General features: G+C 68.1%; 108 protein-coding genes and 2 tRNA genes (1 of these 110 cut by a window edge). 58 read left to right on the top strand and 52 right to left on the bottom strand.

Annotated elements, in window-relative coordinates; all coding sequences use genetic code 11:
* Window positions 1-284 carry the beginning of an endolytic transglycosylase MltG gene (gene mltG / locus J1C47_RS16405; protein ID WP_207351859.1) on the bottom strand. The gene continues 1462 nt to the left of window position 1, outside the view, so the window shows 284 of its 1746 coding nt (coding positions 1-284); the start codon lies at window positions 282-284; the stop codon falls past the left edge of the window.
* A 423-nt stretch (window positions 285-707) separates the two neighbouring features.
* Here mltG and J1C47_RS24140 point away from each other — a divergent pair, with 423 nt between their 5' ends.
* Window positions 708-1121, top strand: coding sequence for a class I SAM-dependent methyltransferase (locus J1C47_RS24140; protein ID WP_207351882.1), 414 nt, complete (start codon window positions 708-710; stop codon window positions 1119-1121).
* Window positions 1122-1133: 12 nt separating this feature from the next.
* Here the strand turns inward: J1C47_RS24140 and J1C47_RS16395 are convergent, their stop codons facing one another.
* Window positions 1134-2348, bottom strand: a complete 1215-nt coding sequence (locus tag J1C47_RS16395) for a tyrosine-type recombinase/integrase (RefSeq protein WP_207351858.1) — start codon at window positions 2346-2348, stop codon at window positions 1134-1136.
* A gap of 263 nt (window positions 2349-2611) precedes the next feature.
* A tRNA-Phe gene (locus J1C47_RS16390) sits at window positions 2612-2687 on the bottom strand.
* 328 nt (window positions 2688-3015) lie between these two features.
* Between J1C47_RS16390 and J1C47_RS16385 the strand changes: the two genes are divergently transcribed.
* Window positions 3016-3690: an HAD family hydrolase gene (locus J1C47_RS16385; RefSeq protein WP_207351857.1), complete on the top strand. Its 675-nt coding sequence runs from the start codon at window positions 3016-3018 to the stop codon at window positions 3688-3690.
* Between the two features lie 13 nt (window positions 3691-3703).
* Here the strand turns inward: J1C47_RS16385 and J1C47_RS16380 are convergent, their stop codons facing one another.
* Window positions 3704-4705, bottom strand: coding sequence for a KpsF/GutQ family sugar-phosphate isomerase (locus J1C47_RS16380; RefSeq protein WP_207351856.1), 1002 nt, complete (start codon window positions 4703-4705; stop codon window positions 3704-3706).
* A 254-nt stretch (window positions 4706-4959) separates the two neighbouring features.
* Between J1C47_RS16380 and J1C47_RS16375 the strand changes: the two genes are divergently transcribed.
* A complete protein-coding gene (locus J1C47_RS16375) occupies window positions 4960-6747 on the top strand; it encodes an outer membrane beta-barrel protein (RefSeq protein ID WP_207351855.1) in 1788 nt (595 codons plus the stop codon).
* Window positions 6748-6796: 49 nt separating this feature from the next.
* Here the strand turns inward: J1C47_RS16375 and galU are convergent, their stop codons facing one another.
* Window positions 6797-7684 carry a UTP--glucose-1-phosphate uridylyltransferase GalU gene (gene galU / locus J1C47_RS16370; protein WP_207351854.1) on the bottom strand — a complete coding sequence of 296 codons (888 nt, stop codon included), beginning with the start codon at window positions 7682-7684 and terminating at the stop codon, window positions 6797-6799.
* A gap of 303 nt (window positions 7685-7987) precedes the next feature.
* Here galU and J1C47_RS16365 point away from each other — a divergent pair, with 303 nt between their 5' ends.
* Both J1C47_RS16365 and J1C47_RS16360 read left to right on the top strand, forming a co-directional pair.
* Window positions 7988-9220: a lytic murein transglycosylase gene (locus J1C47_RS16365; protein WP_207351853.1), complete on the top strand. Its 1233-nt coding sequence runs from the start codon at window positions 7988-7990 to the stop codon at window positions 9218-9220.
* 76 nt (window positions 9221-9296) lie between these two features.
* A complete protein-coding gene (locus tag J1C47_RS16360; protein WP_207351852.1) occupies window positions 9297-10715 on the top strand; it encodes a DUF459 domain-containing protein in 1419 nt (472 codons plus the stop codon).
* A 31-nt stretch (window positions 10716-10746) separates the two neighbouring features.
* Here the strand turns inward: J1C47_RS16360 and J1C47_RS16355 are convergent, their stop codons facing one another.
* Window positions 10747-12201 (bottom strand): glutamate synthase subunit beta, encoded by a 1455-nt coding sequence (locus J1C47_RS16355; RefSeq protein ID WP_207351851.1) that lies wholly within the window; start codon window positions 12199-12201, stop codon window positions 10747-10749.
* Between the two features lie 510 nt (window positions 12202-12711).
* Window positions 12712-12924, bottom strand: a complete 213-nt coding sequence (locus J1C47_RS16350) for a hypothetical protein (RefSeq protein WP_207351850.1) — start codon at window positions 12922-12924, stop codon at window positions 12712-12714.
* A 282-nt stretch (window positions 12925-13206) separates the two neighbouring features.
* On the opposite strand from J1C47_RS16350, the gene J1C47_RS16345 reads away from it, so the two are divergent.
* The 3 genes from J1C47_RS16345 to J1C47_RS16335 all read left to right on the top strand — a co-directional run bounded on the left by J1C47_RS16345 (window position 13207) and on the right by J1C47_RS16335 (window position 15951).
* The gene (locus J1C47_RS16345) at window positions 13207-13911 is read left to right on the top strand and encodes a Crp/Fnr family transcriptional regulator (RefSeq protein ID WP_207351849.1); all 705 of its coding nucleotides are present in this window, start codon (window positions 13207-13209) and stop codon (window positions 13909-13911) included.
* Between the two features lie 273 nt (window positions 13912-14184).
* Window positions 14185-14637 carry a DUF2794 domain-containing protein gene (locus J1C47_RS16340; RefSeq protein ID WP_207351848.1) on the top strand — a complete coding sequence of 151 codons (453 nt, stop codon included), beginning with the start codon at window positions 14185-14187 and terminating at the stop codon, window positions 14635-14637.
* A gap of 126 nt (window positions 14638-14763) precedes the next feature.
* On the top strand, window positions 14764-15951 hold the full coding sequence (locus J1C47_RS16335) for a YihY/virulence factor BrkB family protein (protein ID WP_245396612.1): 1188 nt from the start codon (window positions 14764-14766) through the stop codon (window positions 15949-15951).
* 56 nt (window positions 15952-16007) lie between these two features.
* Here J1C47_RS16335 and J1C47_RS16330 read toward each other — a convergent pair whose 3' ends face one another.
* Window positions 16008-16586, bottom strand: coding sequence for a GNAT family N-acetyltransferase (locus J1C47_RS16330; protein ID WP_245396611.1), 579 nt, complete (start codon window positions 16584-16586; stop codon window positions 16008-16010).
* A 279-nt stretch (window positions 16587-16865) separates the two neighbouring features.
* On the opposite strand from J1C47_RS16330, the gene J1C47_RS16325 reads away from it, so the two are divergent.
* The 5 genes from J1C47_RS16325 (at window position 16866) to J1C47_RS16305 (ending at window position 21667) form a co-directional block, all read left to right on the top strand.
* A complete protein-coding gene (locus J1C47_RS16325) occupies window positions 16866-18635 on the top strand; it encodes an ABC transporter ATP-binding protein (protein WP_207351881.1) in 1770 nt (589 codons plus the stop codon).
* Between the two features lie 197 nt (window positions 18636-18832).
* Window positions 18833-19642 (top strand): 4-hydroxy-tetrahydrodipicolinate reductase, encoded by an 810-nt coding sequence (dapB, locus tag J1C47_RS16320; protein ID WP_207351845.1) that lies wholly within the window; start codon window positions 18833-18835, stop codon window positions 19640-19642.
* Window positions 19643-19756: 114 nt separating this feature from the next.
* On the top strand, window positions 19757-20377 hold the full coding sequence (locus J1C47_RS16315) for a 2,3-bisphosphoglycerate-dependent phosphoglycerate mutase (protein WP_207351844.1): 621 nt from the start codon (window positions 19757-19759) through the stop codon (window positions 20375-20377).
* 83 nt (window positions 20378-20460) lie between these two features.
* Window positions 20461-21009 (top strand): formaldehyde-activating enzyme, encoded by a 549-nt coding sequence (fae, locus tag J1C47_RS16310; RefSeq protein WP_207351843.1) that lies wholly within the window; start codon window positions 20461-20463, stop codon window positions 21007-21009.
* Window positions 21010-21484: 475 nt separating this feature from the next.
* Window positions 21485-21667, top strand: a complete 183-nt coding sequence (locus J1C47_RS16305; RefSeq protein ID WP_245396610.1) for an HNH endonuclease — start codon at window positions 21485-21487, stop codon at window positions 21665-21667.
* A 362-nt stretch (window positions 21668-22029) separates the two neighbouring features.
* Here the strand turns inward: J1C47_RS16305 and J1C47_RS16300 are convergent, their stop codons facing one another.
* The 4 genes from J1C47_RS16300 to minC all read right to left on the bottom strand — a co-directional run bounded on the left by J1C47_RS16300 (window position 22030) and on the right by minC (window position 24131).
* Window positions 22030-22179 (bottom strand): hypothetical protein, encoded by a 150-nt coding sequence (locus J1C47_RS16300; protein WP_207351842.1) that lies wholly within the window; start codon window positions 22177-22179, stop codon window positions 22030-22032.
* Window positions 22180-22256: 77 nt separating this feature from the next.
* Window positions 22257-22520 (bottom strand): cell division topological specificity factor MinE, encoded by a 264-nt coding sequence (gene minE / locus J1C47_RS16295; protein WP_207351841.1) that lies wholly within the window; start codon window positions 22518-22520, stop codon window positions 22257-22259.
* The gene (gene minD, locus J1C47_RS16290; protein WP_207351840.1) at window positions 22517-23332 is read right to left on the bottom strand and encodes a septum site-determining protein MinD; all 816 of its coding nucleotides are present in this window, start codon (window positions 23330-23332) and stop codon (window positions 22517-22519) included. The genes minE and minD overlap by 4 nt, the downstream gene beginning before the upstream one ends.
* A 34-nt stretch (window positions 23333-23366) precedes the next feature.
* Window positions 23367-24131: a septum site-determining protein MinC gene (gene minC / locus J1C47_RS16285; protein WP_207351879.1), complete on the bottom strand. Its 765-nt coding sequence runs from the start codon at window positions 24129-24131 to the stop codon at window positions 23367-23369.
* A 390-nt stretch (window positions 24132-24521) separates the two neighbouring features.
* On the opposite strand from minC, the gene J1C47_RS16280 reads away from it, so the two are divergent.
* On the top strand, window positions 24522-25424 hold the full coding sequence (locus tag J1C47_RS16280; RefSeq protein ID WP_207351839.1) for a LysR family transcriptional regulator: 903 nt from the start codon (window positions 24522-24524) through the stop codon (window positions 25422-25424).
* 58 nt (window positions 25425-25482) lie between these two features.
* On the opposite strand, the gene J1C47_RS16275 is transcribed toward J1C47_RS16280, so the two are convergent.
* The gene (locus J1C47_RS16275; protein ID WP_207351838.1) at window positions 25483-26187 is read right to left on the bottom strand and encodes a GntR family transcriptional regulator; all 705 of its coding nucleotides are present in this window, start codon (window positions 26185-26187) and stop codon (window positions 25483-25485) included.
* A gap of 196 nt (window positions 26188-26383) precedes the next feature.
* Here J1C47_RS16275 and J1C47_RS16270 point away from each other — a divergent pair, with 196 nt between their 5' ends.
* The 5 genes from J1C47_RS16270 (at window position 26384) to J1C47_RS16250 (ending at window position 31700) form a co-directional block, all read left to right on the top strand.
* The gene (locus tag J1C47_RS16270; RefSeq protein ID WP_207351837.1) at window positions 26384-27337 is read left to right on the top strand and encodes a tripartite tricarboxylate transporter substrate binding protein; all 954 of its coding nucleotides are present in this window, start codon (window positions 26384-26386) and stop codon (window positions 27335-27337) included.
* Between the two features lie 73 nt (window positions 27338-27410).
* Complete coding sequence (locus J1C47_RS16265) at window positions 27411-28955, top strand: tripartite tricarboxylate transporter permease (protein WP_207351836.1); 1545 nt, start codon at window positions 27411-27413, stop codon at window positions 28953-28955.
* Complete coding sequence (locus J1C47_RS16260; RefSeq protein ID WP_207351835.1) at window positions 28939-29448, top strand: tripartite tricarboxylate transporter TctB family protein; 510 nt, start codon at window positions 28939-28941, stop codon at window positions 29446-29448. Before J1C47_RS16265 ends, J1C47_RS16260 begins: the two co-directional genes overlap by 17 nt.
* A 75-nt stretch (window positions 29449-29523) precedes the next feature.
* Window positions 29524-30600, top strand: coding sequence for a tartrate dehydrogenase (locus J1C47_RS16255; RefSeq protein WP_207351834.1), 1077 nt, complete (start codon window positions 29524-29526; stop codon window positions 30598-30600).
* Window positions 30601-30785: 185 nt separating this feature from the next.
* Window positions 30786-31700: a hydroxymethylglutaryl-CoA lyase gene (locus J1C47_RS16250; protein ID WP_207351833.1), complete on the top strand. Its 915-nt coding sequence runs from the start codon at window positions 30786-30788 to the stop codon at window positions 31698-31700.
* Window positions 31701-31769: 69 nt separating this feature from the next.
* Here the strand turns inward: J1C47_RS16250 and J1C47_RS16245 are convergent, their stop codons facing one another.
* From J1C47_RS16245 to J1C47_RS16220, 6 genes are read right to left on the bottom strand one after another with little or no spacing between them, the layout of a single operon-like run.
* Complete coding sequence (locus tag J1C47_RS16245; RefSeq protein WP_207351832.1) at window positions 31770-33605, bottom strand: dipeptide ABC transporter ATP-binding protein; 1836 nt, start codon at window positions 33603-33605, stop codon at window positions 31770-31772.
* Window positions 33606-33628: 23 nt separating this feature from the next.
* A complete protein-coding gene (locus J1C47_RS16240; protein WP_207351831.1) occupies window positions 33629-34618 on the bottom strand; it encodes an ornithine cyclodeaminase family protein in 990 nt (329 codons plus the stop codon).
* On the bottom strand, window positions 34615-35976 hold the full coding sequence (locus J1C47_RS16235; RefSeq protein ID WP_207351830.1) for a M20/M25/M40 family metallo-hydrolase: 1362 nt from the start codon (window positions 35974-35976) through the stop codon (window positions 34615-34617). The genes J1C47_RS16240 and J1C47_RS16235 overlap by 4 nt, the downstream gene beginning before the upstream one ends.
* Entirely contained in the window at window positions 35973-36893 is a 921-nt protein-coding gene (locus J1C47_RS16230; protein WP_207351829.1) for an ABC transporter permease subunit, read from the bottom strand. Before J1C47_RS16230 ends, J1C47_RS16235 begins: the two co-directional genes overlap by 4 nt.
* A gap of 5 nt (window positions 36894-36898) precedes the next feature.
* Window positions 36899-37741 carry an ABC transporter permease gene (locus tag J1C47_RS16225; protein WP_245396609.1) on the bottom strand — a complete coding sequence of 281 codons (843 nt, stop codon included), beginning with the start codon at window positions 37739-37741 and terminating at the stop codon, window positions 36899-36901.
* 14 nt (window positions 37742-37755) lie between these two features.
* Window positions 37756-39255, bottom strand: a complete 1500-nt coding sequence (locus J1C47_RS16220) for an ABC transporter substrate-binding protein (protein WP_207351828.1) — start codon at window positions 39253-39255, stop codon at window positions 37756-37758.
* A gap of 136 nt (window positions 39256-39391) precedes the next feature.
* On the opposite strand from J1C47_RS16220, the gene J1C47_RS16215 reads away from it, so the two are divergent.
* The gene (locus J1C47_RS16215; RefSeq protein WP_207351827.1) at window positions 39392-40129 is read left to right on the top strand and encodes an FCD domain-containing protein; all 738 of its coding nucleotides are present in this window, start codon (window positions 39392-39394) and stop codon (window positions 40127-40129) included.
* 33 nt (window positions 40130-40162) lie between these two features.
* Here J1C47_RS16215 and J1C47_RS16210 read toward each other — a convergent pair whose 3' ends face one another.
* From J1C47_RS16210 to J1C47_RS16195, 4 genes are all read right to left on the bottom strand, one after another.
* The gene (locus tag J1C47_RS16210; RefSeq protein ID WP_207351826.1) at window positions 40163-41158 is read right to left on the bottom strand and encodes an Ldh family oxidoreductase; all 996 of its coding nucleotides are present in this window, start codon (window positions 41156-41158) and stop codon (window positions 40163-40165) included.
* Window positions 41155-42087 (bottom strand): NAD(P)-dependent oxidoreductase, encoded by a 933-nt coding sequence (locus tag J1C47_RS16205; protein WP_207351825.1) that lies wholly within the window; start codon window positions 42085-42087, stop codon window positions 41155-41157. Before J1C47_RS16205 ends, J1C47_RS16210 begins: the two co-directional genes overlap by 4 nt.
* Before the next feature lie 183 nt (window positions 42088-42270).
* Entirely contained in the window at window positions 42271-43449 is a 1179-nt protein-coding gene (locus J1C47_RS16200; RefSeq protein ID WP_210382340.1) for a UxaA family hydrolase, read from the bottom strand.
* 79 nt (window positions 43450-43528) lie between these two features.
* Window positions 43529-43819, bottom strand: coding sequence for a UxaA family hydrolase (locus tag J1C47_RS16195; RefSeq protein ID WP_207351824.1), 291 nt, complete (start codon window positions 43817-43819; stop codon window positions 43529-43531).
* A 205-nt stretch (window positions 43820-44024) separates the two neighbouring features.
* Between J1C47_RS16195 and J1C47_RS16190 the strand changes: the two genes are divergently transcribed.
* Entirely contained in the window at window positions 44025-44750 is a 726-nt protein-coding gene (locus tag J1C47_RS16190) for a GntR family transcriptional regulator (RefSeq protein ID WP_207351823.1), read from the top strand.
* A 62-nt stretch (window positions 44751-44812) separates the two neighbouring features.
* On the opposite strand, the gene J1C47_RS16185 is transcribed toward J1C47_RS16190, so the two are convergent.
* From J1C47_RS16185 to petA, 5 genes are all read right to left on the bottom strand, one after another.
* Window positions 44813-45355, bottom strand: coding sequence for an adenine phosphoribosyltransferase (locus tag J1C47_RS16185; protein WP_207351822.1), 543 nt, complete (start codon window positions 45353-45355; stop codon window positions 44813-44815).
* Between the two features lie 23 nt (window positions 45356-45378).
* A complete protein-coding gene (gene hmuQ / locus J1C47_RS16180) occupies window positions 45379-45699 on the bottom strand; it encodes a heme-degrading protein HmuQ (protein WP_207351821.1) in 321 nt (106 codons plus the stop codon).
* A gap of 219 nt (window positions 45700-45918) precedes the next feature.
* Window positions 45919-46848: a cytochrome c1 gene (locus J1C47_RS16175; RefSeq protein ID WP_207351820.1), complete on the bottom strand. Its 930-nt coding sequence runs from the start codon at window positions 46846-46848 to the stop codon at window positions 45919-45921.
* A gap of 23 nt (window positions 46849-46871) precedes the next feature.
* Window positions 46872-48167, bottom strand: coding sequence for a cytochrome b (locus J1C47_RS16170; protein WP_207351819.1), 1296 nt, complete (start codon window positions 48165-48167; stop codon window positions 46872-46874).
* A gap of 18 nt (window positions 48168-48185) precedes the next feature.
* On the bottom strand, window positions 48186-48767 hold the full coding sequence (petA, locus tag J1C47_RS16165; RefSeq protein WP_207351818.1) for a ubiquinol-cytochrome c reductase iron-sulfur subunit: 582 nt from the start codon (window positions 48765-48767) through the stop codon (window positions 48186-48188).
* Window positions 48768-49203: 436 nt separating this feature from the next.
* Here petA and J1C47_RS16160 point away from each other — a divergent pair, with 436 nt between their 5' ends.
* On the top strand, window positions 49204-50250 hold the full coding sequence (locus J1C47_RS16160; RefSeq protein WP_207351817.1) for a helix-turn-helix domain-containing protein: 1047 nt from the start codon (window positions 49204-49206) through the stop codon (window positions 50248-50250).
* A 504-nt stretch (window positions 50251-50754) separates the two neighbouring features.
* Window positions 50755-51102: a response regulator gene (locus J1C47_RS16155; protein ID WP_207351816.1), complete on the top strand. Its 348-nt coding sequence runs from the start codon at window positions 50755-50757 to the stop codon at window positions 51100-51102.
* 250 nt (window positions 51103-51352) lie between these two features.
* Here the strand turns inward: J1C47_RS16155 and J1C47_RS16150 are convergent, their stop codons facing one another.
* From J1C47_RS16150 to betI, 3 genes are all read right to left on the bottom strand, one after another.
* Entirely contained in the window at window positions 51353-52033 is a 681-nt protein-coding gene (locus J1C47_RS16150) for an endonuclease III domain-containing protein (protein ID WP_207351815.1), read from the bottom strand.
* A 101-nt stretch (window positions 52034-52134) separates the two neighbouring features.
* A complete protein-coding gene (betA, locus tag J1C47_RS16145; RefSeq protein WP_207351814.1) occupies window positions 52135-53823 on the bottom strand; it encodes a choline dehydrogenase in 1689 nt (562 codons plus the stop codon).
* Window positions 53820-54464 carry a transcriptional regulator BetI gene (betI, locus tag J1C47_RS16140; RefSeq protein WP_245396608.1) on the bottom strand — a complete coding sequence of 215 codons (645 nt, stop codon included), beginning with the start codon at window positions 54462-54464 and terminating at the stop codon, window positions 53820-53822. The genes betA and betI overlap by 4 nt, the downstream gene beginning before the upstream one ends.
* Window positions 54465-54591: 127 nt before the next feature.
* On the opposite strand from betI, the gene J1C47_RS16135 reads away from it, so the two are divergent.
* Entirely contained in the window at window positions 54592-55176 is a 585-nt protein-coding gene (locus tag J1C47_RS16135) for a DUF2585 domain-containing protein (RefSeq protein ID WP_207351813.1), read from the top strand.
* Window positions 55177-55224: 48 nt separating this feature from the next.
* On the opposite strand, the gene J1C47_RS16130 is transcribed toward J1C47_RS16135, so the two are convergent.
* The gene (locus tag J1C47_RS16130) at window positions 55225-56454 is read right to left on the bottom strand and encodes an ROK family transcriptional regulator (RefSeq protein WP_207351812.1); all 1230 of its coding nucleotides are present in this window, start codon (window positions 56452-56454) and stop codon (window positions 55225-55227) included.
* Window positions 56455-56721: 267 nt separating this feature from the next.
* Here J1C47_RS16130 and J1C47_RS16125 point away from each other — a divergent pair, with 267 nt between their 5' ends.
* The 3 genes from J1C47_RS16125 (at window position 56722) to J1C47_RS16115 (ending at window position 59959) form a co-directional block, all read left to right on the top strand.
* The gene (locus J1C47_RS16125) at window positions 56722-57744 is read left to right on the top strand and encodes a sugar ABC transporter substrate-binding protein (RefSeq protein ID WP_425354573.1); all 1023 of its coding nucleotides are present in this window, start codon (window positions 56722-56724) and stop codon (window positions 57742-57744) included.
* A 368-nt stretch (window positions 57745-58112) separates the two neighbouring features.
* Window positions 58113-59183, top strand: a complete 1071-nt coding sequence (locus tag J1C47_RS16120; RefSeq protein WP_207351811.1) for an ABC transporter permease — start codon at window positions 58113-58115, stop codon at window positions 59181-59183.
* Window positions 59183-59959 (top strand): ATP-binding cassette domain-containing protein, encoded by a 777-nt coding sequence (locus J1C47_RS16115; protein WP_245396617.1) that lies wholly within the window; start codon window positions 59183-59185, stop codon window positions 59957-59959. The genes J1C47_RS16120 and J1C47_RS16115 overlap by 1 nt, the downstream gene beginning before the upstream one ends.
* 281 nt (window positions 59960-60240) lie before the next feature.
* Here the strand turns inward: J1C47_RS16115 and J1C47_RS16110 are convergent, their stop codons facing one another.
* The 5 genes from J1C47_RS16110 to J1C47_RS16090 form a co-directional block, all read right to left on the bottom strand.
* The gene (locus J1C47_RS16110) at window positions 60241-60495 is read right to left on the bottom strand and encodes a BQ00720 family protein (protein WP_207351809.1); all 255 of its coding nucleotides are present in this window, start codon (window positions 60493-60495) and stop codon (window positions 60241-60243) included.
* 36 nt (window positions 60496-60531) lie between these two features.
* Window positions 60532-60972, bottom strand: coding sequence for an Hsp20 family protein (locus J1C47_RS16105; protein ID WP_207351808.1), 441 nt, complete (start codon window positions 60970-60972; stop codon window positions 60532-60534).
* 198 nt (window positions 60973-61170) lie between these two features.
* On the bottom strand, window positions 61171-61677 hold the full coding sequence (gene msrB, locus J1C47_RS16100) for a peptide-methionine (R)-S-oxide reductase MsrB (protein ID WP_207351807.1): 507 nt from the start codon (window positions 61675-61677) through the stop codon (window positions 61171-61173).
* A 220-nt stretch (window positions 61678-61897) separates the two neighbouring features.
* Entirely contained in the window at window positions 61898-62554 is a 657-nt protein-coding gene (locus J1C47_RS16095; RefSeq protein WP_425354572.1) for a fasciclin domain-containing protein, read from the bottom strand.
* A 402-nt stretch (window positions 62555-62956) separates the two neighbouring features.
* The gene (locus J1C47_RS16090) at window positions 62957-63550 is read right to left on the bottom strand and encodes a fasciclin domain-containing protein (protein WP_207351806.1); all 594 of its coding nucleotides are present in this window, start codon (window positions 63548-63550) and stop codon (window positions 62957-62959) included.
* Between the two features lie 788 nt (window positions 63551-64338).
* On the opposite strand from J1C47_RS16090, the gene arfB reads away from it, so the two are divergent.
* Window positions 64339-64773, top strand: a complete 435-nt coding sequence (gene arfB / locus J1C47_RS16085; protein ID WP_207351805.1) for an alternative ribosome rescue aminoacyl-tRNA hydrolase ArfB — start codon at window positions 64339-64341, stop codon at window positions 64771-64773.
* A gap of 356 nt (window positions 64774-65129) precedes the next feature.
* Here arfB and J1C47_RS16080 read toward each other — a convergent pair whose 3' ends face one another.
* Together J1C47_RS16080 and J1C47_RS16075 are read right to left on the bottom strand one after the other, a co-directional pair.
* Window positions 65130-66740, bottom strand: coding sequence for a phosphoenolpyruvate carboxykinase (locus J1C47_RS16080; protein WP_207351804.1), 1611 nt, complete (start codon window positions 66738-66740; stop codon window positions 65130-65132).
* A 355-nt stretch (window positions 66741-67095) separates the two neighbouring features.
* The gene (locus J1C47_RS16075) at window positions 67096-68364 is read right to left on the bottom strand and encodes an adenylate/guanylate cyclase domain-containing protein (RefSeq protein ID WP_207351803.1); all 1269 of its coding nucleotides are present in this window, start codon (window positions 68362-68364) and stop codon (window positions 67096-67098) included.
* 849 nt (window positions 68365-69213) lie between these two features.
* On the opposite strand from J1C47_RS16075, the gene J1C47_RS16070 reads away from it, so the two are divergent.
* From J1C47_RS16070 to J1C47_RS16050, 5 genes are all read left to right on the top strand, one after another.
* Window positions 69214-69921 carry a response regulator transcription factor gene (locus tag J1C47_RS16070; protein ID WP_207351802.1) on the top strand — a complete coding sequence of 236 codons (708 nt, stop codon included), beginning with the start codon at window positions 69214-69216 and terminating at the stop codon, window positions 69919-69921.
* Window positions 69922-70111: 190 nt separating this feature from the next.
* The gene (locus J1C47_RS16065; protein ID WP_207351801.1) at window positions 70112-71938 is read left to right on the top strand and encodes a sensor histidine kinase; all 1827 of its coding nucleotides are present in this window, start codon (window positions 70112-70114) and stop codon (window positions 71936-71938) included.
* Window positions 71935-72387 (top strand): HPr kinase/phosphorylase, encoded by a 453-nt coding sequence (locus J1C47_RS16060; RefSeq protein WP_207351800.1) that lies wholly within the window; start codon window positions 71935-71937, stop codon window positions 72385-72387. The genes J1C47_RS16065 and J1C47_RS16060 overlap by 4 nt, the downstream gene beginning before the upstream one ends.
* Before the next feature lie 318 nt (window positions 72388-72705).
* The gene (locus J1C47_RS16055) at window positions 72706-73107 is read left to right on the top strand and encodes a PTS sugar transporter subunit IIA (protein ID WP_207351799.1); all 402 of its coding nucleotides are present in this window, start codon (window positions 72706-72708) and stop codon (window positions 73105-73107) included.
* Between the two features lie 140 nt (window positions 73108-73247).
* Window positions 73248-73496, top strand: coding sequence for an HPr family phosphocarrier protein (locus J1C47_RS16050; RefSeq protein ID WP_342592005.1), 249 nt, complete (start codon window positions 73248-73250; stop codon window positions 73494-73496).
* A 168-nt stretch (window positions 73497-73664) separates the two neighbouring features.
* Here the strand turns inward: J1C47_RS16050 and J1C47_RS16045 are convergent, their stop codons facing one another.
* Window positions 73665-74039 (bottom strand): TIGR02300 family protein, encoded by a 375-nt coding sequence (locus J1C47_RS16045; RefSeq protein ID WP_207351798.1) that lies wholly within the window; start codon window positions 74037-74039, stop codon window positions 73665-73667.
* A gap of 314 nt (window positions 74040-74353) precedes the next feature.
* Between J1C47_RS16045 and aroA the strand changes: the two genes are divergently transcribed.
* The 4 genes from aroA (at window position 74354) to J1C47_RS16025 (ending at window position 80966) form a co-directional block, all read left to right on the top strand.
* Window positions 74354-75703: a 3-phosphoshikimate 1-carboxyvinyltransferase gene (gene aroA / locus J1C47_RS16040; protein WP_207351797.1), complete on the top strand. Its 1350-nt coding sequence runs from the start codon at window positions 74354-74356 to the stop codon at window positions 75701-75703.
* Window positions 75704-75929: 226 nt separating this feature from the next.
* Window positions 75930-76583, top strand: a complete 654-nt coding sequence (cmk, locus tag J1C47_RS16035) for a (d)CMP kinase (protein ID WP_207351796.1) — start codon at window positions 75930-75932, stop codon at window positions 76581-76583.
* A 282-nt stretch (window positions 76584-76865) separates the two neighbouring features.
* Entirely contained in the window at window positions 76866-78569 is a 1704-nt protein-coding gene (gene rpsA, locus J1C47_RS16030; RefSeq protein ID WP_207351795.1) for a 30S ribosomal protein S1, read from the top strand.
* 276 nt (window positions 78570-78845) lie between these two features.
* On the top strand, window positions 78846-80966 hold the full coding sequence (locus tag J1C47_RS16025) for a catalase (RefSeq protein WP_207351794.1): 2121 nt from the start codon (window positions 78846-78848) through the stop codon (window positions 80964-80966).
* A gap of 203 nt (window positions 80967-81169) precedes the next feature.
* Here the strand turns inward: J1C47_RS16025 and cysK are convergent, their stop codons facing one another.
* Entirely contained in the window at window positions 81170-82162 is a 993-nt protein-coding gene (gene cysK / locus J1C47_RS16020; RefSeq protein WP_207351793.1) for a cysteine synthase A, read from the bottom strand.
* 407 nt (window positions 82163-82569) lie between these two features.
* Here cysK and J1C47_RS16015 point away from each other — a divergent pair, with 407 nt between their 5' ends.
* Window positions 82570-83430 (top strand): GGDEF domain-containing protein, encoded by an 861-nt coding sequence (locus tag J1C47_RS16015; protein WP_207351792.1) that lies wholly within the window; start codon window positions 82570-82572, stop codon window positions 83428-83430.
* Between the two features lie 55 nt (window positions 83431-83485).
* Here the strand turns inward: J1C47_RS16015 and dut are convergent, their stop codons facing one another.
* The 6 genes from dut to ubiE all read right to left on the bottom strand — a co-directional run bounded on the left by dut (window position 83486) and on the right by ubiE (window position 88425).
* Entirely contained in the window at window positions 83486-83950 is a 465-nt protein-coding gene (gene dut, locus J1C47_RS16010; RefSeq protein WP_207351791.1) for a dUTP diphosphatase, read from the bottom strand.
* Window positions 83947-85167, bottom strand: coding sequence for a bifunctional phosphopantothenoylcysteine decarboxylase/phosphopantothenate--cysteine ligase CoaBC (gene coaBC / locus J1C47_RS16005; protein ID WP_207351790.1), 1221 nt, complete (start codon window positions 85165-85167; stop codon window positions 83947-83949). The genes dut and coaBC overlap by 4 nt, the downstream gene beginning before the upstream one ends.
* Window positions 85164-85565, bottom strand: a complete 402-nt coding sequence (locus J1C47_RS16000; protein ID WP_207351789.1) for a type II toxin-antitoxin system VapC family toxin — start codon at window positions 85563-85565, stop codon at window positions 85164-85166. Before J1C47_RS16000 ends, coaBC begins: the two co-directional genes overlap by 4 nt.
* Window positions 85562-85942, bottom strand: a complete 381-nt coding sequence (locus J1C47_RS15995) for a FitA-like ribbon-helix-helix domain-containing protein (RefSeq protein WP_207351788.1) — start codon at window positions 85940-85942, stop codon at window positions 85562-85564. Before J1C47_RS15995 ends, J1C47_RS16000 begins: the two co-directional genes overlap by 4 nt.
* A 95-nt stretch (window positions 85943-86037) precedes the next feature.
* The gene (gene ubiB / locus J1C47_RS15990; RefSeq protein WP_207351787.1) at window positions 86038-87624 is read right to left on the bottom strand and encodes a 2-polyprenylphenol 6-hydroxylase; all 1587 of its coding nucleotides are present in this window, start codon (window positions 87622-87624) and stop codon (window positions 86038-86040) included.
* Window positions 87625-87645: 21 nt separating this feature from the next.
* Window positions 87646-88425, bottom strand: a complete 780-nt coding sequence (gene ubiE, locus J1C47_RS15985; RefSeq protein WP_207351786.1) for a bifunctional demethylmenaquinone methyltransferase/2-methoxy-6-polyprenyl-1,4-benzoquinol methylase UbiE — start codon at window positions 88423-88425, stop codon at window positions 87646-87648.
* A gap of 182 nt (window positions 88426-88607) precedes the next feature.
* On the opposite strand from ubiE, the gene mutM reads away from it, so the two are divergent.
* From mutM to J1C47_RS15945, 8 genes are all read left to right on the top strand, one after another.
* Window positions 88608-89501: a bifunctional DNA-formamidopyrimidine glycosylase/DNA-(apurinic or apyrimidinic site) lyase gene (gene mutM, locus J1C47_RS15980; protein WP_207351785.1), complete on the top strand. Its 894-nt coding sequence runs from the start codon at window positions 88608-88610 to the stop codon at window positions 89499-89501.
* A 282-nt stretch (window positions 89502-89783) separates the two neighbouring features.
* Window positions 89784-90557 (top strand): enoyl-CoA hydratase, encoded by a 774-nt coding sequence (locus tag J1C47_RS15975; RefSeq protein ID WP_207351784.1) that lies wholly within the window; start codon window positions 89784-89786, stop codon window positions 90555-90557.
* 239 nt (window positions 90558-90796) lie between these two features.
* Window positions 90797-91066, top strand: a complete 270-nt coding sequence (rpsT, locus tag J1C47_RS15970; RefSeq protein ID WP_207351783.1) for a 30S ribosomal protein S20 — start codon at window positions 90797-90799, stop codon at window positions 91064-91066.
* Between the two features lie 631 nt (window positions 91067-91697).
* Window positions 91698-92132, top strand: a complete 435-nt coding sequence (locus J1C47_RS15965) for a rhodanese-like domain-containing protein (protein ID WP_207351782.1) — start codon at window positions 91698-91700, stop codon at window positions 92130-92132.
* Window positions 92133-92227: 95 nt separating this feature from the next.
* Entirely contained in the window at window positions 92228-93688 is a 1461-nt protein-coding gene (gene dnaA / locus J1C47_RS15960) for a chromosomal replication initiator protein DnaA (RefSeq protein WP_245396614.1), read from the top strand.
* Window positions 93689-93957: 269 nt separating this feature from the next.
* Window positions 93958-95082: a DNA polymerase III subunit beta gene (gene dnaN, locus J1C47_RS15955; protein WP_207351781.1), complete on the top strand. Its 1125-nt coding sequence runs from the start codon at window positions 93958-93960 to the stop codon at window positions 95080-95082.
* Window positions 95083-95135: 53 nt separating this feature from the next.
* Window positions 95136-96260 carry a DNA replication/repair protein RecF gene (gene recF / locus J1C47_RS15950; protein WP_207351871.1) on the top strand — a complete coding sequence of 375 codons (1125 nt, stop codon included), beginning with the start codon at window positions 95136-95138 and terminating at the stop codon, window positions 96258-96260.
* A gap of 3 nt (window positions 96261-96263) precedes the next feature.
* Window positions 96264-97037 (top strand): HesA/MoeB/ThiF family protein, encoded by a 774-nt coding sequence (locus J1C47_RS15945; protein ID WP_207351780.1) that lies wholly within the window; start codon window positions 96264-96266, stop codon window positions 97035-97037.
* A gap of 126 nt (window positions 97038-97163) precedes the next feature.
* Here J1C47_RS15945 and J1C47_RS15940 read toward each other — a convergent pair whose 3' ends face one another.
* The 4 genes from J1C47_RS15940 to sppA all read right to left on the bottom strand — a co-directional run bounded on the left by J1C47_RS15940 (window position 97164) and on the right by sppA (window position 100375).
* The gene (locus J1C47_RS15940; RefSeq protein ID WP_207351779.1) at window positions 97164-97631 is read right to left on the bottom strand and encodes an Hsp20 family protein; all 468 of its coding nucleotides are present in this window, start codon (window positions 97629-97631) and stop codon (window positions 97164-97166) included.
* A gap of 845 nt (window positions 97632-98476) precedes the next feature.
* A complete protein-coding gene (locus J1C47_RS15935; protein ID WP_207351778.1) occupies window positions 98477-98854 on the bottom strand; it encodes a LapA family protein in 378 nt (125 codons plus the stop codon).
* Window positions 98855-99010: 156 nt separating this feature from the next.
* Window positions 99011-99292 carry an integration host factor subunit beta gene (locus tag J1C47_RS15930; protein ID WP_207351777.1) on the bottom strand — a complete coding sequence of 94 codons (282 nt, stop codon included), beginning with the start codon at window positions 99290-99292 and terminating at the stop codon, window positions 99011-99013.
* A 99-nt stretch (window positions 99293-99391) separates the two neighbouring features.
* Window positions 99392-100375, bottom strand: coding sequence for a signal peptide peptidase SppA (sppA, locus tag J1C47_RS15925; RefSeq protein WP_207351776.1), 984 nt, complete (start codon window positions 100373-100375; stop codon window positions 99392-99394).
* A 292-nt stretch (window positions 100376-100667) separates the two neighbouring features.
* On the opposite strand from sppA, the gene lptC reads away from it, so the two are divergent.
* The 11 genes from lptC (at window position 100668) to J1C47_RS15870 (ending at window position 112308) form a co-directional block, all read left to right on the top strand.
* A complete protein-coding gene (gene lptC / locus J1C47_RS15920) occupies window positions 100668-101372 on the top strand; it encodes an LPS export ABC transporter periplasmic protein LptC (RefSeq protein WP_207351775.1) in 705 nt (234 codons plus the stop codon).
* Between the two features lie 7 nt (window positions 101373-101379).
* Window positions 101380-101994 (top strand): lipopolysaccharide transport periplasmic protein LptA, encoded by a 615-nt coding sequence (gene lptA, locus J1C47_RS15915; RefSeq protein WP_207351774.1) that lies wholly within the window; start codon window positions 101380-101382, stop codon window positions 101992-101994.
* 19 nt (window positions 101995-102013) lie between these two features.
* Window positions 102014-102784 carry an LPS export ABC transporter ATP-binding protein gene (gene lptB / locus J1C47_RS15910; protein ID WP_342592003.1) on the top strand — a complete coding sequence of 257 codons (771 nt, stop codon included), beginning with the start codon at window positions 102014-102016 and terminating at the stop codon, window positions 102782-102784.
* A 194-nt stretch (window positions 102785-102978) separates the two neighbouring features.
* Window positions 102979-104436 (top strand): RNA polymerase factor sigma-54, encoded by a 1458-nt coding sequence (rpoN, locus tag J1C47_RS15905; protein WP_207351772.1) that lies wholly within the window; start codon window positions 102979-102981, stop codon window positions 104434-104436.
* A gap of 291 nt (window positions 104437-104727) precedes the next feature.
* Window positions 104728-105297 (top strand): ribosome hibernation-promoting factor, HPF/YfiA family, encoded by a 570-nt coding sequence (gene hpf, locus J1C47_RS15900; protein ID WP_207351771.1) that lies wholly within the window; start codon window positions 104728-104730, stop codon window positions 105295-105297.
* Window positions 105298-105356: 59 nt separating this feature from the next.
* Window positions 105357-105821, top strand: a complete 465-nt coding sequence (ptsN, locus tag J1C47_RS15895) for a PTS IIA-like nitrogen regulatory protein PtsN (RefSeq protein ID WP_207351770.1) — start codon at window positions 105357-105359, stop codon at window positions 105819-105821.
* A gap of 295 nt (window positions 105822-106116) precedes the next feature.
* Complete coding sequence (locus J1C47_RS15890) at window positions 106117-107919, top strand: type VI secretion system Vgr family protein (protein ID WP_207351769.1); 1803 nt, start codon at window positions 106117-106119, stop codon at window positions 107917-107919.
* Window positions 107916-108554, top strand: coding sequence for a DUF6931 family protein (locus J1C47_RS15885; protein ID WP_207351768.1), 639 nt, complete (start codon window positions 107916-107918; stop codon window positions 108552-108554). Before J1C47_RS15890 ends, J1C47_RS15885 begins: the two co-directional genes overlap by 4 nt.
* A gap of 118 nt (window positions 108555-108672) precedes the next feature.
* A complete protein-coding gene (gene tagH / locus J1C47_RS15880) occupies window positions 108673-110178 on the top strand; it encodes a type VI secretion system-associated FHA domain protein TagH (RefSeq protein WP_207351767.1) in 1506 nt (501 codons plus the stop codon).
* A 119-nt stretch (window positions 110179-110297) separates the two neighbouring features.
* Window positions 110298-110372 (top strand) — tRNA-Gln (locus J1C47_RS15875).
* Window positions 110373-110775: 403 nt separating this feature from the next.
* On the top strand, window positions 110776-112308 hold the full coding sequence (locus J1C47_RS15870) for a YifB family Mg chelatase-like AAA ATPase (RefSeq protein WP_207351766.1): 1533 nt from the start codon (window positions 110776-110778) through the stop codon (window positions 112306-112308).
* Between the two features lie 245 nt (window positions 112309-112553).
* Here J1C47_RS15870 and J1C47_RS15865 read toward each other — a convergent pair whose 3' ends face one another.
* Entirely contained in the window at window positions 112554-113012 is a 459-nt protein-coding gene (locus J1C47_RS15865; protein ID WP_207351765.1) for a GNAT family N-acetyltransferase, read from the bottom strand.
* A 175-nt stretch (window positions 113013-113187) separates the two neighbouring features.
* On the opposite strand from J1C47_RS15865, the gene J1C47_RS15860 reads away from it, so the two are divergent.
* Window positions 113188-113446: transposase family protein (locus J1C47_RS15860; RefSeq protein WP_207351764.1), on the top strand; the 259-nt coding region annotated here is incomplete at its 3' end.

The raw sequence follows: 113446 nt of genomic DNA, 5'->3' as shown, positions 1-113446 counted from the left end.
AGGTTGCCGCCCGGACTGGCAAGTTCCAGCGTCCTGGCGTGGGGGAAAGACCATCGGACACTGTCGTAGGCGAGCCCCGCCCGATTATCGATGATCCCCTCAAGGCGGACGATGTCCGGCCGTGCGTCGTCGACGCGAAACGGGCCAAAGCTTTGGGAGCGGGCCGAAGCGCCGTCGACCGACGCAAAAACCAATAAAAGTGGCACCGCGGACAAGGCCGCGAACAGAGCGAACCGACCAGACATTATGCGGATCCCGGCTGACCGATGGCCAATGGTCGCCATCCTCCACGTCCGCGAAGAAGTTTCAATGGCCCCGCCATGGCGTTCTATGGCGCGTCCATCTTTTCACGGTAGTATCCGGATCTCCATCATCCGGATGACGCAGCACTCCGAAAGGCAAGCCGCAGCGTCATGCTCAGGGGCGCCCGACGGCACAGAGGTGGCCCGGTCGTATCGTCTCACCCCTGCCAGGACGGGGGCGTTGCGGATTGGCGCTGCCGGCGCTCTCCCGTGTGCCGGCCAGGCCACGCAGCCGGAACGGTCGGGGTGATGGACCCGGCCGTCCGACCCGGCAAGGCATCCAGACGTGTCCCTGAAGGGAGCCCCTCGGCCGGAGCCTCCTTGCCTGGCCGTCCGGGCCAGCTCCGAAGGTCACCCGACCGGCCGCGATGGGCGTGGCCGGACAAACCAACGGGAGACTAACCCATGACATCGAAATCCAAACCCGTCCCCAGCCACAGCGTCTATGTGGTCGAGGGCGACGGCGACCGGACCTTCTGGACCAAGGTCGGCTCCGCCTGCCGCCATGACGACGGCGACGGCTTCAACCTCAAGCTCACCGCGCTGCCGATCGACGGCCGCCTGGTGATCCGCAACGCCAAGGCCAAATCCGACCGGGAGGCGGGGCAACGAGTCCCGTCCCCGCCACCCGGGGGTGCGGACACTCCACGCAACACGGTCATCCTCGGCGACTGCGTGACGGTGATGGCCACCCTGCCGGCAGGCTCGGTGGACTTCATCCTCACCGATCCACCCTATGCGGTGCGCTACCGCTCCCGCGACGGCGAACGCCTCCTGGGTGACGACCGGACCGACTGGCCCGAATCCGGGTTCGGATGATTGGCAGCCTGGCTAGATAAGGCTTTCCATCTCGCGCCGCCGCTTCCCGGCTTTCCTGAACTCGTCGCACAGATCAGCCCAGGCTTGCGCCATCTCGGCGCGCTCTTTCAGGTAGGCGGCCCGGTTGTAGGCGCGGCGGACGGCGTTGGGATCGACATGAGCGAGGCTTGCCTCGATCACGTCGTAGCGCCAGCCGCGCTCGTTGAGGATCGTCGAGGCCGAGGATCGGAAGCCGTGCGCGGTGTGGATGCCCGAACCATAGCCGAGGCGATCCAGGGCGACGTTCAGAGCGTTTTCCGAGATGGGTCGATCCTGCTTGCGCCGTTGCGGGAAGACAATGTCACCGGGCGCGATCTCAAATTGCCGCTTCAGGACTTCGATTGCCTGACGTGGCAGCGGGACGACATGGTCCCGCCGCATCTTCATCGTCGTCCGTGGCACATTCCACAGAGAGTTCGCGAAGTCGATCTCGCCCTTGCGCATCGTCCGCGTCTCGACCGGCCGGCCGTAAACGAGTGCCGAGAATTGAAGAGCATGGCGGAGCGTCGGCTCGTCGTAACTGTCGATTGCTCGAAGGAGCACCGCGAATTCGGGCTCATCGGTGATGGCAGCCCGCCCTTCGACCTCGACCTTTGGAAGCACACCCTTGAGGGCGTCGGCAGGATTTCGCTCAGCGAGGTCGTTGCGGATCGCGTGATTGAACACCGTACCAATGACGCCGCGCAGACGCACCGCGCTCTCGCGCCGGCCGGATGCAGCGACTTGCTGTAGGATCGGCAGAATGTCCGATGCCCTCAGGCTGGCGACAGGCAAGCCGTGGAGTGGCGCGGCGAGCTTGAGAAGGAGCCATTCGTTTTTCGCGATTGTCCGCACGGCTGGCTCTGTCTTCCGCAAGATCGCGAGATATTCAGTGACAAGCTCCCCGAAAAGAAGCGCGCTCGGCGCCGAGGCGGCCGGCTCTTGCGCAGAAACCATCGGATCGGGATCGATGCCGCCGGCGATGTCGGATTTCAGACGATCTCTGGATGCGCGGGCCTCGACAAGCGAGACCTCGGGAAATTTGCCGAAGGATTTGGAACGGCGCTCCCCTGCGACGGCGTATTCAATCCGCCATGATGCCGAGCCCTTCGGCGTCACATGCAGATAAAGACCACCCCCGTCATTGAATTTCTGAATTTTCCCGGTCGCGGCGATCCCGCGCAATTGCGTCGCTTTGAGGTGATTCACGGCGAACTCCACAAATACGTATTATAGGAACCACAATACGTATTTATCCCGATGGCACAATTCAGTACGTAGAAAATACGTAAACATGCTCGACATAGAGCGATAGAAGTTGAAACTTCATAAGACGGTTTGAGTTGAAAATCGGCTTAGCCGCGATTCCTCAAATACGCCTGGATTGCAAGGCTTTACGGGCAATCTGAGACACCAAGAAACATCATGGGTCTCGGTTGAATATCAACTTTGTCGTGGAGAAAATCAACTGATGGTGCCCAGGGGCGGAATCGAACCACCGACACTGCGATTTTCAGTCGCATGCTCTACCAACTGAGCTACCTGGGCGCCGCCCCTTCAGGATCGCCGAGAAGCGTTCTTCAGCACCGAACCGGCGGGGAGTGGCGGCCTTATAGATGGGTCGATCGGGCCTGTCCAGCGCCAAGCCCCATCGGCCGAAGACTTTTTCCCGGTCGCGTTCTCCGGCGCGTTCTGCGGCGCTTTCCCGCAAGCTCTTGGCCGTCCCGCCGCGCCGCCGCGGCGAGCCGGGCGGCCCCGGTCCGACGCGGCGCGGATCGACGCGGATGCCGCCCCGCGGGGTCGGCATGGACGCCCGCCCCGCCCCGCTTATCTTCGCCGATACCGCTTCTCATCAAGCCGCCCCCGGAGGCCCGCCATGCGCCGACGCCCCGCCTTCCTGTTCGATCTCGACGGCACGCTGGTCGACAGCGTCTACCAGCACGTCCTCTCCTGGAAGGACGCCCTCGACGCCGAGGGCATCGCTTTGTCGGTCTGGCGCATCCACCGCAAGATCGGCATGAGCGGCGGCCTCTTCACCAACCAGCTGCTGCGCGAGATCGGCGAGGAGATCACCGAGGAGCGGCGCGAGCGGCTGCGCGAGCGCCACGCCAAGGCCTATCGCCACCATTCCAAGAGCGTCGTGCCGCTGCCCGGGGCGCGCGCGCTGCTCGACGCCCTGACCCGGCACGGCATCGCCTGGGCGATCGCCACCAGCGGGCGCATGGAGACGGCGAAGCACAATCTCGACCGGCTCGGCATCGACCCCGACGTCGTGCCGGTGGTGACGCGCGACGCCGTCACCTACGCCAAGCCCGAGCCTGACCTCTTCATCGCGGCGGCCGAGCGGCTCGGCGTGCCGACCGAGACGGCGATGGTCGTCGGCGATTCGATCTGGGACATGCTGGCCGCGCAGCGCTGCCGGGCGCTCGGCGTCGGGCTGTTGTCGGGCGGCTACGGCGGCGAGGAACTGGAGCGGGCGGGCGCCTTCCGGGTCTACGAGGACCCGGCCGACATGCTGCGCCATCTCGACGAGGTCGGCGGCCGCGACTGATTTGACCGGGCGGTCAGGCGACCCCGAGGCGCAACAGGTCGTGCAGATGCACGATGCCGACCGGCCGCCCCTCGCGCACCACCATCAGGGCGGTGATGTTGCGGGCGTTGATCATCTCCAGCGCCGCCACGGCCAGGGTATCGGGCCGGATGGTCTTCGGATCGGCGGTCATCACCTGGTCGACGGTGCGCGCGAGCAGCCCCGGATCGAGATGGCGGCGCAGATCGCCGTCGGTGATGATGCCCTTCAGCCGGCCGTCCTCGCCAATCACTCCGACGCAGCCGAATCCCTTCCGCGACATCACGATGATCGCCTCGGACATCATCGTGCCGGAGGCGCAGAGCGGCATCGCCTCGCCGGTATGCATGATGTCGGCGACGTGCTTCAGGCTGGCACCCAGCTGGCCGCCGGGATGGAAGACGTGGAAATCGTCCGGCGTGAAGCCGCGGCGCTCCAGCAGCGCGACGGCCAGCGCGTCGCCCATGACGAGCTGCATCGTCGAGGACGAGGTCGGGGCGAGCCCGAGCGGGCAGGCCTCGATCGCCCGGGGCAGGAGCAGCGTCACGTCGGCCTCGCGGGCGAGCGTCGAATTGGGGCGCGAGGTGACGGCGATCAGCGGAATGCGGAAGCGGCGGGAATAGGCGACGATGCCGTAGAGCTCGGCGGTCTCGCCCGACCAGGACATGGCGAGGATCGCATCGTCCTTGCCGATCATGCCGAGATCGCCGTGATTGGCCTCGGAGGGATGGACGAAGAAGGAGGGCGTGCCGGTCGAGGCGAAGGTCGCGGCGATCTTCGAGCCGATGTGGCCGCTCTTGCCGACGCCCGTGACGATCAGCCGTCCGGTCACCCGGGCGATCAGGTCGAGCGCATTCTCGAAGCTCGACGCCATGTCCGTCTTGATCAGCGCCGCCAGCGCCTTCAGCGCCTCGATCTCGGTCTCGATCGTGTGGGCGGCGGAGCGCGACCCGGCATGTTCGGCGGCGGCGACGGAAACGGCGGTTGGAAGCGACATTCGTCTTCTCTTTTCGTCTTCTTGGCCTTTTGCGGCGGCGATCGCGAACGCGCAGGCATCTTACGGAAAGTCGAGGCTCAAAGGCTTGTGAGGCAAACGTGACCTTCTCGGGACGCCGGCGGCCATTCCTGTTTCGCGCAACCACCAGCGGGTAGCTTCTTCGACCAGCAGTGACCGATCCGCAACAGTCGGTCAATGGTGCTGAATGTCACCTGCGGGCGGGCGGCCTGCACCGGACGGGAAGACGAGCGAGCATGGCCCGGAAAGGGACGGCAATTTCGGCGGCGCTTTTCGCGGCGGCCGCGCTCGGCGCGTCGGTTGCCGCCGCCGGCGCGCAGGAGAAGATTTCCGACACGCCGCTGCGCCGGAGCGTCGACGCGCCGCCGGCTACGACGCGTCTCGCCGACCCCAAGGCCGACCTGATCGACGCCCTCGGCGCCTATGACCGGCAACGGCTCGTCGCCCCGGACGCCAAGGGCGCGGATCCCGCCAAGCTTCGCCAGGTCGCCGACCCGGCGGCGGAGGATGACGCGGCGGCCGACGACGATCCGGCCGCCGAGGACGACGGCAAGAAGGCGAAGCCGCGCTTCCGCTTCGACCTGACGGCCGGCCCCTCGACGACGCTTCTCGACGGAGGCCGGAAAAAGCCGGCGGCACGCTCCAACCGGGCAGCGGCGCCTCTCGGCGCGGTCGGCCTGCCCGTCGATGGCGGAAACGGCGGCGGAATCGGCGACGCGGAGGACGTGGACGAAAAGACCCGCACCGGCACGGCGACGCGCGAGGACGGACTGCCGGACGAGGCCAACCCGACGCTCGGCCCCGGCCTTGCCGACGAGACCCTGCCGGCGCGCTCGACGCTTCGCAGCAACCGGGCGGCCGAGACCGTCGACCAGGCCCACCGGCTGAAGCAGGCCGGCAGCGACGACCCCTTCGCCCCGATCGGCATCCGCACCGGCAGCTTCATCCTCTATCCCGAGCTGATCCAGACGATCGGCGTCTCCAACAATCTCGAAAACGACGCCGCGGCCGCGAAGGGCGCCTTCGCCGAGACCATCCTCTCCTCGCGGCTGGTCTCCGACTGGGCGTCGAACGCCGCGGAGTTCAACTCCCGCCTCGCCTACCGGCACGACTTCGCCGGCGAGAACCGCGAGGATCCGAGCGCCTCGCTCGACGGGCGCCTGCGCCTCGACGTCTCGCGCGACACGGTGGCGACGCTGCGCGGCGCCATCGACTACGACCGCGAGAACTATTCCGACGTGCTCGACGACACGGCGCTTTCCGGCCGCGCCGGCGTGTTCTCCGGTTCGCTCGCCGCCGAGCTCTCCCACGATTTCCACCCGGTGAGCGTCTCCGGCACGCTGACCGCGGCCCGCAAGTCCTACACCGACCTGCCCGAGGGCAGCGTCGACGAGGACTATACCACGCTGACGGCGGCGCTTCGCACCGGCTACGACCTCTCCCCGGCCCTCCAGCCCTTCGTCGAGGCGAGCCTCGGGCGGCGGCTGTTCGACGTTCCCGAGGCCGCGGCGGGGAGCGGGCCGAGCCGCAATGCCTGGTTGCCCGGCCTCAGGGCCGGCCTCGGCATCGACCTACGCGACAAGCTGAAGGGCGAGATCGCAGTCGGCTACGCCTGGAACGTGCCCGACGACGCGAGCGTCGCCACCGCGGCGTCGCCGACCCTCGACCTCAGCCTCGTCTGGTCGCCGCAGCGCGGCACCGACGTCACGCTGGCCGGCCGCACGACCTTCGAACCGGAACTGACCGGCCAGTCCGCCACCACCAGCTACGAGACCTCCCTCGCCATCGCCCATTCCCTCGGCGCGCGCACGACGCTGACCGCCGCCGCGCGCTTCGGCTACGACGATTCGACCCTGCCGAACGAGGACAAGATGCTGCTTTCGGGCGAGGCCGGCTTCACCTACTGGCTCAACCGGCAGTTCGCGCTGACCGGCTCCTACGAGCATCGCCGCGCCTTCGCGGTTCTGCCCGACAATCGCTACAGCGCCGACACGGTGAAGCTCGGCGTCACCCTGCAGCGCTGACGGGCACGAAGGCGCGTCCGGGTCTTCGCCGCACCGGCCCCTGCCGGCCTCACTCCGCCGGCTTCACCGTCTTCATCAGCTTTTCCATGTTGCCGATGACCTTTTCCCGGATGTCGGGCCGGTAGAGGGCGAAGGCGACGTTGGCCTCGATGAATCCCTCCTTGGAGCCGCAGTCGAAGGTGCGGCCGGTGAAGGGATAGGCGGCGAAGTCCTGGGCTTCGGCGAGCTTCAGCATGCCGTCGGTGAGCTGGATCTCGTTGCCGGCGCCCCGGCCCTGGGTGGCGAGGATGTCGAAGATCTCCGGCTGCAGGATGTAGCGCCCGGAGATCGAGAAGTTCGAGGGCGCGTCCTCGGGCTTGGGCTTTTCCACCATGCCGGTGATCCTGAAGCCGTTGGCGACGTCCGCGCCCTTGCCGACGATGCCGTATTTGTGGGTCTCGGCCGGATCGCACTCCTCGACCGAGATGACGTTGCCGCCGGTCTTCTCGTAGAGCGCCACCATCTCCGCCAGACAGCCCTTCTCGGCCTGCATGATCATGTCCGGCAAAAGGATGGCGAAGGGCTCGTTGCCGACGAGGTCGCGCGCGCACCAGATCGCATGGCCGAGGCCGAGCGGCGCCTGCTGGCGGGTGAAGCTCGCCGTGCCGGGCTTCGGCTGGAGATCGTCGAGGAGCGCCAGTTCGGCGGTCTTGCCGCGCTCGGCCAAAGTGTTGGAGAGCTCGACCTGGATGTCGAAATAGTCCTCGATCACCGCCTTGTTGCGGCCGGTCACGAAGATCAGGTGGTCGATGCCGGCTTCCTTCGCCTCGTCGACGACGTACTGGATCACCGGCCGGTCGACGACCGTCAGCATCTCCTTCGGGATCGCCTTGGTGGCCGGCAGGAAGCGTGTTCCGAGACCGGCGACGGGGAATACGGCTTTGCGGACCTTCTTCATCGAAACTGCGTCTCCTCGGGATGCGCGACCAAACGTTCCGGCCGTCGAACGCGGGGGAAGATCTTGCGCTTGGAACCAAAGTCAACAGGAAAGCCGTGGAGCCGGCGCGGCGCCGCGGCGGGCGGGCGTTCCGGACGCTTAAGGATCGGGCGAGATCCCCGCGGTCCGCCCTGCCGCAGCAAGGCCCGGGCCGCGCGCCGGCGCGCGCTCTCCTCGCGGCAGGTCATGGTAAACATCCCGTTTACGTCTTTGCTGCAGAATCGCCCATGTCGTGATGCATGGAACCAAGCCGAGAGGAACGCAATGCAACGTCGAGGCAAGACGATGGGGCTCAACCGCCTCGCCACCGGTTTTCTGATTCTCCTCATGGCCTTCGCGGGGGCGGCGCCGGCGCGCGCCGACCAGGGTTTCGTCCGCTGGATCCGCAATTTCGAGGACGTCGCGGCGAAGGCCGGCGTCTCGCGCGAGGTCTATCGCGCCGCCTTCGCCGGCATCAGCGAGCCGGATCCGGAGGTGCTGGAGAAGGCCCGCTACCAGCCGGAGTTCCGCGACACGGTGTGGGACTACATCGACAACCGCGTCAACGAAGAACAGGTGGCCAAGGGCCGCGCGGCCCGGGCCCAGCTCGACGGCTGGCTCGACCGGATCGAGAAGCGCTTCGGCGTCGACCGGGACATCCTCCTCGCCATCTGGTCGATGGAGACGAATTACGGGCAGATCCTGCAGCGCAGCGACGTGATGCGCAGCCTGCCGCGCTCGCTGGCGACCCTCGCCTATCGCGACAAGTCGCGGGCGAGCTTCGCCCGCCAGCAGCTGATCGCGGCCCTGAAGATCGCCCAGTCCGGCGACATCAAGGTGCAGGAACTGATCAGTTCCTGGGCGGGGGCGATGGGCCACACCCAGTTCATCCCGACGAGCTATCTCGCCTATAAGGTCGACATGGACGGCGACGGCCACGCCAACATCTGGGAATCGGTGCCCGACGCGCTGGCCACCGCGGCCAATCTCCTGCACCGCAACGGCTGGCAGTCGGGGCGGACCTGGGGCTACGAGGTGATCGTCCCGCCGCAGTATCGCGGCAAGCTCGAGCGTGCCGGCAAGTCGATCAGCCAGTGGGCGAGCCTCGGCTTCCGCCGCGCCAACGGCCGGTCCTTCCCCGACGGCGGCGAGCGCGCCAACCTCGTGCGTCCGGCCGGCGACGACGGGCCGGCCTTCCTGATGACCAAGAACTTCTTCGTCATCAAGAAATACAACAATGCCGACAAATACGCCCTTGCCGTCGGCCTCCTCGGGGACCAGATCGGCGGCTATCCGGGGCTCGTGGTCGACTGGCCGCGCGGCTACACGCCGCTCTCGATGGACGAGCGCTACGAGTTGCAGAAGCATCTCACGCGTTTCGGCCTCTATGACGGCAAGATCGACGGCAAGATCGGCTCCGGCTCGAAGGCTGCGATCATGGCATTGCAGCAACAGGCGGGCATGCCTCAGGACGGCAATGCGTCGAAGGCGCTACTCGAATTCCTGCGCAAGCGCTAACTTCTCCGGACGGCGTGGCGACGGCAGGCTTCGGGTGCCGCTTTCAAGGCCGTCGGCAACGCAGGCGAAAGGAAGGGTGACGGGCGCGATGGACAAGGTCGGGACGACCGGCGGACGGAAGAGGCGGGCAGGCGTCGTCGCTGCCCTGTTGTGCCTCGTCGTCGCCGTGCTGTCGTCGGCGATCCTCGTTTCGCCCGGTCCCGCAGCGGCGCAGCAGCGTCCGCGCACAATCCTCGACATGCTGTTCGGCAACGGGCTCGATCGCGGCCAGCCCTACCGCATCTCGCCGCGCTACCGGATCACCGATCCGGAGACGCCGGAGCGCCGGCCGGCGCGCCGCACCACCCGCAAGGCGAAGCCGCAGAACCCGGCGCCCAAGGCGGCCGCGACGGCGCCGGACCAGACTGCCGCCAAGCCGGCGGTTGCGGCGAAGAAGGAGGACGCGAAGACGATCCTCGTCGTCGGCGACTTCCTTGCCGCCTCGCTCGCCAACGGCCTCAAGGACGCCTACGAGGACAATCCCATGGTCGTCGTGAAGGCGGCCGCCAACGGCTCCTCCGGCCTCGTGCGCCAGGACCACTACGACTGGAGCACGCAGCTCGCTCCCCTCATCGAGGCGAACGATCCGGCCGTCCTCGTCATGATGATCGGCTCCAACGATCGCCAGCCATTCTACGGAACCGACGCCAGCCTCGCCGTCCGCTCGCCGGAATGGAACGCCGAATACCAGCGCCGCGTCGACGAGATCGCCGACATCGCGGCGAAGCAGAAAGTCCCGCTGGTCTGGGTCGGAGCGCCGCCGTTCAAGTTCGACCGGATGAGCGAGGACATGGTCTATTTCAACGACCTCTACCGGCAGGCGGCGCAGCGGGTGTCGGGCGAATATGTCGACGTCTGGGAAGGCTTCGTCGACGAGAACGACAGCTTCATCTACAGCGGCCCGAGCGTCGACGGACAGACCGTCCAGCTGCGCAATTCCGACGGCATCACCATGACCGACGCCGGCAACGACAAGCTGGCCTTCTTCGCCAGGAAGGCGATCGACCGCTACGTCGCCGCCGACCAGACGAGCGAGGCCCCGGCGCCCGGCGCCAGAATCGACCTGCCGCCGATCGCCGGCGCAGCGACGGCCGTCCGCTCGCCCCCGGTCTCCCTCGACGATCCCTCGCTCGACGGCGGCGAGGCGCTCCTCGGCGGCGGCTCGCGCGCCGCCGGCATCGACTTCGAGCCCTCGCCGCGCGACAAGCTCGTGCTCATCGGCCGCGGCACCGGCCATGTCGACGGCCGCGCCGACGACTTCGCCTGGAACGACAAGTCCTCGGCAGTGGCGAGCGACGACAAGCCGGTCGCCTTCCGCGGCTCGATCGACCTGCAGAAGGTGCGCAAGGAACAGGGCATCAAGCCGCCGCAGGAGATGCCGTCGATCCTCGACGCCATCATGGACGACTGGTCGCAGGACAACAGTCAAGCCGCCGGCGGCGCGGCGCAGAAATAGCCCGCGCCGAACCCGGCCGCCACGCCGCCGCTCAGCGCGGCAGCGTCGTCGTTCCCATCAGGTCGAGGTCGATGGCGCGGGCCGCCTGACGTCCTTCGCGGATCGCCCAGACCACCAGCGACTGGCCGCGGCGGGCGTCGCCCGCGACATAGACCTTGTCGTGCGACGTCAGGTAATGCTCGTCGTCGGCATCGATCGACAGGTTGCCGCGCCGGTCGGTGCGGGTCTTCAAGGCCTCCCCGGCATCGGCGAGGAAGCCGGTCCGGAGCGGCCCGGCAAAGCCGATGGCGATGAAGGCGAGGTCGGCCCGGATGACGAATTCGGTGCCCGGCAGCGGCTTGCGGCTCTCGTCGACCTGGGCGCATTTCACCCCGGTCAGCACCCCGTCCTCGCCGACGAATTCCAGCGTCGCGATCTGGAATTCGCGCACCGCCCCTTCGGCCTGGCTGGAAGACGTGCGCATCTTCGTCGCCCAATAGGGCCAGACGGTCAGCTTGTCCTCGGTCTGCGGCGGCTGCGGGCGGATGTCGAGCTGGGTCACCTTGACCGCGCCCTGGCGGAATGCGGTGCCGACGCAGTCGGACGCGGTGTCGCCGCCGCCGACGACGACGACATGCTTGCCGCCGGCCCAGATCTCCTCGGACTGCCAGCCGCTGCTCTGGATCGGCTCGCCGCCGACCCGGCGGTTCTGCTGCACGAGATAGGGCATCGCGTCGTAGACGCCGGTCAGCCCGCCATGCGGGATGCCGCTTTCGCGCGGGGTCTCCGACCCGCCGCAGAAGAGCACCGCGTCATAGGCATCGGCGAGCTCGGCCACCGTCCGGTCGACGCCGACATTGACGCCGCAATGGAAGGTGACGCCCTCCTCGCGCATCTGCTCCACGCGCTTGTCGATCCAGTGCTTTTCCATCTTGAAATCGGGGATGCCGTAGCGCAGCAGCCCGCCCGGCTGCGACTCCCGCTCGAAGACGTCGACCTCGTGGCCGGCGCGGCCGAGCTGCTGGGCCGCGGCGAGACCGGCCGGGCCGGAGCCGACGACGGCGACGCGCCGGCCGGTTTTCGTCGTGGCCGGCTGCGGTCGGATGAAGCCGAGCTTGTAGGCCTTGTCGGCGATCGCCTGTTCGACGGTCTTGATCGCGACCGGCGTGTCCTCGAGATTGAGGGTGCAGGCCTCCTCGCACGGCGCCGGGCAGATGCGGCCGGTGAATTCCGGGAAATTGTTGGTCGAGTGGAGGTTGCGGATCGCCGTCTCCCAGTCGCCCTGATAGACCAGATCGTTCCAGTCGGGGATCTGGTTGTGGATCGGGCAGCCCGTCGGGCCGTGGCAGTAGGGGATGCCGCAATCCATGCAGCGGGCCGCCTGCTTGCCGACCTCCTCGTCCGACATCGGCAGGGTGAACTCGCGGAAATGCCGGATCCGGTCCGAGGCCGGCTGATATTTGTGGGTCTGCCGATCGATCTCGAGGAACCCGGTCACCTTGCCCATTCACACCCCCACGTCGTCGTTCCGAGAGCCGGCGGCGATCCTGTCGGACCGCGACCGTCCTCGCTCGTTGCGCATTCCAAGCGGCTGGCCCGCCAGGGCCCGAAAGACGCCTCGCCGGGCCGCCGGGCCGCAAGCAGCCACTGCCGCCGAGGCTGCGGCGCACCCCACCCTAGCGGTCCTGCTGTCGTTAGGACAGCCCTACTGCCCCATTTGGTCCGCCTCGGCAAGACCGCCCGGTCCGAAGGTCACGACCAATGCTGCATACGGGGGCCTCGGTAGCACGATCGCGGGCCGGCGTCTTTCGCTTCGCATCGGACGCCCTCCGCAGTGTCCGGCCCTCCCCGCGACACGGCGACACGCCCCGCGGCCCGGCGAGGCCACGGGGCGCGTCAGACGGCTTTCGGCAGATCACGTCGTGATGCCGGAAACAAAGACGCTCATTCGCCGCGCGGGCTTGATACGAGCCCCGCTCCGATCGAGCGGATCTCGTATGACGGGCCGGCGGAAGCTTCAGTCGCAGATCCGGACCTTCGTCCAGCGATAGATCGGATTGCCGTAATAGTCGTGGCCGACGACGACCTTCTGGCGGACCCAGCGGCAGTCGTCGTGACCGCCGTCGTAGAAGCTGTAGGTCGGCCAGTAGCTGGTAGCATGCGCGCCGGCGACGGAAGCGGTGGCGGCGACGGCGAGGGTGGCGACGGCGATGACGGTCTTGCGGATCATGACGGGGTTCCTTGTGAGGTATCGGCCCGGTTCTCGGAGCCTTCGGGGATCGGTGTTTCGGCGGCTCGCTGCGTCCGCCGATGTCATGAACCCTACCGGGCGCCCGCCTCCGCCTCTGTGACGCCCGTCACAGGGCAAACAGGCGGAGGAAGCCGCCGAAGTCGAAGTCACTGCAGCCGGTCCGCCCCGCACGGGACGACACCGCGCCGAAGGCCGTGACTCCCCGTTCCCTCGCCGCTATTGTCCTTCGCCATCGCACGACGACTTCGAGGGAGGGCCGCCATGGCTGTCGCCGCCGGACCGACGGACCGGGTCGCGGCGCTCGAACGCTGCATCGTGTTCGAGGCCCTCGATTCCGCAACGCGCGAGGAACTCGCGGCCCACGCCTATCCGAAGAGCTTCGCCGCCGGCGATCCGATCTTCGTCGCCGGCGACCCGGGCCAGACGATGATGGCCGTCGTGAAGGGCTCCGTGCGCATCGCCATCGTCACCGCGAATGCCCGCGACCTCGTTCTTGCCGACTGCCACCAGGGCGACGTCTTCGGCGAGGTCGCGCTGCTCGACGGCGGCCCGCGCTCGGCGGATGCGCGCGCGCTCACCAACGTCGAACTGCTGGTCATCGAGCGGCGCGACGTGCTCGCCGTGCTCGCCAGGCATCCGGACGGCGCGCTGCGGCTGCTCGAGCTTCTGTGCCGCCGCCTGCGCCGCTCCGACGAGCGGATGCAGGAACTCGCCTTCCTCGACATCTCGACGCGCCTGGCGCGGGCGCTGCTTCGCCTCGTCGAGAGCCCGGCCCTCCAGGCGGCGAGGCGGCCGCAACGCCTCTCCTTGTCCCAGACGGAACTCGCCAACATGATCGGCAGTGCCCGGGAGAACGTCAATCGCTGCCTGAAGGGCTGGCAGCGCCAGGAGATCGTCGATCTGAGGGACGGCTGGCTCGTGGTCACCGACGAGAGGAGCCTGCGGCTTCTGGCCGATCACGGCTAGTGGATTGAATTTGACATTTGAGTCCCGATCGGGTGCGGCGTCCTATCAAATGTCAAATTCGAAAAATCCACTAGGATCATATACTTGGCTAGTGGTCTTTCGATTCCGACATTTGCTTCGCGGTCTCCACAGCACGGTACCAAATGTCGGAATCGGACCACTAGTGGTCCGATTCCAGCATTTGGGCCCGCCTCGCACGCGGCATCGCCGGGGCGACGGCCGGGCCATCCGCATCGACCCGCAGGAAGACCGGCGGGAGAGCTTTTGCTCGACATGGCGAACCGTGTCACCATATCGTCATGGTCGGTCGGCGCGGCGGCCGGCGGACACACCGGAGGGACAGGGGCAATCTTGACTCAATCTTCCGTAGACGGCGGGGCTTCGGCCGATCTCGTGGCGTTCCCCGGCGCGGCTTCGCGCGCGGCGGTCGTCTCCTTCGACCGGCAGGAACTTTCCCAGATCCTTCGGATCTACGGCCAGATGGTCGCCAGCGGCGAGTGGCGCGATTATGCCATCGACATGCTGAGGGACCGGGCGGTCTTCTCGATCTTCCGGCGCACCAGCGAGATGCCGCTCTACAGGATCGTCAAGGACCCCAAGCTGGCACGCCGCCAGGGAGCCTACCAGGTGGTCGCGGCGGGCGGCCTCGTCCTGAAGCGCGGGCAGGAGCTCGGCGCCGTCCTGAAGGTGTTCGAGCGCAACCTGCGCGCCGTCGAGAACGGCTGACCGGCGCAAGATCGAGAGCGGCGCGGGGACCGACGCCCGGCTAACGAAATGCCGCCGGCCCCGGCCCCTCCGGACGCCGCGGCCGCGCGATAGATGTTCCGGCAGCGACACCATCTGGACCGAGCGATGCCGAAGCCGACCGCCTCAGAGCCCCAAGCCACCGCCCTTGACACGGGACAAGCCGACAGGCTCGGCCTCGGCGCCGACACCCCGACGCGGATTCCGGCGTCGGGCTGGAAGAACATCCTCGTCAGGGTGTTCGGCGAGATCTCCGACGACCGCGTGCTCCTCGTCGCCGCCGGCGTCACCTACTACCTGCTGCTCGCCATGGTGCCGGCCATGGCGGCGCTCGTCTCGGTCTACGGGCTGTTCGCCGACCCCACGACCGTCAAGACGAATATCGACCAGATGTCGATGCTGCTGCCCGGCGGCGCCGTCCAGGTGATCGACGACCAGCTGCAGCGGCTGACCTCCTCTGCCGACAGCACCCTCGGATTGTCGCTCGTCGTCTCCCTGGCGATCTCGCTCTGGAGCGCCAACGCCGGGGTGAAGGCGCTGTTCGAGGCGATGAACGTCGCATACGACGAGAAGGAGGAGCGCTCCTTCGTCAAGCTCACCTTCGTCTCCCTCGTTTTCACGCTCTGCCTTCTGGCCGCGGCGATCCTGCTCGTGGCGCTGACGGTGGTGCTGCCGGCGGTCCTTGGCAGCGTCGGCCTCGGCAGCGGCATGGAATGGGCGATCTCCGCCGGTTCGATCCTGGCGACGCTCGTCGTCGTCTCGCTGATCATCGCGTCGCTCTATCGCTGGGGCCCATGCCGCGCGACGGCGAAGTGGCGCTGGATCACGCCGGGCTCTGTCCTCGCCGTCGTGGTGATCGCGCTCGTCTCGGTAGCCTTTTCCTTCTACACGGCGAATTTCGGTTCCTACGACGCCACCTACGGCTCGCTTGGCGCGCTGATCGGCATGATGACCTGGCTGTGGCTGACGATGATCGTGCTGATCGTCGGCGGCGAACTGAACTCCGAGATGGAACATCAGACCGCCCGCGACACGACCACCGGACCCGAACGGCCGATGGGCGCCCGCGGCGCCACCATGGCGGACGAGGTCGCCGACGCGACGGTCGTCGGCGGCCGGCTCTATGCGGAGAAGAACCCGGCACTGAAGCGCGACATCGACGCGCTCTACAGCGGTGCAGGCGCCCGCGGAAGGCAGCGATCGCGCCAGAACGCCGAATGGCTGGCGGCGGCGCTGCCGGCAGCTCTCGCCCTCGTCGCGGTGGTGGGCCTGTCGGCCGGCGGCCGGCGGAGCTGACGCCCCATCGAAGACGCTGCGCGAGCCGGCTTCTTCGGGAATGCGGCCGGTCGAACTCAGCGCCCCGGCTCGGGAGCGGCGAAATCGCCGGGATAACGCGCCTTGTCGGGAATCGAATGGGCGCCCTCGCCGAGCGGCCGCTGCATGAGGACGGTGTCGATCCAGCGGCCGAATTTCAGCCCCGTCGCCGGCATGGTGCCGATCATCCGGAAGCCGGCCTTCCGGTGCACGCCGATGGAACCGGCATTGGCGGAATCGCCGATCACCGCCAGCATCTGCCTGAAGCCCAGCCGCTCGCATTCCTCGATCAGGCGCCCGAGCAGCGCCGTGCCGACGCCTTTGCCGCGCGCCTCGGGCGCGAGGTAGATCGAATCCTCGACCAGCCAGTTGTAGGCCGGGCGGGGTCGATAGCCCCCGGCATAGGCATAGCCGAGCACCGTGCCCTTGCCGTCGTCGGCGACGAGCCGCGGATAGCGCCTCGTCGCGAGCTCATCGAAGCGTCGCTGCATCTCCCCCTCTCCCGGCGGCACGAGCTCGTAGGTCGCAGTGCCGGTCAGCACCGCGTCGCGATAGATCGCCGTGATCGCCGCAATGTCGTCGGGATGCACGGGGCGAAGCACGAAAGCGGAAGACAACGGCAGACCTCGTTCTCGCTGCGCAGGGCTGAAATGCGGCGCAATCCTATCCGCTCCGCCGGCATGCGGGTAGCATCGCTGCAACGATTCCCCGGTGAAATCGTCCCGGCTTTTCCGCGCCGGCCGGCCGGGCCATTGCGGCGAGCGCCCGCTGGGCATAAGCGAAGGGCGGAAAACCATGCGTGAGACGGCGCAAAACCTCGCAACGGGCGGCTGGCCGAAGGCGTGACGCAGAAAAACAAGAAGACGTTCAAGATCACGGCCCCCGAGCGCCGTGGCATGGTGACGGAACTGATCGGCCGGATCTACCGCGAGAACGGCCGACTCTTCGTGCGCCAGTATGCGCTCGCCATCGGCTGCCTGGTGATCGGCTCGGCCTGCACGGCATTCCTCGCCTGGATCATGCGCGACGTGATCGACAAGATCTTCGTGCAGCAGAACCGCACCGCGATCTTCACCCTGCCGGTCATCGTCTTCATCACGTTCGCGGTGCGCGGCGTGTCGAGCTACGGCCAGGCGGTGATGCTGGCGAGGATCGGCAACAACATCGTCGCGCGCTACCAGCGCCGGCTCTTCGCCCACATCACCGAACTGTCGGTCGACTTCTTCGCCGAGAACCGCTCGGCCCATCTCGCCGCAAGGATCAACCAGAACGTCTCCGGCATCCGCGACACGCTGAACCTCACCATCACCTCGCTCGCCCGCGACGCCCTCAGCCTCGTCTTCCTCATCCTGGTGATGATCTGGCAGGATCCGGTGCTGTCGGGCATCGCGCTGCTCGCCGGCCCGCCGATCGTCCTGATGATCGGCCGCCTCGCCCGCAAGCTCAGGGCTGCGACCCGGGAGGCGATCGACATCAACGCCCGCGTCCTCGCCTCGATGCAGGAGGCGGCGCAGGGAATCACCGTGGTCAAGGCCTTCACCATGGAGGTGCCGCTGCGCGAGCGCATCGAGCGGCTGATCCTCAAGGCCGAGGCGCGTTCCAACAAGATCGCCGCGATCACCGAGCGCACCAGCCCCGTCACCGAAATGGTCGCCGGCCTCGCGATCGCCGGCGTCATCGCCTATTCCGGCTACCGGGCGGTGGTCTACGGCTATTCGCCCGGCTCGATGTTCGCCTTCATCACCGCGCTGCTCCTCGCCTACGATCCGGCGCGGCGGCTCGCCAAGCTGCAGGTGCAGCTCGAGCGGGCGCTCGTCAACGCCTCGATGATCTACGAGATCCTCGACATGGAGCCGCGCCAGCCCGATGCGCCGAGCGCCCGGCCGCTGACCATCGAGCGCGGCGAGATCGCCTTCAACGACGTCGTCTTCGGCTACTATCCGGACGAGCCGGTGCTGCGGGGGCTCTCCTTCGTCGCCCCGGCCGGCAGGACGACGGCGCTGATCGGCGCGTCGGGCGGCGGCAAGTCGACGATCATCTCGCTGCTGCAGCGCTTCTACGACGTCTGGGACGGCTCGGTGACCATCGACGGCGAAGACCTGCGGGGCGTCACCAAGCGCTCGCTGCGCTCGAAGATCGCCTATGTCCCGCAGGCGCCGTACCTGTTCGAGGGCACGATCCGCGAGAACATCCGCCTCGGCCGGCCGGACGCCACCGACGCCGAGATCGAGGAAGCCGCCCGCCAGGCCCAGGCGGAGGAGTTCATCCTCGCCGCGCCGCAGGGCTACGACACCCCCGTCGGCGAGAACGGCATGACGCTTTCCGGCGGCCAGCGCCAGCGCCTGTCGATCGCAAGAGCCCTCGTCCGGGACGCGCCGATCCTCCTCCTCGACGAGGCGACCTCCGCCCTCGACACCCGCTCCGAGACGCTGGTCCAGGCCGCTCTCGACGCGGCGATGAAGAACCGCACGGTCATCGTCGTGGCGCATCGCCTGTCGACCATCACCGGCGCCGACCAGATCCTCGTCGTCGACAGCGGCAGGATCGCCGAGCGCGGCACCCATCGCGATCTCGTCGACCGCGAGGGCGGCCTCTACGCCCGCTTCTACGGGCTGCAGGCCGGCGGCAGCCGGCGCTCCGCCCATCTCGCCGAAGCCAGGCGCTGAGACGCGACGCCGTCGCCCGCATCGGCGGGATCGACCCTTTGACGGCGTTGGCGAATGAAGTATGCAACGGCCAAACAGGTGAGCGCCGGAAATCCGACAGGTCGTCATCATCAAGCTTGTCCCGAGGATGACGGTGGTACGAGGGTCGTGGCCGATCGCCATGCGCCGCCGCCTCGCCATTTGACAGGGAGCCGCCCATGAAGCTCGTCGTTCTCGGAGCCGCCGGCCGGATGGGCCGGACACTGGTGAAAGTCATCGCCGAGACCGAAGGCGCCTCGCTGCACGCCGCGCTGGAGCGCGGCGGATCGCCGGCGCTCGGCGGCGATGCGGGCCTTCTGGCGGGGATCGGCGAGAACGGCGTTGCGATCGGCGACGACGTCGACGCGGCGCTCGACGGTGCCGACGGCATCGTCGACTTCACAGCGCCCGCGGTGTCGGTGGAAATGGCGCGGCGGGCGGCCGAACGCCGCCTCGTCCACGTCGTCGGGACGACCGGCTGCGAGGCGGCCGACGATGCCGCGATCCGCAAGGCGGCGGACGACGGCGCGACGATCGTCAAGTCCGGCAATATGAGCCTCGGCGTCAATCTCCTCGCCGTCCTCGTCGAAAAGGCGGCGCGTGCGCTCGGCCCCGACGCCTTCGACATCGAGGTGCTGGAGATGCACCACCGCCACAAGGTCGACGCGCCGTCCGGCACCGCCCTCCTCCTCGGGGAGGCGGCGGCCCGGGGCCGGGGCGTCGCCCTCGACGATCGTGCGGTGCGCGTCCGCGACGGCATCACCGGCGCCCGCGACGCGGGTACGATCGGCTTTGCGACGCTGCGCGGCGGCTCGGTGGTCGGCGAGCATTCGGTCATCCTCGCCGGCGAGGGCGAGCGGATCGAGCTGTCGCACGCCGCCGGCGACCGGGCGATCTTCGCCAGGGGCGCGGTGAAGGCGGCGCTCTGGGCGAAGGACAGGCCCGCCGGCCTCTACACGATGCGCGACGTGCTCGGGCTCGGCGACTGACCCTCTGTTTCGCCGTTCCCCGCCGGGATGGCGGGCGCCCCCGTCGCCGACTCACACCGTCTCATGCAACCCTCGACAGACACGACACGTCAGCTTGATCGAAAGGCACCGCCGATGTCCCGCATCCTCGTCCTCGTGCGCCATGGCCAGAGCGAGTGGAACCTGAAGAACCTCTTCACCGGCTGGAAGGACCCGGGCCTCACCGAGAAGGGCGTCGAGGAGGCGCGCTCCGCCGGCCGCAAGCTCAAGGCCGAAGGTCTCACCTTCGACGCCGCCTTCACCAGCGTCCTGTCGCGGGCCCAGCGCACCCTCGACCTGATGCTCGAGGAACTCGGCCAGACCGGCCTTGCGATCGCCCGCGACCTCGCTCTCAACGAGCGCGACTACGGCGACCTCTCCGGCCTCAACAAGGACGACGCGCGCAAAAAATGGGGCGAGGAGCAGGTGCATGTCTGGCGCCGTTCCTACGACACCCCGCCTCCCGGCGGCGAAAGCCTGAAGGATACCGGCGCCAGGGTCTGGCCCTATTACATCCACGAGATCCTGCCGAAGGTGATGGGTGGCGGCACCGTCCTCGTCGCCGCCCACGGCAACTCGCTGCGCTCGCTCGTCATGGCGCTGGACGGGCTGACGCCGGATCAGATCGTCGCCGAGGAGATCGCGACGGGCGTGCCGATCGTCTACCGGCTCAACGCCGACACGACGGTCGCCGAAAAGCGCGTGCTCGAAGGCTGAGGCGGTTTCGGCACAGCAGAGGATTTGAGGCCTCCGGCCAGCTCTGCTACCCCGCACCCCGGTGGGACAAGGAGTGACGTTTCATGAGCCAGAAGATCATCATGCGCACCGGCGAGGCGCTCGTCGCAGGCGGCCCTCCGGGAACCGCGGCCGAGCCGGAGGTCGTCATCGGCGCGCTGGACGGGCCGGTCGGCACCGCGCTGGCGACGCTCGCCGGCGACCAGGTGAAAGGCCACAGCCGCGTCTTCGCGCTGCTCAACACCGACGTGATGGTCCGCCCGGCGACGCTCTGCGTCTCCAAGGTGACGGTGGAGGATCCGAAATACACCAACATCCTGATGGGCACGGTGCAGTTCGCCATCGCCAACGGCGTGCTCGACGCGGTGCGCGAAGGGCTGCTGCCGAGGGATCAGGTGAACGACCTCGGCATCATCTGCTCGGTCTGGCTCGCCCCGACCATCGTCGGGGTCGAAAATCTCGATCACAAGGTGCTCTTCGACATCCACCGCGAGGGCATGAAGAAGGCGATCGCCAAGGCGATGCGCAACGAGCCGTCGATCGACTGGCTGCTCGAGAACCAGGACCGGATCGTCCACAAATACTATCAGATGGGCCTCGACGGGAAGATCTGAGCCTCGCGGCGCCCTCTCACGTCGTGTTTTCCGCACCGTCGCTGCCGCTGCGCGGTGACGGCGGAACAGATGAGTGCCGACCCCCGACGTTTCGTCATCCCGGCCCCCGAGCCGGGATCCATGCCTCCGCATCGAAGCGGTATTTCGCTCCATAAAAATCAGTAGGTTGATTAACCGACCGAGCGGCGGTGGCACCGGTTTGGAATGGATCCCGGCTCGCAGGCCGGGATGACGAAGCAGGCGCGCTCTTGCCTGCTCAGGACGCCATCGACCGGCCGGGACGAAGCATCGCGGGTGACGCCGTCTGCGGTCCGCCCCATCTTGTTCGGCGATGGCAAGACGACCTTCCGATCGCGCGGCTGGCCCGCCGCCACCCGCCACTTGTAAGGCCGAAGACATCTGCTGGCTGTGCGGCCGCCCGCTCGGTCGCCGCGTCGAGTGGCACCATCCGCTGCCGAAGAGCCGTGGCGGCACAATGACCGTTCCGGTCCACCCGATCTGCCACCGCACGCTCCACGCGACGTTCTCCAACGTCGAGCTGGCACGGATGGAAGCGTCGGGCGAGGCGATCCGCGAGCGGCCGGAACTGCGGCCGTTCATCCGATGGATCGCCGGCAAGCCGCCGGACTTTCACGCGCCGACGCGCAGGCGGCGCTGAAACCGGCCGCCGCTCCGTGAAGCGGGGGGATCGCTTGAAAGCTCGCGGCCGCCGGCGACGCTTCGATCTCCCCCCTTGCGGGGGAGATGGGTGGCAACCCAGAGGGGGGTGAGAGTCATCGGTCGAAGATCCGCCGCCACACGATACCCCCCTCTGCCTGCCGGCATCTCCCCCGCAAGGGGGGAGATCAGGCCAATCGTCTCGCGCGGCGTTCAATTCCAGAGCGATCGCCCTGTCTGTCAAGCAATGGCATGAACGCCGCGACGGCGACCCCGGCATCAAGCAAAGCCTTGCCGCCGAGCGACGAAAAGGCCCCGGTCGCCGGGCGACCGAGGCCTTCCAATGCCGTGATGACGAGGCGGTCAGCGTGCCGCCGCTTCCTCGCAGGCCTCGACGTGCTTCGCCAAGGCGTCCATCGGCAGGAAGCCCGCGATGGAGCGAATGTCGCGCTTCTCGAACTTCGGCAGTTTCTGCAGTTCCTGCAGGCGACTGATAAGCTGTGCTCGGCTCATCGTCCTTCTCCTTGATACGAGCCGCCCTCCGGCCTCATGCCGGGCGGCGGCGCTGGCAACGGACCTTCGACGTGATGTCAGGCGGCCCGCACGCTTGCCGTCACCGGGATCTCGATGTCCACTTCGAGCGTCGAGACGTTCTCGCCCCGGTCCATGGTGACGTTGACCTTGTCCTCGTCGAGCTTCACGTGCTTGGCGATGACGGCGAGGATCTCTTCGCGCAACAGGCCGACGAGATCGGAATGGCCGACCTGGGCGCGTTCGTGGGCGAGCAGGACCTGCAGGCGCTCGCGCGCCATCGGGGCGGTGCTGCGCCGGTTGAGGAAACTGAACAGGCTCATGCAGCCCTCCGACCGAAGAGCTTGTTGATGAAGCCGCGGCGCTCGCCCGGAACCGTCATCGCCACCTGCTCGCCGGCGAGGCGGCGGGCCGCGTCGCGATAGGCCAGCGCCGGGGCGCAGGAGACGTCGCTGAGGGTCACCGGCGTGCCGAGGTTGGAGGCGCGCAGGACGTCGGTCGATTCCGGGATGATGCCGAGCAGCGGGATCGACAGGATCTCCAGGACGTCGTCGACCTTCAGCATGTCGCCGCGCTCGGCCCGCATCGGGTCGTAGCGGGTGAGGAGCAGGTGCTTCTCCATCCGCTCGCCGTTCTCGGCCTTCTTGGTCTTGGCGTCGAGCAGGCCGATGATGCGGTCCGAGTCACGCACCGACGAGACTTCCGGATTGGTGACGACGACGGCGACGTCGGCATGGCGCATGGCGAGCGTCGCGCCGCGCTCGATGCCGGCCGGCGAATCGCAGATGATCCAGTCGAAGCTCTTGCGCAGATCGTCGATGACCTTCTCGACGCCCTCGGCGGTGAGATTGTCCTTGTCGCGGGTCTGCGACGCCGGCAGGAGGTGCAGCGTCTCCAGCCGCTTGTCGCGGATCAGCGCCTGGGAGAGCTTGGCGTCGCCCTGGACGACGTTGATCAGATCGTAGACCACCCGGCGCTCGGCGCCCATGACGAGATCGAGATTGCGCAGGCCGACGTCGAAGTCGACGACGACGGTCTTCTCGCCGCGCTGGGCGAGCGCCGCCCCGAGGGCGGCGGTGGAGGTCGTCTTGCCGACGCCACCCTTGCCCGATGTCACCACGATCACTTTCGCCATTTCAGTCTCCTGTCTTTGCCCGGCCGTCATGGCCTCAGGCCAGCCGTTCGGCCTTGATTGCATCGCCTTCGAGCCAGACCGTCACGGCCTGGCCGCGATGTTTCGGGTCCATGTCGTCGGGCATCTTGTAGAGGCCGTCGATCGCCAGAAGCTCGGCCTCGAGCTTGCGGCAGAAGATCCGCGCCGAGGCGTTGCCGACGGAGCCGGCGAGCGCCCGGCCGCGCAACGCGCCGTAGACGTGGATGGAACCGCCCGCGACCACTTCGGCGCCCGAGGCGACGGAGCCGAGGATGGTGACGTCGCCCTCGGGAAAGATGATCGACTGGCCGGAGCGGACCGGTTCGGTGATGACGATCGAGGAGACGGCGCGCTGGCTGTGAACCTCGACCCGCGGCTCCGCCTTCGCCGCCTGTTCGGGCGCGGAGCTGGTCGCGGGCGTCGCCGCGGCGGCCGGTCCGGGCGCCGGCTCCGGCTCGATGTCGCCGGCGGGCCGGCCACCCTTCATCAGCGGCGGCATGTTCGGGCCGATGAGCGAGCCCCGCGCCCCCTCGATGCCCATCACCCGCACGCCGCGCTCGCCGAGTTCGCCGAGGAGTTCCTTCAGATCGGCCTGGGTGATCTCCAGGCCCTCGACGTCGAGGACGATCGGCCGGCCGAGGAAGAAGCCGGTGGAGCGGGCGGCGAGGTCGTCCAGCCGCTCGAGCCAGTTCGAGAAGGGCAGTTCGGGCGAGAGGACCAGCGCCAGGAACGAGCGCCCCTTGAGGCGGATCGGTCGGGTGTCGGTCAGCTGCTTGGAAATGGTCTTCGTCATGGTCCACGAAACGGTTGGGCAAAAGGCCGGTTAACGAGGGTTAACCATTGGAGTTTGCGCAGGGCTGACTCCGGCCCCCCTCGCCCGCGAGGTCCCGGCACCCGGCTCTGCCGGCCACGCGAGCCGCATGCCGCACGCGTCGAGCCTGCGCGCGTCTTCATCGGTCTGCCATCGGCCCGCCGGCGTTCCGCCGCGATCCCGCAACTCGGCATGGGGCCCCGATCGCCGCGGGCGGCGGTCGTGCGGTTGGGGTCGGGCGCATGCGTCTTCCGACGCTTTTGAGCGCCGCCGCGGCGTCCGGACGATCAACGATTTCCATGGATTGTTTTTTTCATTCCAACCGATAAAATCGAACGATCAAACCCTCCGGCCTGCCAGATGACCCTCGAACAGCTCCGCATCTTCCTCGCCGTCGCCGAACGCCAGCACGTCACCCGCGCGGCCGAAGGCCTCGGCCTCACCCAGTCGGCGGTCTCGGCGGCGATCGCCGCCCTCGAGAGCCGCCATGCGGTGACGCTGTTCGACCGGGTCGGACGACGCATCGAACTGACCGAGGCCGGCCGCGCCTTCGTGCCCGAGGCGCAGGCGATCATCGACCGGGTGGAGACCGCCAGCCTCGTGCTGCAGGACCTGTCGGAGCGGACGATCGGCCGGCTGCGCGCCGCCGCCAGCCAGACGGTCGCGAGCTACTGGCTGCCGAGCCGGCTGATGGGATTCCACGACCGCTTTCCCGACGTCGACATGTCGCTGTCGGTGGGCAACACCGCGCAGGTCGCCCGCAAGGTGGTCGAAGGCGCCGCCGACGTCGGGGTCGTCGAAGGGGCGGTCGACGCGGCGGATCTCGAACAGCTGATCGTCGGCACCGACAATCTCGTGGTGGCCTGCGCGCCCGACCATCCGTTCACCGACGGCCGCGATCTCGACGTCGCGACGCTGACGACGACCTCCTGGATCCTGCGCGAGGAAGGCTCCGGAACGCGCTCGGAATTCGAGGCGTGGTTCGCGGCGCTCGGCGGCCGGCTCCAGGCCCTGCGGGTGATGCTGGAACTTCCCTCCAACGAGGCGGTGCTCGCCGCCGTCGCCGCCGGCTCCAGCGCCAGCGTGCTGTCGGGCCGCGCCGCGGCGCCGGCTGTCGCGCTCGGCCGCATCGCGGCGATTCCCCTGCCCGGCGCGATGCGCCGCTTCTTCGCGATCACCCATCGCCGGCGGCACCGAACACGGGCGGTGGCTGCCTTCAGCGACTTCCTCAAGGCCTCGGCCCGCGAGGAACGCGCCTGCTGAGACGTCTGCCTTCGTCGTTCCGGCCGGCGGCGGGCGGGTAGCACCGCCCTCGGCGCGGTCAGAGGCGGAACAGCTGGTAGCTTTGCAACAGGCGGGCGATCATGTCGCGGGCGCCGATCTTGTGGGCCTGCGCGGCGTCGCGCGCCGCCGCCCCGTCGCCGATGCGGATCGCATCGACGATCGCCTGATGTTCGGCGATCGAGTGCACCGGCCGCGGCCGCAGCCGGACGGTGAGCCGCCGGGCGCGATACGACTGGTCGAGATTGACCCGTGCGATCTGTTCGAGCCGCCGGTTGACTGCCCCCTCGACCAGGCGGAGGTGAAAGCGGCCGTCGAGTTCGGCCCAGCGTTCCAGGTCGTCGCTCTCGATCGCCTTGCGGATCTCGGCGTTGATCGCCTCGAGGCTGGCGCAGAAGCCGTGGCGCTCGCCGCCCGGCCGCTCGGCGGCGAGCATCGCCGCCATGCCCTCGACCGCGATGATCACGTCGTAGATTTCCCGCATGTCCTTCGGCGAAAGCGCCGAAATGACGACCCCGCGCTTGGGATGGAGTTCGACCATCCCCTCGGCCTGCAGCCGGATGATCGCGTGGTGGACGGGGGTGCGGCTCATGCCGAGCCGCTCGGCGATGGCGAGTTCCGAGCCCTGGAATCCCGGCGGAAACTCGCCCTCGCGGATCGCCGCCTTGATTGCCTCGTAGGCGGCCTCGACCCGGGGACGCCGGCGGCCGTTCGGGTCTTCGGTGAGGGTCGGCGACACGGACATCGGGGCTTGCCTCCGGCGGATGCGGACGCCGGTGAGATGCCGGCTTCGACGCGTTGATGCATTCACTGTTGCATACATCAGTCCGGCGGAAGTTGACATCCCTCCGAAACTGGTCCCTGATACGGAGGAGGTCGGCGGATGGCGCTCCGGAGGAGAGCGGCCGTCCGGACACCAGCCGGCCACAGCGGAGGAAGCAATGAAGCTCATGGCAATTCTCGCCGGCGCCGTCTTCGCGCTCGGCACCGTCTCGGCTGCTCAGGCGCAGGACTATCCGTCGAAGCCGGTCAACTACATCATCCCGTTCAACGCCGGCGGCGAAAGCGACATCGCGGCCCGGCTGCAGCAGCCGGTCTTCGAGAAGCTGACCGGCCAGCCGATGGTCGTCCAGTACATGGCGGGCGCCGGCGGGGCCCAGGCCTGGTCGCAGATGAACGGCATGGAAGCCGACGGCTACACGATCATGGGCACCAACCTGCCGCACATCATCCTGCAGCCGATGGCCCAGGACGTCGGCTACAAGACCGACGACATCGCCAACGTCTATTTCTTCCAGTACACGCCCGACGCGATCATCGTGCCGAAGGACAGCCAGTTCAAGACGCTGAAGGATCTCATCGACTACGCCAAGCAGAATCCCGGCCTCGTCACCTTTTCCGGCTCGGGCACCAATTCCGCCAACGATGTCGCCAAGGCCCGCTTCGACAAGCTCGCCGAGGTGACGACCACCTATATCCCGTTCTCGGGCACCAGCCCGGCGACGGCCGCCGTCCTCGGCAGCCAGGTCCTCGCCGGCTTCAGCTACACCACCGCGGCAATCAACCAGGGCGACCAGCTGCGCGTCCTCGCCGTCGCCGCCGACGAGCGGGTGCCGAGCTTCCCTGACGTTCCGACCTTCAAGGAGCTCGGCTACGACATGGTCGGCGGCGCCTATCGCGGCATCGCGGTCCCGAAGGCGACGCCCGACGACGTCAAGAAGAAGCTTTCGGACGTCCTCGACAAGATCAATCACGATCCGGACTTCATCAAGAAGATGGAGGACGGCGGCTTCGTCCTGATCAACGTTCCCTTCGACCAGGTGCCGGACTTCATGGCCAAGCGCGAGAAGGAATACGAAGAGGCGGCCAAGGTGATGGGCATCGCCAAGAAATAGGCGCTTCGACCGATCGGGGGGCGGCGTTCCCGGACCCCGCCCCCTCGTTTGCAAGGATTTCGAGGCGACCGTCATGGACAAGCTGGTCTATCTCGCCGAGGCGCTGACCCCGCTCAACCTTCTGCTGGCCTTCGTGGGGGTTCTGGCGGGCATCGTCATCGGCGCCCTGCCGGGGCTCTCGGCGACGATGGCCGTGGCGGTGCTGGTGCCCTTCACCTTCACCATGGAGCCGGCATCGGGCCTCATCGTCCTCGGGGCGATCTACACCGGCGCGATCTACGGCGGGTCCTATTCGGCGATTCTCGTCAACACGCCCGGCACCCCCTCGGCCATCGCCACCACCTTCGACGGCTTTCCGATGGCAAAGCGCGGCGACGGCGCGCTGGCGGTCTCGCTCTCCACCCTCGCCTCGGTCTTCGGCGGCCTCGTCGGCGCGCTGATGCTGATGTTCCTCGCGCCGCCGCTCGCCCGGGTCGCGCTCGCCTTCGGGCCGCCGGAATATTTCTGGCTGGCCGTCTTCGGCCTGACGCTGATCTCGGCGCTCTCGGTCGGCAACCTGATGAAAGGCCTGATCGGCGCCTGCTTCGGCCTGCTCCTGTCGATGGTCGGGGTCGCCGTCATCGGCGCGGACGTGCGCTTCACCTTCGGCAGCCACATGCTGCTCGGCGGTATCGACATCGTCGCCGGGCTGATCGGGCTCTACTGCATCCCGGTGCTGATCGACCTCGTCGCGACCCGCGATCCGCATCTGAAGGTCGAGGGCGCACAGACCGGCTTTCGCCTCGGGGAGGCGCTGTCGATCAGCTGGCGGGAGAAGTTCAACCTCCTGCGGTCCTCGATCATCGGCACCCTCGTCGGCATCCTGCCCGGCGCCGGCGGCTCGGTGGCGAGCCTCGTCTCCTATTCGGAGGCGCGCCGCGCCTCGCGGCATCCCGAGCGCTACGGCACCGGCGAACCCGGCGGCATCATCGCGACGGAATCGGCCAACAACGCCACCGTCGGCGGCGGCTTCATCCCCACCCTCGTCCTCGGCATTCCGGGAACGCCGCCGGACGCGGTGATCCTCGGCGCGCTGCTGGTGCAGGGCATCAAGATCGGCCCGGCGCTGTTCTCCGCCCAGAGCCCGATCGTCTACACCTTCATCTTCGGGCTGATCATCGGCACGCTGATCATGCTGCCGGTGGGGCTCCTCGTCGGCCGCTACGCCTACAAGAGCATTATCGCCATTCCCAAGGCGGCGCTCGTGCCGACCATCGCCTTCATGACGGTGATCGGCTCCTTCGCGATCCACAACAATCTGAGCGACAGCGCCGTGATGCTCGGCCTCGGCGCCATCGGCTGGGTGCTGAACCGCGCCGGCTTCGCCCCCTCGCCCATCGTTCTCGGCCTCGTCCTCGGACAGATCGCCGAGCAGGGCTACGTTCAGAGCTATCTCATCGGCAACGCCCAGCACAACGTCCTCGGCATGTTCTTCGGCCGCCCGATCTCGCTGGTCATCGTCGCCTTCGCCCTTCTCACCCTCTTCTATCCCTACATCGCCAAGGCGATCGGCGCCGCACGCGCCCGCCGGTCGCGGACGGACATCGTCGTGGAGAGCCGCAATGGCACACCGAGCTGAAGCGCATCGCTCCTTCATGCCGCACGATCCGGCCGGGACCGGCGTCGCCGTCCTGTTCGTCGTCCTCGGCGCCTTCCTGATCGCCCAGACCGGCGGCATGACGCCGATGGGCTCGGTCTTCCCGATCACCATCTCGGCGGCGATGATCGTCTTTTCGGCCATCCTGATCCTGCGCAACGTCGTCATCGGCCTGAAAAGCCGCGCCGCGCCGGGAGAGGCCGAGGAAGCGGTCCGGGGCGAAGGCGGCTCGATCGTCCGCCGCATCCTCTTCCTTCTGATGATGGCGGCCTGGGTCGGGCTGATCCCTGTGCTCGGCTTCTTCGTCGCGAGCCTCCTCGCCTTCCTCGCGATCACCGCCGTCGCGATCCACGAACGCGTTTCGGCGAAGGAGGTCGCGGCGCTGGCCGTGATCGGGCTGGTGATCCTCACCGCCTTCTACCTCCTGATGGCAAACGTGCTCCTCATCCCGATGCCGCGCGGCCTGTTCTTCTGAGCCCGGCGGCGGCCCATCCATTCCGACGAACTCTCGCCGACGAACCTTCGACGCGATCTCGCAAAGGCCCCTTCCATGTCACCGACCAACGCTTTCAGGATCGCGACCATTCCCGGCGACGGGATCGGCAAGGAGGTGGTGCCCGAAGGCATGCGCGTCCTCGAGGCGGTCGGCCGGCGTTTCGACATCTCGTTCCAGTTCGACGAGGTCGACTGGAGCTGCGAGACCTTCAAGAAGACCGGCCGGATGATGCCGGAGGACGGGCTGGAGCGCTTCAGGACGCATGACGCGGTCTTCCTCGGTGCCGTCGGCTGGCCGGACGTGCCGGACCACGTCTCGCTCTGGGGCCTGCTCATCCCGATCCGCCGCGCCTTCCACCAATATGTGAACCTGCGCCCCGTCCGGCTGCTCAAGGGCACGACCAGCCCGCTCGCCGGCCGCGGGCCGGAGGACATCGACTTCTACGTCGTGCGCGAGAACGTCGAGGGCGAATATTCCGAGGCCGGCGGGCGGCTCTATCGCGGCACCGAGGACGAGATCGCCATCCAGGAGGCGATCTTCACCCGGCGCGGCGTCGACCGGATCCTGCGCTACGCCTTCGACCTCGCCCGGACCCGGCCGAAGAAGCACGTCACCTCGGCGACCAAGTCGAACGGCATCGTCCACACGATGCCGTTCTGGGACGAGCGCTTCAAGGCGGTGAAGGCCGACTATCCGGAAATCCGGGCGGACCAGTATCACATCGACATCCTGACGGCGCATTTCGTCCAGCATCCCGACTGGTTCGACGTCGTCGTCGGATCGAACCTCTTCGGCGACATCCTGTCGGATCTCGGCCCCGCCGTCGCCGGCTCGATCGGCATCGCCCCTTCGGCGAACATCAATCCGGAGCGCGACTTCCCCTCGATGTTCGAGCCGGTGCACGGCTCGGCCCCTGACATCGCCGGCAAGGGCATCGCCAATCCGATCGGCCAGATCTGGTCGGCGGCGATGATGCTCGACCATCTCGGCCACCCGCAGGCCGCTCAGGCGGTGATCGCGGCGATCGAGACGGTGATCGCCGACGCCGCCTCGCGCACCAGGGACATGGGCGGCAAGGCCAACACCGCCGAATGCGGCGCAGCGATCGCGAGCGTCGTCGCCGCCGGCTGACGCCGGCCTCCCCGCCCCTCGCCCGGAGTGACCCGACCCGGACGGCCGATCCGACCGGGCGGCCCCGGAGGTCCGGCGGCCGGCGGCGGCTTCCGGAACGCCCGCCGCGCCCCATATCGAGAGGATGCCGGGGTCTTCGCGGCGGTCCGCGGAGGCCAGGCGCGGTGCAGCGAGAAAGGTCGCCGATGAGGCCGCACGCCGTCACGCTCCTCGAAGTCGCGCCGCGCGACGGCTTCCAGTCGATCGCCGAGCCGCTACCCACCGAGGAGAAGATCGCCATCGTCGAGATGCTGATCGCCGCGGGCGTCGAGCGGATGGAGCTCGGCTCCTTCGTCAGCCCGCGGGCCGTGCCGCAGATGGCCGACATGGCCGAAATCGCCGCCCGCTTCAGAGACCAGGAGACCTGCCGGCTGTCGGTTCTGGTGCCCAACGCCAAGGGCGCGCTCCTCGCCTTTCAGGCGGGCTACCGCGATCTCGTCTTCGTCGTCTCGGTCTCCGAGGCCCACAACCGCAACAACGTGCGCCAGTCGGTCGCCGAATCGCTCGAACAGCTGCGCGCCATAGTCGCCGAGGCCGGCGATGCCGGGAAGCGGCTCCGCGTCGACCTGTCGACCTCCTTCGACTGCCCGTTCACGGGGACGGTGCCGCTCGACGACGTCCGGCGGCTGTTTGAACGGGCGGCGTCGATCGCCCCGCGGGCCGAGTTCGCGCTCTGCGACACCACCGGCCGCGCCGACCCCACGACCGTCGCCAAACGCTTCGAGAAGGTGATGGCCGAGGCGCCGCCGGAGATGGTCTGGGCATTCCACGGCCACGACACCTTCGGCATGGGCGTCGCCAACGCTCTGTTCGCCCACGCCGCCGGCGCCACGATCATCGAGGGCGCGGCGGCCGGGCTCGGCGGCTGTCCCTTCGCCCCGGGCGCGACCGGCAACACCGCGACCGAAGACCTGCATTTCGCCTTCGAGGAGGGCGGCATCGCCACCGGCATCGACCGCGAAAGGCTGCTCGCCGCCGCCGACCGCATCGCGGCGCTCCCCGGGGCGCGGACGGCGAGCCATCTGCGCGAGGTTCCGCGCCGGCGCGCGCTTTCCGGCTGAACACCGGGCAGCACCACCGCACGCCGGGAACGGCCGCATCCACCGGCCCACCGCGCCGGCGCCGACCGTTCAGACCTGCACCGCGTGACCGGGCGCGACCGTCCGCCACCGGCGCCGCACCGGCGGATCGCCCATAGCCCGCAGCGGGGGTTGCGGATCGGCGTCGTCGAATATCCGGCGAAGCCCCCTATGCGCCGGGTCGGGAACCGGGACGGCGGCGAGCAGGCGCCGCGTATAGGCGTGCTGCGGGTTCTCGAAGATCGCCGCGCGCGGACCGATCTCGACAATCTCGCCGCGATACATCACCGCGACCCGGTGGCTGATCCGCTCGACGACGGCCATGTCGTGGGAAATGAACAGAAAGGCGAGGCCGAGATCGCGCTGCAGGTCGAGCATCAGATTGACGATCTGCGCCTTGATCGAGGCGTCGAGGGCGGAGACCGCCTCGTCGGCGATGATCAGCTTCGGCGCCAGGCCGAGGGCGCGGGCGATGCAAATGCGCTGGCGCTGGCCGCCGGAAAATTCGTGCGGCCAGCGGTCCGCCATCGCCGCCTCCAGCCCGACCTCTGCCAAGAGCTCCGCGACCCTTTCCGGCACGGTCCGGCGCGAGGCGACGCCGTGGACGAGCATCGGCTCGGCGATCGCCGCGCCGATGCGCATGCGCGGGTCGAGGCTGGCGAAGGGATCCTGGAAGATCATCTGGACGTCGCGCCTGAGAAAGCCGAGGTCCGATTTCGGCAGGGCGAGGACGTCCCGCCCCGCGAACTCCACCGCGCCCGAATGCGCGCGGACGAGACGCAGGATCGCGCGCCCCGTCGAAGACTTGCCGCAGCCCGATTCGCCGACGAGCGCCAGGGTCTCGCCGGGACGAATGTCGAAGGAGACGTCCTCGACGGCGTGAACGCGGGCGGTGCTCCGGCCGAAGAAGCCCGACGAACTGTCGAAGCGGACGGTGAGACCGCGGACCTTCAGGAGCGGCGGCGCGCCGGCATCGGGCAAGCCCGTGCCGTCGGGGGTGGCCGCCGGCCCGCCGTTCACGTCTTCCTCGGCCACCGCCTCGCCGCCTGCGGCGCCGGCGAGCGGAAACCGCGCCGGACGCCTGATCCCGCGCATCGACCCAAGCCTCGGCACGGCGGAGAGCAGCATCCGCGTATGGGCCTCCCGGGGAGCCGCGAAGAGCCGCGCCGTCTCGGCGCTCTCGACGATTGCCCCCGCCGACATCACGGCGGTGCGATCGGCAAGTTCGGCGACGACGCCCATGTCGTGGGTGATGAACAGGACGGCGAGGTCTTCCTCCTCCTGCAGCCGCCTGATCAGCGCGAGGATCTCGGCCTGGATCGTGACGTCGAGCGCCGTGGTCGGCTCGTCGGCGATCAGCAGCTTCGGCCGGCAGGCGAGCGCCATCGCGATCATCACCCGCTGCCGCATGCCGCCGGAGAGCTGGTGCGGATATTCGCCGAAACGGCGGTCCGCCGCCGGGATGCGCACCTTGTCGAAGAGATGCAGCGTCTCGGCCTTCGCCTGCGCGAAGCGCATGCGGCGATGCTGGCGCAGCACCTCGGAAATCTGGTCGCCGACGGTCAGCGACGGATTGAGGCTGGTCATCGGCTCCTGGAAGATCATCGCCAGCGCGTTGCCGCGCATCGCCCGCATGCCGGCTTCCGGCAGCGCCACGAGATCGCGGCCGTGAAGCAGCACGCGCCCCGTCGTGCGGGTGGCGCCGCGGGGCAAGAGGCGCATCATCGCAAGGGCCGTGACGCTCTTGCCCGAGCCCGACTCGCCGACCAGCGCCAGCGTCTCGCGCCGCCCGATCGCGAAGGAGACGCCGGCGACGACGCTTCGCCACGCGCCGCGGGCGGAGAAGGCGACGGAAAGATCCTCGACCCTGACGACCGGCTCGTTCACCGCCGCCGTCTGCGGGGCGCGGGTCAAAGCAGCGGCAGCACGGCGCCGAGGCCGTGCCGTTCGGCGGCCGCGAGGACGCGGCTGGCCAGGGCGATGTCGAAGAGATTGAGGCCGAAGCTCGAAAAATAGACCGAGGCGCCCGGTTCGGGACGCCACCCGTCGACGACGAGACCGGCAAGGTCGGCGTCGACACGGCCCGGCGCGAACCGCCCGGCGCGGTACATCCGGAAGAGGCTCTTGGCGCTCGTTTCGGCGAAATCGCCCCAGAGGTCGACGACCACCCGATCCGAGGCCTCGATCGCCGCGAAGGCGACCTCGTGATAGCCGATCTGCACGATCAGCCGGCCGGGCGCCACCGCTTCGGCGCCGAGCAGCGGCTCGGGGGCGTTGGTGCAGCAGAGCACAACCTCCGCCCCCTCCAGCGCCCCGGCGATGGTGTCGGCCGCCGCCGGGATCGGCTTCCCTTCGGAAGCGGCGAAGTCCCGGACGAGCGCGTCGCGTCTCGCCGCCGTGCGGTTCCAGACGGAAATTCTCGCCAGCGAGGGATGAAGCGCCCGCAGCATCGAAACATGGGCGCGCGCCTGCTCGCCTGCCCCCAGCACCGCGACGCTGCGGATCGCGTCGGTCGGCAGCATCGCCATGGCGATCGCGGTGACGGCGGCGGTGCGCATGCGCGTCAGAAGCGCGCTCTCGACGAGGCCGATCGGCCGGCCGTCCGAGAGGCGGCTGACGAGGGTCGTGCTGACGACGCTCGGCAGGTCCGCGATCGGCGCCGAGCGGTGCATCGCCCATTTCAGGCCGACCGCGTCGAAGCGGCCGCCGAGCCGCGCCGGCAGGCCATAGGCGTTGTCGCGCGGATCGGCGCCGAGCGGCATGACGGTTTCGGCGACCATCGCCGCCTCTCCGAACTGCAACAGGCGCGTCGCGTCGCATACGTCGTCGAGGGCGAGGCGGAAATCCCCGCCGCCGGCGGAAAGGACGTCGGAACGCGAAAGGTGGCGGAGCGCGATCATCGACCCTCCTCCGCGCCGCGGCCCATGGCATCGAGCCAGAGGGCGAGCGACTTCAGGAAGCGCGGATAGCCTTCGAGGGTCAGGAATTCGTCGATCCCGTGGGCATTGCCGCCGCGGCCCGCCCCACCGATCAGGAAGGAGGGGGTATGGCGCGCGAAGGCGTAGGCCGGGGCCGCGCCGATCGCCCAGGGCCAGAGCTGCGGCGCCGCGGCGGTCTCGCCGTAGGCGCCAAGGAGCGCCCCGACCCCGGCGGCCTGGCGCGGGAAGCGATGGCCGGGATAGCTGTCGGCAAGGGTGACGGAGACACCGCCCAGCTCCTCGACTGCGAGCAGCCGGCGGTAGGCCGCGACGAACGCCGCCGGATCGAGCCCGGGCGGACAGCGCAGGTCGAAGCCCGCCTCCGCCGCCGAGGGAATGACGGCGTCGCCGCCCGAGGGCTCGGTGGCGAGGCAGGAGATCGTCGCCGAGGCCGTCGTCAGCACCGCTGTCAGAAGCGCCGCCGCGTCGCCGTCGAGGGCATAGCGCGCGGTGTTTCGGAAGCGCAGCTCGGCGGCCGGGTCGAACCCTGCGGCGAGATCCTCGACGATCCGCCGCGCCTCGTCGTCGAGGGCGATCCCGCCGAGGCGGCCGGTCGGCGCATTGCCGAAACGCGCCAGCGCCTCGACGAGCCGGCCGGCGGGATTGGCGATCCAGGGGGCGTTGCTCGAATGGATCGCCGCCGACGGCCCGCCCCACGCCCCGCCTTCGACGCGGATCTTGCCCTTGGCGATGCCGGAAAAGCCGAGATAGAGGCGCGGCGGGCCGCCGCCATATTCGCAGAAGGACGGAAACAGCCCGCCGGCGGCCGGCCGGACCGGGCAGTCCTCGTCGAGGAGATAGTCGCGGAGGGCGCCGCTGCCGCTCTCCTCCTCGCCCTCCAGCAGGATCTCGACATTGACCGCAAGCGCGCCCCTTGCGGCGAGCGCCGCGACGACCTGCAGCATGCCGGCGAGCGGCCCCTTGTTGTTCTCGGCGCCGCGCGCGACGAAGCACGGCCCGACATCTTCCAGCGCGACGATGCCGCCCTCGAAGGGCGGCACCTGCCAGCCGGCGGCATCGGCGGGCATGACGTCGTACATGTTGTAGAGGATGACGGTCCGGGATGCGCCAACGTCGAGCCGGGCATGGACGACCGGCGGCCGGTCGCGGCTCGATTGCGCCGAAACGATCTCGGCGCCGAGCTCCTGCCGCAGAAAGGAGCACAGCGCCCCGGCCTGGCGCGCCAGCGCGGCGGCGTCGCCGCGCACCGAAGGGATGGCGCACCACGCCTGCGTCAGATCGAGCGCCCGCCCTGCCAGATCGCCGAAATCCGCCGTCACAACCTCACCCTCGGATTGAGGAAGACATGGGCGACGTCGACGAGGAAGTTCGTCACCACGAAGACGAAGGCGGCGAAAAGCACCACCGCCTGCACGACCGGGAAGTCCTTGGTCTGAATCGAATCGACGGCGAGCCGTCCGATCCCCGGCCAGGCGAAGATGATCTCGGTGATCAGCGCGCCGCCGAGCAGCGAGGCGAAATACATGCCCTGCACCGTAATCACCGGAATCAGCGCGTTGCGCATGGCATGGTGGACGACGATCCGCCACTCGCTCGTGCCCTTCGCCCGCGCGGTGCGGATGTAGTTCTCGCCGAGCACCTCAATCAGGCTCGCCCGCACCAGCCGGGTGATGGCGCTGAAATAATAGGCGCCGAGGGCGAGCGACGGCATCACGAGCTGCGCGGGGGTGCCGATGCCGCCGCTCGGCAGCCAGCGCAGCTTCAGCGAGAAGACGATGATCAGGAGGAGCCCCAGCCAGAAGACCGGGACCGCCTGGCCGAGGAGCGAGATCACCCGGATGGCGAAGTCGATCGCACCGTTCTTGCGGACCGCGGCGAGCGTGCCGAGGACGAAGCCGAGCAGCGAACTCCACAAAAGCGCCGTGACGGCGAGGAGCGCCGTCGCCGGCAGCCGTTCGAACAAAAGGTCGAAGGCCGGACGCTGGAAGCGGAGCGAGCGGCCAAAATCGCCGGAAGCGACGCCGCCGACGAAGCGCAGGTACTGAACGAGGATCGGATCGTCGTAGCCCATGGCGTGGCGGAAGGCCTCGATCTCGGCCCGGTTCGCATCGGGCGGCATCATCACCGCGGCGGGATCGCCGGTCAGGAACAGGGCGAAGAACACGATCAGCGAGACGCCGGCCATCACGATCACCCCCTGCACGGCCCGGCCGGCGACGAAGCGAAGGCTCTTCACCGCCGCTACGCGGCCTTGGCGTCGGCGCGGCGGACCAGCCAGTCGCCGAAGAGATTGCAGCCGACGACGAGGGCGCCGATCGTCAGCCCGGGATAGAGCACCAGCCAGTTCGCCAGGAGGATAAAGGCGCGGCCCTCGCCGATCAGGTTGCCGAGCGTCGGCGTCGGCGGCTGCACGCCGAGCCCCAGGAAGCCGACCGAGGCCTCGAGGATGACGAGGCGCGGCAGATCGAGCGTCAGGAGCACGGTCTGCGGCCCGAAAATGTTCGGTAGGACGTGGCGGAAGATTATTCCGGCGTCCGAGACGCCGATCGCCCGGCAGGCCTCGACATATTCCAGTTCGCGGATCTCGAGCGTGCGGGCGCGCGCCACCCGGGCGAAGATCGCCCAGCCGGTGACGCCGAGGACGAGGACGAGATTCGAAATCGACGGACCGACCACGGCGACGACGAGAAGGATGAGGAGGATGAAGGGGATCGCCAGCTGGATATCGACGGCGCGCATGACGACGGCGTCGACCCAGCCGCCGAAATAACCGGCGATCATGCCGAGCGAGGTTCCGAGCACCACGGAGATCAGCGAGGCGAGGACGACGATGCCGAGGGAGATGGCGGTTCCAAGGCCCAGCCGCGCGAGAAGGTCGCGCCCGAGCTGGTCGGTCCCGAGCGGATGCAGGCCGCCCTCCACCACGGCCATCGGCGGCCGGAAGGTCGCCGCCAGGACCCCGCGCAGCGGATCCGGCGGCCACAGCAGCGGCACGAGGACGGCGAGCGCGGCGACACAGGCGAGAAGTGCCATGGCGAGGACGGCATCGGCGTTCTCCCGTGCGGCGAGGAGCCGGGTCATCATTGCGCCGGCATCATCTATTCGGCATCGGCGCGCCTGATCTCGTAGACCGGGATGCGCGCATCGGGCCGGCCGACGAACTCGACGTCCTTGGCTTTGCCGTAGAGGGCGTCTTCCTGGTAGAGCGTCAGCAGCGGAACCGTCTCGGCCGCGACCTTCTGGATCTTTTCCAGGACGCTCCTGCGCCGTTCCGGGTCGACGATGCTGCGGCTCTCGTCGAGCAGCGCGTCGAGTTCCGGCACGTTGGCGGCCGAATAGGGCTCGCCGCTCTTCATGATCGCATAGACCGCCGCGTCGGCATCGAGCGTCTGGGTCGAGCCCCAGCCCAGCATGAAGATCGGCCCGGTGTGCGGGACCTGCTGGGTGTAGACCGACCAGTCGAGGACTTCGAGATCGACCTTGACGCCGACGTCGCCGAACTGCTGGGCGATCGCCTGCGCCACCTCGCCGTCCTTCATGTAGCGGTGGGTCGACTGCATCTTGACGGTGAAGCCGTCCGGATGGCCGGCCTCCTTCAGGAGCGCCCGCGCCTTCTCCGGGTCGTAGGGCGTCGGGGGGATGTCGACATAGCCGAAGTCGGCCGGTCCGACCTGGGTGCCCTTGGGCGTCGCCATGCCGCGCAGGATGTTGTCCACGATGCCCTTGCGGTCGATCGCCGCGTCGAGCGCCTGCCGCACCTTCAGCTCGTCGAGCGGGGCGTCCTTCATCACGAGGCCGAGATAGACCGTCAGGCCGCCGTTCCTGACGCTGACGAGATCGGCGTCGGGGCTCTGTTCGACCATCGGGGCGAGGTCGACCGGCACGTTCTCGACGATGTCGGCCTCGCCGGTGAGCAGCGCCGTGATGCGGGCGGTGCCGTCGGGAATCGCCCGCCAGGTCACCCGATCGATCGCGGGCCTGCCGCGCCAGTAGTCCGGATTCGCCTGCAAGATGACGTGCCGGTCGGGGACGAACTCGACGAATGCGTAGGGACCGGTGCCGACCGGCTTTGCCGCGAAGACGTCGTTGCCGACCTCCTGCACGTAGCGCGGCGGCACGATGTAGGTCGGGTAGCGGCTCATGCGCGTCGGCAGCAGCGGATCGGGCCCGCTGGTCTTCACGCGGACCGTGTAGGGAGTTACAACCTCTACGCTGGCAATCGTCCGGATGTAGGAGAGAGTCGGCGAATTCGCCTTGGGGTCGAGGATGCGATCGATGGTGAACTTGACTGCGTTTGCGTCGAAGACCTCGCCGTCGTGGAACTTCACGTCCTTGCGCAGATCGAATTCCCACGTCGTGTCGTCCAGCGGACGCCACGCCACCGCGAGCCCCGGAACCAGCTTCATGTCGGCGTCGCGCATCACCAGCGTGTCGAAGACGTTGTCGACGATCGTCGCGGCCTCGCGCAGGAACCCCGGATCCATCGCCGTGGTGGAGACCGACCGGGCGATGGTGATCGCACTCTCCTTCGCGCTCGCCGGAAACAGCGGCAGAAGCAACAGGGCAAGACTCAGAGCAACGCGCTGGAACGATCTCATGACGGGTGCTTCCCCTTGATCGGCGGCCCCGGCCGGCGACTACCGGCCGGATCGAACTGCCATACAATCATACACTGTAGTTCTTCGCGCAAGCATTGCGCGGACCGGCGTAACCGACAAGAAAGAGGCAGATCGGGTGGACGACGATGCACCGACGGGATTGGGAGCGCTCTCCGTGGCGCCCCGCAAGAGCCTGGTGAGCCATGTCGAAGAGGCCCTGCAACAGGCCCTGATCGAAGGCCGGCTGAAGCCCGGCACCCGCCTCGTCACCCGCGAACTCGCCGACAATCTGGGCATGAGCATCACGCCGGTGCGCGAAGCGCTGGTGCGCTTCGTCGCCTCGGGGGTGCTGACGGCCGAACCGTCGCAATCCTTTCGCGTGCCGAACCTGACCGGGGAGCAGTATTCGGAGATCTGCGAGGTGCGCAAAGCCGTCGAGGGGTTGGCGGCGTCGAAGGCCGCGGAACGCATCTCGCCGGCCGCGATCGCGCAGATGGAGAGCCTGCTCGGCCAGTATCTCGCCGAGAAGTCCGCCGACGATCATCATCTCGCGCTGCGGCTCAACAAGGAATTCCGCTTCGTGCTCTATCAGGCTGCCGACATGCCGACGCTCGAGCGGGTGATCGAGCTGCTCTGGCTGAAGGCCGGCCCTGGTTTCAACTACCTGTACGACGGCGACCGCCGCACAATCACTGAACACACGAATTACGACGATTTGTTGAAGGCGCTGCGCCAGCGGCAACCGCATGCCGCGCGTCAGGCGATCGAGCATGCGATCGACGACGGCGCGCGGCGCGTGCTCGATGCCATCGCCAGGCGCCGGACGCCACCCTCGGCCCCGCGGGGCGCTGCCAGACGGCGTGACATGAACTGAATTGCCGGTCCGCACCGGCGGGCGCTGCCGGGGTCAGACCGCGGCGATCGCCGCCATCACGTCGTCCTCGACCACGATGCCCTCGGAAGCCGCCCTGCGCCGCGCCTCGAGGCCCCGCCGGCCCGGAAGACGGGTGGCGGCTTCGCCGGCGATCTCTCCGGCAAGGTCGGTCAGGCGCCGCACCGCGCCGGCCCCGCCGAGCGCGGCGGGATCCATGACGATCAGGAACTGCCCGAGCCCCGGAGGATCGCCCTTGTCGTCGAACAGGGAAGAGGCTTCGTAAGCGTAGTTCGCCCCGGTGAGGCCGGCCGCCAGCATTTCCACCATCAGCGCCAGCGCCGCGCCCTTGGCGTCGCCCATCGGCACCATGGTGCCGGCGAGCGCCGCCTCCGGATCGGTGGTCGGGCGGCCTTCCCGGTCGAGCGCCCAGCCCTCCGGGATCGCCGCGCCCTTCTGCCGGGCGGCCATCACCTTGCCGCGCGCGACCTTCGACAGCGAGAGGTCGATCACCAGCGGGTCGGCAGCGTCGAGCGGCGCGGCGAAGGCGATCGGGTTGGTGCCGAAGAGCGGCTTCGTGCCGCCCCAGGCCGCCATCGCCCCGGGGGCGTTGGCGACCATCAGCGCGACGAGGCCCTTTTCGGCGAAGCGCTCCACGGTGAGGCCGAGGACGCCGGCATGGTGGGAACGGCGGATCGCCGCTGCGGCGATGCCGGTCTCGGCGACGATGGCGGGTAGTTCCTCGACCACGCGGTCGAAGGCGGGATAGGCGAAGCCGTTTGCCGCGTCGACGGCGAGCACCGCCGGCCGCACGCGATCGAGCTCCGGCGCGGCGAAGCCGTCGACCTTGCCGACCCTCGCCTGGGCGGAATAGGCTTCGACGCGCCTGAGGCCGTGGCCGCCCTGCCCCGAGGCCTCTGCCGCGACCAACGCCCGGGCGACGGACGCCGCCTGTGCCTCGCCGGTGCGGGCCCGCTGCATGGCGGCAGCGACGAGGCGTTCCGCCTCGGCGATCGAAAGCGTCGTGGTCACGACAGATTCTCCAGATGCTTCAGAACGTTTTCGGCGGTCACGCGGCTCACGCGGACGTTCGATTCGTCGGTGACGCCGGCAATGTGCGGGGTGAGGACGAGATTGGCGATCCCCGCGAACTTCGCACCCGCCTCGGCGGTCAGCGGCTCGGTCTCGAAGACGTCGAGCGCCGCGCCGCCCAGCCGGCCGGCCTTCAGCGCCTCGGCGAGCGCGGCCTCGTCGACCACCCCGCCGCGCGCCGTGTTGATCAGGATCGCGCCCTGCTTCATGCCGTCGATGGCCGCGGCGTCGATCATGTGGCGCGTCTTCGGCGTCAGAGGCACGTGCAGGCTGACGACGTCCGAGCGTTCGAGGAGAGCGGCGAGATCGAGCCTCTCGCAGTCGTTCCACGCCGCGTCGTCCTGCGGTAGGAACGGGTCGAAGGCGGCGATCGAGAAGCCGAAGACGCGGGCACGCCGTGCCGCCTGACGGGCGATGGCGCCGTAGCCGACGAGGCCGAGGCGCTTGTCCATGGCCTCGCGCCCGATCAGCCGCTGCCGCGGCCAGCCGCCGCCCGCCACCTCGGAGGAGGCGTCATAGGCGCCCCGCAGCAGCGACAGGGCGGCCGTCACCACGTATTCGGCCACCGCGACGTCGTTGGCGCCGGTCGCCGGATAGACCGCGACGTCGCGCGCCCGGCAGGCCTCGAGATCGATGTTGTCGAGCCCGACGCCGAGCCGGCCGACGCAGGCGAGCATCGGCGCGGCTTCGACGAGAGCCGCCGTGACCTTGGTCCGGTTGCGCACGACGAGCGCCCGCGCCTTGGCGGCTGCGGCGGCGAGATCCTGCGGCCGGTCGACGAGGTCGGGATCGTAGAGCGTGTCGTGACGGGCGCTGATCATGCCGACCGCCGCCTCGTCCATGAATTCGGAAATGACGACCTCGGGCATGAGGGGCTCCTGTCGAGTTTGCGGTCGGGGCGATGGCGGGGCGCTCGTCGGGCGTTCGCTGGAACGCCCCGCTCCCAGGCCCCGCGCCTGTTCACGCCCCGAAGAGGCGCTGCCGAGGCCGGCTGACGGCGTACTGCGGAAAGGCCGGCGCCCGATCGCCCGGACGCCGACCCGTCTTTCCGATCAGGCGCTGCGGTAGAGCTTGGTCATGACGAATTCGCGGTGGCCGAGCGCCTCGGCCGCCGTGTGCCGGCCGTTGGCGGTGCGCATGATCATCTCGATCAACGCGTCGCCGGCCTGGTCGATGGTCATGTCGCGCCGCAGGATGCCGGTGACGTCGACGTCGATGTGCTCCGACATGGTGCGCAGCGTCCGCGGATTGGCGGAGATTTTCACCACCGGGACGATCGGATTGCCGATGACGTTGCCCTGGCCGGTCGGGAAGGTGTGGATGACGTAGCCCGCCGCCCCCATCAGGGTCACGCATTCCGCCGCGGCGGAGGAGGTGTCCATGAAATAGAGGCCCTTGCCCTTCTGCGGCGCCTCGGCCGGCTCGAGGATGTCGATGAACTTGCACTCGCGGCCGATCTTCTCGAGATTGCCGAGCGCCTTTTCCTCGATCGTCGTCAGGCCGCCCTCGATGTTGCCCTTGGTCGGCTGGCTCTCCGACAGGTCGTTCGTCGCATGGGCGAAGATGACGTCGTCCTGATAGGACTTCCACATCTTGTACCAGCGCTCGCCGACCTCCTCGTCGACCGCCCGCTTCTGGCAGATGTGCTCGGCGCCGGTGATCTCGGAGGTCTCGCCGAAGACGCCGTAGATGCCCTCGGGGATCAGCTTGTCGTACATGTTGCCGACGGTCGGGCAGGAGCCGAGGCCGGTGGTGGTGTCGCTCTCGCCGCACTTGGTGGAGATCCACAGCTCGGAGACGTCGCACTCGACCTTCTGCACTTCGGTCGCCCACTGCACGAACTGCTGGGCCTTGCGCGACACGTCCATGATCGTCTTGAGGTCGCCGTTCTGCTCGATCGAGAAGGCGGCCACCGGCTTGCCGGTCTCGGCGATGCCGTCGGCGATCTTCTGCGTCCAGCCGGGCTCGATGCCGACGACGATGCAGGCCGCGACGTTCGGATTGGCGCCGGTGCCGATCATCGTGCGGAAATGCAGGTCGAGGTCGGCGCCGAACTGCAGCCGGCCATAGGCGTGCGGCAGCGCGAGGGTGCCCTTGATGTTGTTGGCGACGGCTTCGCAGCAGGCGTTGGAGATGTCGTCCACGGGCAGGATGACGACGTGGTTGCGCACGCCCACCCGGCCGTTCTCGCGGCGGTAGCCCATGAATTTGCGTTTGGTGTCGATCGGCATGGCGGTTTCCTGAAAGAGCGTGTTGGTCTCGGGCGTTCGAAAGGTCGGCGCGCGGCTCGTCGCGGCGCCGGCCGGCCGGTCACCAGCGGTTGGTCTTCAGATTGTGGACGTGCACGTGGCGGCCCTTCTTCACCTCGGCCTTGAAGCGGCCGATGTCCTCGCCGTACTTCACCGCGACGTCGCCGCTCGCGATATCCTTCAGCGCCACCTTGTGGCCGATCGGCACGTCGTCGTCGCAGGTCATGCGGAAGGAGGAGTTGTCCTCGGTGACGACGCACAGCATGTCGGTGCCCGCCTTGAGGTTTTCGACGACGACGACGCCGACGTTGTCCTTGTGGTCGTGGACGAGGAGCTGCGGATGCTCAGTCATGCGGGGTTCTCCCTTCGCTTTGCGGCCCGGAGGCCGGGAGGCGGCCCCGTCTCCCGCGAGAGGCGAACTCTTCCACGGGATGCAACGGAAACGCCTTGCCCGAACTCTGATGTCTTATATAAGATATAAATTAGAACACGGCGGCGCTGTCAAGCCGAAGAAGCGGCCCGGACAAGCGGCGGCGTGCCAAATCGACGGAAGGACGATGAGCGAAACGAGACAAGGCCCGGCATTCGCGCCGCTCTACCGGCAGGTCCGCGACACGCTCGTCCAGCGGCTGATCGACGGCGCCTGGCTGCCGGGCGCGATGCTGCCCAGCGAATTCCAGCTCGCCGGCGAACTCGGCGTCAGCCAGGGCACGGTGCGCAAGGCCCTCGACGCCATGACGGCGGAGCACCTGCTGGTCAGGCGGCAGGGGCGCGGGACCTTCGTCGCCCTGCCGGAGGAAAGCCGCATCCTGTTCCAGTTCTTCCGCCTCGCCTCAGACGACGGCGGGCGGATCTTTCCCGAAAGCCGGGTGGTGGCGCGGACGCGCGGCGCGGCGAGCGAGGCGGAGCGCGCGATCCTCGGCCTTGCGACCGGGGCGGAGGTCTGGCGGATCGAACGCGTTCGCCATCTCGGCGGCACGCCGGTGATCTCGGAACGAATCACTTTGCCGCTCGAACGGTTCGCCGGCCTCGGCGAGATGGAGACGATCCCGAACAACGTCTACGCGCTCTATTCGGAGCGATTCGGCATCACCGTCGCGCGGGCCAGCGAAAAGCTCAAGGCGAGCCCGGCCGACGCCACGGCGGCCGAGCGGCTCGGCTGCGCCGTCGGCGCGCCGCTGCTCGCGATCGAGCGGCTGGCCCTGGCGCTCGACGGCACGCCCGTCGAGCACCGCCACTCGCTCTGTGCGACCGAGCGGTTCCACTATCGGCTGGAACTGTAGCCGGGCCGCAGGGAGCCCTCGACCGTGCGCGGCGCGTCATCGTGCCCGCACCGTCGCGGGAGTCAGTGCCCGTCGAAGGCGACCAGCGTCTTCACCGAGACGCCCAGCGCCTCGAGCCGGCGCCGGCCGCCGAGTTCCGGCAGATCGATGACGAAGCAGGCGCCGACGATCTCGGCGCCGAGTTCGCGCAGCAGCTTCACCGCCGCTTCGGCGGTGCCGCCCGTGGCGATCAGATCGTCGGTCAGGAGCACCCGCGTCCCCGGCGCGACGGCGTCGCGGTGCATCTCCATCTCGTCGACGCCGTATTCCAGACTGTAGGCGACGCGGATCGTCTCGTGCGGCAGCTTGCCCTTCTTGCGGATCGGCACGAAGCCGGCGGACAGCTGGTGCGACATCGCCCCGCCGAGGATGAACCCGCGCGCCTCGATGCCGGCGACCAGCGCAACGCCCTGGTCCTTGTAGGGCGAGACCATCGCGTCGACGGCCGCCCGGAACACTTCGGGGTCGGCGAGCAGCGTCGTGATGTCCCGGAACATGATGCCGGGCTTGGGATAGTCCGGGATGGTCCGGATGGCGGAGACGAAGTCGATCGACGTGTCGGACATGGCACTTGTGTCCCGCGCGCCGCTCAGGCCGCGCCGCCGATCGTCTGGATGACCTCGAAGCCCTCGAAGTTCGGGTGGCCGTCATAGAGCGGACGCGTGCCGCCGGCGCCGCCATGGGCGGAGCGGAAGGCCTCGGAGCGGGTCCAGGCGAGGAATGCCTCGTGGCTCTCCCACACCGTATGCGACGAATAGAGCCGGTGACCTTCCCCCTCCGGCCCCTTCAGCATGTGGAACTCGACGAAGCCGGGAACCTCCTTCAGCTTCGAATCCCGGTTGAGCCACATCTGCTCGAACTCCGACTCCGCGCCGGGCAGCACCTTGAACCGGTTCATCGCGATATACATGAAACGCCCTCTCGTCTCGTCTCGGCGGCCCCTCCGGGCGCCCGAAGCGGTTTTCGACCCTCGACCGGCGGAATGCAAGCTCGTTCCCGCCGTGCCTGCGCCGCAAGGCGGTTGCTCTCCCACGGAAGGAGCGTCGCGCGAGCCGCGAAACGAAACGGGGAGCCGAAGCTCCCCGTCGTCGCGTCATGTCTCTCCGGCGAGGCCTCCGGCCCACTGCCCTCAGTGCGGCGTGCCGGCCCAGACCCGGCCCTTCACCACATAGAGCAGTCCCGCGAAGACGATGAGGAAGATCATCGTCACGAAACCGGTGGCCTTGCGCTCGACGAGATGCGGCTCGGCCGCCCACATCATGAAGGCCGCGACGTCGCGGGAATACTGGTCGACGGTCTGCGGCGCGCCGTCGGCGTATTCCACCTGGCCGTCCGAGATCGGCGGCGGCATGGCGAGCGCCGGCGCCGACATGAAGTAGGGATTGTAGTAGGTGCCCGGCTGGATCGACTTCTCGACGGCGGGCGAAGGCTCCTGCCCGTAGCCGGTGATCAGCGCGTGGATGTAGTCCGGCCCGCCCTGCTGATACTGGGTGAGGAGGTCGAACAGGAAGGTCGGAAAGCCGCGCTCTGCCGCCCGCGCCTTGGCGAGCAGCGAGAAGTCCGGCGGCGCCGCGCCGTTGTTCGCCGCCGCGGCTGCCTGGGGGTTCGGAAAGGGCGACGGGAAGTAGTCGGACGGGATGCCCGGCCGGTCGAACATCTCGCCGTCGCCGTTCGGCCCGTCCTGCACGGTGTATTCGGCCGCGAACGCCTTGACCTGTTCCTCGCTGTAGCCGAGCGCCTCGAGATTGCGGAAGGCGACGAGCTTCATCCCGTGGCAGGCCGAGCAGACCTCCTTGTAGACCTTCAGGCCGCGCTGCAGCTGGGCGAGATCCCAGTGGCCGAACGGACCGGCGAAGGACCAGTCGAGCTCCTCGGGCTCCTTCAGCGGATAGTGCGGCGTCTCGGCGTGCCCCTCCTCGGCCTCCTCCGCGGCCGGATCCTGGCCTGCCGCGGCCTGCTCGGACGCCGAGTTCTCGTTCGGGCCCTTGCCGTCCTGGGCAAAGGCGGCGGGCGCGAAGGCAAGGCCCGCGGCGAGAAGGGCCGGCAACAGTTTCTTCATCGATCTCTCCCCCACGCTACGCTTCAGCCTTTGGTGTCCGGCGCCGCAGCGGCCCCGGCCGGCGTTCCGCCGCCGCCGTTCCTGGCGAGCACCGCCTCGGTGATCGACCCCGGCAGCCGCTTCGGCGTCTCGACGAGGCCGAGCACCGGCAGGACGATGAGGAAGTGGCCGAAATAGTAGATCGTGCCGGCCAGGGCGAGGGCCGGATAGACGCCCTCCGGCGGCTTCGAGCCGAGCCAGCCGAGGAAGACGCAATCGGCGACGAGGATCCAGAAGAAGATCTTGTACATCGGCCGGAAGGCGGTGGAGCGGATCCGCGACGTGTCGAGCCAGGGCAGGAAGAACAGGACGAGGATCGACCCGAACATCACCAGGACGCCGCCGAGCTTGGAATCGATCGGCCCGATGTTGAAGGTGATCGCCCGCAGCATCGCGTAGAAAGGCAGGAAATACCATTCCGGCACGATGTGGCTCGGCGTCTTCAGCGGGTTGGCTTCGACGTAGTTGTCCGGGTGCCCGAGATAGTTCGGGAGATAAAACACCATGTAGGCGAACAGCGCGAGGAAGACGACCATGGCGAAGCCGTCCTTGATCGTCGCATGCGGCGTGAAGGGCACGGTGTCCTTCGACGACTTCACCTCGACGCCGGTCGGATTGGTCTGGCCGGTGACGTGCAGCGCCCAGACGTGCAGGATCACCACGCCGGCGATCATGAACGGCAGCAGGTAGTGCAGCGAGAAGAACCGGTTGAGCGTCGCATTGTCGACCGCGAAACCGCCGAGCAGCAGCTGGTGGATCGGATCGCCGATCAGCGGGAAGGCGGTGAAGAAGTTGGTGATCACCGTCGCGCCCCAGAACGACATCTGGCCCCAGGGCAGGACGTAGCCCATGAAGGCCGTCGCCATCATCAGGAGGAAGATGATGACGCCGAGGATCCACAGCACCTCGCGCGGCGCCTTGTAGGAGCCGTAATAGAGGCCCCGGAAGATGTGGACGTAGACGGCGATGAAGAAGAACGAGGCGCCGTTGGCGTGCATGTAACGCAGGAGCCAACCCCAGTTGACGTCGCGCATGATCTTCTCGACCGAATCGAAGGCGATCGCCGAGTTCGCCGCATAGTGCATGGCGAGCACGATGCCGGTGAGGATCTGGACGCCGAGGAACAGCGCCAGAATGCCGCCGAAGGTGTAGGCGTAGTTCAGGTTGCGCGGCACCGGATAGGCGACGAAGGAATCGTAGAACAGACGCGGCAGCGGCAGCCGCGCGTCCAGCCACTGCATGACCCCTTTCGAGGGGACGTAGGAAGAATGACCACTCATCGGTTTCGCTGTCCCCCGTCAGCCAATGCGAATGTTGGTATCGGTCGTGAACTTGAACGGCGGTATCGCCATGTTTTCCGGCGCCGGCCCCTGGCGGATGCGGCCGGCCGTATCGTAGGCCGAGCCGTGGCAGGGGCAGAACCAGCCGTTGTAGGGGCCGGACTGGCCGAGCGGAATGCAGCCGAGATGGGTGCACACGCCGATCATCACGAGCCACTGCTCCTTGGCGGCGGCGTCGGTGCCTTCGGCGGCAGCCGACCGGTTGACGTCGGTGGCCGGCGCGTCCGCGGCGAGGTTGGCGTTGCGGGCGATCGGGTCCTTCAGCTCGCCGAGTTCGACGGCCTTCGCCTCCTCGACCTCCTTCGCGGTGCGCTGGCGGATGAACACCGGCTTGCCGCGCCACTTGGCGGTGATCGACTGACCTTCGGCGACCTGGCTGACGTCGACGTCGATCTCGGCGAGGGCAAGCGTCGCGGCATCAGGGTTCATCTGGTCGATGAACGGCCAGACCGCGGCGATGGCACCCACGGCACCGACGGCCCCGGTCGCGATGTAGAGGAAATCCCGGCGATTCGGTTCGGCGGTATCGTGGACGCTCACGGTCGCTGCAACTCCCTTGGTGCTGCGCCGGAGCGTCCGGCCAGCCGACTGACGAAATCAGCATCCTCGCGACACGCGAATGGCCAGAACACGAACAACCACGCCCCCCGCCGCGATGATTTGAGCGGTTCTATTCGGGAACCTCCGCCCTTGTCCAGTGCCGTGGCAGGCCTAAAGGCAACGTGTCGCTGCGTTTGCGCCGGGCGTTTGCGTCCGCGTCGAGAGATCGGTCACCGCGATCACGGAACGTCTGCGAGACGCAGCGGCAGCCGGGCACGGATCGTCGTGCTCCCTGCGCAAAACTAACCCGTTGTAAAGCGAACCAATTTTTCGCTAGATCCCGGCGGGAGGAAGCGCTGCGAGCCCCGGTGGCAGCCAGCAGGGCACGCGCGGACCGGGAGGTTGCGAGATTTCGAGGCTTCGAGAGGAAGCGCGGGTGCCGGTCGCGGCGCCGGCCAGCGCCGCGCTGGTGATGGACGGCCTCAGCGGCGAGGAGAGCTTCGCGATGTGGCGGACGCTCGTCCGCCCGATGTTCGACGTCGAGCCGGAAGGCGGCGACGTCTCCCGCTTCAGGGGCGGCGCCGACATTTGCCATGCCGGGACCGTGCTCCTCGCCCGCACGGCGGCGACCGCCCAGCGCTTCAGCCGCGACGTCTCCCGCTACGCCATGCCCGACTGGGACCACGTGGTGGTCCAGCTCTACGAAAGCGGCGGCTATGCCGGCGACTGTGCCGGGGAGACCATCGAGCTCCGTCCCGGCGAGATCAGCGTGCTCGATCTCGCCCGCCCCTTCGAGACCGCGGCGAGCGCCTTTTCCAACGTCACGCTGCTCGTGCCCCGGGCCCTTTGCGCCCGCGTCCAGGGCGCCCTCTTCCACGGCCGCAGGCTCGGCGCGGAGACGGCGATGACGCCGCTGATCCGCGGCCATCTCACCGCTCTTGCGGACAATGCCCCCCGCCTTTCCGGCGCGGAGATGGAGGCCGGGGTCGAGGCGCTGCTTACGCTGATGGGTGGCGCCGACCCGCGCGGCGGCGACCCGCAGGCCCGCGCGGCGATGGCCGCGAGCCTGCGCCAGCGGATCGTCCAGTTCGTCGACGAAAGGCTCGGCGATCCGGAAATGTCCCCCGCCAGCATCGCCGCCGCCTGCGGCCTGTCGCGGGCGAGCCTCTATCGCCTGGCGGAGGTCGACGGCGGCATCGCGGCGCTCGTCCAGGGGCGGCGCCTCGCCCGCGCCTTCGATCTTCTTGCCGACGCATCGGCGCGCGGTGCCCGCATCGAAGACGTCTCGCACGGCGTCGGCTTCGCCAGCGCGGCGCATTTCTCCCGCGCCTTCAAGGCCGCCTACGGGATTTCGCCGCGCGACCTCAGGGCGTTCGCGCATCAGGGCCTCGACTGTTCCTTCCTGAAGCACGATCGGCGGCTGGCCGATTGGACCGTCATCATGCGCCGGCATTACGACCGGCTGGTCGCGGACGGCGCCTGAGCCATTCACCCGGGCGGCACGGCGGGCACTCCGACGGTTGTCTCCGCTCGGCGACGCGGTTGCCCGGATGCAACAGCCCTCGACTTTGCGCATCCCGCGGCGCGGCTGAGACGGTCGGTCAAGTTCTTCCCCTCGCTTCCGCATAGATCGGGGCAACGAGCAGAAGCGGCGCCTGTCAGACCATTCGGTGACGTTCGGCTTCAGCTTGCGATGGTGATGGACCCGGCACGGCTCGCGCGAGACCCTGCCGACGCCCCGACGTCGCAAGAGCGACGACGCCGGCCGCGAATAAGCCCCCGCGGCCGGCGTCGTCGTTTTCCTCCGCGTCCTTCTTACGCACCGCCGAAACGGCGCCTCGCGACGCGATGACGCAGTATTTCGGCAGGGAGCCCTGCAACATCTGTGGAAAATCTGCCAATTCACCTCAAATTTTTCGAGGCGACGTCAGGTCCACGCAACCAAACCACAGGGGTCGGCATTGGTTGGCCAAGGAAGGGCAAACCGATGACCATACTGATTCTGGAAGATGAACCGATCATCGCCGTCGATCTGGAAGAGATCGTCAGCGGCCGGGCGTCCGGCACCGTCGTCGTCGCGGCAACGCTGCGCGACGCGCTTCGATATGTGCGGGAGTGCGGCGGCGATCTCGATTTCGCACTGCTCGATCTGCAGCTCGGCCGCGACGGATCGACCTCGCTGCCGGTGGCAGAGATTCTGATGCGGGCGAAGGTGCCGTTCTGCTTCGTCTCGGCGACGACGGAGGCCATCCCGAGCGAGATGCAGTCGGTTCCGCAGGTGCGAAAGCCGTTCGAGCCGCAGGAGATCGAGGCCGTCCTGCCACTCGCCGCCTGAGAGCCCGTCCGGGAAGTCCCCGGTTGAGGATTGGCGAGGGATTTTCGTCGTCTCGCCAGGCGCCGAACGCAGTCGATGCCGGCGGCATCGGCGAGGATCGGCAACGAAGCGAGCGGCGAAAAGCGCCGCCAAGCCGACCCGAGTGATTTTCCGGACGGGCTCTGGGGACGTGGCGGCGGACAATCGTCCGATAGAATCGAGCAAGACGAGAGGGCCGGTGCGCAGCGCGCCGACCCTTTCGTATTTTCCCTTACGGCGTGGTCGAATAGAACCGGCAGAGGTCGGCAAGAAAGCACGTCTCGCATCGCGGACGCCGCGCGGTGCAGATCGCCTTGCCGAACTGGATCAGCCAGAAATGACCGTCGCGCTGCGCCCATCCGGGAGCCCGCGTCTCGAGTTGCCGGGCGGTCTCGTCGGCGGTTCTTGCGGTGGTGAGTCCGATCCTGTTCGCCACGCGGTGGACATGGGTGTCGACGGCGATGACGTTCCGGTCGAAGGCGAAGCTCAGCACGATGTCGGCGCATTTGCGGCCAATGCCGGGCAGGCGCATCAGGCCCTCGCGGGTTTCCGGCACCCGGCCGCCGAGCTCGTCGACGAGGTGGCGGCAAAGGCGCAGGATGTTCTTCGCCTTCATGTTGTAGAGGCCGCAGGGCCGGATCGCCCGGGCGATCTCGGCCTCCGGCAGGGCCAGCATCGCCTCGGCCGTCGTCGCCAGCGCGAACAGCGCCGTCACGGCCGCGGCGGTGTTGGCGTCGCGGCTCTGGGCGGAGAGCAGGCACGAGATCACCGAGCGGAACGGGTCCGGCTGGTCCTTTGGCCCCTTCGCATCCGCCGTTCGGCCCGGCATGTGCCGCGACAGACGCTCGAAGACGACGGCGACCGTCTCGGCCGGCAGGCCTGCCCCCTGCCCGCCGCCGGCGCCCCCCCGCATCAGCGCGGAACGAGATGAACTTCGCTCGTCATCCCGCTCTCTGTGTTCGTGTGCGCAATCGTCTCTTGCGAAGGCCGGTTCCGGCGTTTCGGGACCATGCTCTACCGCTGGCTCGTCCGCCAGTCGGGATTGACCCAGGGCGTCAGCTGCGGCTCCGGCGCCAGCATCCCCTCGCCGAGGATGTGGTCGGCGGCCTTTTCGCCGACCATGATCGACGGGCCGTTGAGATTGCCGTTGGTGATGCGCGGGAAGATCGAGGAGTCCGCCAGCCGCAGGTTCTCGATCCCGATCACCCGGCACTCCGGATCGACCACCGCCAGCGGGTCATCCGCCGCGCCGATCCGTGCCGTGCCGCAGGGGTGATAGGCGCTCTCGGCATGCTCGGCCACGAATCGGTCGAGGTCGGCGTCGGTGGTGGCGCCGGCGCCGGGCTGGATTTCCGGCCCGCGATACTGGTCGAACGCCTCCTGCGCATAGATTTCGCGGGTCAGCCGGATGGCCGTGCGGAACTCCTTCCAGTCGTCGGGATGGGACATGTAGTTGAAGCGGATCGAGGGGGCCGCGGTCGGATCGGAACTCTTCAGCCGGACCTCGCCGCGCGACTTCGAGCGCATCGGCCCGACATGGCTCTGATAGCCGTGCCCCGGCGCCGCCGCCTTGCCGTCGTAGCGGATCGCCCCCGGCAGGAAGTGATATTGGATGTCCGGATATTCGATCCCGGCGTCGGAGCGGATGAAGGCCGCCGCCTCGAAGTGGTTGGTCGCGCCGTGGCCGGTGTGGAGCATCATCCATTCGAGCCCGATCCGCCCCTTGGAGAACAGGCCGAGATAGCCGTTGAGTGTGATCGGCTGGATGCAGGTCTCCTGGATGTAGAGTTCCAGATGGTCCTGCAGGTTCTTGCCGACGCCGGCCCGCGGCGCGACGACGTCGATGCCGAAGCGGCCGAGATCGGCGGGGTCGCCGACGCCCGAATGCATCAGAAGCAGCGGCGAGTTGATCGAGCCGGCGGCGAGCACGACCTCGCGCCGCGCCTTGACGAGGCCCGCGACCCGCCGACCGGAGCCGAGGACGACGCCCGTCGCCCGGCCGCTCCGCCGCTCGATGTCGATCCTGACCGCCTGTCCGTAGACCAGCCGGCAGTTGCCGCGCTCCAGCGCATCGCGCAGATAGGCGTTGGCGGCCGACCAGCGTCGCCCCTGCCAGATCGTCTGCTGCATCGGGCCGAAGCCTTCCTGGCGCTCGGCATTGTAGTCCTCCGTCACCGGATAGCCGGCCTGGCGCCCCGCCTCGACGAAGGCCTCGTAGAGCGGGTTCTGCATGTCGCCGTTCTTGACGTGCAGCGGCCCGCCGGTGCCGCGCCAGGCCGCATCGACGCCGCGTCCGGCCCCGCCGTGGAAATGCTCCATCCGCTTGAAGTAGGGAAGAACGTCGGCATAGCCCCAGCCGGCGGCCCCGCTGGCCGCCCAGTGCTCGTAGTCGAGGGCGTGGCCGCGCACATAGACCATGCCGTTGATCGAGGAGGAGCCGCCGATGACCCGGCCGCGCGGCGTCACCAGCCGGCGCCCGGCAAGCGACTTCTCCGGCTCGGCGAGATAGCCCCAGTCGTAGCGGCGCATGTTCATCGGGAAGGACAGCGCGCCGGGCATCTGGATGAACGGCCCGGCATCGGTGCCGCCCGCCTCGATCACCACGACCTCGTGCCGGCCGTTTTCGGACAGCCGCGACGCCAGCGCCGATCCCGCCGAACCGGAACCGACGATGACGTAGTCGGCTTCGTCGATTGTCTTCATGGTTTCAGCTCCGCTTCGATGAAATGCTCGACCATTGCCGCCGCGCCCACGGGGTCGGGACGGCTGAGGGGGGTGAGCGCCTGGCGCAGCCAGACGCCGTCGATCATCGCCCCGGCCGCGGCGGCGATGCGGGCCGCCCGCGGCAGGCCGACGAGCGGGCGCAGCGCCGAGACGAGATTGGTCTCCAGCCGGCGGAAATAGATCCGCAGGAGCCGTGCCGCTTCGCCGGAGCGCCGGGCGTAGAGGTAGAAGACCAGCCAGGCGGAGATGCTCTCGCGACTGAACTGGCTCGGCGCGAAGCACCCCGCCACCACCGCCGAAACCCGCTCGCGCTGCCCCTCCGCCGCGGCGAGGCGCTGCGCCACCTCATGGCGGTAATTGCGCAGCAGCGAGCGCATAGCGGCGATCATCAGATCGTCCTTGCTGCCGAAATAGTGGTGGACGAGGGCCGGCGAAATGCCGGCGCGTGCCGCGATGCCCGCCACCGTCACGTCGAGCGAGCCGACGTCGTCGATCGCCGCGATGGTCGCGGCGATGACGGCCTCGCGGCGCGCGGTCTCGACGGAGCGGCGCCCCCCGGTGTGGCGGTCGGGATCGGTCATGGCGACAAGGATAGCGGCGTTGATTGACGAGTCAATCAACGAGCGGTCGTCGGTCCCGGCCGGATCGCCGCAGGTTCCGGCCCTTCCGCCGCCGCGGCGGGCCGGCTAAGCATATCCGCCCCGATGCCCCGGTGCCCCGAGGCGCGTCGACGCCGGAGCCCGCCCTTTGTCCGACATTCCTGCCGCCACCGGTCCCTCGCGCCTGCGCGCCCTCGCCGGCGGCCTTCTCGTCGTCGCGGCGACGGCCGCGGTGCTCTACGCCATGGGCCGCAACCCGATCTGTCCGTGCGGCACGGTGAAGCTCTGGTGGGGCGCCGTCGACAGCCCGGAAAACTCCCAGCATCTCTCTGACTGGTATTCCGCCTCGCATCTCATCCACGGCTTCCTGTTCTGCGGCGCGACGTGGCTTTTGTTCCGCCGCTGGTCGACGGCGCAGCGGCTCCTCGTCGCGCTCATCGTCGAAGGTGCCTGGGAAATCCTCGAGAACACCGACGCGGTGATCCAGCACTATCGCGAGACGACGATCTCGCTCGACTATGCCGGGGATTCGATCCTCAATTCGGTCTCGGACATCGGCTTCATGGCGCTCGGCTTCGTCCTGGCGTCCCGCCTGCCTCTCTGGCTCACCGTCGCGATCGCCGTCTTCCTCGAGCTCTTCGTCGGTGCCGCCATCCGCGACAACCTCACGCTCAACGTCCTCATGCTTCTCGCGCCGGTCGAGGCTGTGAAGGAGTGGCAGGCGGGCCGATGATCGCCGGCCTTCGGCACAAGGATCGACCGGGTACCGCCCGGCGCCGGGTCACTCCGGCTCGGTGAGGAAGACCCGGTGGTCGAGGAGATAGTGGGCGAAGAAGGGCAGGCTCGCCGAGCCGATCTCGCGGGCGTCGAGCCCGATCGTCCCTTCCCGCACCGTGACCGGCGACAGACCCTGTTGGTTGATCCCGCGTATTGCCGCCGCAGTCTTTTCGACCAGCCGGGCGCGGACGTTCTGGGGAAACCGGCCGTCGATCACCGCGCTCTCGAAGTCGTAGACCGAGCAGGCCGAGACGACCGCATGGGCGAGCCCCCAGGCGGCCCGGTCGAGCCAGGCCTCGAGCAGCGGGCCGAAGCTCTCCCAGGACACGCTGCCGCGCCACAGCGCCAGCGCGTCGCCGCCCTCGGCCTCGTACATCTTCTCCAGAAGATGCAGCGAGGCGAAGTTGATCAGCTGGGCGGAACCGCCCTCGCCGCGCGGCACCGGCATCGAGCCGACGGCCCCGGCATTGCCGAGCCGACCGGCGACCAGATCGCCGTTCATGACGATGCCGCCGCCGACGAAGGCGCCGACGAAGAAATAGATGAAGTCGGCAGATCCCGTCGCCCCGAAGACGTTCTCGGCGGCGCAGGCGGCCGTCGCGTCATTGGCGACGTTCACCGGCAGATCGGTGACGGTCGCGAGCATCGCCTGGATGTCGAAGTCGCGCCATTCCTCCATCGCCCCCGGCGGGGCGGCGATCTCGTCCGCCCAGGACCAGAGCTCGTAGGGCAGCGCGACGCCGAGGCCGGTGATCCGCTTGTCGAGCTTCGGCGACAGCAGGCTGCGCAGCTTCGGTTCGGCGGAGGCGACGAAGTCCAGCACCTCGCGCACCCTGGGATAGGGATAGGCGACGCGCTCGTGGCCGCGGATGCGGCCGACGAAATCCATCAGCACGAGATCGACCGAGCGGCGGCCGATCTTCAGGCCGAGCGAGAACGCCCCGTCCGGATTGAGCCGCATCGGGATCGACGGCTGGCCGACGCGGCCGCGCTGCGGCTGATCCCTGACGACGAGTTCCTCCGCCTCGAGCGCCCGCATGATCACCGAGGCGGTCTGCGGCGACAGGCCGGTCCGCCTGGCGATCTCGGCCTTGGCGAGGCGGCCGTTGCGGCGGATCAGCGACAGCACGGCACGCTTGTTGTGGGCCCGCAATCCGGACTGGTTTGACCCCCGCATGCGACTTTCGGCCGCATCGCCGCCGGCCTTCAGGAAATCCTGTTCGGGTGTCTCCATGGTCGTCCTTCCGAGCGCAGGGCGCTCTTCCTGCGGGTGAACGGCGGGTCGGGCCTCGCCGTCCGAATCACGGCCCTTCCGCCTGCCACTCCGGAGAGTACAGCGAACCGGCCGGAACCTTACCCTCAACAATAAATAAATCCATCTGAATTATAATTGTTGACAACCTGTCCGGCTTGGTGTTCCCTGCCGTGATCCGGTCGATTTGGAGGTCGACCGGCCGCGTCCGCGAAAGTGACGCGAGAAACGGTTTCGGGAGGAGATCACGTGAACATTCGCACTCTCATTGCAGGCTCGGTCCTCGCGTCGGGCGCGGCCTTCGCCGTTCCGGCCTCGGCTGCGGACGTGTCTGCCTGCCTCATCACCAAGACGGACACAAATCCGTTCTTCGTCAAGATGAAGGAAGGCGCCAGCGAGGAAGCCAAGAAGCTCGGCGTGCAGCTCAAGACATATGCCGGCAAGGTCGACGGCGACAACGAGAGCCAGGTCGCCGCGATCGAGACCTGCATCGCCGACCATGCCAAGGGCATCCTGATCGCCGCCTCCGACACCAAGGCGATCGTGCCCTCGGTGAAGAAGGCGCGCGACGCCGGCATCCTGGTCATCGCCCTCGACACGCCGCTCGATCCGATCGACGCCGCCGACGCCACCTTCGCCACCGACAACATGAAGGCCGGCGAGCTGATCGGCCAGTGGGCGAAGGCCACCGTCGGCGACAAGGCGGACGACGCCAAGATCGCCATGCTCGACCTCGCGGTGTCGCAGCCTTCCGTCGGCGTCTTGCGCGACCAGGGCTTCCTCCAGGGCTTCGGCATCGACCTCGGCGACCCGAAGAAGTGGGGCGACGAGACCGATCCGCGCGTCGTCGGCCACGAGGTGACCGCCGGCAACGAGGAAGGCGGCCGTAAGGCGATGGAGACGCTCCTCGCCAAGGATTCCGGCATCAATCTCGTCTACACGATCAACGAGCCGGCCGCGGCGGGCGCCTATCAGGCGCTGAAGGCCGTCGGCATGCAGGACGGCGTCACCATCGTCTCCGTCGACGGCGGCTGCCCGGGCGTCCAGAACGTCCAGGAGGGCGTCATCGGCGCCACCTCCCAGCAGTATCCGCTGAAGATGGCCTCGCTCGGCATCGAGGCGATCGCCAAGTTCGCCGAGGACGGCAGCAAGCCGCAGCCGACCGAAGGCAAGAGCTTCTTCGACACCGGCGTGCAGCTCGTCACCGACAAGCCGGTCGACGGCGTCGAATCGATCGACACCAAGGAAGGCCTGAAGCTCTGCTGGGGCTGAGCGACAGTAGTCGCGGCGGCGGCCACCGCGCCGCCGCCCCTCGCGAGGTGGCGACGTGATGCCGGCGCGGGGCGCGCGGCCGAGAGCCTGACCCGCTCCGGCGCGGCGCCGATCGGACGACGCGTGCCGGCCCTGCCGGCCCGCGATCCTCCTGACCGGCCGGCATCCTCCTGACGCATGTCTTCTGTTCCGGCCGCAGCGCGGCTCCGGCCGGCAGGATCGCGGCGGCTTGTCGGCCCGATCCCGCCGGTCCATGATGACGACGGGAGGCGGCCTCGACCCCCTCCCCAAAAGCGCCGAGGCCGCGGACCAGCATCCTGCTCCCCGGACCATCGGCGAAGCAAGGCGGCCGCAACGGGAGGCGAGACATGGCCAGTGAAGCGCGGGGGCCGCAAGGCTTCGAGACGGCAATCCATACCGGACCGGGCACGGTCGCCGAATTCCACCACAAGCGCTCGGCGGTGAGCCAGATCCGTCACGTCCTGCACCAGACGCCGTCGATCGTGCCGCTGCTGGTGCTCATCGTCGCGATCGTCGTCTTCGGGCTGATCCTGGGGGGGCGGTTCTTTTCGGCCTATGCGCTGACCCTCATCCTGCAGCAGGTGGCGATCACCGGCATCGTCGGCGCGGCGCAGTCGCTCGTGGTGCTGACGGCGGGCATCGATCTTTCAGTCGGCGCGATCATGGTGCTGACCTCTGTGGTGATGGGCCAGTTCACCTTCCGCTACGGCCTGCCGCCGTTCTTCGCGGTCGCCTGCGGCATCGGCGTCGGTGCGCTTATCGGATACATCAACGGCTTCCTGGTGGCGCGGGTGAAGCTGCCGCCCTTCATCGTCACCCTCGGCATGTGGCAGATCGTGCTTGCCACCAACTTCCTCTATTCGGCCAACGAGACGATCCGCGCCCAGGACATCGAGACCAAGGCGCCGCTTCTGCAGATCTTCGGCGAGACGGTGCGCGTCGGCGGCGCGGTTCTGACCTACGGCGCCATCATGATGCTGGTGATCGTCTTCGCCCTCGCCTACGTGCTGCGGCAGACGGCATGGGGCCGGCACGTCTACGCCGTCGGCGACGATCCGCTCGCCGCCGAGCTCGCCGGCGTCCAGGTGAAGCGCGTCCTGATCAGCGTCTATGTCTGTGCCGGCGTCATCTGCGCCCTCGCCGGCTGGGCGCTGATCGGCCGCCTCGGCTCGGTCTCGCCGACTTCCGGCCAGTTCGAGAACATCAATTCGATCACCGCGGTGGTGATCGGCGGCATCTCGCTGTTCGGCGGCCGCGGCTCGATCCTCGGCATGCTCTTCGGGGCGCTGATCGTCGGCGTCTTCTCGCTCGGGCTCGGCATGTACGGCACCGACCCGCAATGGACCTATCTGTTGATCGGCATCCTGATCATCGCCGCCGTGGCGGTGGACCAGTGGATCAGAAAGGCGGCTGCGTGATGGAACCGATCCTCAAGGCCCGCGGGCTCGTCAAGCGCTACGGCCGGGTGACCGCCCTCGACGAATGCGACTTCGACCTCTATCCCGGCGAGATCCTCGCCGTGATCGGCGACAACGGCGCCGGCAAGTCGTCGCTGATCAAGGCGCTCTCGGGCGCCGTCCGCCCCGACGAGGGGCAGATCTTCCTCGACGGCACGGAGGTGCATTTCGGCTCGCCGCTGGAAGCGCGCGAGGCCGGGATCGAGACGGTCTATCAGAACCTCGCCCTCTCGCCGGCCCTGTCCATCGCCGACAACATGTTCCTCGGCCGCGAGATCCGCCGGCCCGGTTTCATGGGCCAGTATCTCAGGATGCTCGACCACAAGGCGATGGGGCGCATCGCTCGCGAGAAGCTCAACGACCTCGGCCTCCTGACCATCCAGAACATCGACCAGCCGGTCGAAACGCTGTCGGGCGGCCAGCGGCAGGGTGTCGCCGTCGCCCGCGCCGCGGCCTTCGGCTCGCGCGTCGTCATCATGGACGAGCCGACGGCAGCGCTCGGCGTCAAGGAATCGCGAAAAGTTCTGGAGCTGATCCAGGACGTGCGGTCGCGCGGCCTGCCGATCGTGCTGATCTCGCACAACATGCCGCACGTCTTCGAGGTGGCGGACCGGATCCACGTCCATCGCCTCGGCAAGCGGCTCTGCGTCATCGATCCGAAGCTCGCCTCGATGAACGACGCCGTGGCGCTGATGACCGGCGCGAAGCAGCCCGAAGCCTCGCTGATGGCGGCCTGAAGGCCGCCATCAGCCGACGCCTCCGCGTGTCGGGCACGCGCGGGGCATAGACCAGGTGAGGGATGCTTGGGGCCCGGCGGCGGCGCTGCCGGTGGCCCGGAAAATCTCGCCGGGCTGGGTCGGATTTTGCGGTGAGATGGGCTTGTCCGCCGTGACGGGCGAGCAAGGCAATGGGAAAGTGCGTCGGTCAGCCCGAAGCCTCCTGCGCGGCGCCTTTGCGACGCCGCCGGAGCCGGCCTTCTGTCACGAAGGCCGGCCGTCCCGCGTCTCGGGCTGCCGCGTCAGTGCAGGCTGACGGTGCTGAGCTCGTTCTGGGTCGCGCTCGCAAGGATGCTCGAGCGATCGTCGGACACCGCGAGCGGCGTGCCGTCGGCGCCGAACAGCGCCCAGAGCTTCAGTCCCGGCTGGATCGAACGGGCCGCCGGGAAGCGGGCGCGGATCTCGTCGGAGGACATGTGGCGCATATAGGCGATCTGGCCTTCGCCCAGCGAGGCGAGGTCGAACGGGACGGTGTTGGCTGCATCATGATCGGTCATGATCGTCTCCTTTGAAAGGCAAACGCCGGGACCCGGTCATTCGTTGACCGCGATCTCGATCTTCCTGACGATGCGTTCGGGTTCCGGCTTCGCCAGATCGATCAGGAGCAGCCCGTTTTTCAGCTGCGCCCCGATCACCCGCATGCCATCGGCAAGGAGAAAGCATTTCTGGAACTGCCGCGCGGCGATGCCGCGATGCAGATATTCGCGCTCGCCGTCTTCGCTCTGGCGGCCACGGATCAGGAGCTGGTTCTCCTCCACCGTCACCTCGAGATCCTCCGGCTGGAAGCCGGCGACGGCGAGAGTGATGCGGATGAGATCGCCTGTCCCGTCGTCGCCCTCGCCCGCACCTTTGCGCACGCGCTCGATGTTGTACGGGGGATAACCGTCGCCGCCCTTGGCGATGCGTTCCAGCGTCTTCTCGACGCTATCGAAGCCAAGCAGCAGCGGGCTGGAAAACGGCGTCATGCGGCTCATCGACTGAAAGCCCTTTGATCAAGCGACTTCGTTTCGCCGGGGCCCGAAGCGGCACCCCCGCGCCAGTCGAATATGGCGATACCGGGATGCTGCTTCAATGCTCCGGCGAGCAATGCCGCTTCACCCCAGCCTGCGCCGAAATTCTTCCCAAGAGTTGAACAAGCCGGCGTTTCTGCCGGCGGGTCCGATCGCGGCGCCTCACGACGCCTCGGTGGCGCCCGGCTTGAACTTCAGGGCGACGCCGTTGATGCAGTGCCGCTTGCCGGTCGGTTGCGGGCCGTCGTCGAAGACGTGGCCGAGATGGCCGCCGCAGGTGGCGCAATGCACCTCGGTGCGCGGATAGATCAGCTTGTAGTCGGTATGGCTGGCGACCGCCGTCGCGGAGACCGGCTCCCAGAAGCTGGGCCAGCCGGTGCCGGAATCGAATTTCGCCGCCGAGGAATAGACCGGCGTGTCGCAGCCGGCGCAACTGTAGAGGCCGGCCTTCTTGTTGTGGTTCAGCGGGCTCGAGAACGGCCGCTCCGTGGCCTCCTCGCGCAGCACCGCATACTGGTCCGGCGTCAGGAGCTTCTTCCATTCCGTCGCCGTATGGGACACCGGAAAGCTGCCCTCCGCCGCGTCGGCGCCGCGGCGCGCAAAGACCGATCCGCCGACCGTGGCGGCCGCGACGGCGAGGCCCGTCTTGATGAAACTGCGTCTGATCATGGTCTGTCACTCCGCGGTGGACGTATCGTCGGGCAAAAAGGGCCGGATCGCATCGCAGATCGAAATGGTGCAGCCGGGCCCGCAGCACCAGCCGTCGCACCGATGCCGCTCGGATGTGGGTTCGGGGACGGAGCGGCCACCGTTACGCACCGCTCCGTCCCCGCTGGCAATTCTGCCGGGCGCTCAGGCGAAAAGCCGCCGCCCGGCCGGCTCCCGCCGGTCACATCTTCGGCATCAGCACCGTGTCGATGACGTGGACGACGCCGTTTGCCTGCATGACGTCGGCCTGGGTAACGACCGCGCCGTTGCCGCTCTCGTCGATCACCACCAGCTTGTCGCCGTTCATCCGCAGGGTGATCGGATCACCTTCGACCGTCTTCACGGTATGGGCGCCGCCGTCGTCCTTGATCATCTGCATGGCCGCCTCGGACGTCGCCTTGGCCGGCACCACGTGATAGGTCAGGATCTTGGTGAGCTTGTCCTTGTTCTCCGGCTTCAGCAGCTCATCGACCGTGCCCTTCGGCAGCTTCTCGAACGCCGCATTGGTCGGCGCGAAGACGGTGAACGGACCCTCGCCGTTCAGCGTGTCGACGAGGCCGGCGGCCTTCACCGCAGCGACGAGCGTCGTCAGGTTCTTCGCCTGCGAGGCGTTTTCCGGGATCTTCTTCATCGGATCCATCGGCGCGCCGCCGACCATCGGCATGTCGCCGCTTTTCATGCTGCTGTCCATGGCATCGCCGGACTTCGCCATGTCGCCGGACTGCATGGCATCGCCGGACTTCATCGTGTCCTGGGCCATCGCCGCCGGGGCGGTCGCGACCGCCGCCGCGGCGAGCAGGGCAACGGCCGAAGTCGAGCGGATGATCATCTTGAGCATGTGAGTATCTCCCATATCGAACTCTGTTCTTTCGATCCTCTCGAAAGGAGGATGCGGGAGATACGATCGAAAATCCGTCGCGGCTTCACAGAAATCACTTCACGGAATATTCATGCGTTTCGTTGCGCACCTCACGATATAATCAGGAACCACTTCCGCGCACGATCGGAGCGCGCGAGAAATCCGTTCCGCCGCAGAAGCTACCGGCTTGCGCAGAGGTTTTGGCAATGGGGAGGGGATTGGCCGAGGCTTCGCCGGATGCCGATCCCGCCCCTTCCGCGTCGCACAGGCGGGGCTTCCAGCGCCCGCGATGGGTCACCGAAAGCCCCGCTTCGCGAACTGGCAGACGTCGGGCGTCCGCAGGGACGACCCGGCGAGCGCCCCGTCCGGTTCGCAGACCGCTTACATCTTCGGCATCAGCACGCGGTCGATGACGTGGACGACGCCGTTCGACTGCGTGACGTCGGCCTGGGTCACGGTCGCGGCATGGCCGGCGGCGTCGACGACCTCGAGCTTCTTGCCCTTCATCATCAGCGTCAGCGTCTCGCCTTCGACGGTCTTCACGCCGACCTTGCCGCCATGCGCCTTGAGCTGCGCCATCGCATCCGCCGAGGTCATGTCGCCCGGCACCACGTGATAGGTCAGGATCTTGGTGAGCTTGTCCTTGTTCTCCGGCTTCAGCAGCGTCTGGACCGTGCCCTTGGGCAGCCTGTCGAAGGCGGCGTTGGTCGGGGCGAAGACGGTGAACGGGCCGGGGCCGGCAAGCGTGTCGACGAGGCCGGCGGCCTTCACCGCGGCGACGAGGGTCGTCAGGTTCTTCGCCTTGGAGGCGTTTTCCGGAATGGTCTTCTGCGGGCTCATCGGGGCGCCGCCGACCATCGGCATGGTGTCGGCCATCGCCATCTTGTCCTTGGCGTATCCGGCACCCGTCGCGGCGAGCGAGCCGGCGGCGAGAAGTGCGCCGATGGCGGCGGCATGGGTGAAGGTCTTGAGCATAAGGGATCTCCCTTGTCCGAGATTTCGGCACCTCCTCCGATCGGAGAGGCTGCGGGAGATACGCATCGCCGCCGGCGACGGCTTCAGTCGATTTCGTGAATTTTTCGTAAATCTGCGAGGCAGGCACGGGACGACTCAAATCATGCCGCCCACATATCGAGTACTTCGATGATATAGAGTGCACGAATCTCCATCATCTCCATGCGAGATGCGATTTTTCTCTCTCAAGTTGCATTGAATGGAAATCTTGGCTGGAATACATACCCCGTCAGAGGAAAAGAAATATTTTCTTCGATTGCAGAACGTCTTGCGTGGGCAGCTCGACGCAGCGGCGACCGCATGGCATGGCACCGCACGCCTGCCTCGCCTCGGCACCTTCGAGATACGTCGTTTCGATGCAACGGTTTCACCGATGGGGCGGGGCAATCGCCCACAGGCAAGAGCCGTCGGCGACGCAACGATCTCTCCCCTTGCGGGGAAGATCAGGCCAATCGCCCGGCAAGGCCCCAATTCAGACGGCGATCCACTGTCATTGCGCCGCGGCGTTTTGCCCGGCCGACCGCAATCCGCTCGTGGTCCGATTCCGACATTTGGTACCATCTTGTGGAGATCGCGCCGCAAATGTCGGAATCGAAAGACCACGAGCCAAGATTATGATCCTAGTGGATTTTTCGAATTTGACATTTGATACGACGCCCGACCCGGTCGGGACTCAAATGTCAAATTCAATCCACTAGTTTCACGTCGGATGATTTACCACGAAGCGACGGCCGGACGAGGGAACGGGAATGGCGGAATCGCGTGACTTGCGGGTGAGCGCGTCCGTCGTCCTTCCCGAGGGCGACCTCGAGGAGCAGTTCATCCGCGCCTCGGGGCCGGGCGGGCAGAACGTCAACAAGGTCGCGACCGCCGTCCAGCTTCGTTTCCGCGCGGCCGCCTGCGAGGCGCTGAGCGGCGACGTCAAGCGCCGGCTGTTGCGTCTCGCAGGCCAGCGGGCGACCAGGGAAGGCGAAGTGCTGATCGAGGCCTCGCGGTTTCGCAGCCAAGAGCGCAATCGCGAGGATGCGCGCGAACGCCTCGCCGCTCTCGTGCGCGAGGCGCTGACGCCGCCCCCGCCGCCGCGCAAGAAGACCCGTCCCTCGCGGGGCGCGGTGGAGCGTCGGCTGAAGGCGAAGAAAGGCCGCTCGCAGGTGAAGGCGATGCGCGGCCGCGTCGCCGACTGAGCGGCCGGCGCCACCCATCGGCCGGGGCAATCGCTCGACGTCGGGGCTTTGCCTGGCGATTGGCCTGACCTCCGCTCTGGCGGGGGAGATGCGCGCAGGCAGAAGGGGAACGCTCGGCTCAAAGCTTCAAGCGAGAGCGCCAAGCCCCGCGGGGTGCCAGCCATTCCCCGCAATACCATTTCCAGCAATGGGGGAGATCGAAGCGTCGCCGATGGCCGGCAACGGCAGGCGACTGTCCGCCCCATGAGCGCCGGGACCGCGTATGGCCGGGCCAAAAAACGCGACGGCACCGGACGGACGCTGCGTCGCCGCAGCGCCGGCCGATGCCGTGTTCCCTCCCAGGAAGACGAAAGACGTTACTCGGCTGCGAGCGGCAGGGCCGGCGCGGCTTGCGCCACTTCCTCGTCGACATGGCCGGCGAACCGCTCGAAGTTCTTGCGGAACATCGTGACGAGCTTCACCGCCTGCCGGTCGTAGGCGCGCTTGTCGGCCCAGGTCGAACGCGGGTCGAGAATGTCGGCCTCGACGCCCTCGACAGCCACCGGAACCTGGAAACCGAAATTCGGGTCGACCCTGAACTCGGCCTGGTTGAGGGAGCCGTCGAGCGCGGCGTTGAGCAGCCGGCGGGTCACCTTGATCGGCATGCGCCGGCCGACCCCGTAGGCGCCCCCGGTCCAGCCGGTGTTGACCAGCCAGCAGTCGGTGCCGTGGCGGGCGATGAGGTCGCGCAGGAGGTTGCCGTATTCGGTCGGGTGCCGCGGCATGAAGGGCGCCCCGAAGCAGGTCGAGAAGGTCGCCTCCGGCTCGGTCACGCCCTTCTCGGTGCCCGCCACCTTGGCGGTGTAGCCGGAGAGGAAGTGGTACATCGCCTCGGCCGGCGTCAGCTTGGCGATCGGCGGCAGCACGCCGAAGGCGTCGGCCGTCAGCATGATGACGTTCTTCGGATGGCCGCTCTGCCCGGTCTCGGAGGCATTGGCGATGAAGTGCAGCGGATAGGCGGCGCGGGTGTTCTCGGTCAGCGAGCCGTCGTCGAAGTCCGGCACGCGGTCGTCGTCGAGGACGACGTTTTCGAGCACCGTGCCGAAGCGGCGGGTGGTCGCGAAGATTTCCGGCTCGGCTTCCGCCGAAAGACGGATGGTCTTGGCGTAGCAGCCGCCTTCGAAGTTGAAGATGCCGTTCTCGCCCCAGCCGTGCTCGTCGTCGCCGACCAGCGTGCGCGTGTGGTCGGCCGAAAGCGTCGTCTTGCCGGTGCCCGACAGACCGAAGAACACCGCGCCGTCGCCCTTCGGCCCGACATTCGCCGAGCAGTGCATCGGCATCACCCGTTTTTCCGGCAGGCGGTAGTTCAGGGCCGTGAAGACCGACTTCTTCATCTCGCCGGCATAGGACGTGCCGCCGATGAGGACGATGTTGCGGGAAAGGTCGCAGGCGATGACCGTCTCGCTGCGGCAGCCGTGACGCTCGGGATCCGCCTTGAACGACGGAAGGTCGATGATCGTCATGTCGGGCACGAAGCCCGCGAGTTCCTGCGCCGATGGCCGGATGAGGAGGTTGCGGATGAACAGCGAATGCCAGGCGAACTCGGTGACGACGCGGACCCTGATCGCGTTCTCGGGATCGGCGCCGCCGACGAGATCCTGAACGAAGAGGTCGCGGCCCTTGGCGGCGGCCTTGAAGTCCTCGTAAAGCCGCTCGAAGGCTTCGGGCTCCATCGCGGCATTGTTGTCCCACCACACGACGGGGGCGGTATTCTCGTCACGCACGACGAACTTGTCCTTCGCCGAGCGGCCGGTGTGCTTGCCGGTGGTGGCGACCAGCGCGCCATGGGCGCTCAGGCGGGCCTCGCCGCGTCGCACCGCGATCTCGACGAGTTCGGCCTCGGCGAGATTCCAGCGAACGGATGAAAGTTCGCCCAAGCCCGTCGATTCGATCCCGCATTGTGCGTTTCGCGTTCCGATCTGATCCACAACCTGCCTCCTGAGAACTCGGTCGTCCAGCCGTCCGATGCGAGGACAGATAGACGACGCGCAGTTGAAGAGCAAGCAGCGCGGACAATAAAGCTTAACGATATCAGTAATTTAATCGATTTAGAAAGTGCATCTTCCGTTCTAATCGTTTCGATGCTCGGTTATTTGCTCGCAGCCGGCGAAACGGCGGGCCCCACCGGCCGCATGCCGGGCAGGATCCGGCACCGGCGGCGCCGGGGATGCGGCGGCTTTTTCCGCGACCCCGATCCGGAGCCCAGGCGCCTCGGGAGAGCAGTGCGCGGCGGCGCCTCGCCTGTCTTCGGCGGCAGGGAAGGGCCGGCCCCGCCGGAGCGGATCAGCCGGCGGCGGCCAGCCGCTCCGGACCCTCGGCCGACCGGCAGTCGTCGTCGACGAAGGCGAAGACCTCCATGGCTTCGTCGAGGCCGCGCAGCGGATAGGAGCCGAGACTCTCCAGCACCGTCTGGCAGCTCGCCCTTTCGGCAAAGGCCCGCGACACCAGAACCGGCCGCTGCAGGATCTTCGTCAGCCCCTCCAGCCGCGAGGCGGCGTTGACGGCCGGGCCGATGACCGTGAAGTCGAGGCGCCGGCGGGAGCCGATGTTGCCGTACATGACGTCGCCGAGATGGATGCCGACGCCGTAGCGCAGCACGTCGCGGCCCTGCCCCGCCCGCTCGACGTTGAGCGCGTCCATCGAGCGCCGCGCCTCCGCCACGGCCCGCAGCAGGTCGTCGCAGGCCGTCGGCCGGTCGAGCGGAAAGATCGCCAGGAGCCCGTCGCCGATGAACTTCAGGATCTCCCCGCCATTCGCCTCGATCGGCTCGCAGATCGCGTCGAAGTAGCTGTTGAGGAGTTCGATGACGTCGTCGCGCGGCCAGAGCTCGGAGATGCGGGTGAAGTCCCTGAGATCGCAGACCATGATCGCCGCGGAGACCGTCTTGCCGCTGCCGCGGGTGATCGCCCCGGCCAGCACTTCGTCGCTGGCATGCGGCCCGACATAGGTTTCGAGAAGGGTGCGCGCCATCCGGTTCTTCAGCCGGATCTCGCTGACCAGCGACAGCGCCGGCAGGAGGTCGGCAAGCGCCGCGAGGTCGGCATCCGAAAAGCCGCCCGGCGCGTCCGTCGCGAAGGTGATGACGTGCCGGCGATCGAAGGTGTGCTTCAGCGGCCAGGCGACGTAGTCCGTCAGCCCGCGCCGGCGCAGATCCTCGAGCAGCGTCGACGGATTCGACGCCGCATCCTCGCCTTCGAGGTTCCAGCGCACCTCCTCCTCGCCGTCATGCACCCTGGCGACCGGGCTCGTCGCATAGCCGACGAGATCCAGCGTCCCGTGCTGGAAGGTCTCGATCTCCGCCTCGCCCACACCCTTCAGCCAGGTGATCCGCGCTCCGAACCACTGCGGATGGGCGATCCTGAAATGCAGCGTCGCCCGGCCGATCGGGATCCCCGATGCAAGCAGCCTGTCGCAGAGCATCTGGAAGATCTCGTCGATGTAGCGATAGCCTGCGGTGTCCTGGACCAGCCAGTCGACGATGTCGGTGCTTTGCCGGGGCCAGCGGCCGTCGCCGGAGAAGCGGGCGAGCGCCTGCGGACGGATGAGTTCCATGCTGTTTCCTTCTCGAATGTTCGAGGCTCGCTCGACCCGGATGCCACGACAGGCCCGCGGTCACGGCAAATTCAGCGTCGCCGGCCCGCTGCTCGCCGCGGGGCGCGTGTCGTCTTCGGGCAATGCCCCCGCCCGGCGCAGCGCCGGCAACCCTTCCGCCGGATCGCAGTCCTTGCGCCCGGACAGTGCGATGATGTGCCCGGGCGGCCGGACCTTCGGGATCACTTCCCGCTGATCGGCGCCTGACAGATCGAATTCGACATTCGAATCTTCGCCCGGCCGTGCGCCGCATCGAATGTCGAACGAAAAAAATCCACTGGGATCATGAACTTGGCTATCCGCCTTGCGGCTTGGGGTTTCGACGAGAGCGAACCCGACGCCTGGATCGGACCACTAGATAGGTGGCGGGAGGGCGGGGGAACAGATCCCGGACCGCCCTTCGCGCAGGCGGCTGCCGCCCGTCGGCGCCCCCGGCCCGCCTCGGCGCGCGCGAAAGGGCTGCATTCCGGCGCTTTTCAGGTATAATCGAACCTCAGTGCGATCGATTTCCGGCGTCGCCGGCGGTCTTGCGGAGGTCGAAGGAGCGCGGCTCGCTGACGGCCGTGCGGGCCGATATGGTTATGCATTCGGGCGGTGCGAACGTTGCAAGATTTCCTCACCGCCACATTTTACGCGGATTGATGGCAAGGAAGGGCAGATTGATGCGAAGGCATGGCGTTTCGGCAACGACGCGGGGCTCGGTTGCCGCAGACGCCCTTCGCGACGTGAAAACCTCGCCTGATCCGGCGGCAGTCACCGCTCGGCTCACGCCGCGACGCGCGGCCGGATCGAAGACTGGAGACATATGAAATGCCGACGATCGCCCTCGTGGATGACGACCGAAACATTCTGACGTCCGTCTCGATAGCACTGGAGAACGAGGGATACAGGGTCGAAACCTACACCGACGGCGCCTCGGCCCTCGAGGGTCTGCAGTCCAGCCCGCCGCATCTCGCCATCTTCGACATCAAGATGCCGCGCATGGACGGAATGGAGCTCCTGCGTCGGCTGCGGCAGAAGTCGGACCTGCCGGTGATCTTCCTGACCTCCAAGGACGAGGAGATCGACGAGCTGTTCGGCCTGAAGATGGGCGCCGACGACTACATCCGGAAGCCCTTCTCCCAGCGCCTCCTGGTCGAGCGCGTGCGGGCGATCCTGCGCCGCGGCGCGCCCCGGGACGCCACCGCCAAGCCCGGCACGACGACGGTCCCGGAATCCTCGCTGGAGCGCGGCCAGCTGGTGATGGACCAGGAGCGCCACACCTGCACCTGGAAGGCCAAGCCGGTGACGCTGACGGTCACCGAGTTCCTGATCCTGCATGCGCTGGCGCTGCGGCCGGGCGTCGTCAAGAGCCGCGACGCGCTGATGGACGCCGCCTATGACGAGCAGGTCTATGTCGACGACCGCACCATCGACAGCCACATCAAGCGGCTGCGGAAGAAATTCAAGGCGATCGACGACGACTTCGACATGATCGAGACGCTCTACGGGGTGGGCTACCGCTTCCGCGAGGTGTAGAGGTCGCATCCGCGCGGGACGGCCCGAGCGGCGGCCGGGTCGCGGCGCGGCAGTCTCTGCCGCGGGCCGAAGCGCCGGTCGATCGAAATGCGAAGCGGCCGGGCTCCGCGCCGCGTGGCCGCACCGGGCGCGCCAGGCGCGCAAGAGCCGCAGCGCCGGCGAACGAACGCTTTTCCCAAGACGAAGGTCGATGGTTTCGGTTTCGAACGACGAGGACGCGCAGCACCAGGACCGAGCCGCGGCGGAGCGCCGTCGGCGGCGCGAGGCCGCAGTGCGCAAGCGCCTGCGCCGCGTGCCTTTCGTGCGCCGCGTCCTGTTTCGCATGCGCTGGCTGCTCGGCCATTCGATCTTCTCGTCGCTGACCCGGCGGATCGTCTTCCTCAACCTCGTCGCGTTGATCGTCCTCGTCTCGGGCATCCTCTATCTCAACCAGTTCCGCGCCGGCCTCATCGACGCCCGCGTCGAGAGCCTGCTCACCCAGGGCGAGATCATCGCCGCGGCCATCGCCTCCTCGGCGACGGTCGAGACCAATTCCATCACCCTCGATCCCGAAAAGCTCCTGGAACTCCAGGCCGGCGACACGCTGGCGCCTTCGGCCGAGGCGACCGACAGCCTCGACTTTCCGATCAATCCGGAGCGCGTCGCGCCGCTGCTGCGGCGGCTGATCTCGCCGACCCGCACCAGGGCGCGGCTCTACGACCGCGACGCCAACCTGATCCTCGATTCGCGGCACCTCTATTCGCGGGGCCAGATCCTGCGCTACGACCTGCCGCCGGTGGCTCAGGACGAGCCGGATCTCGCCAGCCGCATCCTCGGCTATCTCCGCAGCGTCTTCACCGGCAGCGACCTGCCGATCTACCGCGAGGCGCCGGGCGGCTCGGGCACCTCCTATCCGGAGGTGATGAGCGCCCTCACCGGCGGGCCGGCGACCGTCGTCCGGGCGACCGAGAACGGCGAGCTGATCGTCTCCGTCGCCGTGCCGATCCAGCGCTTCCGCGCCGTTCTCGGCGTGCTGCTCCTCTCGACCCAGGGCGGCGACATCGACAAGATCGTCCAGGCCGAGCGGATGGCGATCGTCAGGGTGTTCGGGGTCGCGGCGCTCGTCGTCATCGTCCTGTCGACGCTGCTCGCCTCGACCATCGCGACGCCGCTGAGGCGGCTCTCGGCGGCGGCGATCCGGGTGCGCCGCGGCGTCAAGGACCGGGCGGCCATCCCCGATTTCGGCGACCGCACCGACGAGATCGGCAATCTCGCCCGCGCCCTCGGCGACATGACGCGCTCGCTCTACGCGCGGATCGACGCGATCGAATCCTTCGCCGCGGACGTCAGCCACGAATTGAAGACCCCCCTCACCTCGCTGCGCAGCGCCGTCGAGACGCTGCCACTCGCTAGGAACGAGACCTCGCGCGAGCGGCTGATGGAGATCATCCAGCACGACGTCCGCCGCCTCGACCGGCTGATCACCGACATTTCCGACGCCTCGCGCCTCGATGCGGAGCTCGCCCGCAGCATCGCCGCGAAGGTCGATCTCGCCGGGCTGCTGCGCTCGGTCGTCGAGGGAGCGCGCAGCCACGCCTCCCAGGGCCGCCGGCTCACCATCAATTTCGAGGCCCAGAAGCTGCCCGCCACGCAGCGGCAGGGCTACGTCGTCTCGGGTCACGACCTGCGGCTCAGCCAGGTCTTCACCAACCTGATCGAGAACGCCCGCTCCTTCGTGCCGGCCGAGAACGGCCGAATCGACGTGACCCTCAGGCGGCGCGGCCAGCGGGTGATCGTCACCATCGAGGACAACGGCCCCGGCATCCAGGCGGAGGCGATCGACCGGATCTTCGAGCGCTTCTATACCGACCGTCCGGCCGGCGAGGCCTTCGGCCAGAATTCCGGCCTCGGCCTGTCGATCTCGCGCCAGATCGTCGAAGCCCATGACGGAACGATCCGGGCCGAGAACGTCGTCGACGAGGCCGCCCCGAATCGCATCCGCGGCGCGCGCTTCGTCGTCTCGCTGCCCGCCGAATGACCGCCGCCGTCAACATCCACGCCTCGGCCGTCGCGCTCGGCGGGCGCGGCGTGCTGATCCGCGGGCCGGCCGGCAGCGGCAAGTCGGCCCTGGTCCTTTCGCTGCTGCGGCGGGCTCCCCCGCCCGGCCTTCGGGTCGAATTCGTCGCCGACGACCGGGTGGTCGCGACACTGGCAGAAGGCGTCGTGCAGCTTTCGGCGCCCGACGGCCTGAAGGGCCTGCTCGAAATCGCCGGGGTCGGCATCGTCCGCGAGCCGGCGCTGCCGAGCGTCGCCCTATGGCTGGTGGCCGACCTCGTGCCCCAGGAGACGATGCCGCGTCACCCGGCGCCGCTGCGGACCGAAATCGCCGGCGTCGAGGCGCCGCTGCTGCGCCTGCCGCGGAAGGAGGCCGCGCTTTCTGCCGACATCCTCCTGACGCTCGCCGCTTCGGGCGACCTTCCCGGCTGAGCGCGGCGTGGGATCCTCGGCCGGCCGGCGCATGCTGCATGCAAAAGCATCACACCGGCTCAAGAGAGCATCATTTCACTTGCGCATTCCGGCAAGGCTGCCAAGATGGCGCGACCTGCGTCGGGCTCGGCGAGGCGGCGACCACGCATCGAGCGCGCATGCGTGTGCCGATCCGGCTTCGCCCGACGTGCCGCGTGGGGAGGCGGGGGCGACTGAAGCGCCTTGTTCGGCCCAGTTCGGCGCCGTCGCCGCTGCACAAACGGAGAAATCGGGAATGGCAAGCTCCAGTCGAAAACGGGTCCGAAGGACGAGCCCGCTATGATCGGACTGGTCCTCGTCACCCATGGCCGTCTTGCCGACGAATTCCTCAATGCCGTCGAGCACGTCGTCGGGCCGCAGGATGCCTTCGAGACGATCTCGATCGGCCCGGAGGACGACATGGAACAGCGCCGGATCGACATCGTCGAGGCCGTCGCCCGCGCCGACCGCGGCTCGGGCGTGATCATCCTCACCGACATGTTCGGCGGCACGCCGTCGAACCTCGCGATCTCGGTGATGGAAGGCAGCCGGGTCGACGTGCTCGCCGGCGTCAACCTGCCGATGCTGATCAAGCTCGCCAGCGTGCGCGAGGAAAAGCCGATGGCAGACGCGCTTCTCGCGGCCCAGGAAGCCGGCCGCAAATACATCAACGTCGCCAGCCGGGTCCTCAGCGGGAACTAGAGGGCGCCGTGCGAAGCTTCGAAACCAAGAACGGCGGCGCGGTGCCGCCCGCAGACGGGCCCGCCGAACCCGGCGCTGCGGCACGGACGAGCGGCGAAAGCGATCGGCCGGCCGCCTGCGCCGCGCCGCGGACCTTCACCATCGTCAACAAGCGCGGGCTGCATGCGCGGGCGTCCGCCCGCTTCGTCGAGACGGTCGAGAACTACGATGCCGAAGTGACCATCTCGCGCGACGGCATGGCGGTCGGCGGCCTGTCGATCATGGGCCTTCTGATGCTCGCGGCAAGCCAGGGAACGACGATCGAGGTCGCTGCCGACGGGCCGGAAGCGAAAGAGGTCCTCGACGCGCTCGAGGCTCTCGTCGCCAATCGGTTCGGCGAGGACGGCTGACCGGTTTCGGCACCATCGTCCGAACGCGCCCGCCCAATCAGGGCCGTCCCGCGCTGCATCGTATCCCTTGAACGCGAGACGGCCGGCGGTGCCGATTGCCCCGCCGGCCGTCTCGCGTCTGTCAGGAGTACGTCGCGGCGGCCGGCTTCGGCCTTTCCGCGCCGACGCTCAGTCCTCGTCGTCCTCGCGGCCGCCGCCGATGATGTCGGACATGTCGTCGTCGTCGTCCTCGTCGTCCTCGAGGAATGAGTCGTCCTCGCCGTCGTCCGAATCGTCGTCGATGTCCGGCAGGTCGCCGACGTCGGAATCGTTCTCTTCCTCGGCGACCTCTTCGAGCGAGACCGTGTCGGGCGTCGCTTCGGCCTCGACGGTCTCGGGCTCCTCGACCTCTTCCTCCTCGGGGGCCGCCGACTCGCCCTCGAAATACGAACGCGGATAGGACTTGCCCGTGAAGGGCGACACGATCGGATCCTTGTTCAGATCGTAGAATTTGCGTCCGGTCTCGGGATCGACCCGCTTGGTTCCAAGCTCTGGCTTCGCCATTACTGCCTCATCAATCGCTGTCACTGTTCGTCATTGCGGAGCCGAAACCGCGCGCCGCGGACCACCGGCCGGCGCAACTTTCAGCCGACTTTCGCGGGCTTCGAGGCTCCGATCCCGGCAGGAATGAGGTATCGATCCGCGCTCGATCCCGGTCCGGCAAAATCGGCTGGTCCATACGGCCTCGTCCAGCCCTTGTCAAAGGCCGGGCGGAACGACAAAAAGGGCGCGATCGACCGGGCGCCGCAGGCCTCCCGGCCGCGCCGCCGCCGCGGCGCGGGGCAACGGCCTCGACGAACCGCACGGGATGAAAGACGATGCAGCCAACGGACCAGGGTTTTCGTCCGCTCACGGCGCGGCGCCGGGGCGCGCTCGCGGGCCGGGTCCGGGTTCCGGGCGACAAGTCGATCTCCCACCGCGCCTTCCTGTTCGGCGGCCTCGCCGCCGGCACCACCCGCATCCACGGCCTGCTCGAGGGCGAGGACGTGCTGGCGACGGGTCGCGCCATGGCCGCGATGGGCGCCCGCATCGAAAAGCAGGGCGATGTCTACGTCGTCGACGGCGTCGGCAACGGCGCCCTGCTCGAGCCGGAGGGCGTCCTGGACTTCGGCAATGCCGGCACCGGTGCGCGGCTGACCATGGGCCTCGTCGGCGCCTACGACTTCGCCGCGACCTTCGTCGGCGACGCCTCGCTGTCGCGCCGGCCGATGGGCCGGGTGCTCGATCCGCTGCGCCTGATGGGAACGCAGGTCGTCGCACGCTCCGGCGACCGGCTGCCCCTGTCGATCCATGGTCCGCGCATGGCCGCGCCGATCGCCTACCGGGTGCCGATGGCGTCGGCGCAGGTCAAGTCGGCGGTGCTCCTCGCCGGGCTCAACGCCCCCGGCGTCACGACGGTGATCGAGCCTGTCGCGACAAGGGACCATACCGAGAAGATGCTGCGCGGCTTCGGTGCGGCGATCGAGGTCACTACCGACGCCGCGGGCGCCCGCCACATCGCGCTCGAGGGCCAGGGCTCCCTCGCCGCAGCCGGCGACCTGACCGTTCCGGGCGATCCGTCTTCGGCCGCCTTCCCGCTGGTCGCAGCGCTGATCGTGCCGGGCTCTGACGTCGTCATCGAGAACGTCCTGATGAACCCCACCCGCACCGGCCTCATCGAGACGCTCCTCGAGATGGGGGCGTCGATCGAGATCGCCGACCGCCGCAACGAGGGCGGCGAGGACGTCGCCGACCTCAACGTGCGCCATTCCGCACTGACCGGCGTCACCGTGCCGCCGGAGCGGGCGCCGTCGATGATCGACGAATATCCGGCGCTGGCGATCGCCGCGAGCTTCGCCGAGGGCACGACGCTGATGCAGGGGCTCGACGAGCTGCGCGTCAAGGAGAGCGACCGCCTCTCCGCCGTCGCCCGGGGGCTCGAGGCGAACGGCATCACCTATGAAGAAGGCCGCGACAGCCTCGCCGTGACGGGCACGCCCGGCGGTCGGGGTCTTGGCGGCGGGACGGTCGTCACCCATCTCGACCACAGGATCGCGATGAGCTTCCTGGTGCTCGGCATGGCGACCGAGCGGCCGGTGAGCGTCGACGACGCCCGCATGATCGCCACGAGCTTCCCGGCCTTCGAGGCGATGATGACCGGACTCGGCGCGGCGATCGGGAGCGCGTGATGCACGGCAGGCAATCGGGACGGAACGCGCGGGACGAAAAGGAGATGACGGCTCTTTCGATGCGGCTTCGCGCCCCTTCCCCCGCGGCGGTCTGCGGCCGGCGCGGTCGGCGCGTTGCGGGCCGGCCGAAGCGCGGCGGGCCGATTGCGCGCCGCCCGTTCCTGCCGCATGGTCGGGACGGATTCCGGTCCGCTCCACCCGCCACCGCAGCCGACGGGCCTGCGTCATGACACGACCGCTGACGATCGCCATCGACGGGCCGGCCGCTGCCGGCAAAGGCACGCTCGCCAAGCGCGTCGCGGCGCGATACCGCCTGCCCTATCTCGACACCGGCCTGCTCTACCGCGCCGTCGGACGGCAGATCCTCGCGGGAGGAGTCGACCCGGACGACCCGCAGGCAGCCGCGCGGGTGGCACGCGGTCTCGACGTCGCCGATCTCGACGATCCGACGCTGCGCGGCCACGAAGCCGGCGAACTCGCCTCGCGGATTGCCGTCCATGCCCCGGTACGCGAAGCGCTGGTCGCCTTCCAGCGCGGCTTTGCGGCCCGCCCCGAGGGCGCCGTCCTCGACGGCCGCGACATCGGCACGGTGATTTGCCCGCACGCCCGGGTGAAGATCTTCGTCACAGCCTCGGCCGAGGTGCGGGCCAGGCGCCGCACCGACGAGCTGGTCGCGCACGGCCGGCGCGACGTCGAATACGGTCGCATCCTCGCCGAGGTGAAGGCGCGCGACGAACGCGATTCCGGCCGCGACGTCGCCCCGCTGAAACCTGCGGACGACGCGCACTTGCTGGACACCAGCCAATTGGATATAGATGCGGCATTCCGTGCCGCCTGCGACGTCGTCGATCGCGTGCTGGCGGCGCAGGACGGGCATTGAGGGGCCGCATCCGAAGGGAGGCGTGCCCTTTTCGGCTATGAAGGGCGGCTTCGTTTCCCTGTCAGGCCATGCTGGTAAAATTCGTCCGGTCAAGGCTTCTTCGAGCGCCGACCACGCACCGCCCGCGCGACGCGCATCGGGCGGACTGGAAGGTTCCGGCCCCGTCGGAACCGGGAGCCTCGACCGGAAGGACGATCAACGCTCAACCCGCGCGGGGCGGATACCCCGAGGCGCATGCCCTTTTCCGCGAACCGCGCGGCGAGGGGTCCCCAAGGAGAAAGAATGTCTAACCTCAATCCCTCGCGCGATGATTTCGCCGCGCTGCTCGAAGCTTCGTTCCACGAGCAGGACGTGGCCGAGGGCACGGTGGTCAAGGGCACCGTCGTCGCGATCGAAAAGGACATGGCCGTCATCGATGCCGGCCTGAAGGTCGAAGGCCGGGTGCCGCTCAAGGAGTTCGGCGCCAAGGGCAAGGACGGCGAGCTGAAGATCGGCGACACCGTCGAGATCTATGTCGAGCGCATCGAGAACGCCCTCGGCGAAGCCGTCCTGTCGCGCGACAAGGCCCGCCGCGAGGAGAGCTGGATCCGCCTGGAAGAGAAGTTCAACGCCAACGAGAAGGTCGAGGGCCAGATCTTCAACCAGGTCAAGGGCGGCTTCACCGTCGACCTCGACGGCGCCGTCGCCTTCCTGCCGCGTTCGCAGGTCGACATCCGTCCGATCCGCGACGTGACCCCCCTGATGAACACGCCGCAGCCCTTCCAGATCCTCAAGATGGACAAGCGCCGCGGCAACATCGTCGTCTCGCGCCGCACCGTCCTCGAAGAGAGCCGGGCCGAGCAGCGCTCCGAGATCGTCCAGAACCTCGAAGAGGGTCAGGTCGTCGAGGGTATCGTCAAGAACATCACCGACTACGGCGCCTTCGTCGACCTCGGTGGCATCGACGGCCTGCTGCACGTCACCGACATGGCATGGCGCCGCGTCAACCATCCGACCGAGATCCTGCAGATCGGCCAGACCGTGAAGGTCCAGATCATCCGGATCAACCAGGAAACCCACCGCATCTCGCTCGGCATGAAGCAGCTCGAGGCGGATCCCTGGGACGGCATCGGCGTCAAGTACCCGATGGGCGTCAAGGTCACCGGCCGCGTCACCAACATCACCGACTACGGTGCGTTCGTGGAGCTGGAGCCGGGCATCGAGGGCCTCATCCACGTGTCCGAGATGTCCTGGACGAAGAAGAACGTCCATCCGGGCAAGATCCTCGCCACCTCCCAGGAGGTCGAGGTCGTGGTGCTAGAGGTCGATCCGAACAAGCGCCGCATCTCGCTGGGCCTGAAGCAGACGCTGCAGAACCCGTGGGAAGCCTTCCGCGACAAGTTCCCGATCGGCACCGTCGTCGAGGGCGAGGTCAAGAACAAGACCGAGTTCGGCCTGTTCATCGGCCTCGAGGGCGACGTGGACGGCATGGTCCACCTCTCCGATCTCGACTGGAACCGTCCGGGCGAGCAGGTGATCGAGGAATTCAACAAGGGTGACCTCGTCAAGGCCCAGGTTCTCGACGTCGACGTCGACAAGGAGCGCATCTCGCTCGGCATGAAGCAGGTCGGCGGCGATCCGTTCGTCGAGGCGGCCGAAGCCGGCGAGATCCGCCGCGGGTCGGTGGTCACCTGCGAGGTCACCGAGATCAAGGACGGCGGCATCGAGGTGAAGATCGTCGATACCGACTTCACCGCCTTCGTCCGCCGCTCGGATCTCGCCCGCGACCGCGACGAACAGCGGCCCGAGCGCTTCCAGGTCGGCCAGAAGGTCGATGCACGCGTCACCCAGTTCGACAAGAAGGCCCGCAAGGTCGGCGTGTCGATCAAGGCGCTGCAGATCGCCGAGGAGAAGGAAGCGGTCGCCCAGTACGGCTCGACCGACTCCGGCGCCTCGCTCGGCGACATTCTCGGCGCGGCGCTGAAGGGCCGCAACGACGAGGAATGATGCTTCGGTGAAGCGGGAGCCGGCGACGCCGGCCTCGCACCATCCCATCGAATGTCAGCCCGCGGCGAGCGATCGCCGCGGGCTTTTTCGTTGCGGTCTCATGGCGACGACGCGGGCTCCCCGCCGCTCGACCTGTCGCTCTGAGCGCCGCCACTACCCGTAGGCGTGAACGAAAATCCCGCGGAACGAGCGCACCTGCCCGCTGTTCCAGAGCCAGGGCGCCCGGCCGCAGACCGGCCGAGCAACGGCGCCGCAATCACCGCGAAGGGATATTTCATGGCCAAGCAAGACCGGAAACGGCCGACCGAGAAGCTCGGCGACGTCGCATTCGAGCGCGGCAACGGCGGCGAGGTGCATCAGCTGGCCGGCGGCGACGTACCGACCCTGACGACGCAGCAGGGCGTCCCCGTCGCCGACGACCAGAATACGCTGAAGGCGGGCGAGCGCGGCCCTTCGCTTCTCGAAGACCAGATCTTCCGCGAGAAGATCTTCAAGTTCGACCACGAGCGGATTCCCGAGCGCGTCGTTCACGCCCGCGGCTACGGAGTCCACGGCTATTTCGAGAACTACGAACCGCTCTCCGACGTCACCTCGGCCGATCTCTTCCAGCGTGCCGGCGAGAAGACGCCGGTCTTCGTGCGCTTTTCGACCGTCGCCGGCAACAAGGGGTCCGGCGATCTCGCCAGGGACGTGCGCGGCTTCGCCGTGAAGTTCTATACCAGGGAAGGCAACTGGGATATCGTCGGGAACAACATCCCGATCTTCTTCATCCAGGACGCCATCAAGTTTCCCGACCTCATCCACGCCGCCAAGCAGGAGCCGGACCGTGGCTTTCCGCAGGCGCAGACGGCCCACGATAACTTCTGGGACTACATGTCGCTGACGCCGGAAGCCATGGCGATGGTGATGTGGATCATGTCCGACCGCACCATCCCGCGCTCCTTCCGTTTCATGGAAGGCTTCGGCATCCACACCTTCCGCTTCATCAATGCGAAGGGAAAGTCGACCTTCGTCAAGTTTCACTGGAAGCCGAAGCAGGGCATGCAGTCGGTTGTCTGGAACGAGGCGCTCAAGATCAACGGCGCCGATCCGGATTTCCATCGCCGCGATCTCTGGGATGCGATCCAGATGGGCGACTATCCGGAATGGGAGCTCGGCTTCCAGCTCTTCGACGAGGACTTCGCCGACAAGTTCGATTTCGACGTCCTCGATCCGACGAAGATCATCCCCGAGGAGATCCTGCCGGTGAAGCGGGTCGGCAAGATGGTTCTCGACCGCTGCGTCGACAACTTCTTCGCCGAGACGGAACAGGTGGCGTTCCACACGGCGAACCTCGTGCCCGGCGTCGACCACACCAACGACCCGCTGCTGCAGGGCCGCAACTTCTCCTATCTCGACACCCAGCTGAAGCGGCTCGGCTCGCCGAACTTCACCCACATTCCGGTCAACGCGCCGCGCAACGCCAATGTCTGCAACTTCCAGCAGGACGGCCACATGGCGATGACGAATCCCAAAGGCCGGGCGAATTACGAGCCGAACTCCTGGGGCGGCGAAATGGGCGGCCCGCGCGAAAATCCCGAGCGCGGCTTCAGGAGCCATCCGACCGAAATCGGCGGCGAGAAGCGGCGGCTGCGCGCCGAAAGCTTTTCCGACCACTACAGCCAGGCGCGCCAGTTCTACGTCTCGCAGACCGAGGTGGAGCAGGGCCACATGGCGCTCGCCCTGACCTTCGAACTCTCCAAGGTCGAAACGCCCGCGATCCGCTCGCGCGTCGTCTCGCATCTCCTCAACATCGACGAGGAACTGGCGAAGAAGGTTGCGAAGGGCCTGCGCCTCGAAACGATGCCGGCGCCCGCACCGGCCGCCCGACCGACGAAGATGGATCTGGCGAAATCCCCTGCCCTGTCGATCCTGATGAACGGCCCGGAAAGCTTCAAGGGCAGGAAGATCGGCGTGCTCGTCTCGGACGGCGTCGACGCGGCGCTTCTCGCCGGCCTGAAGAAGGCGGCCAAAGCGGAAGGCGCGATGGTGAAGATCGTCGCGCCGATGATCGGTGGCGTCACGGCGTCGGACGGATCGCTGGTCGAGGGTGACGAGAAGGTCGACGGCGGGCCGTCGGTGCTCTTCGACGCGGTGGCGGTGCTCCTGTCGGCCGAGGGAGCCGCGACGCTCGCCAAGGAGCCGACGGCCAAGGACTTCGTCTCCGACGCCTTCGCCCACTGCAAGTTCATCGCCTATTCGCCCGAAGCGATGCCGCTGTTCGAAAAGGCCGGGATCGCCGACGATCTCGACGAGGGCTGCATGGAGATCGGTGCCGCGGGCGAGGCCGCGGGCTTCGTGACAATGTGCCGGAAGCTCCGCCACTGGAAGCGCGAGCCGATGGTCAAAGCGGTCTGATCGTCGCCGGAAAAAGATGCGGGCCTTGCGGCAACGTCGCAAGGCCCGCGGTCATGTCCTGCGGGGAAAATCGTCCCGCTCGACCGGTCGGGAGACGGCGTCGATTACCGATCAGCCCTGCCCTTCCCGTGGGTTTGGCGGCAGGCCTGTGTGGCCGCGGGCGGAGAAGGGGCGTTCGCCCTCCCCGCCTGCGCCAAGGCCGCTCAGCTCTCTTCGGCGAGCCCGTCGAACAGCGCCGTCGAGAGATAGCGTTCGGCAAAGGACGGGATGATGACGACGACGTTCTTGCCCGCCATCTCCTCGCGCTGGCCGACGACCACCGCAGCCCTCACCGCCGCTCCGGAGGAGATGCCGACGGGGATCCCCTCGAGCCGTGCCACGAGCCTTGCATATTCGAAGCTCTCGTCGTTGGAGACCTTGACGATCTCGTCGTAGACCGCGCGATCGAGGATCGCCGGCGCGAAGCCCGCACCGATGCCCTGGATCTTGTGCGGCCCGGGATTGCCGCCGGAAAGCACGGGCGAGGCCTCCGGTTCGACCGCGACGATGCGGATCTTCGGGTTGCGCTGCTTCAGCACCTGGCCGGCGCCGGTAATGGTGCCGCCCGTGCCGATGCCGGCGACCAGGGCGTCGACGTTGCCGCCGGTATCGTTCCAGATCTCCTCGGCGGTCGTCACCCGGTGGATCTCGGGATTGGCGGGATTTTCGAACTGCTGGGGAACCACCGCGTCGGGGATCGTCTGCACCAGTTCCTCGGCCTTGGCGATCGCCCCCTTCATGCCCTTGGCGCCCTCCGTCAGCACGAGGTCGGCGCCGAGCAGCCGCAGCATCTTGCGGCGCTCCATCGACATCGTCTCCGGCATCGTCAGGACCAGCTTGTAGCCCTTGGCAGCGGCGGCGAAGGCGAGGCCGATGCCGGTATTGCCCGAGGTCGGCTCGACGAGGGTGGTCTTGCCCGGCGTGATCTTGCCGTCGGCCTCCAGCTTCTCGATCATCGCGACGCCGATGCGATCCTTGACGCTGGCGATCGGGTTGAAGAATTCGAGCTTGGCGAGGAGGTTGGCCTTGACGCCGAATTCCTTCGCGACCTTGTCGAGGCGCACCAGCGGCGTGTCGCCGATCGTATCGGTGATCGAATCGTAGATCCGTCCACGGCCTCTGGTCCGCGGCTTTCCGGTGGCGGCGGTGTCGTCCATGATGTCCTCCTTGGTGTCGCCCGGCGTTCGACCCGGGCTGATCAGATCGTCCTTCGCTTCGACGCCCCGCCGTCCGTCCCCGAGCCGATCGCGTGACGGGACCGAGCTTCCGGTGACCTTCGGCGGCCGAGACGCGGGGGCCCCGTCCGCGGCCACCGGCGGCATCCGATCGCGCGTGGCGGCAGGTCGGGCGTCTCATGCGTCGAAACGTCGCTCGATCCGAGACATAGGTCATCGGCGCGGCCGATTGGAGGCCGGTTTTGCCAATTCGCCGGGGACGAACGGAATAGCTTTGCGCGGGCAAAAATGATCGCCGCGGGTATGCGGCGATATTGAATGAAATTGGCGCGGTATTCGAGAGCTTGTTTCAAGACAATCCCGGCAGGCTCGGGCACGAGGCAAAGTCCATGCCAGCATCCGTCAACATCCGGGGTCCCGACATGCAGCCACCGACCGAACGAACCAAGATCATCTGCGGCGAATTCCTTCTTCTCGTGATCGTCGTGACGCTGGCGGCTACCGCCTGCGGCCTCTGGTTCTTCCGATCGTACGGTGAAGGGGTGATGGTCCCGGCGCTGGGCTTCACCGTCGCGGTCGCGCTCGCCAGCGCGCTTCCCTATCTCGCCTATCTCGCCTTGCGGGTGTCCTCGCTCTATGCCGACAATGACGGGCTGATGCGGGCGGCGACGACCGACCGCCTGACCGGCGTCCTCAACCGCCAGGGCTTCGAGCGGCGGTTCCGCAGCCATCTGCGCATGCTTCTCGGCGACACCGACAAGGGGCTGATGGTGCTCATCGTCGATGCCGACCATTTCAAGCGCATCAACGACCGGCTCGGCCATCCCGTGGGCGACATCGCCCTCAAGAAGATCGCGGGGACGCTCGCCAAGCTGACCCGCGACAGCGACGCGGTCGGCCGGCTCGGCGGCGAGGAATTCGTGATTTCCCTGCCATGCGGCAACAGCGAGCAGGGCGAGAAGGTCGCCGAGCGCCTGCGCAAGGCGATCAACCGGCACTATGTCGGCTCCGGCACAAACGGCACGCAGCTTTCGGTCTCGATCGGCGGCGTCTTCCTGCGCAGTCCCCAGCCCTTCGAGCGCATCTACGAGGCGGCCGACGCCAATCTCTACAAGTCGAAGCAGACCGGCCGCAACCGCACGACCATCACCTCGATCGCCGCCCACGGCCGGGGCCGGCTGCGCGGGCTCGACGGTGCGGGGGCCGGCCAGGACATGCCGGCCGCGATGCCGGCGCCGGGCGGCCGCTGAGCCGCCCTGTCGTGCGACAAGCAGGCGGCCGGCGGGAGAAGGAAGCAAGACCGGGTCAGCGCCGTCCGGTCGAGCCGAAGCCGCCGCCGCCGCGGGTCGTATCGGAAAGCTCCACGGCGGGAAGGAACCGCGCCCGGACGACCGGCGCGACCACCGCCTGGGCGATGCGGTCGCCATCGCCGATCGTCACCGCCTCGGCGCCGAGATTGACGAGCAGCACCTTGACCTCGCCGCGATAGTCGCTGTCGACCGTACCCGGCGTGTTCAGCACCGTCATACCATGGCGCGCGGCAAGGCCCGAGCGCGGCCGGATCTGCATCTCGTATCCGTCCGGAATCTCGAAGGCGAGGCCGGTCGGCACCAGCGACCGCTCGCCGGGCCGAAGCGTCAGCGGCGCCGGCAGCGCCGCCCGGAGATCCGCACCCGCAGCGCCGTCGCTGGCATAGGCCGGCAGCGGCGCGTCGCCGTTCCCGAGCCGCAAGACCCGCACCGTCACCGCACCCGCCCGCTCTTCGGTCATCGCCCGCTTCCTCGTCTCAGCCGCGCCGCGATCCACTCTGCCAGCCTTGCCGCGGCAGCCTCCTTGGCGAGAGTCGGCCACTCCTCGACGCCCCCGGGCGTGACCAGCCGGATGGTGTTCTCCCCCCCGCCCATCACGCCGCCTTGCGGCGAGACGTCGTTGGCGAGGATGGCGTCGGCTCCCTTCCTCTCGAGCTTCGAGCGGGCATTCGACAGAAGATCGTCCGTCTCGGCGGCGAAGCCGACGACGAGGCCGGGCCGGCGCGCGTGATGTCCGATGGTCGCGAGGATGTCGGGATTTTCCGCCAGCACCAGCGCGGGCGGGCCTTCGGCGGTCTTCTTGATCTTCTTCGCGCTTTCACCCGCCACCCGCCAATCGGCGACGGCGGCGACGAAGACGGCGATGTCGGCCGGCAGCGCCGTCTCGACGGCGGCGAGCATCTCGGCCGCCGTTTCGACGTGGCGCACCGACATGCCGGCCGGATCCGGCAGCGTCACCGGTCCCGAGACCAGCGTGACGCGCGCACCGAAGTCGCGCAGCGCCGCGGCGATCGCGTGGCCCTGCCGGCCGGAGGAGCGGTTGGCGATGTAGCGCACCGGGTCGATGGGCTCGTGGGTCGGACCCGAGGTGACGATCGCGGAAAGGCCGGCCAGCGGGCCGGCGGCGGGCGTGAGCAGCGCCTCGGCGGCGGCGACGATCTCCAGCGGCTCGGCCATCCGTCCGACGCCGGATTCGCCCCTTTCGGCCATCTCGCCGCTGCCGGGCCCGACGAAACGGACGCCGTCCTCGGTCAGGCGATCGCGGTTGCGCCGGGTCGCGGGATTATCCCACATCGCCGGATTCATCGCCGGCGCCATCAGGATCGGCGCACGCGTCGCGAGAAGGATCGCCCCGGCGAGGTCGTCCGCGAGGCCGGCGACAAGCCGCGCCATGCGGTCGGCGGTCGCCGGCGCGACGAGGACGAGGTCGTGCTCGCGGGCGAGCCGGATATGCCCGACGTCCTGCTCGTCCTCGCGGTCGAAGAGATCGGTATAGACCTTGCTGGCAGCGAGAGCGCCGACGGAGAGCGCCGTCACGAACTCGGCGGCCGCCTGCGTCATCACCGGCGTGACGCCGGCGCCTCGCTCCTTCAGCCGCCGGACGAGGTCGAGGCACTTGTAGGCCGCGATGCCGCCGCCGACGACGAGGAGAATGCGCTTTCCGGAAAGTGCGCTCATGCCGAGAATGCCACGGTCACGTCGGTCGCCGCGAAGTCGTCGCCCTTGAAGAGCAGCGGCACGTCGAGGGACCGCGCCAGCGCATAGGAGAAGCAGTCGCCGAAATTGAGTTTCGCGGGGCTGCCCGATCCGCGGCCGTAGCGCCGCCAGGCGGTGGCGGCGATGGTGGCGTGCGCTTCGGTGAAATCGACCACGTCGATACGTGCCTCGTCGAGCAATTTGCGAATTTCTGTACCCGCACCGCTACCGAGCTTGGAAAATATGACGATCTGGAGCTCAAGGAGCGTCGGAGCCGAAACGCACAATCCCGAAGTCGTCGCCAAGTACGAAAGAAACAATGGCCGATCTGCTTCCTGCAGGATGACCGCCGCAAGCGCGGAGGTATCGACTGCAATCATTCGACGAAACTCCAAAGTTCGTCGGTAAATGCCTTTTGATCGAAAGGCTCGGCCGGCTTCTTCCCAAGTGCTGAAATTGCCGCCAGAACGCGCTTCTGCTCTTCGGGCGACCGGACCGGATGGCCGACGAGGGCTGGCTGCCCGAGCTCGACCCCCAGGTCCGAAACGCCCCCACCGCTTTCGATCTCCGCTATGACCCGCGCCACGCGGCGATCCAACTCGGCCTTGCTTCCTGCCTTCGGCACAGAAGAGGCGGACAAGCTTTCCAAGAGCAGGGACTTCGCCTCTTCGGCCAACGACCGGTTGTGGTCTCTGGCCATGACCTCAAGCCGCTCCAGGACGGCATCTTCCAGATGGTCGATCGTCAGACTCGCCATGGGATCCTCCGGCATGTCTCGCGGCATCGCCCCGATTTCGCACGTCTCCTATTTAGCCGCGGACCTCGCGCCCGGCAACGAGCCCTTCTCCCGTCTCACCCGAACACCAGCGCGGCGGCGATGGCGACGAGCGCGACGGCGATCACCCAGCGCTCGACATGGCCGAGGATAATGCTCGCCTTGCCGTCCTGCACGAGGTCCATCAGCGTGTCGTCGTTGAGATTGATGCCGTTCTCGATCAGTTCGGGGAGTTCGCGGGCAAGGATCTCAAGGCCGACGGCGAGTTCCGGCACCTTGCGCAGGAGCTTCAGCCCCGCCTCGAGGCCGTCGCGGGCCTCCTGCAGCTTCGCCGCCGGGCCGAGCTCGGTCATGATGTAGTCGGAGACCACGGGCTCGGCCGCCACCCACATGTTGAACTTCGGATCGAAGGTGCGGGCCACCCCCTCCACCACCACCATCGTCTTTTGGAGAAGCACGAGTTCGGGCCGGGTCTGCATGTCGAAGAGTTCGGTCACCTCGAAGAGCAGCGACAGGAGATGGCCCATCGAGATCGTCTCGGCCGGCTGGCCGTAGATCGGCTCGCCGATCGCCCTGAGCGCCTGGGCGAAGCTCGCGACGTCCTGGGTGCGCGGCACGTAGCCGGCCTCGAAGTGGATCTCGGCGACGCGGCGGTAGTCGCGCTGGATGAAGCCGTAGAGGATCTCGGCGAGGAAGCGCTTGGAATCGCGCGAGAGTCTGCCGACGATGCCGAGATCGACGGCGACGATGGTTCCGTCCGGCGCGACGAACAGGTTGCCCTGGTGCATGTCGGCATGGAAGAAGCCGTCGCGCATGGCGTGGCGCAGGAACGACTGCACCACCGTCACGCCGATCTTCTTGGTGTTGTGGCCGGCAGCGATCACCCCGGCGACGTCCGACAGCTTGATGCCGTCGATCCACTCCATGGTGATGACGTCGCGGCCGGTGCGCTCCCAGTCGATGGCCGGCACGCGGAAACCCTTGTCGCGCGCGATGTTCTCGGCCATTTCCGAGGAGGCGGCGGCTTCCAGCCGCAGGTCCATCTCGATTCTCGTCGACTGCGTCAGGGTCTCGACCACCGCCACCGGGCGCAGCCGGCGCGACGACTGGACGAAACGCTCGAGAAATTCGGCGATGAAGCGGAAGGTCTGAAGTTCGCGCCGGAAGCGCGCGCGGATGCCGGGTCTGATCACCTTGACGGCGGCGAAGCGCTCGCTGCCGTCGGGATTGCGGATCCGCGCCTTGTAGACCTGGGCGATCGAGGCCGCCCCGACGACCTCGCCGAGATCGATGAAAAGCTCCTCGACCGGCCGGCCGAGCGTCGTCTCGATTTCGGCGACGGCGAGACGCCGCTCGAAGGGCGGGACCTTGTCCTGCAGCGAGCCGAGTTCACGGGCGATGTCGGCGCCGACGATGTCCGGCCGCGTCGCCAGGAACTGTCCGAGCTTGACGTAGGACGGGCCGAGCCGGTGCAGGGCGTGCGACAGGCGGTCGGAGCGCGGCCGGCCGCGCGTCGAACCACGCTCCATGAGCCTCGCCAGCCGGTGCAGCAGCGCTGGCCCCGGGGGCAGTCCTTCTGACGGGAACGCGCCGACGACGCCTTCGCGCGCCAGCACGAAGGCCGCCCTCACCAGCGCGAATGTTCCGGAAATCGGATTGGTCACGGATTTCTTGACCCGGCCCGGCTAGAGCTTCCAGCCGGAGTGGATGGCGGCGATCCCGCCGGAGAGGTTGCGGTAGTCCACGCGCTCGAATCCCGCCTCCCGGATGGTGGCGGCGAAATTCGCCTGGCTCGGAAAGCGCCGGATCGATTCGACGAGATACTCATAAGACTCCCGGTCCCGCGCCACCATCTCGCCGATCCGGGGAATCGCCCGGAACGACCAGGCGTCGTAGACCTTGTCGAGCAGCGGCATGTCGACCTCGGAAAATTCCAGGCAGAGAAACCGTCCGCCGGGCTTCAGCACCCGATAGGCTTCCGCCAGCGCGACGCCGATCCTCGGCACGTTCCTGATGCCGAAGGCGATCGTATAGGCGTCGAAATGGTTGTCGGGCAGCGGCAGGTCCTCGGCATTGCCTTCGACGAAGTCGAGATTGTCGCCGAGCCGGCGCTTGATCGCCCGCTCCGCCCCGACCGCCAGCATCGAGGCGTTGATGTCGAGGACCGTGCCTTTCGCCCGGCGGCGCGTCGCCTCGACGATCCGGAAGGCGACGTCGCCGGTGCCGCCTGCGACGTCGAGGAAGCGGTATTCGGGTCGATGCGGCGGGCTCAGCCAGGCGACCATCGCCGCCTTCCAGGCGCGGTGCAGCCCACCCGACATCAGATCGTTCATCAGGTCGTAGCGCTCGGCGACGCGGTGGAAGACGGCGTTCACCCGCTCCTGCTTCTCGCTGCCGCCGCCGACGGTCGAAAAGCCATAGGCGGTCTCCATGGCTTCGGCTCCGGTGACCCGCGACTGCGACATGACAAGCACCTTACATTGCAACGCACCGGCCCGATGCGGATATTGCAGAACGGCCAGACCATGGCTCCGACCGTTCGGCGGAGCTTCGGAAAGCGGCCTCGAGATGGCCCTATCGGCTTTGCCCCGCAGCGCCAAGAGGCGCAGGAAGACGGCCGACCACCGAGCAGAGGACTTAAGCGCAGATGCCGGAATTACCAGAGGTCGAGACCGTGCGGCGCGGGCTCGAGCCCGTCATGGCGGGGGCGCGCATCGAGCGGGTCGTCGCCAGCCGGCCGGACCTGCGCTTCCCCCTGCCGGAAAGCTTTGCCGACCGTCTCGCCGGGCGCCGGATCGAATCGCTCGGCCGCCGCGCCAAATACCTCGTCGCCGATCTCGAAGGCGGCAGCGTGCTTGCCATGCACCTCGGCATGTCGGGCTCGTTCCGGATCGAAGCTCCGGAGGAATCGCGCCTTCCCGGTGCCTTCGTCCATGCCCGTTCGACCGCCCGGCTGCACGATCACGTGCGCTTCGAGCTCAGCGTTCAGGCCGGCGGCCCGGCCGCGGTGATCTTCAACGACCCCCGCCGCTTCGGCTATATGAGCCTGATCGAGCGCGCCGATCTCGACGCCCATCCGCATTTTCGCGGCCTCGGCATCGAACCGACCGGCAACGCCCTGTCCGGCACAGCGCTGGCGCCCTTCTTCAGGGATCGCGCCGCGCCGCTGAAGGCGGTGCTCCTCGACCAGCGGGTGATCGCGGGACTCGGCAACATCTATGTCTGCGAGGCCCTCTGGCGGGCGAGGCTCTCCCCCCGCCGTGCCGCCGGGACGCTGGTGAAGGCCGACGGCCGTCCGACGCGGCGCCTCGACGAGCTCGCCGTGCATGTCCGCGAGACGATCGCCGACGCGATCGCGGCGGGCGGCTCCTCGCTGCGGGACTATCGCCAGGCCGACGGCTCGCTCGGCTATTTCCAGCATTCCTTCGCCGTCTACGGCCGGGAGGACGAGCCCTGCCCGCGCAGCACCTGCCGCGGTGTCGTCAGCCGCATCGTCCAGTCCGGCCGCTCGACCTTCTTCTGCCCGGTCTGCCAGCGCTAGCGCCTCGAGAAGAGAGACTGGGAGACAGGGCAGGATGGCGGCGACGTTCGCGTACCCCCCTATCGATCGGAACGGCGTCCGTTCCGGCCGCGGCGCCGGGCGTTGCATCGAACGAAGGAACACTGCGACGGCAAGGCAGCCGATCCCGGAATCGGACCGTCCGAACCGCGCCGAAATGCCCGGGATCGGTCGTATTGCCATCGCCGCCCCGATCGTCCAAGCATGAGGCCAGCCCGCGTCGGCTTATCGTTCGACGCCTGCCTGCCGGTCCGGGGAAGCGCCATGAGCTACGAGACAATCAAGGTCGAGACCCGCGGTCGGGTCGGCCTCATCACCTTCAACCGCCCGAAGGCGATGAACGCCCTCAGCCAGCAGATGATGCGCGAGGTCGTCCAGGCGCTGCAGGGCTTCCAGGCTGACGCCAAGATCGGCGCCGTGGTGCTGACCGGCTCCGAAAAGGCCTTCGCCGCCGGCGCGGACATCAAGGACATGCACGACATGGACTTCGCCGAGGCCCTCACCGTCGACCTCTGGGCCGAATGGGAAGGGCTCGGCGAATTCCGCAAGCCGACCGTCGCCGCGGTCGCCGGCTATGCTCTCGGCGGCGGCTGCGAGGTGGCGCTGATGTGCGACATCGTGATCGCCGCGGAGAATGCCAAATTCGGCCAGCCGGAGATCACCCTCGGCGTCATCCCCGGCATGGGCGGCACCCAGCGGCTCGCCCGCTCCATCGGCAAGGCGAAGACGATGGATCTGTGTCTCACCGGCAGGCTGATGGACGTTCAGGAGGCCGAGCGCTGCGGGCTGGTGTCACGGATCGTGCCGGCGACGGACCTCGTCGAGGAAGCGCTGCGCACCGCCGACAAGATCGCCAACTTCTCGCTTCCGGCCGTCATGCTCGCCAAGGAAGCGGTCAACCGCGCCTTCGAGGTGCCGCTGTCGGAAGGGCTGCGGTTCGAGCGGCGGGTCTTCCACTCGCTGTTCGCGACGGAGGACCAGAGCGAGGGCATGGACGCCTTCGTCCAAAAGCGGGCGCCGCAGTTCAAGAACCGCTGAGGACGCCCGGCGTCCGAGCCACCCGGGCAGAGGTCCGCGACCCGGAAGACCCGGCCCGCAGATCCCCTCCCGGCGCCGGCGGCGCCGTCTTCACGTTGCTCTGTTGACGCCGGCCCACCCTGTTCTTATAAGACGCGCCACTTGGCGGTGTCTTTCGGGCGCCGCCGCGTTGTTTCGTGCCGCTGCGTTCCCCGTGAGGCGCCGGCGCTGCAAGGTCCGATCAGGAAAGAGAGACGACAATGGCCAACACTCCCTCGGCCAAGAAGGCGACGCGCAAGATCGCTCGCCGGACGGCCATCAACGGTGCCCGCCGCTCGCGCGTGCGGACCTTCCTGCGCAAGGTCGAAGAGGCGATCGCCGCCGGCGACAAGGACGCCGCGGTCGCGGCATTCCGGATCGCCGAGCCGGAGATGCGCCGGGCGGCCTCCAAGGGGGTGTTCCACCGCAACACCGTGTCCCGGAAGATTTCGCGCCTCTCGCATCGCGTCAAGGCGATCGGCGAAGCCTGATTTCGGTCCTTCCGCCGACCCGCAAAGCCCGGCTCGCCGCCGGGCTTTTTGATTCTTGGCGACGGCGCCGACGATTCGTCCGGCAACGGCGTCAGATTGCCGCGCAATCTCTGCCGCAAATGAAACCGACCGAAAAAATCCTTTCCGAACAAGACTTTGCGAGAGGTCACTGAATTGGCAGCCATTGCCGGCTAACCAATTTTTGGCAAGCCTTTGAGTCAAGTGGGCTGTCATAAATTCTGCAAAATTTATTCTCGCGGCGATATCGGCGAGAGCCCCTCGACACGCAAAGCCGCGACCCACAAGGGGTTACGTCGCTGCCCTGCGGTACAACTGCTGGCGACGCGGCAACAAGCGGCACCCTCTGCGACCGGAATCGCCTTGAGTCGGCTTGCCCCGCCCCACCGGGTTGCGTAACTTCCCGGCGTGGCAAGAGTGGAGAGCGACGAAGTGCGAGGACAGGCGGACTTATCCCAAGCTTCCAGCAGAGCTGAGATGCGTCCGCGGACCAATTTCGTCGGCGCCGTCTTCTAGCTTCGCAACTTCAATCATAAAATTCGCGACGGAATTCGGCCAGCACGAATTGCTGCCGGCCGAATACTTCTGTTTTATTGACTGACGGGAAGGTGCAATGGCGCAAGGCTATGAGGGAGACGTGACCGTCCAGGAATGCTGGACGGCACTTTCCGACGACCCGGCCGCGGTCCTCGTCGACGTGCGGACGACGGCAGAATGGACCTATGTGGGCATCCCTGATCTGTCCTCGCTCGGGCGAGCGCCGGTTCTGGCGGAATGGCAGTCCTTTCCGTCGATGTCCGTCGATCCGCAGTTCGTGCAACGGGTCACGGCCGCCGTCGCCGACCAGCCCGAGGATCGCCAGCGCCGCGTCTATCTCCTCTGCCGGTCCGGCGCCCGCTCGGTCGCTGCGGCGCGGGCGCTGACGGCCGCCGGCTTCGAGCACTGCTTCAACGTCCTCGACGGCTTCGAGGGCGGACCGGACGCCGACGGCCATCGCGGCACGAGGTCCGGCTGGAAGGCGGAGGGGCTCCCATGGTCCCAGAGATGAATCGGACCGGCCCGGCGGCAACGGGCACGGTGCGGTCGAAGGCGGCGGGCGCGGCGCCGGCCGCCGGAGCGAAAAGTGGAATCGACGGGGTGGACATGACGGTGGGCGAGGGCGAACGGGCCGAACTGATCGAGCGCGTGAAGACGCGGCTCAAGGCCCAGCTCGGCCAGGACATCTATATGAGCTGGTTCCAGCGCATGAAGCTGGACACCCTCGGCAAGGGGGTGTGCCAGGTGTCCGTGCCGACCGCCTTCCTGCGGAGCTGGATCCAGTCGCACTATCAGGAGCTGCTCACCGAGATCTTCGCCGCGGAGCTGCCCGGCACGCTGCGCGTCGACATCGCGGTTCGTTCCGCCGTGCGCGGCGGCGGCGTCACCATCCGCTCGAGCCGCATCGGCGGCCGGGCCGAGAGCGCCGCGCCGCTCGTCGCCGCCGAAGCCCGGCTGGCCGAGAAGGCGGTGCCGGACGTCGCCGATGCCGCGGAGACGCCGCTGACGGTGTCCGGGTCGCCGGAATTCGGCTCGCCCCTCGACCCGCGCTACGTCTTCGACAGCTTCGTCGAGGGTGCCTCGAATCGCGTCGCGCTGGCCGCGGCGAAGTCGGTCGCCGAGAGCGGCCCTGGCTCGGTGCGGTTCAACCCGCTCTTCGTCCACGCCGCAGTGGGTCTCGGCAAGACCCACCTGCTCCAGGCGATCGCCAATGCCGCCGTGCGGCGCGCCGACCGTCCGCGCGTCGTCTATCTGACGGCGGAGTACTTCATGTGGCGCTTTGCTGCGGCGATCCGCGACAACCGCGCCCTCGACCTCAAGGAGACGCTGCGGGGCATCGACATCCTGATCATCGACGACACCCAGTTCCTGCAGGGCAAGTCGATCCAGCAGGAATTCTGCCACCTCCTCAACGCCCTGATCGATTCGGCCAAGCAGGTGATCTGTGCCGCCGACCGGCCGGCGGCGGACCTCGAATCGCTCGACCCGCGGGTGCGCTCGCGCCTCTCCAACGGCATCACGCTGGAAATCGGCGTGCCGGACTATCCTATGCGCAAGGCGATCCTCGAAAGCCGCGCCGGCGCGATGCGGATGGAAGACGCGACCTTCGCGATGCCGGACCACATGATCGACACCATCGCCAGGCGGGTGGTCGGCTCCGGCCGCGACCTCGAAGGCGCCTTCAACCAGATCGCCTTCCGCCATTCGCTCGGCCAGCCCCTGTCGGCGGAGCATCTCGACGACCTGTTGAACCAGCTGACGCGGGCCAATGTCGAACGCAAGATCCGGATCGAGGACATCCTGAAGTTCGTCTCGCGTCACTACAACGTGACGCGGACCGATCTTCTCTCCTCGCGCCGCACCAAGACGATCGTCCGGCCGCGCCAGATCGCCATGTATCTCGCCAAGACCATGACGCCGCGCTCCCTGCCGGAGATCGGCCGTCGCTTCGGCGGCCGCGACCACACGACGGTGCTGCACGCGGTGCGCAAGATCGAGGGCGAACGCTCGCGCGACGAGACCTTCTCCAACGAGCTCGACCTCATCCGGCGGATGATCGAGGAATAGGCTTCGCGCTTCCCTGACGACCGGCTGTTGAAAAGCTGCCCGTGCGGTGCTTCTCTCAGGGCATCGGCGGGCGGCGTCGGTCTTTTCACCCCGACGCCTCCCGCCTCTCTCCGAAAATCGGTTCCGATTGCCGGAGAGACGATGCGTCGATGCAAAATTGCTGGAGCGACCTCGGTGCGCCCGTGTGGACGCACGTCGCTCGAGCCTCTAAGAACCTTGGTCCCGACGTTGCTCGGCCGAGCGCCGGGACCGAATGGAACGGCAGACCCATGCGTATCATCATCGAGCGTTCGAACCTTCTGAAGTCGCTGTCGCACGTCCACCGCGTGGTCGAACGGCGCAACACGATCCCGATTCTCTCGAACGTCCTGGTGCGCACCGAGGACGCCGGCATGCGGCTGAAGGCGACCGACCTCGACATCGAGATCACCGAGAACGTCCCGGCGATGGGCGAGGAGGCCGGCGCGACGACGGTGCCCGCCCATCTCCTCTACGACATAGTCCGCAAGCTGCCCGACGGCTCGGAGGTGAAGCTGCAGACGAACGGCGAGGGGACGCAGATGACGATCTCCTCCGGCCGCTCGAATTTCCGGCTGCAGTGCCTGCCGGAAGCCGATTTCCCCGACATCACCGCCGGCAGCCTCAGCCATCGCTTCTCGTTGAAGGCGTCCGAACTGCTCCGGCTGATCGAGCGCACCCAGTTCGCGATCTCCACCGAGGAGACCCGCTACTATCTGAACGGCATCTACCTCCACACCGTCGAGGCCGACGGCGACCTCTCGCTGCGGGCGGTGGCGACCGACGGCCACCGGCTGGCGCGCGCCGAGGTCAAGGCGCCCTCCGGCTCCGAGGGCATGCCTGGCATCATCGTCCCGCGCAAGACGGTCGGCGAGGTGCAGAAGCTCCTCGGCGACAGCGGCGAGGACGACAGCGTCACGATCGAGCTCTCCGATTCCAAGATCCGCTTCACCATCGGCGAGGTGGTGATGACCTCCAAGCTGATCGACGGCACCTTCCCGGACTACCAGCGGGTCATCCCGCAGAACAACGACAAGGAGCTGACGCTCGACCGCCAGACCTTCTCGGCAGCCGTCGACCGCGTCTCGACGATCTCCTCCGAGCGCGGCCGGGCGGTGAAGCTGTCGCTTTCGCCGGACCAGCTGGTCCTGACGGTGAATTCCCCCGACAGCGGCACCGCGACCGAGGAACTCGCCGTCGACTACGGCGCCGACGACATCGAGATCGGCTTCAACGCCCGCTACCTGCTCGACATCACCAGCCAGCTTTCCGGCGAGAACGCCGTGTTCAAGCTCGCCGACCCCGGCTCGCCGACCCTCATCCGCGACGGCGGCGACGAGACGACGCTCTACGTCCTGATGCCGATGCGGGTGTGACGGGCTTTTCGGCAAGGACCGCATTGGACGCGCCGCTTCCGCCCGAGACTGCCCTGCCGGCGACGCGGGTCGAAACGCTGCGCCTCGGCGACTTCCGCAACTACGAGACCCTCGACCTTCGGTTCGGCAGCGGCTTCGTTGTCCTTCACGGCGACAACGGCATCGGCAAGACCAACCTCCTGGAAGCCCTGTCGCTGCTTTCCCCCGGTCGCGGGCTGCGCCGTTCGACCTATGGGGAGATGGCGCGCCAGGGCGGCAGCGGCGGGTTCTTCGTGCGGGCGGGGATCGTCTCGAACCAGACGGCGAGCCGGATCGAATCGCGTCTCCTGCCGGCGGCCGACGCGCCGGCGGGCCGCAGCATCAGGATCGACGAGACGGCGGTGAAATCCGTCGACGAGCTGCTCGACATGTGCCGCGTCCTCTGGCTGACGCCGGCGATGGACGGCCTCTTCACCGGCCCGGGGAGCGACCGGCGCCGCTTCCTCGACCGCATGGTGCTCGCCGTCGACCCCGGCCACGGGCGGCGGGCCAGCGACTACGAGCGCGCCATGCGCTCACGCAACCGGCTGCTCTCCGACGATCGCCTCGACGACGTCTGGCTGTCCGGCATCGAGGCGCAGATGGCCGAACTCGGCATCGCCATGGCGGTGGCCCGGGCCGGGCTCGTCGCGATGCTCGCGGCGAAGATCGACACCGCCGCCGGCGCCAGCCCCTTCCCCGTCGCGCGGCTGCAGCTTGCCTCCGGTTACGGCGACATCGACCTCTCGGGTCCCTCCCTCGACGCCGAGGAAGCCGCGCGCCGCGAGCTGAAGCGCGCCCGCTTCGCCGACCGCGCCGCCGGAAGGACCCGCGAAGGCCCGCACCGGGCCGATCTCTCGGTGTTCTTCGCCGCCAAGGACATGCCGGCCGCCCTCGCCTCGACGGGCGAGCAGAAGGCGCTGCTGATCGGCCTCGTCCTTGCCCATGCGCAGCTCGTCGCCCAGATGTCCGGCTTCCGGCCGATCATGCTGCTCGACGAGGTCGCCGCCCATCTCGACCCCGGCCGGCGCGAGGCGCTCTTCGATCTCGTCGGCTCGCTCGGCGTGCAGGCCTTCATGACCGGCACCGACGCGTCGCTGTTTTCGGCGCTTTCCGGGCGCGCCGACATGATCGCGGTGGGCAGACCGACGGGGACGTGACCGATGACGACGACCGACGACGACAGCCTCGGGCCCGACGAGATCGCCCGCTATGCCCGGCACATCGTGCTGCCGGAGGTGGGCGGCCCCGGCCAGCAGGCGCTGAAGCGCGCCAGGGTGCTCGTCGTCGGGGCCGGCGGCATCGGCTCGCCGGTCGCGCTCTATCTCGCCGCCGCGGGCGTCGGGCAAATCGGCGTCGCCGACGACGACACGGTGTCGCTGTCGAATCTTCAGCGGCAGGTGATCCACGAAACCGCCGACATCGGCCGGCCAAAGCTCGACAGCGCCGCCGCGCGCGTCGCGGCGATCAATCCGCATGTCGCGTTCACGCCGCATCGCCTGCGCATCGACGCCGAGAACGGCCCGGCGATCGTCGGGGGCTACGACCTCGCCATCGACGGGTCGGACAATTTTTCCACCCGCTATCTCATGGCGGATCTCTGCGAGGCCGCGCGGATCCCGCTCGTCACCGCCGCGGTGCAGCGGTTCTCGGGCTCGCTCACCGTGCTCGCGCCGCATCGCCGCGATGCCGAGGGACGGGCGCATGCGCGCTATCGCGACCTCTTTCCCGAGGCCCCTCCCCCCGGCGTCGTGCCGAGCTGCGCGGAGGCGGGCATTCTCGGCACCACCACGGGGGTGCTCGGCACGCTCGCCGCCAACGAGGCGATCAAGCTGATCTGCGGCATCGGCGATCCGCTGATCGGCCGGCTGCTGATGATCGACCTTCTCGCGATGCGTTTCGAGACGATCCGCTACCGCCGGCCGAAATCCGGCTGAACCGCCCATCCCGACATGCAGACGCCCCCGGATTGCTCCGGGGGCGCCGTGCCCATGCTGGCGATCGAAGAGCCGGAGCGTCCAAGGCGCGTCGAACGGGACGCGCGGCGATCCAGCCGGCCGGCCTTACGCGGCCGAAGCCTCGATCTGCTTTTCGTTGGCGTTGCCGGCCGCCGTCGCGATGGCGATCTTGCGGGGCTTCATCGCCTCGGGAATGACCCGGACGAGATCGATGTGCAGCAGGCCGTTCTTGAGGCTCGCGCCCTTGACCTCGACATGCTCGGCAAGCTGGAAGCGGCGCTCGAAGGCGCGCCCGGCGATACCGCGATACAGGGTCTCGCTCGGGCCTTCTTCCTTCTCGGCCTTCTCGCCCTTCACGGTCAGCGTGTTCTCGCGCGATTCGATCGAGAGTTCCGATTCGTCGAAGCCGGCGACCGCCATGGTGATGCGGTAGGCGTTCTCGCCGGTGCGCTCGATGTTGTAGGGCGGATAGGTCTGGCCGTTGTCCGGCTGGGACAAGGTGTCGAGCATCGAGAAGAGCCGGTCGAAGCCGACGGTCGAGCGGTAGAGGGGGGCAAAGTCGACGTGACGCATGATGTTCTCCATCTGAAGCAACAGTTTCGCCTATGACCGATCAAGCAACCCGTCTGGCGTTGCTTCGGTCGCGCGGCCCTTTGCAGCGGCCGCACTGGCGATTTGGTTGCTGGCGTTCCGCCGTTCAAGACCGCCCAGGCACCGGCCAAGCAAAAAAATTGCCGAAGCCGGTCTTTCGGGGACGGAGACTGACGGCACCCGTTCGTGAGCCGCGCCGGCAGTGAGGGCCGACGTCCCGTCGCCATGCTGAATGCGGGTCTGCGGCGTCCGGCCCGGCGGGGCGCCGCGTGCCCAAAGGTTGTCGGCATCCGTCCCCAAGCCCCGCAATCGGCTCGACTTCCCGAGATCCCGACATCCCGATACCCCGCCCTCCGACATCCTGGGTCCGGCGATCTGCCTGAATGCCAGATGAACGCGCTTTTCCGGCGCCGTTCAGATGCACCCTGCGATAAGGGCGCCCATGGAGAGGCGCGGATCTCGAAAGAGGCGAGCGCCGGCAACTCCGCCACCGACCCGTCTTCGATGTTGCGAAAGGTGGCAGTCAAACGGTCGCAGTGTCCCGTCCCTTCCACTGTGGCCGCTCGACCGGGAGTCTTAAGACGGGGCTCCCGGTCTTTTTCTTTCAGCGAGGATCGTGAAGTCGAGCCGTATCCCCAATACGCCACGGCGTAATTCGCCGACTTGGCGGCAGGGTCCGCCGGCTCGTTCAGGAAAAGTGATGGCCGCGCGTCTCATGCGCACTGGGCGGCCACATGAAGCTGTGCGCTGACCGGCATGCGGGGCGCCGGGCCGCACGCGTCCGGAAGTGCCCTCGGCGGACGCGGCGCCGCCGGTGCCCAGGGCAATCAGGCGGCGCGGGCCGCCGGCACAAGGGCCCGGCTGTTCGTAGCCGTCGTCGCCGCCGCCCGGTCTTCCTCCAGCATGCGGATCCGCTCGTCCTTCTTGTCGGCCTCGCGCCGCATCGCCTCGATCTCGTGCCTGCGCTTGTATGAGGTGCGGCGATGGTGGGCCTGGGTGAGGAAGGTTCCGATTCCGCCGAGGACGACACCCAGGATGACCGCAGTGATCATCAGGATCGACAGCGACACCTGGAAGGTCAGCTGCGGAATGCTGCCGAACGGATCGAGACTGAGGGCGACGTCGCCGCGATTGACCACCATGAACACGACGAGGACGATGGCGATCGGCACGAGGATGATGGCGGCGGCGATTTTGGCGATCATGTCATTTTGTCCAGGCTCGTCGCGACGTGCGACATCGGTCGGACCATAAGATGGCAGATGCGGGCGCGGCGTCAACGCATTCCAGGCGCCCGCCGAGGTTGCGGCAGACGAACCGCGCCCCGGCAGCCGTGACGCCGGACCGCCGGCCGGCGGCGACTACTTGCGGTTCAGGCGCTCGCGCAGTTCCTTGCCGGCCTTGAAGAACGGCACCCACTTCTCGTCGACCGACACCGCCTCCCCGGTCCGCGGGTTGCGGCCGGAACGCGGCGGCCGGTTCTTCACCGAGAAGGCCCCGAAGCCGCGCAACTCGACCCGGTTGGAATCGCACAGCGCCTCGGTGATCTCGTCGAAGATGGCGTTGACGATGGTCTCGACGTCCCGCTGGTAGAGATGCGGATTGCGATTGGCGATCGCCTGGACGAGTTCGGACTTGATCATGCATCTTATCCCTTGTGCGGACCGCCGCGGACGACGCATGCCGGGGCAAAGCCCCGGCGCCGCGGCAAACCGATAAAAATCATAGACATTTCTGATGCTTCACTGAACACTTGTCCGACTACTGAAAGGCTGCCAGAGCGATACGAGCCCGTCAAGACGGCCGGCCTTCATCAACAGCGCCGCCTCGACGTTCGGCGCCCGGGCGTCGAGCCCGGCGAGACCATAGGCCAGCGAGCGCGCGGAGGCGAAGATGGAGAAGCCGGACGCATCCTCGGGCTCGCGATCGACGAATTTCAGGCCGGTTGCCACCTTGCGGTCCTTCTCGAGCCACCGCCGCACCGCCTCCTCGCCGCCGATCTCGTCGACGAGCTTCAGCTGCAGCCCCTGGTTCCCGGTGAAGATCGATCCGTCGGAGAGCTTGCGGGCCTGTCCGAGCGGGATCTTGCGGCGCTCCGCGACCAGCGAGACGAACCATTGATAGGTGTCCATGACGAGGCGGCGGACCATCTCCTCGGCCTCGGCCGGCGCCGGCCCGAAAGGCGACGGTTCGGCCTTGAGCGGCGACGACTTGATGGCGTTGACCTCGACGCCGACCGTGTCGAGCAGCTTCTCGGCGTTCACATACTGGAAGATGACGCCGATCGATCCGACGATCGACGTGCGCCGCGCGACGATGTGGTCGGAACCGGCGGCGATCATGTAGCCCGCCGAGGCGGCGAGCGTGCCGACCTCGGCGGCGACCGGCTTCTTCTCGGCGATCGCCCGCACCGCCTCGTAGATCGATTCCCCGCCCGCCGTCGTCCCGCCGGGGGAATCGATCCGCAGCACCACGGCCTTGACGTGGTCGTCGTCCTTCAGCGACTTCAGGAGATCGAGAAACTTCTGGTTTTTGAGGATCATGCCCTCGATCGAGACCCGGGCGATCTGGTCGCTCGACTCCTCGTCGAAGCCGCCCGAATATCCGCCGACCAGCGGAATCGCGACGAGCGCCGCGACGCCGATCAGGATTGCGGCGATGCGCCAGAAACTCAACCTGCGCCGCAGCCGGCGGCGATCGATCAGTTCGGCTGCCACATTGACCATCGCGCGCTCCGTCCTAAGACCTCGACAGGTCGCCTAGCGAAATCCGGAGCAGGTGTGAAGTCGAATGTGGCGGCGCCGGCAACGACCGGGAAACGGTTCGGAGATAATCTGCGGTCGCTCGCGCGCGACTGCCATCACGCGACGCCTGCCAATTCGGCGATTGCCGTACCGGCGTTATTGACTGTCGCATAAAGCCAGCGTTGATGCTACAAGGCGCCGCCTCCGGGTTTTGGAACAGCTCGAAAAGACGGTTCTGCCTGCCAGGCGAGTCCAACTCCTGAGAGAGGTCTCCTTGTCATTACAGACGGTTGAAATCGAACCGCGCGGGCTGGGCGGTTCGCGCCCGGCAGCGAACTCGCCTGCCCGCCAGGCCGAGTTTGCCCGCGCGGCGCGGCATTCCCGTCTGGTTCGCGCGCTGAAGATCGGCCTGCCGGTCCTCGCCGCGGTGATCCTCCTCGGCGGCCTCGGCCTGATCTGGCTCGCCCGCAGCGTGACCGACAACGTCTCGGTGACCGGCGCGTCGATCGACGACGGCAGCGTCGTCATGCAGGATCCGCGCATGTCCGGCGTCGACAGCAAGAACCGCCCGTATCAGCTGATCGCGACGCGCGCCGTGCAGTCGCTCGACGGGGGCGGCATCACCCTCGACACGATCCAGGCCAAGGTGCCGATCAGCGACGACGCCACCGCCGAGATCCGCGCCGAATCCGGCTACTACGACGCCACGGCCGGGACGCTGCAGCTCAACAAGGGCATCTCGGTGGTGACGACGAACGGCATCTCGGCACGGCTCGCCGGCGCCGACATCGACCTGTCCTCCGGCACGATGAACGCCAATGGACCGGTGGTGATCAAGTCCGGTACCCAGACCATCCAGTCCCAGAGCCTGAAGGTCGCCGACAGCGGCAAGCTTCTGACGTTCGGCGGCCGGGTGAAGATGCTGATCAACCCCGCCTCCCTGAAGAGCGAGGCTTCCGCCTTCCAGTCGAAAGAGTGACAAGAGCATGAGCTCTCAGGCTTCAAGCGTAATCTGTCTCGTCATCGGTCTCCAGCTGGCACTCGCGGGCGTCGCCTCGGCGCAGAGCGGCGGCGGCGCGCCGGTCCAGAATTTCGGCGGCCTGCAGCTGCGCGGCGACCAGCCGATCGCCATCGAATCGAACCAGCTCGACGTCGACGACCGCAACAACGTCGCGACCTTCACCGGCAACGTCTCGGTGAAGCAGGGCGTCGTGCAGCTCAGCTCCGGCAAGCTCACCGTCTATTACAAGAAGAAGAACGGCGGCCAGAAGGATGCCGCCACGCAGGCCTCGGCGCCGGGCTCGCTGCCGGGCGGCTCCAGCCAGATCGACCGGCTCGAGGCGACCAACAACGTCTACGTCAAGTCCTCGGATCAGGTCGCGACCGCCAATCAGGCGTCCTTCGACATGGCCCAGAACCTCGTCACCCTGACCGGCAACGTTGTGCTCACGCAGGGCGAGAACGTCGCCGAGGGCTGCCGCCTGACGATCCGCATGGACACCGGCGTCGCGAGGCTGGAAAGCCAGAGCTGCGGCAAGGGCTCGGGCGGCGGCCGCGTGCGCCTGATGCTGACCCCCGGCCAGAACGGTGGCGGACAATAGCGCAGGAAAGGTCGATGGCGTGAACGTTCGCTCGCAGCCCGATGCCGCGACGTCCGCCGGCAAGTTCGACGGCACGCTGGTCGCGGCGGGTCTGACCAAGACCTATCGCGGGCGGCGCGTCGTCGACGACGTCGGCCTGGTCGTGCGCCGCGGCGAAGCCGTCGGCCTGCTCGGCCCGAACGGCGCCGGCAAGACGACCTGCTTCTACATGATCACCGGCCTCGTGCCGGTCGATTCCGGCCGCATCGGGCTCGACGGCCACGACATCACCAAGGTGCCGATGTACCGGCGCGCGCGGCTCGGCATCGGCTATCTGCCGCAGGAGGCCTCGATCTTCCGCGGCCTGTCGGTGGAGGACAACATCCGGGCCGTGCTCGAGGTGGCACAGCCCGACCGCAAGGCGCGGGAGGCCGAGCTCGACGAGCTGCTCGAAGAATTCCACATCTCGCACCTGCGCAAACAGCCCTCGACCTCGCTCTCCGGCGGCGAAAGACGGCGCTGCGAGATCGCCCGGGCGCTCGCCTCGAAGCCGACCTTCATGCTGCTCGACGAGCCCTTCGCCGGCGTCGACCCGATCGCCGTCGCCGACATCCAGGGGCTGGTGCGTCATCTGACGGCCCGCGGCATCGGCGTTCTGATCACCGATCACAACGTCCGCGAGACGCTCGGCCTCATCGACCGGGCCTACATCATGCATGCCGGCTCGGTGCTCACCCACGGCACGCCGCAGGCCATCGTCGACAACCGCGACGTCCGCCGCCTCTATCTCGGCGAGCAGTTCAGCTTCTGAGGACGCCGCGCTCCGGTGCCGGTAACCGACCGTCACATCCGCGATTGACAACCCCTCGCCCGACCCGCTTTGATGGGGCTCCGCGGGCACGGGAGGGGGACGACGCGCCGCTTTCCCAAGGCTACCGCCGTCGTCGCGTGACCATGGCATGACGCCATCTCACGCTGGGTCAACAGCGAGTTCGATCGGCGTATATGGCACTTTCCGCAAAGTTGCAGATCCGGCAGTCGCAGTCGCTGGTCATGACGCCCCAGCTGCTGCAGTCGATCCGTCTCTTGCAATACAGCAATACCGAGCTGCAGGCCTTCGTCGACAGCCAGTTGGAGCGCAATCCGCTCCTCGCCCAGGAGGGCGGTCCGGACGGCGCGCCATCCGCCGTTTCCGCCCTGCGCCCGTCGCAGGCGGCCAGCGGCGACGGCCCGGCACCGCGGCCCGAACAGCGTCCCGGCGCGGCCGGCTCCGGCCCGTCGGCTTCCGGCCCGTCGCCGCGGCGGGGAAGCGACCGCTCGTCCTCAGAGGACGGCGGGTTCCGCATCGAGGATCTCGCCGATCGGCAGATCTCGCTGCACGCCCACGCCTCGAAGGAAGTTGCCGAGATCCTCGGCGAGGCGACATTGCGGCGAATCGGCGAGGCGCTGGTCGAGCATCTCGACGAAAGCGGCTACCTTCGCACCGACGCGGCGGCTGTCGCGGCGAGCCTCGACGAGTGCGAGCGGCGCGTCGGCACGGCGATCGTCCGGCTGCAGGAAGAGGCGACCCCCGCCGGCCTGTTCGCCCGCGACCTCGCCGAATGCCTGGCGATCCAGCTGAGGCGCCAGAACCGCTACGACCCGGTCATCGCCGTGGTCCTCGACAATCTCGACCTCCTGGCGCGGCGCGACTTCTCCAGCCTGCGCCGTCTCACCGGTGAGGACGAAGCCGGCCTGCTCGACATCCTTTCCGAGATCCGCGGCCTCGATCCCAAGCCCGGCCACGCCTTCGACCACGACGGCAGCGAGGCCATCGTGCCCGACGTCTTCGTCCGCGAAGCCGCGGACGGCAGCTGGCACGTCGAACTCAACCCCGACGCGCTGCCGCGGGTGATCGTCGACAACAGCTATCTCACGGCGATCCGCAACGGCGCGATGCGCGACGAGGACAGCGCCTTCCTGTCCGAATGCCAGCAATCCGCCAACTGGCTGGTGCGCTCGCTCGACCAGCGGGCCAAGACCGTCCTCAAGGTCGCGACGGAGATCGTCCGCCGCCAGGACGGATTTCTCACCCGTGGCGTCGGCGGCCTCAGGCCGATGACGCTGATGTCGGTCGCCGAGGCGATCGGCATGCACGAATCGACGGTCAGCCGCGTCACCTCGCGCAAATACATCGCGACGCCGCGCGGCACCTTCGAGATGCGCTTCTTCTTCACCGTGGCGATCGCCTCGGCCAACGGCGGCGACCCCCATTCGGCCGAGAGCGTCAAGCACCGGATCAGGCGGCTCATCGATGCCGAGGCGGTCGGCAACGTCATGTCCGACGACGACATCGCCGCGGTCCTGAAGAAGGAAGGCGTCGACCTCGCACGGCGCACCGTGGCGAAATATCGCGAGGCGCTCGGCATCGCCTCTTCGATCCAGCGGCGTCGGGAGATGAATGCCCGCCAGCTCGCCAGCTGACGGTCGGCGCGCGCCGGCACGGCGCCGCCGGCGGGTGGCGCCACCGTGGCGCCGATGCCGCGCTCCGCTTCCATTGCACCCGGCGCGCCCATATCTAGATCCTTGGTTTCGGACGCTCGCGTTGACAGGCCCGAGGGACGTTTCTAGAAGGCCCCACCTCCGCGACGCGTCCTTTCGCCGGCGCGCCGGGCGCGCCGCACCGGTTTCGGCCGGCCGCGACGCGGCGGCTGAGCCTCGTGGGCGACAACAGGCCGGGTGGCCGAAGCCCGGTGGACGAACAGGAGAAGTCGAATGGCCTTGCGCGTGTCGGGAAAGCACATGGATGTCGGCGAAGCCTTCCGCGTGCGGATCGAGGAACGACTGGGCGAAGCGATCGACAAATATTTCGACGGCAACTTCTCGGGGACGGTGGTCGTCTCCAGGGAAGGCAGCCGCTTCGCCACCGACTGCACCGTGCATCTCGACACCGGCGTCGTCTTCCAGGCGGCCGGCCAGGCGCATGATCCGGAGGCGAGCTTCTTCGACGCGGCGGAGCGGATCGAGAAGCGGCTGCGCCGCTACAAGCGCCGCCTGAAGGATCATCAGAACGGCGGCCACCGCGAGATGGCCTATTCGATCATGGCGGCGATCCCGGAAGAGGCCGACGAGGTCCCCTCCGACTACGCGCCGGCGATCATCGCCGAGACGACGCTCAAGGTCGGCACGCTGTCGGTGGCGGGCGCGGTGATGGAGCTCGATCGCCAGGACAGCCCCTTCGTCCTGTTCCGGAACGCCAATTCCGGCGACCTCAACATCGTCTTCCGCCGCGCGGACGGCAATTACGGCTGGGTCGATCCTTCGAACTACTCGCAGGAATCGTAACGACGCGATAAGCTGCGTCCGGTAGGATGATGTGCCTGAAGTGAGAAGGCTGGCCTTCGATGGAAGTCAATACGCTGATTGACCCCGGCGCAATCCTGCCCGATCTCAAAGCGAATTCGAAGAAGCAGGTGCTGCAGGAACTGGCCGGCAGGGCGGCGGAGCTGACCGGCCTATCCGAGCGGGAGATCTTCGAGACGATCCTCGGGCGGGAAAAGCTCGGGTCGACCGGCGTCGGCAACGGCATCGCCATCCCGCACGGCAAGCTCGCCGATCTCGACCGCATCGTCGGCCTTTTCGCCCGGCTGAGCCGGCCGGTCGAGTTCGACGCCCTCGACGACCAGCCGGTCGACATCGTCTTCCTGCTGCTCGCGCCCCAGGGCTCGGGCGCCGAACATCTCAAGGCGCTCTCCAAGGTCGCCCGGCTGCTGCGCAACCGCAACATCGTCGACGAGATCCGCGCGACACGCGACGGCGGCGCGATCTACGCGCTGATGACCAACGCCATGGCCCAGAACGCGGCGTAGCCCCCGAGCCCTCCCGCTGCCTGTCGGCCCCCCGCTAACGATCAGCCGGGCAGCTCCTCGACCCGTCTTTTTGCGCCTCAGCTGCCGGTTATCGGGTGGCGGCTGGCGTCCGGCCGGCCCTCGCCCCAGGCGTTCAGTCTGACCTATTTATAACACAGGGTTGTTGTTTTCCCTCCATCTTTGCTAGGTTGCCCCGGTCGGATCGTCGGCGCCCGCCCGCGGACGTCGCCGCTGCGGCGGCGGCGCGGAGCGTGCTGCCGGTCCGCGGGACGAAACATGGGGATGGCCGGCTTCGATGAGCGGATCGCTGCTGCAGGGAACGCGGATCGGCGAATTGACGACGCCCTTCGGCAAGGACGTGCTCGTCCTGCACAGGATGACCGGATCCGAGGCGATCAGCGAGAATTTCGACCTGCGCGTCGACGCCCTGTCGAAGCGGCCGCATCTCGATTTTGCCGCCGCCATCGGCGAGCACTGCAGCGTGCGCCTCAACACCATCCGGAACGGCGTCCGCTTCTTCGACGGCCTCTTGACGGCGGCCGAATGGCTCGGCGCCGAGGAAGGCGCCTATCGCTACCAGCTCACCCTCCGGCCCTGGTTCGAGCTCCTCGGTCACCGGGTCAACCGGCTGATCTTCCACGAGATGACGGCGCCCGACATCGTCGCGAAGATTTTCGCGGCCCATGGCGGCCTGGCGCGGTTCGAGCGCCGGCTGACCCGCGCCTACCCGACGCTCGAATACACCGTTCAGTGCGAGGAGAGCGATCTCGATTTCTGCCGCCGGCTGATGGAGGCCCACGGCATCGCCTATTATTTCAGACATGGCCGCGGCGAACACACGCTGGTCATGGTCGACGGCATCGCCGGCTACGAGACCGTGCCGGGCGCCGTGCGCAACTACTATCCCCTCGACCGCCAGTACCGGCGCGACGAGGAGCATTTTTCGCGCATCGTCGCCGGCCGGCGTTTCACCCAGGGCCGCACGACCCTCAACGATTATGATTTCAAGAAGCCCGGGGCCGACCTTACCGCCGAGCGGCGCGGCGACACCGACTTCGCCCATGGCGACCTCGAGGTCTACCGCTTTCCCGGCCGCTACGTCGAGCGCGGCGAGGGTGAGGAACTGGCGCGCACGCGCATCGAGGCGGTGCGCGGTCTCGACCGCCAGATGAATGCGGAGGGCGACTGCATGAGCCTTTCGCCCGGCCATCTCGTGACCCTCGCCAAACATCCCTCGGGCGAGATGAACCGGGAATATCTGACACTCTCGGCCAGCCATCACTACCGCGCCGAAGATTACGTCAGCGGCGCCGCCGGCGACGAGGATTCCTACGAAGGCGTCTGCACCCTGCTTGCCGCCGAGATTCCCTTTCTGCCGCCGGCGACGACGCCGCGTCCGCGGGCTCCGGGGCCGCAGACGGCGAGGGTCGTCGGCGACGGCGAGATCGACTGCGACGAACACGGCCGCATCCTCGTGCGCTTCCACTGGGACCGCGAGGGCGACCAGTCGATGCGCTGCCGGGTCAGCCAGGTCTGGGCCGGCGCCGGCTTCGGCGGCATCTTCATCCCGCGCGTCGGCATGGAGGTGATCGTCGACTTCCTCGACGGCGATCCGGACCGGCCGGTGGTGACCGGCTGCCTCTACAACGGCGACAACCGCCCTCCCTACCCGCTCGCGGACGAAAAGACCGTCGCGGGGTGGAAGTCCAACTCGACGACGGGCGGCGGCGGCTACAACGAGCTGGCGCTCGACGACAGCAAGGGCGACGAGCTGGTCCGGCTGCATGCGCAGCGCGACCTCGAGGCGAAGGTGCTGCACGACGAGCGCCGCGACGTCCTCAACGACCGCACGGTCTCGATCGGCCGCGACGACGGGCTGACCGTCGGGCGCGACCTCACCGTGACGGCCGGCCGCCGCATCACGCTGAGGGTCGGCGCGAGTTCGATCGTCATCGACGCCGGCTCGGTGACCATCCAGTCTCCCAGCGTCGCCATTCGCGCCGCGCAGGAATTCACCTCGCAGGCGGGCATGACCTCCGAGCACGCCGCCGGCGTCACCATGGACATCAAGGGCGCGCTGGTGAAGATCAACACATGAGCGAGGGGACCGGCATCGCACAGTCTTCGCCGGGGGCCGCGGCGGCACCGCCGCAAGGCGCCGCCCTCCCCGCTTTCGCCGCAGACGTCTTTTTCGCCCTGCCGGAGATCGGCGAGGACATGCTCGCCCGCCCCGCCGGCGAAACCTGCCCGCAGTTCCTGGCAAAGCTCGCCGCCTCCGCGACGCCGGAGGAGGCCGTGACCTTCTGCGCCTATCTCCTGCCCTGGCCGGCGGCAATCCTCTGGGCGCATCGATGCCTCCTCGCAAGGCCGGCGCCGCAGGCGCCGCGCGACGCACTCCTCGTCGCGCTCGTCGCCGAGTGGCTGAAAAGTCCGGCCGAGGGCGCCGCCCGCGACGACCTGCGGCGCGAAGCGCTGGCGATCGCCGGGCCGGCGCGGCCCCGCACGCCGCCGGTCTGGATCGCGCTCGGCCTCGGCTGGAGCGCCGGCAGCCTCTCGCCGCCCGACCTGCCACCGGTCGCGCCGCCCGCCTTCGCAACGCCGCGCGCCGTCAATGCCGGCATTCTCGGCCTGCTCGCCGAGGTTTCGCCCGGCGAGCGCGCCGCGACCCTCGCCGAATTTTTGAGCCAGGCACGACGCATCGCCGCCGCCCTCGCGGCGGGACAAGGGATCTGAAGACGGGTCCGGATTCGGCGCGGACGATCGATCGCCGCACAACGGCGGCGCGACGGAACCCCGCCCCGTCCCTTGCCGGGACCCGCGTTTGAACGAGAGCCTGCAGCCGGAGCCGCCCATGCGCATCGACCTCCTGATCGAGAATTTCGACACGCTGGCGAGCGGCGGGCCGACGCGCTTTTCCGCCGTCGGCCGGTCCTTCGAGATCGGCCGCGAGCCGCCGCGCGACTTCCTCCTGCCCGACCCCGACCTCTTCGTCTCCAGCCGCCACTGCGAGATCCGCTGCGAGGCGGGCGGCTTCACCCTCGTCGACCATTCGACAAACGGCACCTTCCTCAACGGCTCGGAGGAGAGGATCTCCGGGCCGCGGCGGCTGGAGACCGGCGACCGGCTGCGGATCGGCCACTATCTCGTCGCCGTCGCGATCAGCGGGGCCGGCGCCCGGGACCTTGGAGATCACGGCTGGGACATCGGGTCGGGCGAGCCGGCGCGCGAGGTCTTGCGAAACGACGGCAGCGGCGGGGCGCGCGACCCGCTCGCGGGCCGCGGCGGCGAGGCCGACGCCAACCCCTGGGAAATCGACGGCCCGGTCGCGCCGCCCGTCGATCTTGCGCCGCCGCCCCGGCCGGACCCGCCGCCCTTCGAGCGTGAGCCCGTCGGCTTCGATCTCGGCGGCGGCCGGTGGCCGGAACCGGCAGGGGCCGCGGCCTGGTCCGACGATCCCGGCGACTTGGGCGAAGGCAAGATACCGGACGAGCCGGGGCGCGCCGAGCATAGGAGCCGCCCCTTCGAACCGGGCGGAGCGGCCGCAACCGACGATGCACCGCCCGGTCTACTCGGGGCCGGCATACTCGGGGCCGGCCTCCGCGGGGCCGACGTCGGCCGGGACGAGGCGGTCCCTGTTCGGGAGGACGATCCGTTCGGAATCGGCATGCCGGCGTCCCGCTCCGTACCGGGGTCGGCGAAAGGACCGGGATCTGGACCTGGGGCGGGATCGGGATTTGCGCCGGCGCCCTACCCGTTACCCGGCGCGCCGGATGCCGCGTCCGACCGGCGTCTCCTCGCCTTGATCGCCGAGGCCGCCGGTCTCGACCCCGCGGTGCTGACGAACAGGCCGCAGGAGGAAGCCGCCCGCGAGATCGGCGCGCTGCTCGCCCTCGTCGCCGGCGGGGTGGGCGACTTGCTGCGGATGCGGGCGAAGGCGAAGACGCTAACCCGCAGCGCCGACCGCACGACGATCGAGGCGGTCGGCAACAACGCGCTGAAATTCTCCCCGACGGCGGAGGCGGCACTCGCCAAGATGCTCGGCGCCGACGGCCCGGGCTATCTGTCGGCGGCCAGGAGCTTCGAGGAGGCTTTCGATGACCTCGCGCGCCACGAACTCGTGACCTTCGCGGCCATGCAGAAAGCTCTGAAGCGGCTGATCGACGACCTCTCGCCGGAATCGATCCTCGCGCGCACGCCGGCCGCCGTCATGCCCTTCGCGAAGAAGGCCCAGGCCTGGGATCTCTTCGTCACCCGCTGGGATGCCAAGACCGAGCCGTTCGAGCACGGCATGCTCGACGTGTTCCTGCAGTATTTCCGCGAGATCTACGACGAAACCAGCCGGTCGCGCGGCGGCTGACGCGGGGGCGCCGGCCACGCGCCCACCGGCGGCAGGGGCGCGGCGGGCGCGAACCGTCGAACATGCATTGCACCTGCGGCGGCGAGCCGGTATGTAACCGGCCCGCGACAGGCGCTTATTGGGGCGTGGCCAAGCGGTAAGGCAACGGTTTTTGGTACCGTCATTCGCAGGTTCGAATCCTGCCGCCCCAGCCACCTCCGCCTGAGCCGTCGAAATTCCGATCGATCCGCTTCCGCCAAGACGCCATTCTGCCGCCTGGCTCGTACGCAAAACCACCGAACGCCCGCCCCTCGTCCATCGAAACAGGGGCCACCGGTCGGTGGGGATCGCCTTGTCACACGCCGGTCGAAAAGCTCGGGAGGACATTCCATCCCGGCCTCTTGCACTTCGGGGACCCGCATGAACGGCGGCGCGCAGCCCCTACTGCAGAACCGATCAAATCCTTTCATGCCCACATGCTGCCACACCGCCCGCCTCACCGCAACCACATTTTGTTCCTTTTCAGTTCTTGTTTTATGCTCGCGGATGTGATGGGATGCAGCAGATCGGAAAACAACTTCAGGGCGCCGTGAGGCGACCCGACGGGGAGGATGGCCGATGGTGTCCCGCGTCAAGACCGTCGCCTTTCAGGGCATCGAGGCCGTGGCGGTCGACGTGCAGGTCATGGTCGCCCCGGGCAAGGTCGGCATCCAGATCGTCGGCCTGCCGGACAAGGCGGTTGCGGAGAGCCGCGAACGCGTCCAGGCGGCGCTCCACGCTTCCGGCCTGTCGATGCCGCCGAAGAAGGTGACGGTCAATCTCGCCCCGGCTGACCTGCCCAAGGAGGGGAGCCACTACGATCTGCCGATCGCTCTCGGGCTGATGGTGGCGCTGGGCGCCGTGCCGTCCGACATGCTTGCCGGCTACTGCGTGCTCGGGGAGTTGTCGCTCGACGGCATGATCACCCCGGTCGCCGGCGTCCTGCCGGCGGCCATGCGTGCCAACGCCCTCGATATGGGATTGATCTGTCCGGCCGAATGCGGTCCCGAAGCGGCCTGGGCGAGCGCGGAGATGCCGATCGTCGCGGCCCGCAGCCTGATCCAGATCGCCAATCATTTTCGCGGCACGCAGGTGATCGCGCGGCCCGAGCCGGTCATCCGCGCCGCCCCGGCGAATCTGCCCGATCTCGCCGAGATCAAAGGGCAGATCATCGCCAAGCGGGCGCTGGAGATCGCCGCGGCAGGCGGCCACAATCTCCTGATGGTCGGCCCGCCCGGCTCCGGCAAGTCGATGCTCGCCCAGCGCCTGCCTTCGATCCTGCCGCCGCTCGCCCCCCGCGAACTCCTCGAAGTATCGATGATTGCGTCGATCGCCGGCGAACTCAGCGGCGGCAAGCTGTCGGACCGACGGCCGTTCCGCAGCCCGCACCATTCTGCCTCGATGGCTGCGATGGTGGGAGGCGGCCTCCGGGCCAGGCCCGGCGAGGTCTCGCTCGCCCATCGCGGCGTCCTGTTCCTCGACGAACTGCCGGAGTTTTCGCCCGTCGTCCTCGATTCCCTGCGCCAGCCGCTGGAGGGCGGCGAGAGCGTGATCGCGCGCGCCAACCATCGGGTGACCTATCCGGCGAAGTTCCAGCTGATCGCGGCGATGAACCCCTGCCGCTGCGGCATGGCCGGCGAGCCCGGCCATCGCTGCGCGCGGGGGCCCCGCTGCGCCGCGGACTATCAGGGCCGGATCTCCGGGCCGCTGGTCGATCGCATCGATCTGCGCGTCGAGGTTCCGGCCGTGACGGCGACGGATCTCATCCGGCCGGCGCCGGCCGAAACCTCCGAGGAAGTCCTCGCCCGGGTCGTCGCGGCGCGCAAGCGTCAGGCCGAGCGCTTCTCGGCATTGGGCCTGCCGGCCGAAACGCTCAATGCGCATTGTTCGGCGAGCCTCGTCGAGGAAATCGCGATGGTCGACGCGCCTGGGAGCCGGCTGCTGCAGGAGGCCGCGGAGAAGCTGAAATTTTCCGCCCGTGCCTACCACCGCATCCTCAAGGTCGCCCGGACGCTCGCCGATCTCGACGCCGCAACGAGCGTCCAACGTGTCCATCTCGCCGAGGCGATATCCTACAGGCTGGCCGGCGAACGGCTGGCAACCGCCGCATGAACACCCGCGTACCAACCGGCAGAGACGCGCCGACCGGCCGGCTTGGGCCAACCGCCGCAGCAATCGCGGGCCGGATGGCTTTGGATTTCAACGCGAGGCTGGGCGTCCTCACATCCCGCCTCGCCGCGGCGGCACGACGAAGGGAGGTGACGGAAGACTTGACGAGGGCAACGGGCGGCTTCTTGCCGGCACCGTCACGATCGGCGAAGAACGATGCCGGCCGCTCGCATGCGCCGGTCAACGGCTCAGTCCAGGTCGAGCCGCATCGTCGCCATGCCGTTCCGGCGACCGAGTTCTTCATAGCCGGCCGAATGATAGACTGCGAGCGCAGGCTCGTTGTCGAGTTCGACCTTGAGCGTCACCGACAGCGCGCCGAGCGCTTTCGCAGTGGCTTCGGCATGGGCCGCGAGTTCCTTGCCCGCCCCGCCACGGGCCGCTTCCTCGACGAAGACATAGACGAGATGGCGCACCTCCGGTCCGATGCCGACGCGAAGCGCGAAGAACCCGACGTCGCGGCCCTCAGCGTCGACCAGATAGAAGGAGGCGTCGTCTGGCTCGCTCAGCCATTTCTCCTGCCACTCCAGCGGATCGAACGGGTGTTTCGCACTCGGATTGACGAGTGCGAGATCGGCTTCGTCGGCAAGCAGCCTCTGCAAGGGCAGGAGGTCGAAGGGCTGGTTCGGGCGGACGGTGAATTCGGCCATGCTGCTGTTCCCATGAAACGTGTGGTCGGTTCATGGCCAGCGATCCTCGCATGGCAGACGGCAGCGGCTCAACCGGCGCGCTTCACTGGACAGGGCTGCGAACTCATATGACAGCAGGTGACGTATTGCTTGGAGGCTGATTCTGTGGCGGCGGTTGATTCCAGGAGCTGCCGCGATGAGCGCTTGTGCCGACGATTGGGGTTCGAAGTCCCGCCTTCGGGTTTTGCTGAAGCATTTTGCCGAGATCGATGACCCGCGCGATGTGCGCCGGCTCTATCATCCGCTTCCCGAAGTCCTGCTGCTTGTTGTCTGCGGGACGATGGCCGACTGCGACGACTACGAAACGATCGCCGCATGGGGCGCTGCGCATCTGCCGTTCCTGCGCCGCTTCCTGCCTTACGAGCACGGCGTGCCCGGCGAGCGCTGGCTGACGA

This window comes from Jiella sonneratiae, assembly GCF_017353515.1.
In the GTDB taxonomy this organism is placed as follows: domain Bacteria; phylum Pseudomonadota; class Alphaproteobacteria; order Rhizobiales; family Rhizobiaceae; genus Jiella; species Jiella sonneratiae.
The sequence above is the reverse complement of the archived record's forward strand: the minus strand, read 5'-3'. Positions and strand labels throughout refer to the sequence as shown.

Coding starts and splice junctions, on each gene's coding strand:
- J1C47_RS16305 (WP_245396610.1), top strand. CDS start 21,485: ATGACCGTTCCGGTCCACCCGATCTGCCACCGCACGCTCCACGCGACG.
- J1C47_RS15940 (WP_207351779.1), bottom strand. CDS start 97,631: ATGCGTCACGTCGACTTTGCCCCCCTCTACCGCTCGACCGTCGGCTTC.
- J1C47_RS16110 (WP_207351809.1), bottom strand. CDS start 60,495: ATGACCGATCATGATGCAGCCAACACCGTCCCGTTCGACCTCGCCTCG.
- J1C47_RS16015 (WP_207351792.1), top strand. CDS start 82,570: ATGCCAGCATCCGTCAACATCCGGGGTCCCGACATGCAGCCACCGACC.
- J1C47_RS16280 (WP_207351839.1), top strand. CDS start 24,522: ATGACCCTCGAACAGCTCCGCATCTTCCTCGCCGTCGCCGAACGCCAG.
- cmk (WP_207351796.1), top strand. CDS start 75,930: ATGACACGACCGCTGACGATCGCCATCGACGGGCCGGCCGCTGCCGGC.
- hmuQ (WP_207351821.1), bottom strand. CDS start 45,699: ATGTATATCGCGATGAACCGGTTCAAGGTGCTGCCCGGCGCGGAGTCG.
- J1C47_RS16075 (WP_207351803.1), bottom strand. CDS start 68,364: ATGGAACTCATCCGTCCGCAGGCGCTCGCCCGCTTCTCCGGCGACGGC.
- J1C47_RS16065 (WP_207351801.1), top strand. CDS start 70,112: ATGGTTTCGGTTTCGAACGACGAGGACGCGCAGCACCAGGACCGAGCC.
- arfB (WP_207351805.1), top strand. CDS start 64,339: ATGGCGGAATCGCGTGACTTGCGGGTGAGCGCGTCCGTCGTCCTTCCC.
- cysK (WP_207351793.1), bottom strand. CDS start 82,162: ATGGACGACACCGCCGCCACCGGAAAGCCGCGGACCAGAGGCCGTGGA.
- J1C47_RS15975 (WP_207351784.1), top strand. CDS start 89,784: ATGAGCTACGAGACAATCAAGGTCGAGACCCGCGGTCGGGTCGGCCTC.
- rpsA (WP_207351795.1), top strand. CDS start 76,866: ATGTCTAACCTCAATCCCTCGCGCGATGATTTCGCCGCGCTGCTCGAA.
- hpf (WP_207351771.1), top strand. CDS start 104,728: ATGGCCTTGCGCGTGTCGGGAAAGCACATGGATGTCGGCGAAGCCTTC.
- ubiE (WP_207351786.1), bottom strand. CDS start 88,425: ATGTCGCAGTCGCGGGTCACCGGAGCCGAAGCCATGGAGACCGCCTAT.
- dut (WP_207351791.1), bottom strand. CDS start 83,950: ATGACCGAAGAGCGGGCGGGTGCGGTGACGGTGCGGGTCTTGCGGCTC.
- dapB (WP_207351845.1), top strand. CDS start 18,833: ATGAAGCTCGTCGTTCTCGGAGCCGCCGGCCGGATGGGCCGGACACTG.
- J1C47_RS15995 (WP_207351788.1), bottom strand. CDS start 85,942: ATGGCGAGTCTGACGATCGACCATCTGGAAGATGCCGTCCTGGAGCGG.
- J1C47_RS16340 (WP_207351848.1), top strand. CDS start 14,185: ATGGCGAACCGTGTCACCATATCGTCATGGTCGGTCGGCGCGGCGGCC.
- J1C47_RS16270 (WP_207351837.1), top strand. CDS start 26,384: ATGAAGCTCATGGCAATTCTCGCCGGCGCCGTCTTCGCGCTCGGCACC.
- J1C47_RS16175 (WP_207351820.1), bottom strand. CDS start 46,848: ATGAAGAAACTGTTGCCGGCCCTTCTCGCCGCGGGCCTTGCCTTCGCG.
- J1C47_RS15965 (WP_207351782.1), top strand. CDS start 91,698: ATGGCGCAAGGCTATGAGGGAGACGTGACCGTCCAGGAATGCTGGACG.
- J1C47_RS16130 (WP_207351812.1), bottom strand. CDS start 56,454: ATGGAGACACCCGAACAGGATTTCCTGAAGGCCGGCGGCGATGCGGCC.
- aroA (WP_207351797.1), top strand. CDS start 74,354: ATGCAGCCAACGGACCAGGGTTTTCGTCCGCTCACGGCGCGGCGCCGG.
- tagH (WP_207351767.1), top strand. CDS start 108,673: ATGCGCATCGACCTCCTGATCGAGAATTTCGACACGCTGGCGAGCGGC.
- J1C47_RS16205 (WP_207351825.1), bottom strand. CDS start 42,087: ATGCCCGAGGTCGTCATTTCCGAATTCATGGACGAGGCGGCGGTCGGC.
- J1C47_RS16220 (WP_207351828.1), bottom strand. CDS start 39,255: ATGAGATCGTTCCAGCGCGTTGCTCTGAGTCTTGCCCTGTTGCTTCTG.
- lptA (WP_207351774.1), top strand. CDS start 101,380: ATGAGCTCTCAGGCTTCAAGCGTAATCTGTCTCGTCATCGGTCTCCAG.
- J1C47_RS16355 (WP_207351851.1), bottom strand. CDS start 12,201: ATGGGCAAGGTGACCGGGTTCCTCGAGATCGATCGGCAGACCCACAAA.
- J1C47_RS16195 (WP_207351824.1), bottom strand. CDS start 43,819: ATGACTGAGCATCCGCAGCTCCTCGTCCACGACCACAAGGACAACGTC.
- J1C47_RS16150 (WP_207351815.1), bottom strand. CDS start 52,033: ATGCGGGGGGGCGCCGGCGGCGGGCAGGGGGCAGGCCTGCCGGCCGAG.
- J1C47_RS16385 (WP_207351857.1), top strand. CDS start 3,016: ATGCGCCGACGCCCCGCCTTCCTGTTCGATCTCGACGGCACGCTGGTC.
- J1C47_RS15865 (WP_207351765.1), bottom strand. CDS start 113,012: ATGGCCGAATTCACCGTCCGCCCGAACCAGCCCTTCGACCTCCTGCCC.
- sppA (WP_207351776.1), bottom strand. CDS start 100,375: ATGGTCAATGTGGCAGCCGAACTGATCGATCGCCGCCGGCTGCGGCGC.
- J1C47_RS16375 (WP_207351855.1), top strand. CDS start 4,960: ATGGCCCGGAAAGGGACGGCAATTTCGGCGGCGCTTTTCGCGGCGGCC.
- J1C47_RS16170 (WP_207351819.1), bottom strand. CDS start 48,167: ATGAGTGGTCATTCTTCCTACGTCCCCTCGAAAGGGGTCATGCAGTGG.
- J1C47_RS15890 (WP_207351769.1), top strand. CDS start 106,117: ATGAGCGGATCGCTGCTGCAGGGAACGCGGATCGGCGAATTGACGACG.
- J1C47_RS16025 (WP_207351794.1), top strand. CDS start 78,846: ATGGCCAAGCAAGACCGGAAACGGCCGACCGAGAAGCTCGGCGACGTC.
- J1C47_RS16255 (WP_207351834.1), top strand. CDS start 29,524: ATGTCACCGACCAACGCTTTCAGGATCGCGACCATTCCCGGCGACGGG.
- J1C47_RS16090 (WP_207351806.1), bottom strand. CDS start 63,550: ATGCTCAAGACCTTCACCCATGCCGCCGCCATCGGCGCACTTCTCGCC.
- J1C47_RS24140 (WP_207351882.1), top strand. CDS start 708: ATGACATCGAAATCCAAACCCGTCCCCAGCCACAGCGTCTATGTGGTC.
- J1C47_RS16070 (WP_207351802.1), top strand. CDS start 69,214: ATGCCGACGATCGCCCTCGTGGATGACGACCGAAACATTCTGACGTCC.
- J1C47_RS16325 (WP_207351881.1), top strand. CDS start 16,866: ATGGTGACGGAACTGATCGGCCGGATCTACCGCGAGAACGGCCGACTC.
- minD (WP_207351840.1), bottom strand. CDS start 23,332: ATGGCGAAAGTGATCGTGGTGACATCGGGCAAGGGTGGCGTCGGCAAG.
- J1C47_RS16275 (WP_207351838.1), bottom strand. CDS start 26,187: ATGTCCGTGTCGCCGACCCTCACCGAAGACCCGAACGGCCGCCGGCGT.
- J1C47_RS16240 (WP_207351831.1), bottom strand. CDS start 34,618: ATGATCGCGCTCCGCCACCTTTCGCGTTCCGACGTCCTTTCCGCCGGC.
- minE (WP_207351841.1), bottom strand. CDS start 22,520: ATGAGCCTGTTCAGTTTCCTCAACCGGCGCAGCACCGCCCCGATGGCG.
- dnaA (WP_245396614.1), top strand. CDS start 92,228: ATGACGGTGGGCGAGGGCGAACGGGCCGAACTGATCGAGCGCGTGAAG.
- J1C47_RS16095 (WP_425354572.1), bottom strand. CDS start 62,554: ATGCTCAAGATGATCATCCGCTCGACTTCGGCCGTTGCCCTGCTCGCC.
- J1C47_RS16155 (WP_207351816.1), top strand. CDS start 50,755: ATGACCATACTGATTCTGGAAGATGAACCGATCATCGCCGTCGATCTG.
- J1C47_RS16060 (WP_207351800.1), top strand. CDS start 71,935: ATGACCGCCGCCGTCAACATCCACGCCTCGGCCGTCGCGCTCGGCGGG.
- J1C47_RS16265 (WP_207351836.1), top strand. CDS start 27,411: ATGGACAAGCTGGTCTATCTCGCCGAGGCGCTGACCCCGCTCAACCTT.
- J1C47_RS16350 (WP_207351850.1), bottom strand. CDS start 12,924: ATGATCCGCAAGACCGTCATCGCCGTCGCCACCCTCGCCGTCGCCGCC.
- J1C47_RS16190 (WP_207351823.1), top strand. CDS start 44,025: ATGAGCGAAACGAGACAAGGCCCGGCATTCGCGCCGCTCTACCGGCAG.
- J1C47_RS16380 (WP_207351856.1), bottom strand. CDS start 4,705: ATGTCGCTTCCAACCGCCGTTTCCGTCGCCGCCGCCGAACATGCCGGG.
- J1C47_RS16105 (WP_207351808.1), bottom strand. CDS start 60,972: ATGAGCCGCATGACGCCGTTTTCCAGCCCGCTGCTGCTTGGCTTCGAT.
- J1C47_RS16000 (WP_207351789.1), bottom strand. CDS start 85,565: ATGATTGCAGTCGATACCTCCGCGCTTGCGGCGGTCATCCTGCAGGAA.
- ptsN (WP_207351770.1), top strand. CDS start 105,357: ATGGAAGTCAATACGCTGATTGACCCCGGCGCAATCCTGCCCGATCTC.
- betA (WP_207351814.1), bottom strand. CDS start 53,823: ATGAAGACAATCGACGAAGCCGACTACGTCATCGTCGGTTCCGGTTCG.
- J1C47_RS15945 (WP_207351780.1), top strand. CDS start 96,264: ATGACGACGACCGACGACGACAGCCTCGGGCCCGACGAGATCGCCCGC.
- J1C47_RS15885 (WP_207351768.1), top strand. CDS start 107,916: ATGAGCGAGGGGACCGGCATCGCACAGTCTTCGCCGGGGGCCGCGGCG.
- J1C47_RS16335 (WP_245396612.1), top strand. CDS start 14,764: ATGCCGAAGCCGACCGCCTCAGAGCCCCAAGCCACCGCCCTTGACACG.
- mutM (WP_207351785.1), top strand. CDS start 88,608: ATGCCGGAATTACCAGAGGTCGAGACCGTGCGGCGCGGGCTCGAGCCC.
- galU (WP_207351854.1), bottom strand. CDS start 7,684: ATGAAGAAGGTCCGCAAAGCCGTATTCCCCGTCGCCGGTCTCGGAACA.
- J1C47_RS16250 (WP_207351833.1), top strand. CDS start 30,786: ATGAGGCCGCACGCCGTCACGCTCCTCGAAGTCGCGCCGCGCGACGGC.
- J1C47_RS16115 (WP_245396617.1), top strand. CDS start 59,183: ATGGAACCGATCCTCAAGGCCCGCGGGCTCGTCAAGCGCTACGGCCGG.
- rpsT (WP_207351783.1), top strand. CDS start 90,797: ATGGCCAACACTCCCTCGGCCAAGAAGGCGACGCGCAAGATCGCTCGC.
- J1C47_RS16045 (WP_207351798.1), bottom strand. CDS start 74,039: ATGGCGAAGCCAGAGCTTGGAACCAAGCGGGTCGATCCCGAGACCGGA.
- J1C47_RS16365 (WP_207351853.1), top strand. CDS start 7,988: ATGCAACGTCGAGGCAAGACGATGGGGCTCAACCGCCTCGCCACCGGT.
- J1C47_RS16260 (WP_207351835.1), top strand. CDS start 28,939: ATGGCACACCGAGCTGAAGCGCATCGCTCCTTCATGCCGCACGATCCG.
- J1C47_RS16055 (WP_207351799.1), top strand. CDS start 72,706: ATGATCGGACTGGTCCTCGTCACCCATGGCCGTCTTGCCGACGAATTC.
- J1C47_RS15930 (WP_207351777.1), bottom strand. CDS start 99,292: ATGATCAAGTCCGAACTCGTCCAGGCGATCGCCAATCGCAATCCGCAT.
- coaBC (WP_207351790.1), bottom strand. CDS start 85,167: ATGAGCGCACTTTCCGGAAAGCGCATTCTCCTCGTCGTCGGCGGCGGC.
- J1C47_RS16185 (WP_207351822.1), bottom strand. CDS start 45,355: ATGTCCGACACGTCGATCGACTTCGTCTCCGCCATCCGGACCATCCCG.
- fae (WP_207351843.1), top strand. CDS start 20,461: ATGAGCCAGAAGATCATCATGCGCACCGGCGAGGCGCTCGTCGCAGGC.
- J1C47_RS15870 (WP_207351766.1), top strand. CDS start 110,776: ATGGTGTCCCGCGTCAAGACCGTCGCCTTTCAGGGCATCGAGGCCGTG.
- J1C47_RS16225 (WP_245396609.1), bottom strand. CDS start 37,741: ATGATGACCCGGCTCCTCGCCGCACGGGAGAACGCCGATGCCGTCCTC.
- rpoN (WP_207351772.1), top strand. CDS start 102,979: ATGGCACTTTCCGCAAAGTTGCAGATCCGGCAGTCGCAGTCGCTGGTC.
- J1C47_RS16120 (WP_207351811.1), top strand. CDS start 58,113: ATGGCCAGTGAAGCGCGGGGGCCGCAAGGCTTCGAGACGGCAATCCAT.
- J1C47_RS16200 (WP_210382340.1), bottom strand. CDS start 43,449: ATGCCGATCGACACCAAACGCAAATTCATGGGCTACCGCCGCGAGAAC.
- J1C47_RS15935 (WP_207351778.1), bottom strand. CDS start 98,854: ATGATCGCCAAAATCGCCGCCGCCATCATCCTCGTGCCGATCGCCATC.
- J1C47_RS16300 (WP_207351842.1), bottom strand. CDS start 22,179: ATGAGCCGAGCACAGCTTATCAGTCGCCTGCAGGAACTGCAGAAACTG.
- J1C47_RS16345 (WP_207351849.1), top strand. CDS start 13,207: ATGGCTGTCGCCGCCGGACCGACGGACCGGGTCGCGGCGCTCGAACGC.
- msrB (WP_207351807.1), bottom strand. CDS start 61,677: ATGATCAGACGCAGTTTCATCAAGACGGGCCTCGCCGTCGCGGCCGCC.
- J1C47_RS16315 (WP_207351844.1), top strand. CDS start 19,757: ATGTCCCGCATCCTCGTCCTCGTGCGCCATGGCCAGAGCGAGTGGAAC.
- dnaN (WP_207351781.1), top strand. CDS start 93,958: ATGCGTATCATCATCGAGCGTTCGAACCTTCTGAAGTCGCTGTCGCAC.